At 62.5% G+C, this 108,726-nt stretch carries 84 protein-coding genes and 1 pseudogene (1 of these 85 cut by a window edge); 54 read left to right on the top strand and 31 right to left on the bottom strand.

Annotated features, from left to right (window positions below):
• On the top strand, positions 1–765 hold the end of the coding sequence (locus tag EDF57_RS12210) for a TonB-dependent receptor (RefSeq protein ID WP_134094465.1). The gene continues 1,758 nt to the left of window position 1, outside the view; 765 of the gene's 2,523 nt are visible here — the last part of the coding sequence; its start codon lies off the left edge, out of view; its stop codon occupies positions 763–765.
• Between the two features lie 406 nt (positions 766–1,171).
• On the opposite strand, the gene EDF57_RS25475 is transcribed toward EDF57_RS12210, so the two are convergent.
• On the bottom strand, positions 1,172–1,396 hold the full coding sequence (locus EDF57_RS25475) for a hypothetical protein (protein ID WP_166675235.1): 225 nt from the start codon (positions 1,394–1,396) through the stop codon (positions 1,172–1,174).
• 589 nt (positions 1,397–1,985) lie between these two features.
• On the opposite strand from EDF57_RS25475, the gene EDF57_RS12220 reads away from it, so the two are divergent.
• From EDF57_RS12220 to EDF57_RS12240, 4 genes are all read left to right on the top strand, one after another.
• A complete protein-coding gene (locus EDF57_RS12220; RefSeq protein WP_132266543.1) occupies positions 1,986–2,261 on the top strand; it encodes an HU family DNA-binding protein in 276 nt (91 codons plus the stop codon).
• Positions 2,262–2,344: 83 nt separating this feature from the next.
• The gene (gene aac(6'), locus EDF57_RS12225; RefSeq protein ID WP_243841034.1) at positions 2,345–2,818 is read left to right on the top strand and encodes an aminoglycoside 6'-N-acetyltransferase; all 474 of its coding nucleotides are present in this window, start codon (positions 2,345–2,347) and stop codon (positions 2,816–2,818) included.
• A gap of 754 nt (positions 2,819–3,572) precedes the next feature.
• Positions 3,573–3,818 carry a hypothetical protein gene (locus EDF57_RS12235; RefSeq protein WP_132266540.1) on the top strand — a complete coding sequence of 82 codons (246 nt, stop codon included), beginning with the start codon at positions 3,573–3,575 and terminating at the stop codon, positions 3,816–3,818.
• Positions 3,819–3,903: 85 nt separating this feature from the next.
• A complete protein-coding gene (locus EDF57_RS12240; RefSeq protein WP_347876952.1) occupies positions 3,904–5,226 on the top strand; it encodes a PHB depolymerase family esterase in 1,323 nt (440 codons plus the stop codon).
• Positions 5,227–5,250: 24 nt separating this feature from the next.
• On the opposite strand, the gene EDF57_RS12245 is transcribed toward EDF57_RS12240, so the two are convergent.
• Positions 5,251–6,135, bottom strand: coding sequence for a LysR family transcriptional regulator (locus EDF57_RS12245; RefSeq protein WP_134094466.1), 885 nt, complete (start codon positions 6,133–6,135; stop codon positions 5,251–5,253).
• Between the two features lie 87 nt (positions 6,136–6,222).
• Between EDF57_RS12245 and EDF57_RS12250 the strand changes: the two genes are divergently transcribed.
• Entirely contained in the window at positions 6,223–8,562 is a 2,340-nt protein-coding gene (locus tag EDF57_RS12250; protein WP_243841035.1) for an arylsulfatase, read from the top strand.
• A 43-nt stretch (positions 8,563–8,605) separates the two neighbouring features.
• Here EDF57_RS12250 and EDF57_RS12255 read toward each other — a convergent pair whose 3' ends face one another.
• A complete protein-coding gene (locus tag EDF57_RS12255; protein ID WP_347876953.1) occupies positions 8,606–9,502 on the bottom strand; it encodes a LysR family transcriptional regulator in 897 nt (298 codons plus the stop codon).
• 102 nt (positions 9,503–9,604) lie between these two features.
• Here EDF57_RS12255 and EDF57_RS12260 point away from each other — a divergent pair, with 102 nt between their 5' ends.
• A complete protein-coding gene (locus EDF57_RS12260; RefSeq protein ID WP_134094468.1) occupies positions 9,605–10,465 on the top strand; it encodes an aldo/keto reductase family oxidoreductase in 861 nt (286 codons plus the stop codon).
• Positions 10,466–10,542: 77 nt separating this feature from the next.
• On the opposite strand, the gene EDF57_RS12265 is transcribed toward EDF57_RS12260, so the two are convergent.
• Positions 10,543–12,114 (bottom strand): phospholipase D-like domain-containing protein, encoded by a 1,572-nt coding sequence (locus tag EDF57_RS12265; protein WP_134094571.1) that lies wholly within the window; start codon positions 12,112–12,114, stop codon positions 10,543–10,545.
• Between the two features lie 379 nt (positions 12,115–12,493).
• On the opposite strand from EDF57_RS12265, the gene EDF57_RS12270 reads away from it, so the two are divergent.
• The 3 genes from EDF57_RS12270 to EDF57_RS12280 all read left to right on the top strand — a co-directional run bounded on the left by EDF57_RS12270 (position 12,494) and on the right by EDF57_RS12280 (position 16,770).
• Complete coding sequence (locus tag EDF57_RS12270) at positions 12,494–13,519, top strand: hypothetical protein (RefSeq protein WP_208324856.1); 1,026 nt, start codon at positions 12,494–12,496, stop codon at positions 13,517–13,519.
• Positions 13,520–13,741: 222 nt separating this feature from the next.
• Positions 13,742–14,665 (top strand): LysR family transcriptional regulator, encoded by a 924-nt coding sequence (locus EDF57_RS12275; RefSeq protein WP_132266522.1) that lies wholly within the window; start codon positions 13,742–13,744, stop codon positions 14,663–14,665.
• Between the two features lie 92 nt (positions 14,666–14,757).
• Positions 14,758–16,770, top strand: a complete 2,013-nt coding sequence (locus tag EDF57_RS12280; protein WP_243841036.1) for a TonB-dependent receptor — start codon at positions 14,758–14,760, stop codon at positions 16,768–16,770.
• Positions 16,771–17,199: 429 nt separating this feature from the next.
• Here the strand turns inward: EDF57_RS12280 and EDF57_RS12285 are convergent, their stop codons facing one another.
• Positions 17,200–17,781: a hypothetical protein gene (locus EDF57_RS12285; protein ID WP_134094470.1), complete on the bottom strand. Its 582-nt coding sequence runs from the start codon at positions 17,779–17,781 to the stop codon at positions 17,200–17,202.
• Between the two features lie 739 nt (positions 17,782–18,520).
• Here EDF57_RS12285 and EDF57_RS12290 point away from each other — a divergent pair.
• Entirely contained in the window at positions 18,521–19,636 is a 1,116-nt protein-coding gene (locus EDF57_RS12290; protein WP_208324857.1) for an MFS transporter, read from the top strand.
• A 288-nt stretch (positions 19,637–19,924) separates the two neighbouring features.
• Here the strand turns inward: EDF57_RS12290 and EDF57_RS12295 are convergent, their stop codons facing one another.
• Positions 19,925–21,097, bottom strand: a complete 1,173-nt coding sequence (locus EDF57_RS12295) for a hypothetical protein (RefSeq protein WP_134094472.1) — start codon at positions 21,095–21,097, stop codon at positions 19,925–19,927.
• A gap of 360 nt (positions 21,098–21,457) precedes the next feature.
• Here EDF57_RS12295 and EDF57_RS12300 point away from each other — a divergent pair, with 360 nt between their 5' ends.
• Both EDF57_RS12300 and EDF57_RS12305 read left to right on the top strand, forming a co-directional pair.
• Positions 21,458–22,027 carry a VOC family protein gene (locus tag EDF57_RS12300; RefSeq protein WP_134094473.1) on the top strand — a complete coding sequence of 190 codons (570 nt, stop codon included), beginning with the start codon at positions 21,458–21,460 and terminating at the stop codon, positions 22,025–22,027.
• 206 nt (positions 22,028–22,233) lie between these two features.
• Positions 22,234–23,184, top strand: a complete 951-nt coding sequence (locus tag EDF57_RS12305) for a YiiG family protein (RefSeq protein ID WP_134094474.1) — start codon at positions 22,234–22,236, stop codon at positions 23,182–23,184.
• A 381-nt stretch (positions 23,185–23,565) separates the two neighbouring features.
• Here EDF57_RS12305 and EDF57_RS12310 read toward each other — a convergent pair whose 3' ends face one another.
• Positions 23,566–25,536, bottom strand: coding sequence for a TonB-dependent siderophore receptor (locus EDF57_RS12310; RefSeq protein WP_243841037.1), 1,971 nt, complete (start codon positions 25,534–25,536; stop codon positions 23,566–23,568).
• Between the two features lie 686 nt (positions 25,537–26,222).
• Between EDF57_RS12310 and EDF57_RS12315 the strand changes: the two genes are divergently transcribed.
• Together EDF57_RS12315 and EDF57_RS12320 are read left to right on the top strand one after the other, a co-directional pair.
• Positions 26,223–28,376, top strand: a complete 2,154-nt coding sequence (locus EDF57_RS12315; RefSeq protein WP_166675261.1) for a TonB-dependent siderophore receptor — start codon at positions 26,223–26,225, stop codon at positions 28,374–28,376.
• Positions 28,377–28,399: 23 nt separating this feature from the next.
• Positions 28,400–29,389, top strand: a pseudogene (locus EDF57_RS12320) (PepSY-associated TM helix domain-containing protein).
• Positions 29,390–29,717: 328 nt separating this feature from the next.
• Here the strand turns inward: EDF57_RS12320 and EDF57_RS12325 are convergent.
• Positions 29,718–31,817, bottom strand: coding sequence for a TonB-dependent receptor (locus EDF57_RS12325; protein ID WP_134094573.1), 2,100 nt, complete (start codon positions 31,815–31,817; stop codon positions 29,718–29,720).
• A 711-nt stretch (positions 31,818–32,528) separates the two neighbouring features.
• On the opposite strand from EDF57_RS12325, the gene EDF57_RS12330 reads away from it, so the two are divergent.
• Both EDF57_RS12330 and EDF57_RS12335 read left to right on the top strand, forming a co-directional pair.
• Complete coding sequence (locus tag EDF57_RS12330; protein ID WP_132266499.1) at positions 32,529–33,761, top strand: NAD(P)/FAD-dependent oxidoreductase; 1,233 nt, start codon at positions 32,529–32,531, stop codon at positions 33,759–33,761.
• Positions 33,758–34,162 (top strand): thiol-disulfide oxidoreductase DCC family protein, encoded by a 405-nt coding sequence (locus EDF57_RS12335; protein WP_134094477.1) that lies wholly within the window; start codon positions 33,758–33,760, stop codon positions 34,160–34,162. The genes EDF57_RS12330 and EDF57_RS12335 overlap by 4 nt, the downstream gene beginning before the upstream one ends.
• Positions 34,163–34,513: 351 nt before the next feature.
• On the opposite strand, the gene EDF57_RS12340 is transcribed toward EDF57_RS12335, so the two are convergent.
• Positions 34,514–35,554: a cupin domain-containing protein gene (locus EDF57_RS12340; RefSeq protein ID WP_134094478.1), complete on the bottom strand. Its 1,041-nt coding sequence runs from the start codon at positions 35,552–35,554 to the stop codon at positions 34,514–34,516.
• Positions 35,555–35,724: 170 nt separating this feature from the next.
• On the opposite strand from EDF57_RS12340, the gene EDF57_RS12345 reads away from it, so the two are divergent.
• Positions 35,725–36,252 carry a DNA starvation/stationary phase protection protein gene (locus EDF57_RS12345; RefSeq protein ID WP_134094479.1) on the top strand — a complete coding sequence of 176 codons (528 nt, stop codon included), beginning with the start codon at positions 35,725–35,727 and terminating at the stop codon, positions 36,250–36,252.
• A 105-nt stretch (positions 36,253–36,357) separates the two neighbouring features.
• Here the strand turns inward: EDF57_RS12345 and EDF57_RS12350 are convergent, their stop codons facing one another.
• From EDF57_RS12350 to EDF57_RS12365, 4 genes are all read right to left on the bottom strand, one after another.
• Positions 36,358–36,720: a response regulator gene (locus tag EDF57_RS12350; RefSeq protein ID WP_208324858.1), complete on the bottom strand. Its 363-nt coding sequence runs from the start codon at positions 36,718–36,720 to the stop codon at positions 36,358–36,360.
• Between the two features lie 61 nt (positions 36,721–36,781).
• Positions 36,782–37,408 (bottom strand): response regulator transcription factor, encoded by a 627-nt coding sequence (locus EDF57_RS12355; protein WP_134094481.1) that lies wholly within the window; start codon positions 37,406–37,408, stop codon positions 36,782–36,784.
• On the bottom strand, positions 37,405–38,970 hold the full coding sequence (locus EDF57_RS12360; RefSeq protein ID WP_166675262.1) for an ATP-binding protein: 1,566 nt from the start codon (positions 38,968–38,970) through the stop codon (positions 37,405–37,407). The genes EDF57_RS12355 and EDF57_RS12360 overlap by 4 nt, the downstream gene beginning before the upstream one ends.
• A gap of 71 nt (positions 38,971–39,041) precedes the next feature.
• Entirely contained in the window at positions 39,042–39,701 is a 660-nt protein-coding gene (locus tag EDF57_RS12365; RefSeq protein ID WP_166675263.1) for a sensor histidine kinase, read from the bottom strand.
• Between the two features lie 184 nt (positions 39,702–39,885).
• Here EDF57_RS12365 and EDF57_RS12370 point away from each other — a divergent pair, with 184 nt between their 5' ends.
• Both EDF57_RS12370 and EDF57_RS12375 read left to right on the top strand, forming a co-directional pair.
• Positions 39,886–40,722 carry an alpha/beta hydrolase gene (locus EDF57_RS12370; RefSeq protein ID WP_134094484.1) on the top strand — a complete coding sequence of 279 codons (837 nt, stop codon included), beginning with the start codon at positions 39,886–39,888 and terminating at the stop codon, positions 40,720–40,722.
• Positions 40,723–40,785: 63 nt separating this feature from the next.
• The gene (locus tag EDF57_RS12375; protein WP_134094485.1) at positions 40,786–42,423 is read left to right on the top strand and encodes an NAD(P)/FAD-dependent oxidoreductase; all 1,638 of its coding nucleotides are present in this window, start codon (positions 40,786–40,788) and stop codon (positions 42,421–42,423) included.
• A 365-nt stretch (positions 42,424–42,788) separates the two neighbouring features.
• Here the strand turns inward: EDF57_RS12375 and EDF57_RS12380 are convergent, their stop codons facing one another.
• Both EDF57_RS12380 and EDF57_RS12385 read right to left on the bottom strand, forming a co-directional pair.
• Positions 42,789–43,019, bottom strand: a complete 231-nt coding sequence (locus EDF57_RS12380; protein WP_134094486.1) for a hypothetical protein — start codon at positions 43,017–43,019, stop codon at positions 42,789–42,791.
• 62 nt (positions 43,020–43,081) lie between these two features.
• Positions 43,082–43,369 carry a hypothetical protein gene (locus EDF57_RS12385; protein WP_208324867.1) on the bottom strand — a complete coding sequence of 96 codons (288 nt, stop codon included), beginning with the start codon at positions 43,367–43,369 and terminating at the stop codon, positions 43,082–43,084.
• Here EDF57_RS12385 and EDF57_RS12390 point away from each other — a divergent pair.
• Positions 43,299–44,288, top strand: a complete 990-nt coding sequence (locus EDF57_RS12390) for a cation diffusion facilitator family transporter (RefSeq protein ID WP_134094574.1) — start codon at positions 43,299–43,301, stop codon at positions 44,286–44,288. The two genes, EDF57_RS12385 and EDF57_RS12390, sit on opposite strands and share 71 nt — an antisense overlap.
• Positions 44,289–44,751: 463 nt before the next feature.
• On the opposite strand, the gene EDF57_RS12395 is transcribed toward EDF57_RS12390, so the two are convergent.
• Positions 44,752–45,432, bottom strand: coding sequence for a GntR family transcriptional regulator (locus EDF57_RS12395; protein ID WP_208324860.1), 681 nt, complete (start codon positions 45,430–45,432; stop codon positions 44,752–44,754).
• A gap of 147 nt (positions 45,433–45,579) precedes the next feature.
• On the opposite strand from EDF57_RS12395, the gene EDF57_RS12400 reads away from it, so the two are divergent.
• From EDF57_RS12400 to EDF57_RS12440, 9 genes are all read left to right on the top strand, one after another.
• On the top strand, positions 45,580–46,536 hold the full coding sequence (locus tag EDF57_RS12400; protein WP_134094489.1) for a DMT family transporter: 957 nt from the start codon (positions 45,580–45,582) through the stop codon (positions 46,534–46,536).
• Between the two features lie 77 nt (positions 46,537–46,613).
• Positions 46,614–47,435: an EamA family transporter gene (locus EDF57_RS12405; RefSeq protein ID WP_243841038.1), complete on the top strand. Its 822-nt coding sequence runs from the start codon at positions 46,614–46,616 to the stop codon at positions 47,433–47,435.
• Between the two features lie 493 nt (positions 47,436–47,928).
• Positions 47,929–49,239, top strand: a complete 1,311-nt coding sequence (locus tag EDF57_RS12410) for an FAD-binding oxidoreductase (protein WP_208324861.1) — start codon at positions 47,929–47,931, stop codon at positions 49,237–49,239.
• 59 nt (positions 49,240–49,298) lie between these two features.
• Positions 49,299–50,639, top strand: coding sequence for an MFS transporter (locus tag EDF57_RS12415; protein ID WP_132266449.1), 1,341 nt, complete (start codon positions 49,299–49,301; stop codon positions 50,637–50,639).
• A 58-nt stretch (positions 50,640–50,697) separates the two neighbouring features.
• Positions 50,698–51,609, top strand: a complete 912-nt coding sequence (locus EDF57_RS12420) for a dihydrodipicolinate synthase family protein (protein WP_134094492.1) — start codon at positions 50,698–50,700, stop codon at positions 51,607–51,609.
• On the top strand, positions 51,602–53,095 hold the full coding sequence (locus tag EDF57_RS12425) for an aldehyde dehydrogenase (protein ID WP_134094493.1): 1,494 nt from the start codon (positions 51,602–51,604) through the stop codon (positions 53,093–53,095). The genes EDF57_RS12420 and EDF57_RS12425 overlap by 8 nt, the downstream gene beginning before the upstream one ends.
• A gap of 216 nt (positions 53,096–53,311) precedes the next feature.
• Positions 53,312–54,601: a hypothetical protein gene (locus tag EDF57_RS12430; RefSeq protein WP_243841039.1), complete on the top strand. Its 1,290-nt coding sequence runs from the start codon at positions 53,312–53,314 to the stop codon at positions 54,599–54,601.
• Positions 54,602–54,619: 18 nt separating this feature from the next.
• Complete coding sequence (locus EDF57_RS12435) at positions 54,620–55,102, top strand: prolyl-tRNA synthetase associated domain-containing protein (RefSeq protein ID WP_134094494.1); 483 nt, start codon at positions 54,620–54,622, stop codon at positions 55,100–55,102.
• A gap of 59 nt (positions 55,103–55,161) precedes the next feature.
• Positions 55,162–56,499: an MFS transporter gene (locus EDF57_RS12440; protein ID WP_134094576.1), complete on the top strand. Its 1,338-nt coding sequence runs from the start codon at positions 55,162–55,164 to the stop codon at positions 56,497–56,499.
• Positions 56,500–56,893: 394 nt separating this feature from the next.
• On the opposite strand, the gene phoA is transcribed toward EDF57_RS12440, so the two are convergent.
• The 4 genes from phoA to EDF57_RS12460 all read right to left on the bottom strand — a co-directional run bounded on the left by phoA (position 56,894) and on the right by EDF57_RS12460 (position 62,969).
• Positions 56,894–58,300 (bottom strand): alkaline phosphatase, encoded by a 1,407-nt coding sequence (gene phoA / locus EDF57_RS12445; RefSeq protein WP_134094495.1) that lies wholly within the window; start codon positions 58,298–58,300, stop codon positions 56,894–56,896.
• Positions 58,301–58,383: 83 nt separating this feature from the next.
• Complete coding sequence (locus EDF57_RS12450; RefSeq protein WP_134094496.1) at positions 58,384–61,419, bottom strand: TonB-dependent receptor; 3,036 nt, start codon at positions 61,417–61,419, stop codon at positions 58,384–58,386.
• Positions 61,420–61,546: 127 nt separating this feature from the next.
• Positions 61,547–62,476, bottom strand: a complete 930-nt coding sequence (locus EDF57_RS12455; protein WP_134094497.1) for a FecR domain-containing protein — start codon at positions 62,474–62,476, stop codon at positions 61,547–61,549.
• A complete protein-coding gene (locus EDF57_RS12460; RefSeq protein WP_134094498.1) occupies positions 62,466–62,969 on the bottom strand; it encodes an RNA polymerase sigma factor in 504 nt (167 codons plus the stop codon). Before EDF57_RS12460 ends, EDF57_RS12455 begins: the two co-directional genes overlap by 11 nt.
• Positions 62,970–63,577: 608 nt before the next feature.
• Between EDF57_RS12460 and EDF57_RS12465 the strand changes: the two genes are divergently transcribed.
• From EDF57_RS12465 to EDF57_RS25785, 6 genes are all read left to right on the top strand, one after another.
• Positions 63,578–64,261, top strand: coding sequence for a BTAD domain-containing putative transcriptional regulator (locus EDF57_RS12465; RefSeq protein WP_132266427.1), 684 nt, complete (start codon positions 63,578–63,580; stop codon positions 64,259–64,261).
• A 229-nt stretch (positions 64,262–64,490) separates the two neighbouring features.
• The gene (locus EDF57_RS12470; protein WP_134094499.1) at positions 64,491–66,824 is read left to right on the top strand and encodes a hypothetical protein; all 2,334 of its coding nucleotides are present in this window, start codon (positions 64,491–64,493) and stop codon (positions 66,822–66,824) included.
• The gene (locus EDF57_RS12475) at positions 66,821–68,104 is read left to right on the top strand and encodes a hypothetical protein (protein ID WP_134094500.1); all 1,284 of its coding nucleotides are present in this window, start codon (positions 66,821–66,823) and stop codon (positions 68,102–68,104) included. The genes EDF57_RS12470 and EDF57_RS12475 overlap by 4 nt, the downstream gene beginning before the upstream one ends.
• Before the next feature lie 3 nt (positions 68,105–68,107).
• Positions 68,108–68,509 (top strand): hypothetical protein, encoded by a 402-nt coding sequence (locus EDF57_RS12480; RefSeq protein ID WP_134094501.1) that lies wholly within the window; start codon positions 68,108–68,110, stop codon positions 68,507–68,509.
• Positions 68,506–69,645, top strand: a complete 1,140-nt coding sequence (locus EDF57_RS12485) for a hypothetical protein (protein ID WP_132266415.1) — start codon at positions 68,506–68,508, stop codon at positions 69,643–69,645. Before EDF57_RS12480 ends, EDF57_RS12485 begins: the two co-directional genes overlap by 4 nt.
• 28 nt (positions 69,646–69,673) lie before the next feature.
• Positions 69,674–72,748: a peptidoglycan-binding protein gene (locus EDF57_RS25785; protein ID WP_134094502.1), complete on the top strand. Its 3,075-nt coding sequence runs from the start codon at positions 69,674–69,676 to the stop codon at positions 72,746–72,748.
• Here EDF57_RS25785 and EDF57_RS12495 read toward each other — a convergent pair.
• The 7 genes from EDF57_RS12495 to EDF57_RS25495 all read right to left on the bottom strand — a co-directional run bounded on the left by EDF57_RS12495 (position 72,706) and on the right by EDF57_RS25495 (position 80,532).
• Positions 72,706–73,593 carry a FecR domain-containing protein gene (locus EDF57_RS12495; protein WP_134094503.1) on the bottom strand — a complete coding sequence of 296 codons (888 nt, stop codon included), beginning with the start codon at positions 73,591–73,593 and terminating at the stop codon, positions 72,706–72,708. The two genes, EDF57_RS25785 and EDF57_RS12495, sit on opposite strands and share 43 nt — an antisense overlap.
• A gap of 8 nt (positions 73,594–73,601) precedes the next feature.
• The gene (locus EDF57_RS12500; protein WP_166675264.1) at positions 73,602–74,186 is read right to left on the bottom strand and encodes an RNA polymerase sigma factor; all 585 of its coding nucleotides are present in this window, start codon (positions 74,184–74,186) and stop codon (positions 73,602–73,604) included.
• A gap of 78 nt (positions 74,187–74,264) precedes the next feature.
• On the bottom strand, positions 74,265–74,681 hold the full coding sequence (locus tag EDF57_RS12505) for a DoxX family protein (RefSeq protein ID WP_134094505.1): 417 nt from the start codon (positions 74,679–74,681) through the stop codon (positions 74,265–74,267).
• Positions 74,682–74,738: 57 nt separating this feature from the next.
• Complete coding sequence (locus EDF57_RS12510; RefSeq protein ID WP_134094506.1) at positions 74,739–76,175, bottom strand: efflux transporter outer membrane subunit; 1,437 nt, start codon at positions 76,173–76,175, stop codon at positions 74,739–74,741.
• Complete coding sequence (locus EDF57_RS12515; RefSeq protein WP_134094507.1) at positions 76,168–79,251, bottom strand: efflux RND transporter permease subunit; 3,084 nt, start codon at positions 79,249–79,251, stop codon at positions 76,168–76,170. The genes EDF57_RS12510 and EDF57_RS12515 overlap by 8 nt, the downstream gene beginning before the upstream one ends.
• A gap of 1 nt (position 79,252) precedes the next feature.
• Positions 79,253–80,377: an efflux RND transporter periplasmic adaptor subunit gene (locus tag EDF57_RS12520; RefSeq protein ID WP_134094508.1), complete on the bottom strand. Its 1,125-nt coding sequence runs from the start codon at positions 80,375–80,377 to the stop codon at positions 79,253–79,255.
• Positions 80,377–80,532 carry a hypothetical protein gene (locus EDF57_RS25495; RefSeq protein WP_166675265.1) on the bottom strand — a complete coding sequence of 52 codons (156 nt, stop codon included), beginning with the start codon at positions 80,530–80,532 and terminating at the stop codon, positions 80,377–80,379. Before EDF57_RS25495 ends, EDF57_RS12520 begins: the two co-directional genes overlap by 1 nt.
• 191 nt (positions 80,533–80,723) lie before the next feature.
• Here EDF57_RS25495 and soxR point away from each other — a divergent pair, with 191 nt between their 5' ends.
• From soxR to EDF57_RS12540, 4 genes are all read left to right on the top strand, one after another.
• Positions 80,724–81,176, top strand: coding sequence for a redox-sensitive transcriptional activator SoxR (gene soxR, locus EDF57_RS12525; protein ID WP_134094509.1), 453 nt, complete (start codon positions 80,724–80,726; stop codon positions 81,174–81,176).
• A gap of 137 nt (positions 81,177–81,313) precedes the next feature.
• Positions 81,314–82,492: an FAD-dependent monooxygenase gene (locus tag EDF57_RS12530; protein ID WP_134094510.1), complete on the top strand. Its 1,179-nt coding sequence runs from the start codon at positions 81,314–81,316 to the stop codon at positions 82,490–82,492.
• Between the two features lie 30 nt (positions 82,493–82,522).
• Positions 82,523–82,924, top strand: a complete 402-nt coding sequence (locus EDF57_RS12535; RefSeq protein WP_134094511.1) for a hypothetical protein — start codon at positions 82,523–82,525, stop codon at positions 82,922–82,924.
• Positions 82,921–83,727 carry a helix-turn-helix transcriptional regulator gene (locus tag EDF57_RS12540; protein WP_134094512.1) on the top strand — a complete coding sequence of 269 codons (807 nt, stop codon included), beginning with the start codon at positions 82,921–82,923 and terminating at the stop codon, positions 83,725–83,727. The genes EDF57_RS12535 and EDF57_RS12540 overlap by 4 nt, the downstream gene beginning before the upstream one ends.
• Before the next feature lie 117 nt (positions 83,728–83,844).
• Here EDF57_RS12540 and EDF57_RS12545 read toward each other — a convergent pair whose 3' ends face one another.
• Together EDF57_RS12545 and dctA are read right to left on the bottom strand one after the other, a co-directional pair.
• Positions 83,845–85,260, bottom strand: a complete 1,416-nt coding sequence (locus EDF57_RS12545) for a carbohydrate porin (protein ID WP_134094513.1) — start codon at positions 85,258–85,260, stop codon at positions 83,845–83,847.
• A 74-nt stretch (positions 85,261–85,334) separates the two neighbouring features.
• Positions 85,335–86,648: a C4-dicarboxylate transporter DctA gene (gene dctA, locus EDF57_RS12550; RefSeq protein WP_243841040.1), complete on the bottom strand. Its 1,314-nt coding sequence runs from the start codon at positions 86,646–86,648 to the stop codon at positions 85,335–85,337.
• Between the two features lie 296 nt (positions 86,649–86,944).
• Here dctA and EDF57_RS12555 point away from each other — a divergent pair, with 296 nt between their 5' ends.
• The 6 genes from EDF57_RS12555 (at position 86,945) to EDF57_RS12585 (ending at position 94,909) form a co-directional block, all read left to right on the top strand.
• A complete protein-coding gene (locus tag EDF57_RS12555) occupies positions 86,945–88,192 on the top strand; it encodes a LysR family transcriptional regulator (protein WP_134094514.1) in 1,248 nt (415 codons plus the stop codon).
• Between the two features lie 464 nt (positions 88,193–88,656).
• Positions 88,657–91,032, top strand: coding sequence for a TonB-dependent receptor (locus tag EDF57_RS12560; protein ID WP_134094515.1), 2,376 nt, complete (start codon positions 88,657–88,659; stop codon positions 91,030–91,032).
• Positions 91,033–91,050: 18 nt separating this feature from the next.
• The gene (locus EDF57_RS12565; RefSeq protein WP_134094516.1) at positions 91,051–91,977 is read left to right on the top strand and encodes an alpha/beta fold hydrolase; all 927 of its coding nucleotides are present in this window, start codon (positions 91,051–91,053) and stop codon (positions 91,975–91,977) included.
• The gene (locus tag EDF57_RS12570) at positions 91,977–93,179 is read left to right on the top strand and encodes a mandelate racemase/muconate lactonizing enzyme family protein (protein WP_134094517.1); all 1,203 of its coding nucleotides are present in this window, start codon (positions 91,977–91,979) and stop codon (positions 93,177–93,179) included. The genes EDF57_RS12565 and EDF57_RS12570 overlap by 1 nt, the downstream gene beginning before the upstream one ends.
• A gap of 40 nt (positions 93,180–93,219) precedes the next feature.
• Positions 93,220–94,509: a hypothetical protein gene (locus tag EDF57_RS12575; protein ID WP_134094518.1), complete on the top strand. Its 1,290-nt coding sequence runs from the start codon at positions 93,220–93,222 to the stop codon at positions 94,507–94,509.
• Between the two features lie 175 nt (positions 94,510–94,684).
• Entirely contained in the window at positions 94,685–94,909 is a 225-nt protein-coding gene (locus tag EDF57_RS12585; RefSeq protein WP_134094519.1) for a hypothetical protein, read from the top strand.
• Between the two features lie 388 nt (positions 94,910–95,297).
• Here the strand turns inward: EDF57_RS12585 and EDF57_RS12590 are convergent, their stop codons facing one another.
• The gene (locus EDF57_RS12590; RefSeq protein WP_134094520.1) at positions 95,298–95,891 is read right to left on the bottom strand and encodes a TetR/AcrR family transcriptional regulator; all 594 of its coding nucleotides are present in this window, start codon (positions 95,889–95,891) and stop codon (positions 95,298–95,300) included.
• A gap of 113 nt (positions 95,892–96,004) precedes the next feature.
• Between EDF57_RS12590 and EDF57_RS12595 the strand changes: the two genes are divergently transcribed.
• From EDF57_RS12595 to asd, 7 genes are all read left to right on the top strand, one after another.
• A complete protein-coding gene (locus EDF57_RS12595) occupies positions 96,005–96,832 on the top strand; it encodes a siderophore-interacting protein (RefSeq protein WP_134094521.1) in 828 nt (275 codons plus the stop codon).
• A 74-nt stretch (positions 96,833–96,906) separates the two neighbouring features.
• A complete protein-coding gene (locus tag EDF57_RS12600; RefSeq protein ID WP_134094522.1) occupies positions 96,907–97,893 on the top strand; it encodes an AraC family transcriptional regulator in 987 nt (328 codons plus the stop codon).
• Positions 97,894–98,078: 185 nt separating this feature from the next.
• A complete protein-coding gene (locus EDF57_RS12605; protein WP_134094523.1) occupies positions 98,079–100,289 on the top strand; it encodes a TonB-dependent siderophore receptor in 2,211 nt (736 codons plus the stop codon).
• On the top strand, positions 100,289–100,558 hold the full coding sequence (locus EDF57_RS12610) for a hypothetical protein (protein WP_134094524.1): 270 nt from the start codon (positions 100,289–100,291) through the stop codon (positions 100,556–100,558). The genes EDF57_RS12605 and EDF57_RS12610 overlap by 1 nt, the downstream gene beginning before the upstream one ends.
• The gene (locus tag EDF57_RS12615; protein ID WP_134094525.1) at positions 100,555–100,848 is read left to right on the top strand and encodes a hypothetical protein; all 294 of its coding nucleotides are present in this window, start codon (positions 100,555–100,557) and stop codon (positions 100,846–100,848) included. The genes EDF57_RS12610 and EDF57_RS12615 overlap by 4 nt, the downstream gene beginning before the upstream one ends.
• Entirely contained in the window at positions 100,845–102,422 is a 1,578-nt protein-coding gene (locus tag EDF57_RS12620) for a PepSY-associated TM helix domain-containing protein (RefSeq protein ID WP_134094526.1), read from the top strand. Before EDF57_RS12615 ends, EDF57_RS12620 begins: the two co-directional genes overlap by 4 nt.
• 508 nt (positions 102,423–102,930) lie before the next feature.
• A complete protein-coding gene (gene asd, locus EDF57_RS12625) occupies positions 102,931–103,782 on the top strand; it encodes an archaetidylserine decarboxylase (protein WP_134094577.1) in 852 nt (283 codons plus the stop codon).
• A 56-nt stretch (positions 103,783–103,838) separates the two neighbouring features.
• Here the strand turns inward: asd and EDF57_RS12630 are convergent, their stop codons facing one another.
• Positions 103,839–104,678, bottom strand: a complete 840-nt coding sequence (locus EDF57_RS12630; protein ID WP_134094527.1) for a helix-turn-helix transcriptional regulator — start codon at positions 104,676–104,678, stop codon at positions 103,839–103,841.
• Positions 104,679–104,919: 241 nt separating this feature from the next.
• On the opposite strand from EDF57_RS12630, the gene EDF57_RS12635 reads away from it, so the two are divergent.
• Positions 104,920–107,118 (top strand): TonB-dependent siderophore receptor, encoded by a 2,199-nt coding sequence (locus EDF57_RS12635; protein WP_208324862.1) that lies wholly within the window; start codon positions 104,920–104,922, stop codon positions 107,116–107,118.
• Positions 107,119–108,726: the final 1,608 nt, after the last annotated feature.

The raw sequence follows: 108,726 nt of genomic DNA on the forward strand, positions 1-108,726 counted from the left end.
ATTGCGCTGGGGGCAAAGCCGCTCAAGCCGGAGAAGTCTCTCAATTTCACGGCGGGCGTGACTTATGAGACCGGCCCGTTCCGCCTGACGATCGATGCCTATCAGATCCGTATCGACGACCGTATCGTGAAAACCGAATTCCTGGGTACGGCATCCAACGGCGGGGCGGCGATCAAGGACATCCTCGTCGAAAACGGCATCGATGACGTGGATAGCGCCCAGTTCTTCACCAACGCGATCGATACCCGCACGCGCGGGGTCGATGTCGTGGGCGAATATACGCTCGATACCGCCTCGCTCGGCACATTTCGCCTGAACGCCGCCTACAGCTACAACAAGACGAAAATCCTCCATGTCATCGACAATCCCGAGGAACTCAGTGACCTGAACGTCACCCTGTTCGGCCGGCAGGCCCAGCGCGATCTCGTTGCGGCCCTGCCCCGCAGCAAGGTGGTGTTGTCCAACACCTGGTCCCTGGCCAAGTTCCGGGCGCTGGCCCGCGTGACGCGCTATGGCAAGTATACCGAGTCCAGCAATGTGGCGGCTTCTGACCGCACTTATGGTGCCAAATGGGTGGCCGACGCTGAAGTGGGCTATCAACTCACCGACAATCTCGACATCGCTGTCGGTGCCAACAACCTCTTCGACGCATATCCCGACAGGAACGGCACCGTCGCTGCAGACGGATCGGGGCTGTACGGGAACTTTGCGCCCTTCGGCCTCAGCGGCGGCTTCTATTATGCCAGACTTGGCGCGAAGTTCTGATGCGGCGCTTTCGACGGGCCGTCTCGCCCGCGGCTTGGCAGTCGAGTTGGGCAGTCGAGTTGGGTAGTCGAGTTGCGTAGTTAGGACGGAGTTTTCACATCACCTGCGGGTTCGCCGGGGCTGAATATTTTGCACTGGAATAATTTTCTCCCGGCGAATCCCTACCCCTTACTATTCCTCACTTGAATACCTATCTTGCGCTGATCGCGGATGGGTTCTCTGTAGGCACCCGCGACTGAGAGACCGATTGCGCTCCCGCTTACTACCTGGAGCCATTCTTGGACCTCAATCAGCTGTATTTCGCACATCAACTTGCATCGATGCGGGCAGACTCGGCGGTCGATTTGGCTGTTCGCTCAAGGCATCTTCAGATTGCCCAGGGCTGGGGGCAGCAAATCGAAAATTATCAAGTCAGGCTCGGCGCGGCCGCATCTTGCAGTTGGACTGCATTGCGCGCGGCGGCGCTGACCAACCCGCGTGTCGGACACTCGTCAATCTCAAAGGATCGATAGATGGCAAAGGGCCAAAAAAAGAGCAGCAGGGAAATCCGCAAGCCCAAGAAGCCGGTTCCTCCCAAGCCGAATGCATCAAACGCCTCGGCGAAAAATCCAGTCTCGGTTTTGATTGACAAGAGGGACTAGCGGCTGACGCGTAGCAAGTGGCGATTTGGGAGTTACCGCGATGAGCCGTGCGATGAATCTGTCTCTCGGGCACGTTGAAGTTTTAGCCATGTGCGAAAAATTCGCAGTTTTAATCAGTGTGATCGAGCCGCTTCCGTCAGGAGGAACGCATCTGGTATGTGTTCGAGAGGAGGGCGCGGAGCTTATGCGTCTAAAGTTCAAGAACAGTCTCGTGGCCGGACACGTTAAGCGATTTCCGTTCTATCGGGGCTGAGGATCGTGGCGATTTGATTGCGTGTTTGCAGTCCAATCCCCGGGCAAAGGCTGGTCGTTCATCACAGATTTGTGAACTGGACGGCTTTGAGGTTGGTGAAAAGCTGACGGCTCAATGCACTGCAGTCCGGTATGGCGAACGGTATGGGCAACCCATTTTATCGTTTTCGCTATCCACAGGCTGTGGACAAACTGTGCTTGAGTGCGGGTAGGGGGCACTGATCGGCTTTGCAGGCGCCCTGCAATGATCCATGCTTGGTTTTGCCGCTGTGACCCGCATTTCGAGGAGCGCGGCAGACCCGAAGATTTCGACAGGACGAACCAATCATGAATAACAGCGATCTCGCCGACACCATTGCCGCCGCCCACGACCTCACCAAGGCCGATGCCCGCAAGATCGTCGACGCCGTGTTCGAAGCGATCGGCGATGCGGCCGCCAAGGGCGACGAAGTCTCGCTGAATGGCTTTGGCAAGTTCAAGGTCAAGGACAGCCCCGAGCGCGAAGGCCGCAATCCTGCGACCGGCGAAGCGATGACGATCAAGGCCTCGAAGAAGCTGTCCTTCACGGTGGCCAAGGCGGTCAAGGACAAGCTGAACGGCTGATCCGGCTCATGAGAGCGGCGCCGACGGCTGGGTCGGCGCCGCTCTTGCTTTGCCAGCTGCCCAATCCGACCGTGAGACGGCGCATGATGATCGTACGGATCGAGATTGGCGATGAAAGCGATCTCGACGAGTGGGCTCCGCTCCGGGCCGAACTCTGGCCAGACGGGACTGCGACCGAGCACCGCGGAGAACTTGCAGATATGTTGGCAGGCCCGCAATTGTTTGCAGGGTTTCTCGCGCGGAGTGCGCGCGGCGAACTGATAGGGTTTGCCGAAGCCGCTTTGCGCATCGATTACGTCAATGGCTGCGAGACCTCGCCGGTCGCGTTTCTCGAAGGACTGTACGTCGCCGAGGACAGCCGCCGTCTCGGCATCGCTCGCGGGTTGGTTAGCGCTGTCGAGCAGTGGGCCCGGCAGCGAGGCTGCGCCGAGCTTGCCTCCGACGCCCTGCTTGAGAACAGCGCGTCCCACGCGGTGCATGCTGCGCTGGATTTCGAGGAGACCGAGCGGGTCGTGTATTTCCGCAAGGTTCTGGACGATCCGCATTCGCTCAGCTGACCGAGCTTGGGCTGCCGCTTCAGCAAAATGGCTTATGCAAACATGCCCGCGTCTGAGCCTCGGCTGATGCAGGCGATCGCGGCGGGCGTATCCTAAGCGGGAGGCGTCGCTGCCAGCGGGCTCTCTTTCATGGGGCGCGCAGCATGCCATCCGCCTGGGACAGATCGTTCGAGCGGTACCCCGCAGGAGTCGCATAGAGCAAGATAGCCGTCACCTTTGCCGCGAGAGACCGAGACAAGTGATGGCTTATGCCGTCCAATGAAGCAAAAGATGGCCATGAAGCCCTGATACGCGAGATTGTGGGCGGCGTCAGCTAATGGAGCACTCGCTTTCCACAGGATCGATGGCCGGCCCCGCTCCCGACGGGCCTCAACCCGGCTGTCAGGCGTCATCGAGATACGGCAGCGGTCAGGGGCAAGGCTTGCGTGGGGCTTGCTGGAGGGAGGTGTGAGTGGCCAACTTCCTGGCCAGGGCAGGCGACGCGCTGCGCCGAAATGGCAGTCCGCAGACGCGGCAATCACTCCAAGGTCGGCTCGATGGGCCATCTTGCCGCCGGGTTCATCGTCGCTGCGCTCAAGGCGGATTCCGGTTGACGACAAGGCTGTTGATAACCTGAGCGCATTTGCGGAATTGCGTGCCGTGCCGGACTGGAATCCGGGACTCTGGCCCGCTACGGCGCGCAGCCCGACCCTTTTCGGTTTCGACCAGAACCGCCGGGTTCGCTTCTCGTTGCGATCAAACCAGGGAGTTTTTCATGACCGGAGCCGAACTGGCTGCAGCTCGCAAGAACCGAGGTCTTTCGGAAATCGAACTTGGCAAGGCTATCGGCTATCGGGATCCTGCGCGCGCCGTTCGCCGGCTGGAAGCCTCCGAAAAAATCAATTCGCGGGCACTCACCATGATCAAGGTCGTGTTCGGTGCGGTCGATCAGGACAATGTTCGCGAGCGCGGAACCCGTCGGCGGATGCCGCATCCCGACCAGCTGGCATTCGCTTTCTAGATTGGAAGGGATGATCGCCGTCAGCTTGTTGCGGCGTTGAGAGGCTTGGCCGGCCGTTGAGAGGTGCCGGTGGCTTGAGCTTGTTATGAGTGACGCCTGCGAAAGGCTGCTCACAGCGGCCCGGCAAAAATTGAAAACCGATTCACCTTGCAACAATCCCGTTCGTCACCATTTGATGTTGCAGTGCAGCAAAATGGTGGAGCGCTCCTATCCTGTGCTTGCCCCATTTCAGCAAGGATATGCCATGCCAACGATATCGGAGACCATCGCTCACTTGGCCGCCTTGCGGAAAGGGGCGGCACCCGGCGCATTTCAGGGCCATAGCCGCCTGCGGGAGCTGAGCCAGTTCGGGGATAACCCTGGAGCGCTTCGCGCGCACCTCTATCTTCCTCCCTCCTTGTCCAAGCATCCGGCGCTGGTGGTGGTGCTCCACGGCTGCACCCAGAACGCGGCAGGCTACGATATGGGTGCCGGATGGTCCGAGATGGCCGACAGGCATGGGTTTGCTCTGCTTTTTCCCGAGCAGCAGGCCTCGAACAATCCGAACTTGTGCTTCAACTGGTTTTCGAAAGAAGACAGCCGTCGCGGTGCGGGCGAGGCGCAGTCCATCAGAAACATGATCGCGGCCGTCGTGGCCCGGCATAATATCGACGCCGCCCGCATATACGTGACCGGCCTCTCTGCCGGCGGCGCCATGACGGCGGTCATGCTGGCGACTTATCCCGAAGTGTTTGCGGGAGGCGCTGTTGTTGCCGGTCTGCCTTACGGGAGCGCCTATGGTGTGCCGCAGGCTCTCGAACGCATGCGCGGCCAGAATATGCCCGAGCGGAGCGAGCTGGAGATGCTGGTCCGCCAGGCAACCTCTCATGCCGGGCCGTGGCCGACGCTCTCGGTCTGGCATGGCAGCGGGGATGCAACGGTAGCCGACCTCAACGCCACTGCCTTGCTGAGGCAATGGGGCGCCTTGCACGATATCGGCGAGACGCCGGATCTCAGCGAATCCACGGGCAGCCATACCCGCCGTGTCTGGCTGGACCATCACGGACGCCCGGTCATGGAGGATCATCGCATAGCCGGTATGGGGCACGGTACCCCGTTGAAGACGTCCGGCAAGGATGCGTGCGGACGGGCGGGCGCCTTCATGCTGGAAGTGGGAGTTTCCTCAAGCCACCAGATCTGCAGTTTTTGGGGACTCCTCGATGAACACCAAGAGGCGAGGGCCCCCGAGCATTCCCCGGATAGGGCGCGAATTCCGGAACCCGCCGAAATGAACGGACTGATGGTTTATGAAGGCCGGCGCCTGCAGCCGATCCCGCCCTCGGAACCCGGGCAGAGCGGGCGGACCCGAGAGGCAGGCGTGCGCAAAGTGATCGAGGATGCGCTTCGTGCCGCGGGTCTCATGCCCTAGCACCAGGACAGGCGAGCAGCGACATCATACCTCCGCCTGCGGCAGGAGAGTGCGGATTTTTTCCGCTACGGCCGTGACTGTCGGGGAACGGGTGCGGCTGCGTTTCGTAATCAGGCAGACCTCGCTATGGGAGGGCGGGAATCCGCTGACTTCCAACTGGACCATGCGCCCTTCGCGCAGATCATCGGCCAGGAACGCAGGCGAGGAAATCCAGACGCAATCGCTGCGCAGCACCGTTTCGCGCAGGACGTGGAAATTGTCGCAGATGAAACTTCCGGCCGGGTCGCCCTGGCCATCTGGCAGTTCGACGGCACTGGCGGCCGGATAATCCTCCAGATCGGCGTTGGTGACCAGGCCTTGCCGAGACAGGGGATGGCCGCCGCGCACCATGAAGGCAACGCCGATCCGGCCCAGCCGCTCGATCCCTGTGCTCGGGATGCGGCCAAGATTCCAGTTGCTGCCGAGGATCATCTCGATCCGGTCGTTGACCAGTTCGGTGACGAGTTGATCGGGCGCGCGCACCAGGGTGCGAATGCGGATTCCAGGCCAGGCATGCAGGAGCGAGCCGGCCACGTGCGGCAGGAACAGTCCGGCCATCAGCGGCCCAAGCCCGATGGCGACTTGTCCCGGCTTGCCTTCGGGATAGCGCCGAAGGCTGCGTTCCAGGTCTCCCGCGGCATGAAGCAGCTTTTGCGCGTGTTCGATCACATGCAGCCCGGCAGCCGTGGGATGGACCCCGCCGCGCCCCCGATCGAACAACATGACACCGTGCCTTTTCTCGAAGGCGGCGATGCTGCGGCTCAGCGCGGGCTGAGTGATGCCCACTTCCTCCGCCGCGCGCGAGAAGCTCTGGTTACGGGCGACGGCAACGATATGGCGCAGGCGCGGCAGGTCCATCGGTATTCCCATGATGCATGCAATGTTGCCTTGATATGCATTGGACAGCCTGATCGCGCGAGCCCTAACTTGCCTGCGAACGAAGCGGGGAGAAACGCGATGGGCAAGATCGGATGGCGGACAGGCGCGGCGGCATTGGCGATGGCAGGGGCGGCGTCAGCACACCCTGCGGCGGCGGATAGCCAGCCCGCGCGCACGATCCTGCCCGTGCCGGCCGCGCCGTTCACGGGAACGGTGGCCGAGAATGTCCTGGACGCCAAAGGCTTTGCCCAAGCCGCGATCCAGGCGCCCGCCGGAGCGCCCAATGTGTTCCTGATGATGAGCGACGACGTCGGTTTCGCGATGTCCAGCGCTTTCGGCGGCCCCGTTCCGACACCCCATTTCGAACGGCTGGCGGCCCGGGGCCAGCGCTACAATCGCTTCCACACCACCGGCATCTGCTCGCCCAGCCGCGCGGCGCTGCTGACCGGCCGTAACCATCACAACGCCGGGGTCGGCTGGTTGAGTGATGTGCCTTCGCCATTTCCGGGCTACGGCGGGAAAATCCTGCCGGAAACCGCCACGATCGCCCAGGTCCTGCGGCTGAATGGCTACAGCACGGCGATGTTCGGCAAGCATCACAACCTGCCGTCCAACGAACGCAGTGAGGCGGGGCCGTTCGACAGCTGGCCGACCGGTCTGGGCTTCGATTACTTCTACGGGTTCGTCAGCGGCGATAGCGACCAATATTCGCCAATCCTCTATCGCGGCATCCAGCGCGCCGAGCAGGACGATGGAGAGGGGAGCCTGCTCGACAGCCGCCTGGCCGAGGATGCGATCCGCTGGATCCACAACCAGAAGGCGGCAGCGCCGGAAAAGCCGTTTCTCGTCTACATGGCACCCGGCTCCACCCATGCGCCGCATCAGGCTCCAGCGGACTATATCGCGCGTTTCAAGGGCAAGTTCGATGCCGGATGGGATCTTCAGCGCGAACAGACCTGGCGGCGGCAACTTGCCATGGGCATCATACCCAAAGGTACGCCGCTGACCCCGCGCCCTGCGGAAATTCCGGCCTGGAAAAGCCTGACTTCGGGCCAGAAGGCTTTTGCTGCACGTACGATGGAAGTCGCCGCGGCGCAGCTTGTCTATCAGGACGAGCAGATCGGCCGCGTGATCGACGAACTGCAGCGGATGGGCCAGTTGGACAATACCCTGGTAGCGCTGGTGATCGGCGACAATGGCGCCAGCGCGGAGGCGGGGCCGAAAGGCACGATCAACGAACTGCGCTCGATGGGCTCGCATGATGAAAGCGAGGCTTGGATGCAGGCGAATATCGATCGGCTCGGCGGTTCGATGACCTATGAAAGCTACCCTGCCGGATGGGCCTGGGCGATGAACACGCCGCTGCGCTGGACCAAGCAATACGCCTCGTTCCTGGGTGGCATCCGAAATGGCATGATCCTTTCCTGGAAGGGACACATGGCGCATCCCGGTGCGGTCTGCGGCCAGTTCTCGCATCTGGTGGACATTGCGCCGACAGTACTGGAGGCGGCGCGCTTGCCAGCGCCGCAAAGCGTCTATGGCGTCCGCCAGAAGCCGATGGACGGCGAAAGCCTGCTGGCCAGCCTCGCCTCCTGCGATGCGGCGAAACCGCGCACCCAATACTTCGAGATCGGCGGGAAGGCCGGCCTCTATCACGATGGCTGGTTCCTCTCGGGCGATGATGGGCGTCTGGCGTGGCAGAACCTTCCTGCCGCCGGTGAACGGCCCCCGGTGCAATGGTCCCTCTACAATCTCGATCGGGATTTTTCGCAGTCGAACGATCTTGCCGCGAGGGAGCCCGCACGGCTTCAGACCATGCTCGATCTGTGGAAGCGGGAGGCGGCGCGCAACAACGTGCTTCCGCTCGATCACCGCTTCGGCATGGCGCGCGGGGCGGCGATGATGCGCGGCAGCGGTCGCAAGCATTTCGACTTCTGGGGCAAGGATGTGAGCCTGCCCGCCAATACGGAGCCGGTGCCGTTCGCGCGCAGCTTCACGCTCGCTGCCGATCTGCGACTGGATAGCGACACCGCTTCGGGAGCGGTCATGGCGTTCGGCAGCCGCTTCGGAGGCTGGAGCCTCTACCTGAACAAGGGCCGTCCCGCGTTCATTGCGGCGCGTTCCACCGATCCCGATGAGATCACCCGTGTCGCCGCTGATCGGGCGCTGCCTGAAGGTACGGTCAAGCTGACCATGCGCTTCGCCGTCGACAGGCCGGGAGGCCCGGCCACCGTCACGCTCAGTGCGAATGGCGCAGCCCTCGTGTCGGGGCGTTTGCCGACGTCCATGCTGATGGCGGCTGGAAACGGCGAAACCCTGGACGTGGGACGCGATCTGGGCGTGCCGGTAACGGCCTATCGCAGTCCGCAAGGCCGCATCGAGGGCGACATCGCTCATCTCAGCCTGGATTTCGATTGACTGCGTGCCGGGCGCCCGGATTGCTGGGCGCCGCCAGAAAGGCTCAACCCGAGATGGACCTCGTAAAGTCGATGAACGCCCGCAAGGGCGGCGGGATTTGGCGGCGACCGGAATAATAGAGCATCGGTCCGGAAAAAGGAGGTGTCCAGTCCTCGAGCACGGATTCGAGTGCGCCGCTGCGCAAGTGGGGGGCCAGCCAATCCTCGAACAGGCACACGATACCGAGCCCCGAGACGGCCGCCTCCACCAACAGGTCGCATGCCGATCCCGGTTGGATCAGCAGCGATCCCGGGGGATCGAAACGAAGCACTTCGCCGTCCTTCTCGAACTCCCAGGTCGCTATCGCGCCGCTGGCAAAGCGCAGGCGCATGCAATTGTGATGAACGAGGTCGCGCGGATGGGCAGGGCGCCCTCGCGCTGCGAAATAGGACGGCGCGGCGGCGGTGAGAAGGCGCTGTTCACGCGGCCCGATAGGGACCGCGATCATGTCCTGCTCCAGGCGCTCCTCATAGCGGATACCGGCGTCCGCTCCGGAGGCGAGGATGTCCACGAAACTGTCCTCCACGGTGACTTCCACCCGGATATGCGGATGAGCGCCAAGGAAGCCCGGGAGAATGCCTGGCAGCACCGTGCGTGCCACATTGGCGGGCACGTTCAGTTTCAGCGCGCCTGCCGGCTCATCGGTGAGAGCCTGAACGCTGTCCAATGCGGCGCCGATCTCGGCGAGAGACGGTCCGATCCTTTCGTAGAGCCGGGCGCCGGCTTCGGTCAGGGATATGCTGCGGGTGCTGCGATGAAGCAACCGGGTGTTCAACCGGGTTTCGAGGCGCCTCAGGGCTTCGCTGAGCCCGGATGCCGACACGCCGGAGATGCGGGCTGCCTCCCGAAAGCCCTTGGCGCTGGCCACGGCGACAAAGGCGGAAAGATCGTCAAGTTCCATCGGCATTGTGCGATTTTCCGTACAAGCTGTTCTCAATAGACCGTCTTATCGATCAGCAAGTTGAAGTCCATATTCGGGCAGCAATATGCCAGGAGACATGCAATGATCGACCTTGCCAAGGCGGGAACCTTCCAACTGGGCGACCGCCCCGTGAACCGCATGGGCTACGGCGCCATGCAACTGGCGGGACCGGGCGTCTTCGGTCCCCCGCGGGACCGCGCCGGCGCCGTGGCGGTGCTGCGCGCGGCTGTGGAGACGGGCGTCAACCATATCGACACCAGTGATTTCTACGGCCCGCATGTGACGAACGAGATCATTCGCGAAGCCCTGCATCCCTACGGTGAGGATCTGGTCATCGTGACAAAGGTCGGCGCGGTGCGGGGAGCCGACGCATCCTGGCTGCCGGCCCAGAGCGCCGACGAACTGACCCGCGCCGTCCACGACAACTTGCGCAACCTTGGTCTGGAGCGGATCGAAGTGGTCAACCTGCGGCTGATGGGGGATGTCCATGCGCCGAGCGAAGGCTCTCTGGAGGAACAGTTCTCGGCCCTCGCGCGGCTGCGTGAGCAGGGTCTGATCCGGCACCTCGGCCTCAGCAACGTCACTAAGGCGCAAGTGGCCGAGGCCCAGGCCATCGCGCCGGTCGCGTGCGTGCAGAACCAGTACAATCTTGTCCATCGGGGCGACGATCTGCTCGTGGACGCTCTGGCGGCGCAGGGTATCGCTTATGTGCCGTTCTTCCCGCTGGGCGGGTTCAGCCCCATCCAGTCGGACGCCTTGGCCGGGCTTGCCGCCGAGATCGGGGCAACGCCCATGCAGACGGCCTTGGCCTGGTTGCTTGCGCGCTGGCCGAACCTTCTGCTGATCCCCGGGACGTCGAGCCTGGAACATCTGGCGGAAAATCTGGCTGCCGCGGCGCTGGAACTGCCCGCTGATGTCAAGGTACGGCTCGACGCCATTTGATGGCCCAGGTGCCGGCGATGGCGGATGGGTGCCCTCTTGCCGGCGGACGCGAACGAGGCGTGATTTGGCGGCCGGCGCTATTTATCCGAGCGCTTTGAAATGGCCGTAGCGAGCAGGCCTATCCCTGCTGCTGCCCCCGCGGCAAGGATACCGGCGCCGACCAGCGACAGACCGCCATCCTGGCGCTTGAAATGAGGGCGGTGCTTCAGACGCGCGAGCAGCGGCGTGCGTTTGGAGATCGCCTCGAACATCTCGCCCGGCCCTTCGGGATCGAGGACTTTGTGATCGGCGAGCCATTCGCGAACGGAATCGAGGTCCGGCACTTCGTAGGGCCGCAGCGAGCGGCCGTCGCCGCGCAGTTTTTCGATTGTGGAAATGACCGAGCCGGTCTGTTCCAGCAGGTCTTCGATCGTCTGACAGTCCGTATCGAGATGCTCGGCCAGAAGGGCGTTGCGGATGCCGGCAATCGTCTCGCGCTGGCCGGCATTGGCTTCCCGGCCGGCGTCGATGACGACGTCGCATTCGGTGTCCAGGCGGAGCGAACGATTGTTGAAATTCGAAGACCCTACGCGCAGCACTTCATCGTCGACGACCGTCACTTTGGCATGCACATAGATGGGGTGGCCCTTCGCGGTATAGGGGTGATAGAGCCGCAGGCGACCATGGACGTCCCGCTGCTGCAGCGCCTCCACCAACCTGGCGCGTGCGGAATCCATCGCGATCGGCTCAAGCCAGCCTTGCGCGGATGTGGGATGGACGATCACGAATTCGGGGCCGTCAGCCTCTGCCAGCCGCTGCGCGATGGCTTCTGCGACCTTTCTTGAGGCGAAATACTGGCTTTCGGCATAGAACCAGCGCTTCGCCCGCATGATGAGGTCGACATAGAGTGCCTCGATCTCGTGGCGAGGATCCTGTTCGGCCATTTCCGGAACGGTGAGCGCGATGCCGACTTCCACATCGGTGAAGTCGCTTTCGACGTCCTCTGGCCAGCAATCCGCATCGCACGAAGCCGGAGCGAGCGCGCTTCCGCCCGAAACTTCCCAGCGTTTCCGGCACATGTCGCCCAGCGTGCGTGCGACCGGCCCCTGGAGCATCGTGGTGGCATCGTGCCAGGGACCGTAAGGCGTGCCATCGGGCTCCAGACGGCGGGGTTCGTCATCATCGTGTTGGCGCGTGTCCCAGCGATCGACAGTCATGTCGATCCCGCCGCAGAAGGCGACGTCGTCATCGATGACGACGACTTTCTGGTGATGCGATCCGGTAGGGGGATGATGACCATCGAGACGCATGTGAATTTGCGGATCTTTGATCCACTGCGCTATTCTCAGTAACGTCTGACCGTGAAACAGCGTCTTGATGGCACCCGTATCCCAGCGCAGGATGTGGACCTGCAGGCCCGGAGTCCGCCGGACGAGCCAACTGAGAAACGCACCGACCTGGTCCGGCCCGCCGTCGTCCTTATCGCCGCCGAACCGGATGCGGGCATCGAAGTCCCATCCGACCAGCAGGATCTGCTTTTTCGCCCGCAGCATCGCGGCGCGTGCTGCTTTGAAATAATCATCTGCGTCTACGATGACGGCGGCACGGGTCGCGTGCTCGATCCGCCAGCAATTGCGTCCGGGTTCGAGCAGGGTATCAGGTGTGTCCATGACTGCGCCATCGCAGGCCTGGCGTGATCTGCCAAGGGCGAGGTGTCTCGCGGCCGGCTCCGGCGAGACTTGTGCGGCCTGAAAAGCGCGATCCTCAAAGCATGGGCGGGAAGGATGAAGGCGCGAGGAACAAGCGGGGGTGGCAGGTCGTGCCCGCGCAACGAACGCAAAAGCCGCCACAAAGGGTGTGAAGACAACGGGCTTGAGGGTTTCGCCGGTCCTCAACGGCCAGTCCCTCATCCAGCATTCATGTCCTGTCGACCTACAAGGCGGGATACCGGCATGCCTGGTTACAAAGCGAGCCAACCGACTGGAATGCTGAACAACTTCCCCAACCTCACCGTTGGCACACATATCCCGGCACTGTCCTCACGCCTCAATGGAGCAGCGTATGAATCCGTCCCCTGGAACGCCGCGCAAGGCCGCGACGCTTTGGTTCGCAATCGCCTCTTGCCTCGTGCTTGCAGTGCCTTCTCTGGCAGCCGGAGAGGCGGACGGGGATGCCGGGCTTGTACGGCACGATGTACCCGTTTCCGCCGCCGATCCTGCGGCGACGCAGGTGCCGAACCCGGTGACAAAACTGCAGGACAGACATCTCGTGCTGCTTCCGTCCGCCGGTACGGCGCGCAAAGCAAAGCTGTTTCTGTTCGTCGACGGCACGCGCACCGCCACCTCGATGACTCAGGATATCGTGCGGACGGCGGCAAGACGCGGCTACCATGCAATTTCCATCGCCTATCCCAATGCGGAAGCGGTCGCAGCGCTTTGCAAAGGGTCCGCCGACGACGACTGCACCGGAAAGGTGCGCGAGGAAATTCTGACCGGCGAGGATCTGACGCCGTTGCTTACCGTCAGCCGTCCCGATGCTATCGAGCCCAGGCTGTACAGGCTGCTCAAGTATCTTGCCGCCACTTATCCTGATGAAGGATGGAGCGCTTTCCTGAGTCATGACGCGATCGAATGGTCGCGCGTCAGTGCCGTTGGTCATTCCCAAGGCGCTGGACACGTCGCCCTGCTTGCGAAGCGGCATGCATTGCTGCGTGCTGTCATGATTTCCGGCGTGGCGGACGTCACAAGGGCGGGCCTCACCTCGCCATGGCTGTCGAGACCGAATGCCACTCCGGTCGAGCGGCAATACGGCTTCTCTCATGTTTCCGACCCGGTGGTGCCCCTCTCGGTCGCGAAGGCGAGCTGGGAAGCCATCGGTCTGGCGCGGTTCGGGCCTGCTCAGGGGACCGATCTGACCCGCGCGCCTTACGGAGGGTCACACCAGCTGACCACTGCACGGCCTCTTGTGGCGCTGGTGAATGCGCACCTCGCCATGGCGTTTGACAAGTTCCTGCCGCGCCGGGCCGACGGCACGCCGTTTTACAAGCCCGTCTGGGAATTCATGGCGCTACCGTAACTTGTCCGGTCGAGTGGCACGGCCCGGCCGTTGACGCCGAAGCATGGTTTCGCGCATCGGCTAACGCCCCGTCTTCGCACTTTCCGGGTTTTGTTTCTCCAGGTTTTCGCGCCAGCGACTGCGATATTATAAAGGCTTTCTCCACCTTACCTACGCAGGAACAGCCTTGTCTCATTGGGCGGGATGATTGCGAATGAGACAAAGTTGCAATAGGCGCCTCCTATGCTCCTGCCGATTTCGCCCAACCTGCTCCTGACGCTCACCCTGCTGCTCAAGACCAAGAGCGTCAGCGGCACGGCGTTGGCGCTGGGCGTGAGCCAGCCGAGCGTCAGCCGGTCGCTCTCGCAGCTTCGCACTGCGCTCAAGGATCCGCTGCTCGTGCGGTCCGGCACCGGCATGTCGCGCACCCGCCGCGGCGAGGAACTGGTTGGCCGCCTGGCCGACTGGATGGCGACCACATCCGCGCTGCTGGTGGAAGAGCGCTTCGATCCCGCGCGAGTGGAGCGTCGCTTCCGCGTGGCCACCACCGATTTCGGCGTCATGTCCGTTCTCTTGCCCGCCATGGCCGCCTTGCGCGCCGAGGCGCCTGCCATCGGCATCGACATCGTGCCGCTGAGCCACGCCACGCACCGCGCATTGGCCGAGGGCGATATCGATCTGGCCATTTCCGGGCTCGATCACGATCCTTCGCAGCTTCACCGCGCCCTGCTGTTCGAGGACGAGTTCGTCTGCGTTACGCTTGCGGATCATCCGCTGGCCGGCAGCGATGAGCCGGTGCCGCTCGACGCGTTCCTGGCGCATTCGCATCTGAGCCTGACGGTCAGCGAGGCCGAATTGGACCGGGTGACGATGTCACTCGGACCCAACGCCGCCTCGCGCAAGATCGCCGCCAGCCTGCCCTATTTCAGTCTCGCGCCGGACATGCTGGCGGCAGGGGACTTGGTCATGGTGCTGCCCTCGCGGGCTGCGGACCGCTTCGAGGCGGGGCAGGGCCTGGCCACGCGCCCGGCGCCGGCCGAGTTGGGCGTGCTGCAGTACTGGCTGCTCTGGCATGAGCGCAGTCACCGCGATCCCGCTTCCCGCTGGTTGCGGGAGCGGCTCGGACGCCTTTCGGCTTCCGGTTCGCGGCCATGCATTTCTGAATAGTCGATATCCGATCTTGACTGTTGGCCCGAGCGAAACACCGGGTCAAGAGCGCTACTGCAAAGCATTCGCATTAGTGTTCCAAGGGGGTAATCGTGATCCACAAGTTCCGGCTGCGCACGAGCGCGGCCGCCGTTAGTCTTGCCGCGGCTCTGCCGGGCGTGACGACGGCCTTCGCCATTCCGTCCGCTCTGGCCGACGAGCTTGGCGAGGATTCTGGAGGCGCCACCAGCGCTTCGACCATCGTCGTCACCGCCACCAGCCGCGAGCAGGAAGTGAAGGACGCGCCGGCCTCGATCAGCGTCATCACCCGCGAGGACCTGGAGCGCCTGCCTTACCGCGAGGTGACCGACGCCCTGATGGAAATTCCCGGCGTGACCGTCACCCCCGGCGAGGGCAACAGCCGCGACATTTCGATCCGCGGCATGTCCCCGCAGTACACGCTGATCCTGGTGGACGGAAAGCGCCTGAGCAGCCGCGAGACGCGCACCAATGGCGGCAACACGTCCGAAGGCGGACTGCTGCCACCGCTGGAATCGATCGAGCGCATCGAAGTGGTGCGCGGGCCGATGTCCTCGCTTTATGGCTCGGACGCGATGGGCGGCGTCGTCAACGTCATTACCCGCCGCATCGCGCCCTCATGGCGTGGCAGCGTGCGGGTGAACGGCACCATGCAGCTGGGCAGCGACTACGGCAATTTCTACGACGGCAACTTCTATCTCTCCGGCCCGCTGGCCAAGGGGGTTGGCCTGCAGGTCCAGGGCGCGATCAACCGCCGCAGCGAGGACCGCGTGGTCGGCGGCACGCCTGAGCGAAAGGACGAGAGTCTGGGAGGAAAGGTAGGCTTCTCGGCCGGGCCGGACCACGACTTCCTTGTTGAGGGCGGCTTCTACCGCCAGGAAGTGACCGCTACGGCCGGCAAGACCGTGGAAGTGACCGCTACGGTGCCCGAAGGTACGCGCGATGTTCAGACCCAGGAACGCTACGTCGCCGCGCTCAGCCATTCCGGCCGCTGGGGCTTCGCCAATTCGGAAAGCTACGTCCAGTACGAGGATGCCAAGAACCTCGAAACCACCAAACGCATCAAGAACACCGTCGCGCAGTCGATCTGGTCGGTGCAACTTCCTTCCAACATGCTCAGTCTGGGCGGTTTCTTCCGTAACGAGGATCTGACGGACACGGTGGGCAACCTGCTGCCCGGTTCCAGTCGCGCCGGTGCCAGCCGCACCAACTGGGCGCTGTTTGCCGAAAACGAGCTGTCAATCCTGGATACCCTGCGCCTGACCGGAGGGCTTCGTCTCGACAATGACGAGCAATATGGTGCGCACTGGACGCCGCGCGTCTACCTCGTGTGGAACACCACCGCGCAATTCACTCTCAAGGGTGGCTATTCGCAGGGCTTCCGCGCACCGAACCTACGCCAGACCCTGCCTGACTGGGGCCAGTCCAGCCGCGGCGGCACCATTTACGGCAACCCCGATCTCGAGGCAGAGACCTCACGCACGATCGAGGCCGTGGCCATGTATGAGGGCAAGGGCTTCCAGGCGAGCCTGACCGCTTACGACACCCGCTTCAATGACAAGATCACCCGGCTTACATGCGAACAGGCCGGGGCCTGGTGCGTGAACGAGCCGCTCAGTTCGATCGGCCGGCCGCCGACGACTTACGTCAATGTCGACAAGGCCAAGGTCCGCGGGATCGAGGCGACCATCGATCTCAACCTCACCCGAACCCTGCGGTTCAACGCTACGGGGACGCTGACCGATTCCGAGCAGCTCACCGGTGCCAGCGCGGGCATGGCGCTCAACGACACCCCAAAACAGCAGGCCAGCGCTTCGCTGAACTGGCGCCCGGACGAGCGTCTCAGCTTGTATGCCCGCGCAGTGTTCCGCGGCGAGGAGGCGGTTACCGAAGCCCAGATCAGCGGCAACAATCTCGTCGTGGAATCCTATACCACTGTGGACATGGGCGGTTCCTACAAGGTCTCGCCCGGCTTCACCTTCCACGCCGGCGTGCAGAACCTGTTCGACAAGCGCCTGAACTACGACGAGGCCGGCTACATGATCGATCCCGCCCGCGTCTGGATGGGCGCGACCGCCCGCTTTTGACTCGGCTCAAAGGCGCTTCGGTCCCGCTCCGAAGCGCCTTTCCTCGGCAAGCTGAAGTATTTATCGAAACTTCGACACGTTAGGACTTGGCCAGATCCCGGTTCCAGCTGCAATCGTTTACTTCAATCCCTTGTCAACAGTTGCGGAACTGGACCAAATAGCTCGGGCAGGGGCGTTGAGATCTGGGGTCGTTGCAGCTGGTAGGCGCTCCCAGCGCCGAATAAAGGTGCAATGGCGATACCAGTAGCGTTTCAGGTGGCGGTGGCAGTCGGCACAATGATAACTTTCGGCCCCATAGCATCTCAACCTCGGGTCTCACGCCGCCTCGCCAGTAATGAAGCTGGATATCGGAGTGTCCAAGGAAGAGGACCACTGAGCTGGTTCTCGCGCCAGAGCGATCCGGCTTCGCTAGCTGAACGTTTGAAGAGGTCAGGACGGCATCGCGCGCCGCCGCGATCGGGCATGCCCCGTGACATGGCAGACATGGTCGACGAGGCCGCCGACCAGCGTGCGCACTTTGTCAGGTGCGAAGCCGCCATCGTCAGGATGCTTGCCGCCCATAAGGTGCCGCCGGTTCCATTTCCAATAGGGCGCCAGCACCTGGATGAGCCGCGCCGTCTCGGCGCAATCGTAGCCGAACGCGGTGACATTGGCGTAGGCCAGCGATCGATCGACATTGAGGCTGATGTGCCGCGCACACCAGCCGTCCGGAAAGCCGACATCGAGCAGGTGCGAGGATAGCGCGAGCTGGACGACGATGCCGGTCGAGTAAAGGAAATCGGGCCAGTCGCCGGGCGCATCAGGCGCGAGGCTGCTCATGAATTCCTCGGCGCGGTGGTAGCGCGCGAGGCTGAGCTTGCGGCCCTCCTGCGTACGGACCAGGCGCACCGGCTCGGCGCCATAGATTTTCCACAGCACAGCGAGCGCGGAATTGTCGTGTGGCAGGGAGTCCAACGCCGCCGACACGGCGGCCATTTCATCGGGTGAAGTCGCAGGAACAAGATTGTTCATTTAGCACCTCCGGGTCCGCATCAGGGCGGGTTGGCGGAAGGCCGAGGACCATGCGGAGCAGTCCCGAACTCCCGCACGCTAACGCGCGGGAGCCGCCGGAGCTGGTAACATGTCAGTAACATGCGCCGCCGCCTTTCACCCGAAGGTTTGGACATGCGCGACGGCACCCCGGAAAACCGTGTTTTCCGAGCTTGGATTACTGACGGGATTACCAGTCCCGGCGCTGCCCTTTGCGCAGCGCCTTGGCAGGATAACAGACGGGAATCCTTAGGCCGGGGGCCTGAGTTAATCTCGGGGAGTGGGACGGTTTAGGCGCCTATCGGTGACGTGGTGGGCTCAGGAATTAATCGTGGCCAATGGAAGCGGAGCCCAGCCGTTATAGCCGCAGTTCCGCTGCTGCCCGCAGCGCTGCCTGGCAGCATTTCCGCTTGCGAATGGCGGGATGCCTGGCCCACCGATCTGACGTTCGCCGCTAGGCTCTGGCATGCGCGCTGCGGACGTTTGCATCATGGCCTCGATCTCGATGATGGAAAATGTCACTTGTCCCGAAGGTGCGCGGGGTGGCCATCCGATCTCCAGCCGCCTAACGATCGCCGGACCTTTGAAGTGATGGATGGTGACGCAAGTGAGTGGCGTGGTTCGACGTGGTCGGAAGCAAGTCGGATGGGATAGGGGCTCGGTTCCTCCCAACCGCGAGAAAGCCGAACGCCTCCCGCTGGCGGGTCTGCTCGCATTGGGGATGGCCGCGTTCGTCACCCTACTCACGGAGATCATGCCGGCCGGTCTGCTCTCCGCCATCTCGACCGGCATGTCGATCTCGGAAAGCGTGGCGGGCCAGTTCATCACGGCGTTTGCGGTCGGCGCGCTCATTTCGGCGATCCCGGTCACCGCGATGACCCGCAGCCTGCGACGCAAGCCCCTTTTGCTTTTCCTTCTTGGTGGGTTCGCTGCGGTCAATCTGATCACGGCGCTGTCTGGCAACATCTATCTCACCCTTGCAGCGCGCTTCGTGGCTGGCCTCTTCGGCGGCGCAGTCTGGTCAATGCTGGCTGGCTATGCTGTGCGCATGGCCCCACCGGGCATGGGCGGCAGGGCCATCGCGATTTCTGGCGCGGGCGCAACGGCCGCGCTCGTGGTCGGCGTGCCTCTGGGCTCGGCCTTGGGACACGTGCTCGGCTGGCAGGGCGCGTTCGGGATGGTTTCGGGGCTGGCGTTTGTGCTTATGATCTGGGTCCAGCGGATCATCCCGGACTTCCCTGGCGAGCAGGGCGGCGAGCGGGAAAAGCTGCTTACGGTCCTGCTGCGTCCCGGCGTCGCCGCGACAACGGCGGTGATCCTCACCTACATTATAGGCCACAACATCATCTACATCTTCGTAGAGCCCTTCCTGCGCGCGATCGGCCAGGCCAGAAGCCTCGACCTGATCCTGCTCCTCTTCGGCATCGGGTCGATCGGCGGCCTCGCCCTGGTCGGCGCGCTTGTGGATCGACACCTGACTGTGATGGGGCCGGTGCAGCTCGGCTTCTTCATGGCAGCGCTCGCGATGTGGATGTTCGGCGCTACGGCGACGCTCCCGATCTATCTGTCCGCCGTCATATGGGGCATCTCCTTTGGTGGCTTCGGCGCGGTCACCCAGACGGCGATAGCGCGGCTGGCACCTGATTCCATGGACGTCGCCCAGTCGATGTGCACGACAGCCTGGAACAGCGCCGTGGCGCTGGGCGGGGTCGCAGGGGGCTTCCTGCTGGATCGCTCCGGGGCAGGATCGTTCCCTATCGTGAGCGCGGGTATCCTAGGCGTGTCGCTGATCATCCTCGTGGTGGGCGTGAACCGCCCGCTGATGCGGAGGCGCTGACTACGGATGTCGACCGCGGTGGGATCGATTGCTGTCGCTCCATGATTGGCCGTCCACGCATGGGATTCTGCATAGGCGATGGAAGGGCATTAGTTGGGGGCAGTCTGGAAGGGCAGCTTCGCAGATCCGAGAACGGGATAGCGGACATTCCAACGCTTCGGCGTCGCCTTCCGGTGCGGGCCGTTCCAGGACGCTCAGCCGCCGATTTCCGCTCCCCACGAGCGGACTGGCGGCATCCACCTAAATTGCAGGCACTCCAAGCTTCAGTGCTAGGCCGAAACTCAACCTTCAGTCTCTGGAGAGATAGCGCTTCAGGCGATCTGGACGCTGGGGGATCGGGATATTTGGATCAAAGACGAACACTTTTGCACCGGTCTTGGCGAAAATAGTCTGCAATAGGGGAAGCGCGCTCGTGGGTGCGGCGACGTGGACCTTTGAGCCTTTAAGTTGACCCGGTTCGGCATCGGCTAAAATGGCTTTCAAGCGTGCCACGAAAAAATAAAATGGCGCAATGCTGGCAAAGCTCATCGTGCCATGCTCATAGTCAAGCGGCAGTAGTGCGTCGCGTAGCCAGCCTTCCGATGCAGCATAGTCAGGGGCATTTGGGTCGCGAAGAACCGTCGTGGATGTAGTCTCGTCCTTCCAGTCTGATGACGAACGATTGAATGCCTCGTTCAGATAGCCGTGCCAGTTTCGTTCGGTGTTCTCGCTGGGGCCGAGTAACGGCGCGATGAACGCCTGTTTGGCCTGCTCTTCATAATCCCGCTTCTGGCGGGCCACAAATTGTGCTGTCGCCTCCGCCCTCTGCCAATCAGGCGATGAGCCGGAAATTACCGAGCCATCGGACAGCCGCAGCACAGCATCTAGGTAAGTTTCCTCTTTGCTCTCTTCCTGCTCGTCTGGAACGACGATCGGGATGACCAGCAACCCTTCCGGCGTAAGATGTGGCTCACCGCGCCACTGGATCGAGCTGACCGAATGCTGCAACGCAGCAATGTGGTCCGTCGATACAATGTCGCTCAAGGCCAGTGCGCGGATCAGTTGCCCATGGCCATCGTAAATTACCACGACGTTTTGGCCATATCCCATGGAATGCCAGTTATCGAAGGTCACCAGATATTTTCCGCCATCGGCGATCAGCGCGTCGACCGGAGCCACTTGGTTGGACAAGTTGCCGGACCATATACGAATCCATTGACCAGCATTTTCAAGATGCTCGATCGTCGCTGTCGCCTTGGAGTCCTTATGCCCCTTCGGTGCCCCCGCTGGCTCGCGCCCTTTCACCTTGTCGGAAAAATAAGCCAACGGGCTGGTGATCGGGCGCGGATCAATTCGGACACGATAGGTTTGGTCTGGCGACACGTAAATCTTCGGCTCAGCGGGGAGCCAACTATCAGCGTTGCTCGGTGCCGCCCAACAGACAAGGAGAGCGAGCAGAAGGTGGGAGTGAATTCGCGTCATTACGAAACCCTAGGCTGAAATTAGCATGCTACAATGCCCCATCGCCCTATTGGCCTCGCGAGAGGGCGACGACCTTGCAATCCCTGAGCCTTTGTCGCCGTTCAAAGAGTGATCGCCAGTCCCCAAGTGCAGACCGGCAATAATCCGGTAGCTGTCTACGACATAGTGGACATTCCATTCACTTGTTCTCGTAATTCCCGCTAGCGCGGGAGCGAAGCTTCAAAAACGGCGGATCGCCCTTCCAAAAGCGTTTCTCCGGCCAGTGGGCAAGCAAAGATTTAGCGGGCGATAGCATTTCGCCTGTTCGGTCTATGTTCCACCGTGTATTCTCTCCATACAAGATGTCCGCGGAGGACGAACATGGCAGTTCCAATCAAGTTTTCGCACGTGCTTTTCCAGACGCGCCGATATGAGGAAATGCTGGCTTGGTACCAGAACGTTTTCGAGGCGGTGGTCGTTCATGGCGACGCAGTTCTGTCTTTCCTGCGATATGATGAGGAATACCATCGGTTCGCTTTCGCCAATCTGGAAGTTTTGCAGCCGGAACCGATCCAGGGCGCAGGAAAAGCCGAAAGCGGCGTCAATCATCTGTCGTATACCTACGCAAGCGCAGGTGACCTGCTGGACCTCTATGCTCGGCTGCGCGACCTCGGCATCACCCCCTATTGGCCGGTCCATCACGGCGTGACCTTGTCTTTCTACTACATGGACCCGGACGGTAATCGCATCGAACTGCAAGTCGATTGCTTCGACAGTGAAGGCTCGATCGCATTCATGAAGAGCGATGTCTTTGCTCGAAACCCCATCGGCGTCGGCGTGGACCCCGAAGCGTTGCTCCAGCGATATCGCCACGGGGCTTCCCACGAGGAACTGATTGCTCGGCCTGAGGGGGCGATTTCGAACATACCCGAAGCCCACGGCGTCACATAAGGCTCGCACATCGTTCAGCGCAGTGTCTGCGATGAAGATGAGCTTGAAAGCGAAGCCAACGTTCTCGACATCCACTCAACTCATTGAATTTGAATGCTATCGCCGTTCAGGGCATGGGAGGCATGAAGCGTCCTCGATCCCGCTGTGGCGGGCGCCTCGCCAACTCTTGGTATCAATTCACCTGAGGTAATTTAGTGATTACGAAAATGCTGATCCGCTCGCTGGCTCTCTCGGCTTGTGTGCTCGCGCTTTCCGCCTGCGGTAGCCAGGATAATGACAAATCGCATCAGGCGCATACGCCCGCCGATCAGGGCGAACTGCAGAAATATAATGCCTATGTCGAAGCCGCCAATATGGGGCAGGTTTCATTCGCGAAAACATTGGAAACGTACCGAAAATCGATCGAGCCTGCTTTCGATGGCAGGAAGGATATGACCAACCTGTTTTTCCCTTGTGAGCCTGGAATCGGAAGGATCAAGGAGCAGTTGGACAAGGCGATCGCTATGAAGCCTGATATGGCGGAACTCGATGGCGCTGGCCGCGCCTACAGCGACGCACTTGGCAAGGTCGATCCGCTTTATCGCGATATGGCGAACTATATCGAGGCGAAGACCTACACCAGCGATAAGGGTGCGCACGGCCGCGAAATCCAGCCTTCACTCATCGCCGCCCTCGAGAACCTAGCTACTGCTCAGTCTGCCTACATGAAGGGTATCGATGCCAAGGACCGGGCCAGGATCAAGGCGGAGTTCGAGGCCACCAAGAAAGACACCCTCGATTATTACCGCATGGGTATGGTCTACCATATCAAGGAAAGCATTGACCATGCATCGGGCGTTCTCGACGGCAAGGGCCTCGGCGATCAGAAGGACGCTTTCAAGGCATCGCTCGATCAGTTCAATATCATGGGTATAAAGTTCGAAAACAAGATCCGCGAGACGAACAAGGATGGGTGCCCTGGCTTCATGCTGCATGTAAACGCCTATCTCGCCGCCGGACGAAACATCATTCAGCGGACCGAGGACGGCACATATGCCAAGGAGAGCAAGAATAACTCATCATTCATGTTGATGAAGCCGCAACAGACTCAGGATGGAGAGACTCTGCTGCAGAACTACAACGACGTGATTAGCAACATCAACATCAAGCAGTGCTGATGGTCGATCGTTAAACTGAGGCGGACGCTGCGCCGCCTCACCTGAGATGACGGGTGACGGCGGCAGGATACTCGGGCTGAAAACGCCCCGGAGCGGCGGCTCCTCGCTCCCCTGAAAGGGGAGAAGCCTATAACGACTTCCCACCCATTTCGTCGCGGACGAGTCTGGTGGGCAGAGGATACCGGATCGGCAGGTTTCGGAAACGTTAAATCGCCCCCTGAGCGACCGACCAGGGTTGAAATTTCTCGGCAGGACAGGGCGGCATGGGCAGTCGCGTCCGCAAATAGCATATCCTGTTTTCAGTGCGATCGCGGCTGCTTCGCCTAAGCCAACTTTGCCGGTGGAGGCGCCCGCCGTCGGGCCCTTCGCGATTCGCTTCATTCAGTAATCGAAGCGTATCGTTCCAATCACGCTACGTGGGGGAGAATAGAAGGCCTGACCCCACGCCAGCGAGTTCAGGTATTTGGCGTTGGTCAGATTGCGCACGTTCACGCTGGCTTGGAGATGGTCGACCACCTTGATGCCTGCCAAAACATCCACGACGGCGTAGCCTTTCTGGGAGATGGGCAGGCCGGCGCTATCATCGGTCCCGCTTATCGCGCTCTGGTAGCGGAATTGCGCGCCCAGCTTGAGATCGCGCCATTCCGGAACCTCATACGTTGCCGCCAGCTTCACGCTGTCGCGCGGGACCTGGTTCTGTGTCCGCAGGCCTTGGTTGTCTTCGATCTTGAGGTGGGTAAAGCTTCCGCTCAATTGCCAATGATCGGTGACGCGCCCTGAAACCTCCACTTCGAACCCCTTGGAGGTGGTGTCCAAGGCTTCGTAATAGTCGAGGCCCAGCGGACCATCGGTTCCGTCGAACGTGCCAACGTAGCAGGCAAGCCCGCGCTGCTTTGCCTTGAAGATGGCGGCCGTCGCGGAGAGGCGGTTGTCCAGCCAGCTGCCCTTGATCCCGGCTTCCAGCGAAGTGCCCTTTGCGGGGGCGAGGCGGCGGTTGTCGATGTCCACCTGGCTCTGCGGCGCGTAGATATCGGTATAGCTCGCGTAGAGTGTCAGGTTGCGGGTCAGGTCGAACAGCAGGCCGGCATAGGGACTGACCTTGTGATCGTCTCGCGCAAGATCGGACCCGTAGGAATCGCCGCTCGTCTTCAGCCACACGGCCGACGCGCCGGCGACGCCTTTCAATCGGTCCGTAAAATTGAGGTGGATCGCACCATAGACCCGCGTCAGCCGATTGCGTTCTTGCCCCTGGATCGTGATCTCGGGATAGTCCGGTTCCGGGGGCACGAAGGAACTGAGCTGGCGGATGTCGCCATAGTCGATTTCGGTATCGGAGTAGGCCTCATATTCGCTGCTGCGGAGCCAACCGTTCGATACGCCAAAGGCCAGCTGATGGCTGCGGCCGAACAGATTTACGCTGCCCGATGCATAGCCGTCAATCAGGTATTGCTTGTTGTGGCTGGGGTAGATGCCGCTGCTGCCAGCAATGCCAAGGCCGGTTTCCGGATCGGGCGTACCCGAAGCGTAAAGCCGCTTCGCGTCGGAATCGACGTGGTTGTACGTGAAAACACCGCGTAGCGACCAGTCGCCGCCGACCCGGTAGGTCAGTTCGCCGAACGCGCTTTCGTTGAGGACATTGGCGTAAGTCCAGGGCGCCGAAGTGGAAGCGGAACGGGGATAGGATATGCGGGTGCCGTCGCTGTAAACCAGCGGCAGGGCGCCCCACAGGATCCCGTCCGCCTTGTTCTTCTGCCTTGTGTACCCAACCGTAGCGGTAAGCGAGGGCGTGATGTCCAGCGCGACGGAACCGCCCAGCACCGTGCGGTTGACCTGGTTGTAGTCCAGATAGGAATTGCGTTCCTCGTGCGCGCCGATGACGCGCGCCCGCAATGTGCCGCTGGCGTTGATCGGGCCGGATACATCGCCTTCCAGTCGCCACATGTCGAACGAGCCCGCGTAGGCCGAAGCGTTCGCCTGAAACGTCGTGGTCGGGCGCTTGCGCAAGTAATTCACCGTCGCGGACGGATTGCCCACGCCGGTCATGATCGCGTTCGCGCCGCGCACGATCTCGACGCGTTCGTACAAGATCGTATCGAGATCGCCATCCACCGCGCCGAGCAGAGGTAGCCCGATACCGTCGACCTGGAAATTGGTAATGTCGAAGCCGCGCGAACTGTATTCGGTGCGGTCGGTTTCATTGCGCTGGACGGTGACGCCCACGGTCTGTTCGAGAAGATCGTTGACGTTCGTCAGCGCGAAATCGTCTATCCGCTGGCGATCGACTACGGTGACCGATTGAGGAGTTTCCCGGATCGACAGATCGAGGCCGGTTGCCGAGGAGCTTTCGTTCAAGTCAACCTGCTTGGACCTTGCTCCGGTGACGACGATGTCCGTCCGGGACAGCGGTTGATCGGCGGGTGCAGGAGCATCCGAGGCGTAGGCTGGACATGCGGCCAAGGCCGGAACCGCAGCTGTGAAAAGCAATCGACCTAGCACTCTGAATTCCTCCCCGGATTGGAAGTGCTGATAGGGATGACGCTAATGCGAATCAATCACAATAGCATGCGGTGCTGCAGCATCGCTCGCACGCACCACCGTGGTACTGCCTTCGCCCTGAATTCGAGGCATTTGCTTAGGTCACGAGATTCGCTGAGAGTGTTGCATCGGAAACACATCGATCTTCGGTCTCCAACAAAGACTGGGACGGCATGACCGGTTATTGCCAAGCAATTTCGCCATTTATGACGACCCATGGCGCTGAAAGGCTCTGCCAAAGGGGGCCGTAGTTCCACCGACCTCCCCTTGCGGCGTGATCATCTGACATGAACTGCGATGATAATGCTATTGCGAATCTATAGCGCTCTCATTAAGCGGCGCCCGCAACAATCGCGAAGGTTCTCCGGGTATCTCCGTAATTCCATGATCGCGATATCACTGCAGGGGTAATAATGAGGGACAGCAACGCACACTGCGCAACCGCGCCTGCGCGCATCACAGCCTTGATTGCGGCATTGGCCGCCAGCTGCGCGATGCCGCAGATGGTGTGGGCTCAGCCGAATTCGGTCGAGGACGAGCCAACCGACAATATCACGGTCACCGGTGAGCGCGCGTCGAACGACCCGACGCTCACGGAGGGCCGCGACAGCTACGCCCCGGCGGCAGCCAATGTCGGCAAGGCTGCACAGGCTCTGCGCGAAATCCCTCAGTCAGTCACGGTGATGACCCGGGCGCGTATCGAGGATCAAAACCTGCTGACCGTCGAGGACGTCATGCAGCAAATGACCGGCGTGACCGTGGACAGGGCCTGGCTTTCCTCGACTTACACCTCGCGCGGACTGACCATCACCAATTACCGGCTGGACGGCGGCGCCAGCAGCCAGACGTCCACCACCACCGGTGATCTCGATACCGCGATCTTCGACTCGATCGCGCTAGTCCGGGGCGCTGACGGCCTGTTCGGTGCCGGCGAAGCGGGCGGTGTCATCAACTTCACGCGCAAGCGCGCGCTGGCAGACCCGCAGGCGCGGGCCGCGATGACGTTCGGAAGCTGGGACCACGCTCGTATCGATGCGGACGTGACCGGTGCTCTCACCAGGGACGGAAATCTGCGCGCACGAGCGATCGGCGTCTACGACATGAGTAATTCCTTCCAGGACTACAAATCGGACGATCGCTGGCTGGCGCACGGCTCGATCGAGTACAATCCCGCGCCCGATACGCTTCTGCTTGCCGGCTACACCCATCAGTCCGACCGGCACGAAGCCTTCAATGTCAGCCTGCCGCGCTATCGCAGCGGCGAGGATATCGGTTTCCCGCGCAGCACCAATACAGGCGCTCCGTGGAACTGGATCGAGCGGGATATCGACATCGCCTATGGCCGGGTCGAGCAGGCCATCGGCAACAAGTGGACGGTGCGGCTCAATGCCAACTACAGCCGTTCCAATGACAAGACCAATGCCGCCGAAATGGAAAACGCCGTCGATCCCATCGATCATTCCGGGATCGACTGGTGGTATTATCAATCGGCAGCCAAGGTTCGCGAACTGACGCTGGACTTCAACACGACCGGCAGCTTCCAGGCGTTCGGGCAGAAGCAAGAAGTGGTCCTTGGCATGGACTACACCCGCAACAAGACTGACAATCGCAGTCTCTGGACTTACTACGAACCGGGAGACGTCTTCGATCCCGTCTATCCGCCGCAGATCGCCTATCCGCCGGCATGGGATCAGGGCGGTTATCAGGGGCGCACCGACATAGAACGCCTCGGCTTCTATGGATCGCTTCGCATCCGGCCCGTCGCGGCGCTTTCGCTCATCGGCGGCGGGCGCCTGGTGGTGAAGGACCGCAGCGAGGGCAGCAATCTCGCGACGGGCGCAGTCACATCGTTGATCGACCAGAAGACCAAGTTCGTGCCTTACATGGCGACGGTGCTGGATCTGGCCAAGGCGGTCAGCCTCTATGCAAGCTATTCCGAGATCTACCAGTCGCAGGCCAACTACATGTCCGGGCCGCGTCCGGGCACACCGCTTGCCCCGGTGACCGGCACCAATTACGAAGCCGGGCTCAAGGGCGAACTGATGGGCGGCAAGCTGACCGGATCGCTTGCGGTCTATCGCGTGCGCAAGCAGGGCGCGTTCGCTGTCGATCCTAGCAATCCGCCTGCCGGCTCCACCGACAACTGCTGCTATGTCCGCGACGGTTCACTCAGGAGCCAGGGCTTCGAGGCCGAGATCAACGGCGAGATCCTGCCCGGCTGGCAGCTCTCGCTCGGCTATACCTACAATGACAACGAGAACCGGCGCGACAACGATGCCACGTTCGCGGAGATCACGCCCAAGCACCTGTTCAAGCTCTTCACCGATTACAGGTTCCGCGAAGGCTCGCTCAAGGGCCTCAGCATCGGCGGCGGCGTGACGGCGCAGAGCAGCAATTTCCGTTCGGGTTACGTGCAGGAGCTGAACCCGGTGTCGGGTCTCTATGACGGGCCTTACTACCTGTATCAGTTCCGCATGCCGGGCTACGCCGTCTGGTCGCTGCGGGCGGAATATGAGGTGAGCGAGCAGTTCTCGGTGAGCGCCAATCTCAACAACGTGTTCGACAAGACCTATTATGTCACCATCGGCAGCCCGGGCTACGGCAACTTCTACGGCGATCCGCGCAATTTCCTCGTCTCGCTGCGCGGAAAGTTCTGATGGCGCAGTCGTTCCGGCAATCGATGGCCTGGCTGCACACCTGGGCGGGGTTGATCCCCGCCTGGATTGTCTTCGTCATCTTCCTGTTCGGAACGAGCGCCTATTTCGAGCGCGAGATCAGTGCATGGATGCGTCCCGAAGTGCATTCAGCGCCGGTGTCGGCTAAAGCGCTCGATGCAGCGGGGCGCGTGCTTGCCGCGCGCGGCGTGGGCGCCGAAAGCTGGACCGTCACGATCCCCGGCAAGCGTGGCGGCGATGCCCTGTTGGCTTCGTGGCTGATGCCGGGCCAGTCATGGCGCGATCGGCATGAAGTTCGGTTCGATCCAGCGACGGGCCGCGAACTGCAGGTGCGCGATACGGAAGGCGGGTATTTTCTCTATCGCTTCCATTTCGACCTTCATGCGATGCCTGTCAGCTGGGCACGGATGATCGTGAGCATGGCCGCGCTCGCGATGCTGGTGGCGATCATCTCCGGCATCGTGACGCACAAGAAGATTTTCGCTGACTTCTTCATCCTGCGGTTCAACAAGGGACCGTGAAGCTGGCTCGATGCCCATAACGTCAGCGCTGTGCTGGCGCTGCCGTTTCACCTGATGATCACGTGCACCGGTCTGGTGACCTTGGTCTTCACGTTCATGCCCTGGGCAGTCAGCGCAAATTTCAAGAGTCTCGACGCCTATTTCGAGGCGGCGTATCCGGCACGGGCAGAGATCATTGATATCGGACACGCGCTGCGGCCAGATTCCTATCTGGATGCTCAGGATGTGGCCCCTGGCCGTGTGATCGCCTTCAATACGTTCGCTGGAATTCTCCAGACCGTATCGCTCGGCGGACATTCGGCGATCATGCCCGCAGACATCAGCAGAGGCGCGGGCGTCAGCGACCTGCGCTTCATACCTCTCGACCCTGCGCCCCCGGAGAGAGTGGTGTGCCTGCTGTCGCCTGCTTCGGGCCTTCGCTCCCCAGCGTCTCTAGAGATGGCTCAGCGAATTCGGACGCGATTTGCAAATTAAAACGGAGGACGGATTGCTGCTCGATCTGCAAGAACGAACGCAGTTGAGCTGTCTGGGGCGCGGCTATCGGCCCTTAATGGTAGTCCAGCTTTGGAGCCGAATAGTCTTTCGCTGATCTGCGGTTGGACGACCGGAAAGTCTCACGCCAAGTCAGTCAGGTTGATCCGGCCCGGATGAACGGAGGTAGCTATCAAGGAGCCAAGATGTGGAGCCCTCCGGCCGCTTTGTCGGCGGGAATCCCTTCGAGGGGCAGGTCACGGTCTGCCAAGCATTGCCTGCCGATCATTTGCGGCTCTAGTCGCAAACGACCGGCAGGCTCCTGGAGAGCTTAGAAATCGACGTTGGCCGAGATCCAGAGCCGGCGGCCTTCCTGGTTGATCGAATAGGCCGGCGTGTGTGCGGTGACTGCGCCGCTCGCATAGGGGACATAGACGGCGTAGTCGGTGTCCAGGATGTTGTAGACCGTTGCGGCGAGGCGGAAGGCGGGGGTGAACTGGTAAGACCCGCCGAGGTGGAACACTTCGTAGCTGCGGAAATCGCCCACAGCCTCTTGCTGGGCATTGTTGCCGCGCCAGCGGCTTGAACGGACTTCGGCGCGGACCCAGAGGTTCGCGGCGTCGGTCACGCTCCAGCGCAGGTTTCCGTTGAACATGTGCTTGGGCACCCCCACCAGCGGCAGGCCCTCGTCCTCGCCGCTGAGCTGCTCGGAGTCGGTATAGGTATAGTTGGCCGAAAGCGAGACGGTGGGCGTGAAAGAGAAACGGGTCGCCACCTCGACGCCGCGTGTGCGCGCCTTGTCGATGTTGATCGACTGGCCGAACAGGTCGACCGCCGGGAAATTGCCGACGTCGAGGCAGCCGGGACGGTTGGGATTGCCCGCGAACGAGCAGTTGGGGATGCCCGGCCCGGTGGCGATCTTGTCGTCGAAGTCGTTGTTGAACAGGGTCACGTTGCCGCTGAAGAACCCGTGGCTGTCATAGTAGATGCCCGCCTCGTAACTGGTGCTGGTCTCGGGCGTCAGGCCCGGGGTGCCGATCAGAGGCACGCGGCCCTGGCTGCCGAAGCCGATGATGCCGCTGGCAATCTGCTCTACGCTCGGGGTCTTGAAGCCCCGGCTGACGCCGCCCTTGAGGGTGAAGTCGTCGTTGACGTTCCACACCGCATAGGCGCGGGGCGACCACTTTGAGCCGAAGGTCGAGTGATCGTCGTAGCGTGCGCCGCCGGTCAGGTTGACCCCGTCGACCACGGTGAGCGTGGCTTCTGCGAAACCGGCCCACTGTTCAAACTTGAAGGGGGCGGGGGCTACGCCGTCCACCATGCGCGCCCACCAGTACTGCCCGCCGACGGTGAAGGCCACCGGCCCGGCCTTGCCGGCAAAGCGCGAGTCCAGGATGTCGTTGCGCGCCTCCAGATTGCGCGCGCTGCCGGGCGTGGCGCCCGGAGTGCCGTTGGGGACGAGGCGGCCGATCGTCTCGGTCTCGTTAAGCGTAAACGTGGTGTCGAGCTGGCCGAAGTCGCCCGCGCGCCAGGTATGCGCCGCGACGTAGTTGGTGCGGTTGAACTTCTGGGTGGGCGAATAGCCGCCTGATCCCAGCGTGCCGAGTTGGCCTTCGGTATTGTCGTAGGTCTGCTCGTTGCGGTCGAATTCCAGCCACAAGTCGTGATCGGCGTGGGGCGTGAAGCTCAGGCGACCGCCGTAAGTGTAGATGTCGGAGCGGACCGGATTGCGGCCCAGTGTCAGCGCCGGGTCGCCTGGGATCTCGATGTTCGAGCCCTCGCGGTGGAACACGCTGCCGCGCAGGGTAAGGCCGACCAGGTCCTTGACCACGGGGCCCTGCGCGAAGCCGGTGACAGACTGGATATTGCCGAAGCGCTCATCGCCCTGGATCGTGCTCTCGGCCGAGGCGCTGCCGACCCAGCGGTTGCCGACCTTGCGGGTGATGATGTTGACGACGCCGCCCATCGCATCCGAACCGTAAAGCGTGGACATGGGCCCGCGGACCACCTCGATCTGCTGGATCGCGGCGAAGGGCGGCATGAAGCTGGTCGATGTCTCGCCGAAGCCGTTGGGAGTGACGCCGCCCGGCGCATTCTGGCGGCGACCATCGATCAGTACCAGAGTATATTCACTGGGCATGCCGCGGATCGAGATGTTGAGCCCGCCGGTCTTGCCCGCCTCGCCGCCGACGTCAACACCCTGAACGTCCTGCAATGCCTCTGCCAGGCTGACGAAGCGCTTGTCCTGAAGATCGGCGCGGTCGATCACGGTGATGCTGGCGGGGGCTTGGGTGATGTCCTGCGCATAGCCGGCAGCAGTGACGACGATCGGCGCCCCTGCCTCCTCTGCCCCGGCCTCTTCTGCGGCTTCCTTGGCAAGTGCTGCCTGCGCGGCGAACACGGACAATGCGACAAGACTGGCCCCGCCCATGCGGCGGGCGTGACGATGTATGATTTCGAACAAGCTTAATTCCCCCGGTTTGCCCAAAAATGCGATTGACTCGCATTTGCACGAGGCAAGTGAGAGCGGGCAATTCGCCTGTCAATCGCTTGGCGAAGAGGAAACGCCTGAGAAATATGATCTTACTTTAGAGAAGGTAATGATCTCGAGCCGAAACAGCGTGGCAACATAGGTCGCGCTGTGGCGAAGGAAATCGTATGTTAAAGCGCTGAAGGAAGAATCGGCGCTGTTTATTTGCTTTATCCTAAGCCCGACCAAGGGGTTTCGCCGATAGCAACACTTACAACCCATTCGGATTATCGGCGGCAGCATCCGCTATAACTGGACCCGTCTGCAGGTGGAACGCAGATCCGCGCCTAAACGTCACGTTAGGGTCAGTCATGGAAGCGGACAGCAAGGCAATCGATCGTGAGCTATCCTGTTTCGCGAGTACGAAGTTGCCGCTTCGGATCGACTCACGTCCGGTTCTTCAGGTTCATCAGCGACTGGGTGAACCGACCGCAGCTGTCAGGGCCGAGATTATGTGCTCTACGGCAGCTTTGTAGGTGGTCGCTTTCGGAGCGCTCAAATCGTCTCGCTCGGACATTTCGCAGCCTCGGCTCACCGAACATCGCCGGCTTCTGCGCGGCCATTTAAGCCCGCCCTCTTGGACCGACCTCCATCATGGGCTAGGCAGCAGGGATGCGGGGGCTGAACATCGCGATTGCCGGCTGTGGGCCGTGCGGGCTGGCTGCAGCGCTGCTGCTTCACGAGGCGGGGCATCATGTCACCCTGTTCGAGCGGTTCGAGAAGCCCCAGCCTATCGGTTCCGGACTGATGATCCAGCCCACGGGGATGGCGGTTCTCGCCAAGCTCGGCCTGCTGGACGCGGTCCTGGCACGCGGCGCGCGCATCGATAAGTTGTTCGGCATGGCGGGCAAGCGGGTCGTGCTCGACGTGGAATATGCCTCGCTGGGCCGTCCGGACACCTTCGGCATTGGGATACACCGCGCCAGCTTGTTTGCGGTTCTGCACGAAGCCGTGCTGCGGTCAGGCATTCCATTGCATTGCGGGCGCACACTGGTGGGAACGACGCTGCTGGGAACGAAACGTGCGTTGCGGTTTGCCGATGGACAGAAAGGCGATCGCTACGATCTCGTCGTGGACGCGCTCGGCACGCGGACACCACTCGCTCCGCCGACGGGCCGGGAACTGGCATATGGAGCGTTATGGGCCAGCCTCGACTGGCCCGGGGGTGCCGGCTTCGATCCCCACGCCCTTGCGCAGCGCTACGACCGGGCAAGTATCATGGCCGGCGTTCTGCCCATCGGGACCCCGCCCGGCGCGGCCGTGTCCAAGGCAGCTTTCTTCTGGTCGCTCCGGGCAGATCGGCTGGACGACTGGCGCGAGGCTGGATTGACCGCCTGGAAGGCGCGGGTCGGCGCACTCTGGCCTGATTGCGGGACGCTGCTCGACCAGATCACCGATCCAAACCAGTTGACCTTCGCTCGTTATGCGCATCGTACCCTGGCTTCGCCGGCCGAACCGGCGCTCGTCCATATCGGCGATGCGTGGCATTCCGCCAGTCCGCAACTGGGGCAAGGCGCCAACATGGCGCTACTCGATGCCTGGGCGCTGGCCCGCGGTCTGGACCATGCGGGCAGCGTCGACGAGGGTGTTCGGCAGGGCATCCGGCTACGCCGTCGCCACGTTCTCACTTATCAATGGCTCACTGCGCTGTTCACCCCGGTCTATCAGTCCGACAGCCGCCTGCTGCCGCTGATCCGCGACCGGATTGTCGGCCCTCTATCCAAGCTATGGCCGGCCACCGCCATACAGGCATCGATGGTGAGCGGACTTGTCGGCAATCCGCTGCGACCGTTGGGGCTGGAGGACGACCGTCAGATGGCTCGGCGCGGCGCGGAAGCGGCATGAACGCCGCTTCCGGACCCATCATCGTTTTCGACGCGATGTGCGTGCTCTGCTCCGCCAATGCCGCCTTCGTGCTCCGGCATGACAGGGCCGGGCGTTTCCGGCTGGCGTCGATGCAGGGTGAGGCCGGGGCCGCGCTCTATCGCCGGTTCGGGATCGACCCGGCGAATCCGGAAACACTGATCGTCGTCGAGGGCGACAACGTCTTGCGGGACAGCGATGCGATGCTGGCCATATGGGCGGGCCTCGATCGTCCTTGGAACGCCCTGGCGGCGCTGCGGATCGTACCGCGCAAGTTGCGTGACCCCATCTATCGCTGGGTGGCGCGGCATCGCTACCGTTTGTTCGGAAAGAGGTCCGCGTGCTGGATACCGACGGCCGAGCACGCGGCTCGCATCCTGTGATCCGCATCCTGCTCCTCGGCGGCGATGGCGAACTCCTCGCGGTCGGTGCCATAGTGGCGGGCGGCTAAGATCGTCGCTCATCGAGCGTTCGCCAATTGACAACTGACAATGACGTTTCAGTTATGGGCAATCGACGCATGAGTTAATTTGAGTCTTGAGGCCTGTCGCCCGATACCTGTTCCAATGATCGGCACAAAAGCTGTCTCAAGTATCTGCAGATTGCTCCGGCGAGCGGTGCCCCAAACATAAGCGGGGCAGCCTGCGGCAGCGGTGGCATCCAGATTGGAACGATCGTTTTGGGCACGATATCGGCTGCCGTTGCATTCTCGTTCGGCATGGAAAGTGAATTACTCACGACGGCCGATCCAGAGGATTCACGCGTTCCACGATGAGCGGATCATCAACCGTCGAAGGCAGGGAAGGAAGGGAGCCGGTTGTTAATCCGAACGTCGCGGCGAGAACTTCACGCGAGATCGAAGACGTCGATGTGCGGTAGCCGATGTCCGCGGGCATCGGCTGGTCGAAGAAGACCAGAAAATGAATTTCCTCATCACCAATGACCTCGATCTGATGAGGATAGGAACGTGGGATGAAATAAGCATCGCCCGCCTGCAGTTCGTAAGTGTCCACGCTGCCGTCCGGGTCCAGGATAGACATCCGCGCGCGGCCCTTGTGGACGTAGCCCATCTCCGCCGTGTTGGGGTGCCAGTGCGGCTCGCGCATGCCGTTTTCTGGGATCAGGATCGAATACATCGCCAGGTTCTTCAAAGCCGGCCAGAACTGTGAGCGCGCAACGCGCGCTGTGCCGTAGGGATGGTCGATCGGCGGGGTCTCGCTGGCGATGCCGAACTTGTGAGGATCCGGAAACGCCGCGTTTGCGGGCACTCTGGCGGGGCCGGTCCGGTGCACCAGCAGCGCGGACGAGGTATCGCGCTTTAGCGCGGCGAAGTCGGAAGAGGGCAGGGTGAACGTGTTGCCGAGGACTGCGTCGGTCATTGCCCCGAAGGCGCCATGCAGCGAGAATTCCTCGGGTCGTTCGTGGCTGAAGACGATGATGAGTTCGGCATCGACGTCGCCGACGTTCTCGATCGTGTGGAGCGAGCCGACGGTAATGTGAAACATCTCTCCCGCAGAGATCGTAAAGGCGCCGAAAACGTCGCCGGTATCGAGCACCGAGACCAGCAGGTCGCCCGACAGGCAGCACGCCAATTCATCGGCATTGGCGTGCCAGTGCGGCTCGCGGATCGCGCCCGGCGCCAGGACCAGGCGGCGCATCGACATGCCCTTCAGGATGGGAAAATTGCCGGCGTCGGCCCCTCGTACCGATCCGAGGCTGCCTTCGTAGCTTGGCGGCGTGGTGATCAGCGAGCGGACATGGCGGGATGCGGTCATGGAACGGGTCCTTTAGGAGAAGTCGAACACGTTCGAAACCTATGGACTGGCGTGCGCCGCGCCTATCCATACCAAGATATGCAAACCTTGGTGTGGATAGGCGGCGATGACGAGATGCGTAACTCTAGGGTATCGGACGGCGCTGTGCCGCCCCGACCTGGAGAAGCACGATGACCACCGACACCACCACCGTCTCGATCGCCGACCGGTTTCTCGGCACGCCGACCGATCTTGGGGCCGACGCGACGCGTGACATTTCGGCCGGGCTGGCCGGCCTGCTCGCCGACGTGTTTGCACTGTACCTCAAGACCAAGAACTTTCACTGGCACATGAGCGGCCCGAACTTTCGGGACTATCATCTGCTGCTGGACGACCAGGGCGACCAGATTTTCGCAATGACGGATCCAATGGCCGAGCGCGCCCGCAAGATCGGCGGCACCACCATCCGCTCGATCTCGGACATCGCCGGTCGCCAGCGCATCCTCGACAACAATGCGGCTTATGTGGAGCCCAAGGACATGCTCGCCGAACTGCACGGCGACAACAAGCAACTGGTGGCCGAGATGCGCCGGGTTCATGAACTGTGCGACGAGTATTCCGACGTCGCCACGGCAAGCCTGCTGGAAGTGTGGATCGACGAAACCGAACGCCGTAGCTGGTTCCTGTACGAAAGCTGCCGTGGCCCCGCTATCCGCTGACGGACAGGGCGGCGCTCCATCCCCGGGTCGCCGCCGTGCAATGAAGCCCGTACCAAACGACAAGACAAGGAAGGCGCTACCTCGCGGTGGCGCCTTCCTTTTTGTTCAGCGGATTGCCGCCTCGATGGCGTCCAGCAGGGAATCCGGATCGACCGGCTTGGTCAGGAATGCCCGCGCGCCGGCGCCCATCGCCTGTTCCCGGGCGGCATCGGTGGGAAAAGCAGTCATGACGATCAGCGGCACGGCCCAGCCACGCCGCAGCATCTCCGCCTGCAGTTCGAGACCTGTCATTTCCGGCATGTGCAGGTCGGTCACGATGCACGCCAGAGCCTCATCTCCCGCTGCCAGCAATTCGCCGGCGCTGGCGAAGCTGAACGGGGTCATGCCGGTCGATCTTACAAGGCTGTCTATACTCCCTCGAACGCCGGGGTCGTCGTCCACGATGGCGATGATGGGGGAAGCGGGCACGCACAATTCTCCTGGTTCACATCCTCCAGATGGGCCTGCACCGTGTGCCGCGCCATCATACTCAGATGTTAAAGCGGTGAATCGTGTCATCGCGAATGCCCAGTGTCTCGGCCATTCTCACCAGGTCCGCCAGCGACTGCGCCGCCATCTTGCGCATGACGTTGCCGCGATGGATCTTCACCGTGATCTCCGAAAGCTCCATCCGCGCCGCGACCTGCTTGTTCATCAGACCGGTCACGACAAGACTCATGACTTCGCGCTCCCTTGGCGTGAGCCGGTCATAGCAAAGCTGGAGTGCGTCCGAACCGGCGGCCTGCTCGCGGCGCTCTTCGTCGCGTTCAAGCGCGCTGCCGACGGCGGCAAGCATCTGTTCCTCACTGAATGGCTTGGGCAGGAAATCCACCGCACCGGCTTTCATCGCGCGTACGGTCATGGGGATATCGCCGTGCCCGGTAATGAGAACCACCGGAAGCGTTATTCCTTCCGCGACAAGGCGCTCCTGAAAGTCCAGACCGCTCTGCCCGCGAAGCCGCACGTCCAGGACGAGGCAGGACGCAGTGGTCGGTTTTTCTGCGGCCAGAAATTCCTCGGGGCTTTGGAATAGCGCCACATCCAGCCCGGTCGAGCGGAACAGGCTGCCCAGCGATCCCAGGACTTCGGGGTCGTCATCGATCACAAAGACGGTCATGCTGCCTCCCTCTCGGCCGCAATGACCGGAAGCGTGAACCGGAAAGTGGCGCCGAGTGCCGCATTGTTCGATGCGACGAGAGTGCCACCGTGCCGCTCGACGATCGATCGGCAGATCGACAGGCCCATTCCCAGGCCCGTACTCTTGGTCGTGAAAAATGGCGCGAACAGGCTTTCGGGATCGGCGGAAATGCCCGTCCCGCAGTCACGCACTTCGACGTTGACGGTTGCGCCGGCATGTACCGCCTTGACGCAGAGTTGTCTTTGATCGGCCGGGGTCTCGGCCATCGCCTGCTCGGCATTGAGCATCAGGTTCATGAGCACCTGCTGGATCTGCACCCAATCGCCTCGCACCAGCGGGAGGCTATCGCCGATGTCGAGCGTAATCGCGACGTCGTTCGTCTGGAGGTCCCGGCGGAGCAGCGCGACGGTCTCTTCGATCAGGGGGGGCAAGGCCAGCACGTCCTGGCGCGGCTCGACATTGCGGGCCAGGTCGCGGATGCGGGCGATCACGTCTGCTGCACGGGTGCCGTTCGATGCGATGTGGTCCAGGCAGTCGCCAACCTCTTTCGCATCGGGAGCTTCGCGCGCCAGCCAGCGGCGACCGGATTTCGCATAAGTGATGATCGCGGAGAGCGGCTGATTGACCTCGTGGGCGATCGATGCGGCCAGTTGGCCCAGCGTCGTTACGCGCGAGACATGGGTAAGTTCGGCCTGGGACTGGGCAAGGCGCGCCTGCGTTCGGTTTCGCTCGGTAACGTCGATGGCCATGATCAGTACCCGGCTCCAGCCATCGGCGCCGGGGGGAACGGTCACGCGCAGGACCACATCGATCGTTTCCCCCGAAGCGGCGAGAAACTGGGTTTCCTCCTCGATCGCCGGATCGCCGCGCACGAGTGCAGCGAGAATGCGGCCGAGCGTCGCCTCGGCGGCGGGCGTGTGGTGGGGAATGAGCGTGCCGCCGATCAAAGCGCGGGCATCGGGCAGGCCGAACAGGCGTCCCGCAGCGTCATTGGCGGCGCGGATGGTTGCGGTACGGGCGATGTGATCGATCTGCTCCGGCGTTGCGGAGCCGCCATTCGCCAGCAGCGCATGGGCCGTGGACCAGTCGCCCTCCCAGATCGGAAGACCCGCCGCATTGAAGATCGTGCGGTAACGCTCCTCCGACTTCCGCTGCTGTTCGGCTACGGCGAGGTTGCGGATGCTGAGCAGTGTGGCGATCAGGATCGCGATCAGGCTGACAGCAAGCCGCATGGCCGGCGAACCCAGCGGCTCTCCCCCATGGCTGATGAAGTAACCCGCCACTGCCATCGCGAGCACGGCCGCACAGGTCGCCAGCATCACCCGGCGGTCATGGCTGCGCGAGGACATGACAATGGCAACCGTGTACAAGACGGCAACAGCACCCTGAAGCGGGCTCAGAACATCGAGGGCAAAGACGGCGAGCGCCAGCGCCAGCGCCGCCGCGCCGTGGAGTCTTCCCGTCAACCTTCTACCGCCCACATCGTCGCGCATGATCGCCTCGCGTAGCCCCACGGCCCAGGCGACCGGGAGCGTGGCCAAGCTGGACGAGAACGGCAATGATCGCAACGGGTAAGCTGGCATGCTTCGGGGGAGGCGGGCGCCCGTCCGTATCAGGCACACAACGTGAAGCGCGTGCCGGGCCGCGCATCCGACCAGCCGTACCGGGCGCCCAGACGATGCGCCATCGCGGCAATGAACTGACTGCCCAGTCCGCTTCCTTCCGGCGCCGCGCGCGCTGCGCGGCCTCGGCCCCGATCGACCACTTCCAGCACGAAGCCGCCCATCGGCCTCGCGCAGAGGGAGATGTCAACCGCGCCGGGAGAGCCCACCGGATAGGCGTACTTGCAAGCATTGCCGACCAGTTCAGAGACGATCACGCCGATCGAGCTGGCCGTCTCGGCCGCGACGGTCACGGGCTCCGCCGCGACGCGGATTGGGCGGCCGGCACCAGCATCGCCGCAACCCGCCTCGAGACCTGCGCCAAGCTGCTCCAGATATTCGCCCAGATCGACCTGCCCGGCCGACCGTTCCCGGCAGAGCTGACGGTGAACCCCGGCGATCGCCGCTATCCGCAGGGTCATCGTAGCCAGCACCGCAAGGGCGGCCGGGTCCGCGATCCGGCGCGCCTCAAGCGTCATCATGGCCGCCACAAGCTGCAGGCTGTTGGCTACGCGGTGATTGACCTCGTCCATCGCGCTGGGCTCGGGAACGGGCGGAAGCACGGCTACGGCTGCGGCGTCTGGGAAAGCGGCGTGATGCGCGGTGGTCATCGTCTCTTCCTCGATTGGGTGACCCGCTGATCCCCGATCGCAGTCCGCCGGGCCATCATACTCAGGTATGAGGGCGATCAGGGAGCACCCAAACCTGCGTATGATATGAGGGCGTTCATGCCGCGCCGATATCGGAACGGTCGGACCGGCCCCCGCCAGTGTCCGCCTGCCAATGGAGGACAACATGGCTACCATCACGACGAACGACGGCGTTGAAATCTTCTACAAGGACTGGGGACCCAAGGACGCGCAGCCAATCGTGTTCCATCATGGCTGGCCGCTGAGCTCGGACGACTGGGATGCCCAGATGCTCTTCTTCCTGCAGCAGGGGTACCGCGTCGTCGCGCATGACCGGAGGGGCCATGGCCGCTCGGCGCAGGTCGGGACTGGTCACGACATGGATCACTATGCATCGGACGCTTCCGCCGTGGCCGAGCATCTCGACTTGCGCGGCGCGGTCCACATCGGACATTCGACCGGAGGCGGCGAGGTTGCGCGCTACGTCGCGCGCTTCGGCCAGCCCCAGGGCCGGGTCGCCAAGGCCGTGCTGGTCAGCGCGGTTCCGCCGCTGATGCTGAAGACCCCTGAAAATCCCGGGGGTACCGATATCGCCGTGTTTGACGGTTTCCGCAGTGCCCTCGCCGCGAACCGCGCGGACTTTTTCCTCGATGTCGCATCGGGTCCGTTCTACGGCTTCAACCGTCCCGGCGCCGAGGTTTCGGACGCGGTCATCCGCAACTGGTGGCGCCAGGGCATGAGCGGCAGCGCGCTGGCGCACTATGAGGGCATCAAGGCGTTCTCGGAGACCGATCAGACCGAAGATCTGAAGGCCATGACCGTGCCCACGCTTGTTCTCCAGGGCGATGACGATCAGGTCGTGCCCTATACGGATGCAGCCCTGCAGCAGATCAAATTGCTGCGGAACGGCACGATGAAGATCTATGCGGGCTATCCGCACGGAATGCTGACGACGCACGCCGACGTCATCAATCCCGACCTGCTGGCATTCGTCCGGAGTTGATCGTCGCACCGGCGGCGCAATACTGCGCCGTCGGGTTCAGGCCATTGCAAAGCGAGACGCGACATGAACACGCTGGGTACCCGCGAACATCAGATGTTTCCCGTATTGGACGATGCGCAGATCGCGATTGCGCGCCGGTTTTGCAGCGGACCGGAACGCCGCTTCGAGCCGTACGAGGAAATCTATGCGATCGGCGCCGATGACGCACCGGCCTGGCTCGTGCTCCAGGGCACGATCGAGGTCGTGCGACGTGATGGTCTCAGTCACGAGGCGCCGATCACCACGCACGGTGTGGGGCAGTTCTCGGGAGAGGTGAACCAGCTTGCCGGGCGTCCATCGATCGCCGCCGGATGCGCGGGGCCGGACGGCTGCACGGCACTGCCGTTCGATGCCGCGCATCTCCGCGCACTCATGGTCGGCTCTGCCGATGTGGGCGAGACGGTGATGCGTGCGCTCATCCTACGGCGGGTTGCGCTCATTGCCGAAGGGGGCGCCGGAACGATCCTGATCGGTGTGCCCGACAGCGCAGAGATCGTGCGGCTTCAGGGCTTCCTGACGCGTAGCGGCTATCCCAACCTTGTCCTGAATGCCGCATCCGATGAGGAGGGCAAGGCACTGGTGGAGCGGATCGGCGTGCTGCCCGAAGAACTGCCGCTGGTCGTCTGCCCCAATGGAAACATGCTGCGCCGGCCCAGCGATGTGGAGGTTGCTGCGTGCCTGGGCATGACCCCCGATCTGGACCCTTCGACGGTCTACGATGTTGCGATTGTAGGCGCCGGTCCTGCGGGGCTTGCTGCAGCCGTCTACGCAGCCTCGGAAGGGCTGTCGACCATTGTGCTGGACGAGCGCGCGATGGGTGGGCAGGCCGGATCGTCAGCGCGGATCGAGAACTATCTTGGCTTCCCCACCGGGATTTCCGGGCAGGCGCTCGCCGGTCGCGCGTTCAACCAGGCGCTGAAGTTCGGTGCAGAGATTGCCGTGCCGGTTGGCGTGCAGAAGCTGGACTGCTCTTCCGCTGTGCCGGCGCTGGAGCTTGCCGGCGATCGGCGCCTCCAGGCACGCACTGTCGTGATCGCGTCGGGCGCACGCTACCGCCGGCCGGACATTCCCGATCTTGCCGGGTTCGAGGGGCGCGGCGTGTCGTATTGGGCATCGCCGGTCGAAGCCCGGCTCTGTGCTGGAGAGGAAGTGGCGCTCGTCGGAGGCGGGAATTCGGCCGGACAGGCTATCGTCTTCCTGGCGCCGCAAGTGAAGCGGTTGCATTTGTTCGTCAGGCGGGACCTATCGGAGACTATGTCGCGCTACCTGATCGAACGGATCGCGGCCTTGCCCAATGTCGAGATCCATGTGGGCAGCGAAGTGGTCGCGCTTTCGGGCGATGGGGAAGGGCTTGCCTCTGCGACCTTCAGGCAGTTTGCGACCGGTACTCTCCATCGCCGCGACATCCGGCACCTGTTTCTGTTCATCGGCGCCGACCCGAATTCGGGATGGCTTGGCGACTGCGTCGTAACCGATGCAAAAGGATTCGTGGAGACCGGCAGCAGCGCCTTGCCGCTGGAAACCAGCCTTTCTGGCGTATTCGCGATTGGCGACGTTCGGAAGGGCTCGACGAAACGGGTCGCCGCGGCCGTCGGCGAAGGGGCCGCCGTCATCGCCCAGATCCATCTAAAAATCGCTGAAATGAAGGGAGAACGGCCATGACGTCGTGCAAGCGCAGCAGCACCATAAAGCGCGTAACGCCCAGCGCGGGGCTGCGATACAATGGACCACCCGATCATCGAAGGGTATGACCTGCCGGACGGGTGAGTCTGGTGCCGCATCGACGAAATGATCGATTTGCCTGGCCGAATTCCGCAACTCGGCCCAGTACTTCGCTATTACCAGCCCTAGCGATTTGCAGCCTCTGCAGCCCCGAGCTCAGCCGGAGCAAGGGCCGAAGGCGTCGTATTCTGGTTGAAGAGGTCGTTCACAATTCTGAATTTGGGCGGCGGGAACGGACAGCAACTATCGCGGCACCGAAATGCGCTGTTCTACGACCGCTCCGCCGGCGCTTTTTCGCTCTGGGTTCAGCCGGCTACCACGATCGAGTATTCAAGTCGCACGTCGTCGAGCAATCGCTCGATCGCAGCGCGCTGCGTATCGGTTCCGCCAAGCCTGACATCCCAATTGCAATGGGGGTGCGTTTTCGTGTCGCGCACGATGACCTTGCCAAGCGCCCGCCGCCATGATTGCGAAGAGCCGCCTTTTTCCCGGATAAGGCGGGCAATAAGCAGCTGTTCGAGATCGGATGCCGTCATAGCCACTGCTTAGCCGTTGTTGGCGGCCAATCAAGCGGTGCTTCTTGCACTAGCTTGATGGATCAGCGGTTGGTTTCGAGGATCAGTGAGACGGCTGCGGCTTGCAACCACACCCTGTCGTTTTTGACGCGGCCGAAAGCGGGCGATTTTTCCAAAAGCTGCCCAACGATCCTGAATTCAGGTCTTGTCGCCGATTTACGAACATCCCCGATAGGGCCTTCAAACGGGCAGCAGTCGTAGTGCTGGCGAGATGGGTCCATGTGGGCCATAGCGGCGATCATGTCAGCACACGCTTCCAAACGCACCCTATATGCAGCCCTTGCAGCTAACGCCGGGATCGCAATCGCCAAGTTCTGCGGCGCCGTCTACACCGGATCATCCGCCATGGCTTCGGAGGGCATCCACAGCCTCGTCGATACGGGTAATCAGGTATTGCTGCTCTACGGCATCAAGGATGCGAGCCGCCCGGCAGATGCGTCGCACCCCTTCGGATATGGCCTGCGGCTCTATTTCTGGGGATTTGTGGTGGCCATGGCCGTGTTTGCCCTGGGTTCAGGGGTTGCCATTTACGAGGGCGCCGAGAAGGTCGTTCATCCGACCTCGATCCAGAGCGCATGGGTCAACATCGTTATTCTGCTGGTCGCCATTGCCCTCGAGGGCTCTTCGCTCGGGGTCGCGCTTGGCGAAGTGCGGACCGAAGCGAAGCGTCGCGGGCTGGGCATGTGGGAAACGATCCGGACGCACCGAGACCCCACGATCTTCGCTGTCGTCTACGAAGAGACTGCTGCCCTTGCCGGTCTTGGCGCAGCGCTTGTCGGCATCGGCCTGGCGGTTTTGCTCGACATGCCGGTCATCGACGGTTGGACGTCGATTGCAATCGGCGTGATCCTGGCGATCACGGCCTTGAGCCTGGCCCGGCGCTGCTATGTGCTGATGACCGGCCAATCGGCAGACCCGGCAATCGAAGAGCGCCTTCGGGAAATCCTCGCAAGAGTGAAGCCGATTGAGCAGGTGAACGAGGTCCGCACGATGCATTTCGGGCCTTCTGAAGTCCTGGTACTGGCCTCGGCAGACTTCGTGGACGATACGCTCGCCGGCACCGTCGAGCGTATCGTTTCCGACGTGGAAGATGGCATTCGAGAGGAGTTCCCCGAAGTCCGTCGTGTCTACATCGAGGCGCAGTCCACCATGCGTCACCGCGAAGCGCTGGAGGACATCGGCGAAGATGTCGACGCCCTCGAGCGGGAGGGTGATGAAGAAGAGGACTGAACTTTTCGGACGCCCGGTTCCGTCACTTCGTCATTCGCCGTCCATCTTCTGATCCTTCCCGAGAATGGATTTGACGTAGATTCGTTTGGTCATGACGAACACGACGATCGTCAGCGGAGCAGCCATCGGCACACCAGGTCCACCGGCGGAAGGTACACCGCGCCGGGGGGCTCTGGCGGGTCGTATCGAACTCGCTGGTAAGCTGCGCTCCGGACAGGATGAGGGCTCCGATGACCGCGATGCCCAACGCCGCCGAGCGGCCAACGGGCAGAATAGACAGCCAGCACGGCGGCTGCGAACACGAGCATCAGGCCGTTGTTGAGCTGGGTTAGCAACAGGCTCCCGGCATGAGATAGCGTTCCACGACCTCTGGCAGTTTCACCACTTCAGCCATGAAATGCTCGACCGTGCAGCGCCCCGGTCGCGCAGGCATGAATGCGCGGATTACGCTTCCATGCTCGGTTCAGACCGTAACTTCCAGACCTTCCGGCGCTGCGAAATCGGCCATGCGGCGACGGGATATTTCCCAATGGGCGCGGATCAGTTCGCCCGCGCGGGTGGGATCGCGGCGCTCGATCGCATCGATGATTTCATCATGCTGCTCGACCGCTTCCGCCAGGTTCTCCTGCGTTTCGGGTGAGGTCGGGTGATAGAAGGTCATGCCCAGGCGGGCATGATCGATAAGCAGGCGGCGCAGGCTTGGCATCAGATAGGGATTGTGCGCCATCCTGCCGATCTCAAGATGGAACTGATCGTTATTGTAGACCCGCGCCGCAATATCGTCCGCCTCGATCGCCGCGCGGAAATCCTGCTGCACTTTCTTGAGCTTCGCGATCTCCGCAGGCGTTGCGCTGGTGGCGGCAAGCTGGGTGGTCGCGATGTAGATCAGCGGGGCCGCCTGAAAGAACGTCCGCAGCGACTGGAGGTCCATCGAGGTGACGCGCGCCGGCCGGTTCGGTTCGAGTTCGAGATACCCTTCGGCGGCGAGCTGGCGCATCAATTCGCGCACGGGCGGGCGCGACAGCCCGAACTCTTCGGCGATCTGTTGCTCGTCAACGACGGCACCAGGCGCCAGTTCCATGCTCACGATCCTGCGACGCAGCGTTTCGCCCAGGGTGACTTTGCGATCTACGGTTCCACTCACAACCCCGTTCCTAACGGTTTTCGCGCGGCACATCAACTTGGGTGCGGCAATTCATAGGCAGATTGCATTCGTATTGTAGACAAGTGATAGACATTTCTGATTTCAAGCGTTAGGGCGCGGCGAAACTCCAGCCCTGCGGGATTCGCGATGTCCGGTAAGAACACAATGACGGGCGTGCTTTGCGGCGTGATCGCCGGCGCCCTGTGGGGCCTGGTGTTCGTCACGCCGAGGATCGCTTCGGCATTCGGACCCCTGCAACTCGCGGCGGGGCGTTACCTTGCCTATGGGATCTTCGCGCTGCCATTGGTCTGGCCGCACTGGAAACGCTATCTTTCCGTGCTCGGCAAACGCGAGTGGATCGCTCTGGGATACCTGAGCGTTCTGGGCAACATCCTCTATTACGTCCTGCTTTCCGCTGCCGTGCAGATGGGCGGCGTGGCGATGACTTCGCTGGTGATCGGCTTTCTCCCGGTCGCGGTGACGATCATCGGCAGCCGCGACAAGCACGCGGTGCCGCTGGGGCGCCTGTTGCCCTCGTTGTTCCTGAGCGCGGCCGGGATCCTGTGCATCGGTTGGGAATCGCTGGGCAAGGCGGGCGAGGGCGCCTTTGCTTCGCAGGCCCTGGGCCTCCTTTGTGCCTTCGGCGCGCTGGCATCCTGGACGACCTTTGCGGTGTCCAACAGCCGATGGCTGGGCCGCCTCGAACATGTGTCCGGCCATGACTGGAGCCTGCTGCTCGGCATCGTGACGGGCGCGCAGGCGCTCTTGCTGATCCCGCCGGCGCTGCTGTTCGAGACCACCAGCCAGAATGTATCGCAATGGCTGCTGTTCGGCGGCGTTTCCACTGCGGTGGCGCTGCTGTCCTCGATCATCGGCAATGGCCTGTGGAACCGGATGTCGCGGCTGCTGCCGCTCACGATGGTCGGCCAGATGATCCTGTTCGAAACGCTGTTCGCGCTTCTCTACGGGTTCCTGTGGGACCAGCGCTTGCCATCGGTACTGGAAGGCGCGGCGATCCTTTTCGTCCTGGCATCGGTGCTGACCTGCCTTGCCGCGCATCGCCCGAGAGAGGCCGATCGCGCGCTGGCAGCCGCGCACGACTGATCGTTCCCATGGCGACCCTTGCGCAGACACGGCCGCCGTTCGCAGCGGTGCATGCAGGCCCTCTCTTGGGGCCGGGCATGGTCATCGCCTCGATGATTGCGCAGAACTTCGGGGCGACGCTGGCAAAGCAGATGTTCGCCGCCGTCGGCGCGTTTGGGACGACGGGACTTCGCGTATTCCTGGCGGCGGCGATCCTGATGGCTCTCAGGACACCGTGGCGGCGGCCGCTGTCAGGCAGGATCCTTACTTGGGTCCTGCTCTATGGCTGCATGCTCGGGCTGATGAACCTGCTGATCTACCAGGCCTTCGCGCGCCTGCCGATCGGCATTGCGATCGGTATCGAAGTGCTTGGCCCGCTGTCGATCGTCCTCGCCGGTTCGCGCCGCCTGCTCGATCTCGTGTGGTTCGCGGCGGCGGTGGCTGGCCTGATGCTCTTGCTGCCGCTTCGGGTGGGGACAGGCCTCGATCCTGTCGGTCTCGCGTTCGCGGCCGGAGCGGCGACCTGCTGGGCGCTCTATATCGTATTCGGGAAGCGCGTCGCCACTCAGCTCGGCGCCGATGCCGTTGCCTGGGGGATGGTCGTTGCAGCGTGCATCAACGCGCCGCTGGCGGTGACCTTTGCCGGGCGCGCGCTTCTGGACACCTGGGTGCTGCTGACGGGCCTTGGGCTCGCCCTTCTTACCAGCGTCTTGCCGTGCACGCTCGAAATGGAAGCGATGCGGCGTTTGCCGTCGCACGTCTTCGGCATCCTTCTCAGCGCCGCGCCCGCCATAGCCGCGCTCGCGGGCTTCCTCGTTCTCGGGGAAAAGCTGACCGGGGTGCAATGGCTCGCGATCGTATCGATTGTGGCCGCCTCATGCGGCAGCGCGATCTGCGCCGCGAGATTGCGACCAGCCTGACCGTCTGACTTCGCGGCCCTCAGACACTCCGATTCTGCATGGGGTCGGAGTGTTTCCGCGCGCCTTCTCGTCTTGCCCTCCGATGAGAAAGGGAGGGGGTAGATGCGAAGATCGATCGCCAAAAGTATCTGAAAACGGGAGAAAATCTGTGCATTCGCGCCTGTCGAAATTCTTTGTAGACGCTCGACAGATTAAATGCCTATCATGAGTATACAGAAAATAGACATAACGCGAGTCGGAGAGGACCGTGGTCGTGGAAACGCTTCAAGACACTTTGGAACAGCCGGCGCCTGGCTCCGCGGGGCAGCCGGATATGCCGGGCGCTGGGCGCGCTGCTGGCCGCTATTCGCTTGGCGAAAGCCATCGCTGGACGAACGAGCCTTCGGGTCGCGCCGAGGCTGCAAACGCAGATCGGGAAATGGTTCGGTCGCAGGCGACATCGCATGAGGTTTCGACTGCGGCCCATGCGCGGAAGGCACCTTCGGCAAGAAGCGTGACGTCGCTGCCGGCCGATGATGCCACTTGCGGCTGGTATCACCTCAGCCGCCGTCGCACACCGCGTCCCGTCGCATTCGGAGAAGTGCGGGCGCCCTGGGTCGTTGTCGGTGCCGGCTATGTCGGTCTAGCAGCGGCCCGGCAACTGGCGATGAACTTCCCGAACGACGAGATCGTTCTCGTCGAAGCGCAGGAGGTGGGCTTCGGAACGGCCGGACGCAATGCCGGCTTCGCCATCGATCTGCCGCACGACATCGGTGCGGCGGACTACATCGGCGATCTTGGCACGGCCAATCTGGTGCTCAAGCTCAACAAGCTTGGCCAGACCTATCTCAAGGACATCGTCGATCTCTACGGCATCGACTGCCAGATGCGCGCTTCGGGCAAGTATCAGGCGGCGGTGGAGGAGCGGGGCATCGCGGTTCTCGATGCCTATCGCGGGGGTCTGGACCGCCTTGGCCAGCCTTACGAAGTGATCGAGGGCAAGGACCTCCCGGACCACATCGGCACCGGCTTCTACAAGAAGGCTCTGTTCACGCCTGGAACGATGCTGGTCCAGCCCTCCGCACTGGTGAAGGGACTGGCAGACACGCTTCCCGCCAACGTGACGCTTTATGAGCATACGCCGATCACCGGCGTCAGCTACGGCCCGCAGATCGTGCTCACCCATGCGACCGGCCGCATCGTCGCGGACAAGCTGATCCTTGCCAACAACGGCTTCGGCATGGCGTTCGGGTTCCTCAAGGACCGCATGCTTCCGGTGTTCACTTACGCCAGCCTCACCCGTCCGCTGAGCGAGGAAGAACAGGCACGCCTCGGCGGTAGGGACTTCTGGGGCCTGATCCCGGCCGATCCCGCGGGCACCACGCTGCGCCGAACCCATGACAACCGCATGCTTGTGCGCAACAGCTTCAGCTACCATCCGGGCGGCATCAGCAACCCGCGTGAACGTGCGATCGCCGCCAGGCGTCACCGCCGCTCGTTCGAACGGCGCTTCCCGATGCTGGCGGGCGTTCCCTTCGAATATACCTGGGGCGGGGCGATCGTCATGTCGCGCAATCACGAATCCCAGTTCGGCGAGCTAGCGCCCAACGTCTACGGCGCGCTCTGCTGCAATGGCCTTGGCATTACCCGTGGCACCGCGACCGGCGTGCTGCTGGCCGACTGGCTGGCGGGACGGCGCGGCGAAGTCATCGACTTCCTGCTGGCCTCGCCCGGCCCCAACCGCAATCCGCCGCATCCGTTTCTGGACATCGGCGTCAACGTGAACCTGGCCTGGGCCCAGCACAAGGCCGGCCTCGAAAGCTGATCCCCATCAAAGAGCAAAAGCCGTTTTGGGGGCGATAATCAGAACACCCGGAGAGAAGCATGAAAAGGATCACACAAACACTAGAGGACGTTCCTCTGAACAAGTTCCACCAGATGCTGACGGTTCGCGCGAGCGGCGGCTCCTTCGTCGATGGCTACGTGTTGAGCGTGGTCGGCGTCGCGATGGTCCAGGCCTCGGCCGCGCTGCGGATGACACCGTTCTGGGAGGGCCTGGTCGCGGCATCGGCGCTCATCGGCATTTTTGCCGGCGGAATGGTCGGCGGCGCGCTGACCGACAGGTTCGGTCGCAAGCGGATATTCTTCGTCGGGCCGATCCTGTTCGTTCTCTTCTCGCTCGCCCAGCTCTGGGTGGATACTCCCTTCGCCTTGTTCGCCTGCCGGTTCTTCCTGGGCGTTGCCGTGGGCATCGAATATCCGGTGGCGACCGCGCTGCTGGTCGAATTCCTGCCCAAAGCCAGTCGGGGGCCGCGCCTCGCAACGCTGACGATCATGTGGTTCGCGGGGGCCGCGACCGCCTATATCCTGGGCAATGCGATCCTGACATTCGGCGGCGACCAGGGCTGGCGACTGGCCTTTGCGAGCACGGCCCTGTTCGGTCTTGCACTGTTCCTCGTTCGCCTTGGCACGCCGGAATCGCCGCGCTGGCTGCTCAGCAAGAACCGACGCGCCGAAGCGGATCAGGTCATCCGTGAGGTATACGGCCGTAACTATTCCACCGCCAACCTGACCGAGGACCCGGCGCGCGAGAAGGTCTCGCTCTGGGGCCTGCTCAAGGCCGGCTACGGGAAGCGCCTCGCCTTCGTCAGCCTGTTCTGGACCTGCTCGGTGATCCCGGTCTTCGCGGTCTATGCCTTCGCTCCCAAGGTGCTGATGGCGCTGAACCTCCACGACAAGTGGGCTGCTTTCGGCTCGATCGCCATCACCCTGCTGTTCGTCGTAGGCTGCATCGGCGCCACCATGCTCATCAACGCGATCGGTCGGCGCCCGATGGTGATCCACAGCTTCCTGTGGTCCGGCCTCGCACTGCTCCTTTTGGGCCTGTTCGCCAACGGCGCGCCTGCCTTGATCCTCATCCTGTTCGGCGGCTACGCGCTGCTGATCGGCGGCGCGCAAGTGCTCCAGCTGGTCTATCCCAACGAGCTGTTCCCGACCGAAATCCGCGCCAAGGCGGTCGGCTTCGGCACCTCGTTCTCGCGGATCGGTGCGGCCATCGGCACCTATCTCGTGCCCGTGTCGCTCGACCGGCTCGGCATTGCCGACACCATGTACATTGCCGCCGCCGTGACCTTTGTCGGCCTTGCCGTCTCCTGGTTCCTCGCGCCGGAAACCCGCTCCCTGAACCTTGCGGATGCAGCGGCGCTGCGCCCCGGGTTCGCCTGATCACTCTCGAACTCCCGATCCTCCCCATCACGAAAGGACCCTTGCCATGAACTTCGCCATGAACTTTGACGGTATCTTCACCCCCGCCATCACACCGCTCGCAGCGGACGGCTCGATCGACTACGCCGCCTTCGACGCGGTGCTCGAACACCTGATCGCCAGCGGCGTCCACGGTATCGTCATCGGCGGCTCGACCGGCGAATACTATGCGCAGACCCCTCAGGAACGCCGCGATCTGGCCGAGCGTGCCCATGCCGTGATCGGCGGCCGCCTGCCGCTCGTCGTCGGCACCGGCGCCACCCGTACCGAAGACGCGGTGGACTTCGCCGTCCATGCCAAGTCCATCGGCGCGGACGCCATCCTCGTCACGACGCCGCCTTACGCCCTGCCGACCGAACAGGAAATCGCCCACCACGTCCTGACGATCGACAAGGCGGCCGACCTGCCGATCATGCTCTACAACTACCCCGCGCGCATGGGCGTGAGCATGGGCGATGAATTCTTCGGCGCCATCAAGGGTACGAAGAACATCATGGCGATCAAGGAAAGCTCGGGCGACACGCTGCGCCTGCACCGCATCGCCAGCGAACATCCCGAAATCCAGCTGTCCTGCGGCTGGGACGATCAGGCGCTGGAATTCTTTGCCTGGGGCGCGCGCAGCTGGGTCTGTGCCGGTTCGAACTTCGTGCCGCGCGAACACGTCGCGCTCTACGAAGCCTGCGTGCTGGAGAAGGACTTCGCCAAGGGCCGCGCCATCATGGCCGCCATGCTGCCGCTGATGGACTTCCTTGAAAACGGCAAGTTCGTGCAGTCGATCAAGGCCGGCAGTGAGATCATCGGCCTCAAGACCGGCGGCGTGCGCGCGCCGCTCCTGCCGCTCGACGAGAACGAGAAGGACGCCCTGACCGCAGTCGTCGCCGAGCTGAAGAGCAAGGTCGCCGCCGTCGCCGGAAGCACTGTCGATGCCTGATCTTCTCTCCAAGGCCGAATACGCCGCCCTTGCGGAAGGGCTCACCTTGCCGACGCAGGCTTTCATAGATGGTTCGTTCCGTCCGGCACGCGCCGGACGGACGTTCGAGACGACCAACCCGGCAACGGGCGCATCCCTGACGCACATCGCCGCCTGCGACGATAGCGACGTGGAGGCGGCGGTCGCCGCCGCCCGCACCGCTTTCGAAGACGGCCGCTGGCGCCAGCTCTCGCCCGGCGAGCGCAAGCACACACTGCTGCGCTTCGCTGATCTGCTAGAGCAGAACGCCCGCGAACTGGCAGTGATGGAAAGCATCGACAGCGGCAAGCCGATCCGCGAATGCGAAACGGTCGATATTCCGGAAAGCATCCACACCATCCGCTGGCATGCCGAACTGATCGACAAGGTCTACGACAGCACCGCCCCTGTCGGCTCCGACACGCTGACGCTGGTGGTGCGCGAGCCGATCGGCGTCGTCGGGCTGGTACTGCCCTGGAACTTCCCACTGCTGATGCTGGCGTGGAAGATCGGCCCCTCGCTGGCGGCAGGCTGCTCGATCGTGGTCAAGCCCGCGGCCGAAACCACGCTTACCGCATTGCGCGTGGCCGAACTGGCACATGAGGCGGGCATTCCGGCAGGCGTGTTCAACGTCCTTCCCGGCAGCGGGCGCGATGTGGGTGAGCCGATCGGGCGCCACATGGACGTGGACATGGTGAGCTTCACCGGCTCCACCGCCACCGGCCGCCGCTTCCTGGCCTATGCAGGGGAATCCAACCTCAAGCGGATCGTGCTGGAGTGTGGCGGCAAGAACCCCGCCGTGGTCATGCCGGACGCCGAAGACCTCGACGCGGTGGCGCAGCACGTGGTCAATGGCGCCTTCTGGAACATGGGCGAGAATTGCTCCGCCTCGTCGCGCCTGATCGTTCACGCCGATGTGAAGGACGCCCTGCTGGAGCGCATCGCGCACCACTTGCGCGACTGGAAACTGGGCGATCCGCTCGACCCCGAAAACCGGTTGGGTTCGATGGTCAGCCGCGCGCATTTCGACAAGGTTCGCTCCTACCTTGAACACGCTGCGTCCGAACAGATGAACGTCGTCAGCGGCGGCGGCACGAAGGATGACATCTTCGTCGAAGCCACCATCGTCGATGACGTCACGCCGGATAATCTCCTCTTCCGGGAGGAAATCTTCGGCCCCGTGCTGGCAGTGACGACCTTCCAGACGATCGAGGAGGCCATCGCGCTTGCCAACGACTCGATCTACGGCCTGGCCGCCTCCGCCTACACCGGCAGCCTCAAGAACGCCGTGCGCCTCGCGCGTGAGATCCGCGCCGGCGTGGTGACGGTCAACTGCTTCGGAGAGGGCGACGCGACCACGCCGTTCGGCGGCTACAAACAATCCGGCTTTGGCGGCCGTGACAAATCGCAATGGGCGCACGACCAGTACACCGAGATCAAGACCATCTGGATCGACGTGTCGAACTGACGGCGCTCGCTTCACCGTCCGCCATAAGGCCACTCCTCGGCGGGATTGGCGGACGGTGAGGGTCCCACCACCGCATGAGCGGAAAATGGCCGAAAGCCCGGTTTAACGGGCGCGGCACCGGAGGATGTCATGAAACCAGTTGCCCCCGCGCCGCGGGGATCGGGAGAGTATTGCCCATCGAGGGGCCGATGCAGGTGGTCGCTGTTCGGATCGGCCATGAAGGCCGCGTCAGTCGTTCTGGTCTTCGCGCTGGCCACACCTGCGCAGGCCGATGAAGCCGAAACGGGGGCAGCCAACCTCGATCCGGCAGCCGGCGATCCCGGCGGCATGGGCCAGCCGACCCCGCCGCCGTTCGAAACCGCGCCGGCCGCCCCGTCCTCAGGTCTCAAGCTCGGCGGAGCCATTCGCGGGCGTTACGACTTGCGCTTCAACAACGTCGGCAGCGACGGCCAACGGCGGACCTCCAGCAATCTCTCGTTCGACACGCTGATCCTGAAGGCGGACTACGATTCCCCGACCTTCTTCGGCGCCGCGCAGTACCGTTTCTATGGCGGCAGCTTCCTCTACGGAAAGGCCTCGGGCTACCATAACTATCCGGGCGAAATCAGCTTTCCGGTCTACGCCTACGCCGGGGCGAAGCTGTCCAACCAGGACAAAATCGCGGTCGGCATCCAGCCGGTTCCCTTCGACGATCAGTTCTGGGGATCTGCCTTCCTCAACTCCATGGGCTTCGTCATCGGCCTTGAGGAAGTCTACAACGCCGGCATCACTTACACGCACGAGGAGCCCGCCTTCAAGGTCGAGGCGGGGTTCTTCCCGACCACCGCGCCCAATGCCTTCGGCATCAGCGAGGATGCGGCGCGCTATTCGGTCAACATCGTCAAAGGCGATCCCGCCAATCCGCTCGCCAGCCGCAATGCGGAGCGCAATATGATGGTCGGCCATGCGCAGTACCGGCTGTCGTCCTCCGCGACCGGCGAAGTCTCGGTCTCCGGCTCGGCGTGGCTCTCCACCGTCCACAACTTCGACACTGATCGGGATGGGTGGAGGCGCGCTTTCGCCGTGAGCGTCAAGGCCATCGAGGGGCCATGGCATGCCAAGCTCCTGGCCGCGCGGCAGGACATGTCGCTGCGCAATCCGGGCAGCGAGCAGACCGTTACCGTGGGCAACTTCGACGCGCCCTTCAACATCGCCGCCGATGGCACTCTGCTGTTCGGTGAAGTGGGGCGGAAGGTAGAAACGGGCAGCTTTCCGTTCTCGCTGCAGGTCTTCGCCAACTACGCTTACTTCGCGAAGGCGCGCACCGAATTCAAGGACAGCCAGCGGCTCGATCTGGGTGCCTACTGGGCTGACAAGGCGACGGGGCGGATCCGGATCTGGTCGGAATTGCTCGTTGGCCGGAACGACCCTTTCATCGGCGCCGGGCAGTACGCGACCGGCGCGGCGCAGGGCGGAGACGACCATCTCAAGGTCTCGTTTCTCGCCGTTTTCGGCTACTATTTCTAACGGATGAGGACATTCGCCATGAGCGAAGACGATATCTATGCAGAATTCGCGCAGCAGGGCGTCGCGCTCGAACGGCTGGAGCACCCGGCCGTGCATACGGTCGAGGAAAGCGCGGCGATCCATCAGGCGTTGCCGGCGGCCCATACCAAGAACCTGTTTCTCAAGGACAAGCAGGGCAAATTCTGGCTGGTGACGCTGCCGAGCGATCGGCGGGCGGATCTCAAGGCTTTTGCCCTGTTGCTGGGCGCGGGCAAGTTCTCATTCGCCAAGCCGGAGGACATGGAGCGCCTGTTGCATGTCACGCCGGGTTCGGTGACGCCGTTGGCCGCCGCGAACGCCGCTGGCGAAGTCACTGTCGTTTTCGATGCAGCATTTGCGGAGGATCAGCGGATCGCGGTCCATCCGCTGCGCAACACGGCAACGATCGCCCTGTCGTTCGGCGCGCTGGAAGCATGGCTTCGCGCGAAAGGCGTCGAAACCAAAGTGATCGCCCTGCCATGAGCCGCCTGCCGATCCGGTCCAAAGCTGAAACCAGCGATACTCCCCAGTCAGGAGAGCCCATGCATTCCCCCCAAACTCCGATCCTTATCGACGACGTTGCGATCAACCGCTTCCATCAAAAGCTGACGCTCAGCGCCTGTATCGGCTGGACCATGGTGGGCTATATCGTCAGCGTCATCGGCGTTGCGACGATCCCGATTTCGACCGCCCTCGGCCTCAGCGGCAACGAGCAGGGCATGGTTGCGGCGATGGAACTGCTCGGCGTGTTCTTCGGCGGCTTTGTCGGCGGATGGCTGACGGGACGGTTCGGGCGCCGAAAGCCCTATTTCATGGGGCCGTCGATCATCCTGCTCGTCTCGCTCTCCATGTACTGGGTGGATAGCAGTCACGCGATGGCTCTCTTGAGAGTGATGTCCGGATTGGCTGTGGGTATCGAATATACCTCTGCCGGCTCCCTGTTGACGGAATTTCTGCCGCAGAAAAGCCGGGGCTCAAGGCTGTCGCTGCTGACGGTCATGTGGTTCGTGGGCGCCGCTCTGGCCTACATCTCCGGTAACGTCGTACTGGAAACCTGGGGGCAGGGGGCTTGGCGCCATATCATGGCCAGCCCCGCGATACTGGCGGCGACCATGCTGCTCCTGCGACTGGGCGCGCCGGAATCGCCGCGCTGGCTCCTCAGCAAGGGGCGTCGGGACGATGCGGAACGCGTCATCAGGAAGATCCATGGGCCGGCCTTCTCGCTGCGCAATATCGGCGAGGAAGCTTCGATGCGGAAGATGACCTTCCTGAATGCGATCCGCGCGGGATATGGGAAGCGGATCTTGTTCGTGATCGTCTTCTGGGCCTGCGCCGTCGTGCCGATGTTCGCGCTCTATGCCTTCGTCCCCAGGCTGTTTGCGGCCCTGCACCTGACGGGCGCAATGGCGTCCTACGGGTCGATGGCCATCACCTTGCTGCTTGCGCTCGGCTGCATGATCGCGACCTGGCTGATCAATTTCATCGGCCGGCGGACGCTGATCATCAACAGCTTCCTGTGGTCCGGCCTGGGCCTGCTGGGGCTCGGCCTGTTCCCCAACGCGCCCGGATGGCTTGTGCTTGCACTGTTCGGCCTCTACGCCCTGTTCATCGGCGGCGCGCAAGTTCTGGAAATCGTTTACCCGAACGAACTGTTTCCCACCGAGATTCGCACGGCCGCCGTCGGCGTAGGCGCATCGTTGGCGGCACTCAGCTCGTCGGCGGGAACATGGTTGGTGCCGGTGTCGCTGGAAATGATCGGAATCGGCAACACTATGCTCGTCGCGGCCGCCATCACCTTCCTCGGGCTGATCGTTTCGCTGTTGTTGGCACCGGAAACGGCATCGCTCAGCCTGGAAGAAGCTGCGTCGTTGAAAGGGTAATGGCGGGAGGCGTTCCACAAGTTGGCCTATCGTGAGGCAAGCAGACCCTCACAAAGCGCTCTTGTGCCCTCCATGAATGCATCCACCGATCAGGATCGCCAAATTGCACGATGTGAATGGTAGTCATACACCGGCCGCATTCGACCAATCTGGAATTTCTTTCCTATCGGCGAAGCCTCTTGGCGGGGCGGGATTGGCAGCTCGCGACCGGCTCAAGATATTCGGCGTTGGTGATCTGAACGTCAGCCCTTTCTGGAACCAGCCATTTGTAACGCTGACAGGTGCACGGCAATCAGCGTGTTTGCACGCTCCAAGACCAGATCGCAGGAAGAGGGCTTCCGAACTATCTGGTCTTGGATGACCTTGAATACCTGCTCAGCGCATACAAGCGCGCTCAGTCGAGTCCGAGCGCGTTCCTGATGATGTAGTGCAGGTCGGTCTGGTCGAGCAGGCCGCTCACGTTCACCGCTCGCGGGCCATAAGCAGCGATCCGTAGCTGTGTGCCGGTATGGCCCTGTGACCCTTCTTCAGCCGTGCCGTAGTTTACAGTCATCACGCCGCCCTCGCGCGTATTGAGCGCTGCGGTTAGCCCCGGCGCCTTGGTGCCGTTGCCCACGATCTGGCTGGTGTGGGCGTGGTCGGCCGTGACGATCACCAGAGTGTGTCCATCGGTGCGGGCGAAAGCGAGCGCGGCCTGCACGGCCTCGTCAAGGTCGACCGTCTCGCCGATCTGGCCGCAGGGGTTGGCGGCGTGGTCCTGCTTGTCGATCGATGCGCCCTCGACTTGAAGGAAGAAGCCCTTAGGATTGCTCTTGAGCAGGGAGATCGCCTTGCGCGTCATGTTTGCGAGCGTCGGCAATGTTTCCGTGCGCTCGGCATTGGGCTGGCAGGTGATCGCGGGTTTGTCGATATTGCCGTGGAAGCTGGCTTTCGGACCAGTCCAGCGCACGGGCATGTTACCCTCCGCGAAAATACCGATTAGCGGTTGCCTGTCGTCCGCGCGGGTCACGGCATTGAGGTCGGCAGCGTTGCGCACGATGCGATAGCCGCGCTCCTGGGCCTGCTGCGCCAGCGTCTTGCCCTTCCATTTGCCCACGGCCGCCTTCTCGGCAAAGCTGGCGGCGCCGCCACCCAGGACGAGATCCGCACGCGTATTCAGCATCTGCTCGGTGATCGATCCCGCCCCGCCATTCTCCAGCGCATTCTGCGGGCAGGCCTTCAGTGTGGATGTCGGCGCGTAGCATTTACGCTGCGTGACGTGCGCGATCTGGGCGGCAGGTGTCGCGTCCTGAATTTCGGCGGTCGATACGTCCCCGGTGGCATAGCCCGATGCCTTGGCCATTTCGAGCAGCGTCTTGTGCGGCTTGCCGTCAATGTCCACCCCGATCGCGCCGTTATAGCTCTTGACACCCGAGGCCCATGCCGTTGCCGAGGCGGCGCTGTCCGTCACATAGTCCGGTTTGCCGGTTTCTCGATCGAGCGAGTAATGGGTGTATTGGCCGGTGAAGGGCAGAGCGTCGATGCCCTTGAAATAGCCGCCGGCGCCCTCGGCATAGTTGCGCGCGAGCGTGATCTCGGAATCGCCCATGCCATCGCCGATGAGGAGAATGACGTTGCGCACATCGCCCTCCGCCGCAAGCCTCGCGTACGTCGCGCGCATGTCTCCGGGGAGGCGCCGGGCGCCGCCCGGCGCGCGCACATCGCCGCGCGCGGCACGCGACAGATCGGGTGCTGCCTCCTGCGCGAGCGCAGGCTGGCACGAAAGGGCGAAAGTAGCGGCAATGGCGAGGCGCGAGATCATCGGGTTAGGCACTCCAAAGCGTGAGGCGGATGAAAGCGGGCCGGCGCAAATCGATCACGCGCCGGCCCGGTAAGGTCATGGGATCAGAGCTGCGCGCGTACACCCAGGCTGATGCGGCTTCCCGAAAACTCGTAGGTAGTCGGGAAGGCAGGGTCCATCGTATAGCCGGTCGTCTTGGCATTACCGACGTTGATGCCCTGCAGTTCCACCCGGAAGTTGGGGGCCAGCTGGTAACTTGCGGAGAAGTCGAACTGGCCATAAGCGTTGCGATAGACCGGATACATGTTGCGCTCGATACGCTCCACATATTTGCCCTTGCGATTGTAGGAAACGCGCAGCGAGATCGGCCCCTTGTCGTAGAATACGGTCGCGTTGTAGGTGTTGTTCGAAAGACCGATCGGCGAGGTAGGAATGCCCAGATCGGACTCGCCGGTCAGGGAGCTGTCGAGGAAAGTCACGTTGGCATTGACGCCGAAACCGTCCGCCCAGTCGGCGATCATGACAAACGGGATCACTGCGTTCAGCTCGATGCCGCTGACGTCATAGGAGCCTTCGGCATTTACCGGCTGATAGACGTCGAAGTCGTAGACGCCGTTCACCGTGCCGTTGGCGTTCAGCACGGTCACACCGGGCACCACGCCGGTCAGCTCGTTCTGGACGACGCCCTTGATCTTCTTCCAGAAGTAGGACGCGGCAAGGATACCCCCACGGTCGAAATACTTCTCGGCGCCCACTTCCCACTGGTCGGCCAAAGTCGGCTTGAGGCCCGGATTGCCGTCCGTGTAGCGATAGCTGCTATAGCTCGCGGTCCGCTTGTAGGCGAGGTCGGTGAGGGCAGGACGGATCAGCGTTTGCGACGCGGCTGCGCGCAGGATGAGGCTGTCCGTCAGTTCGGCGTGTGCGTTGAACGAAGGCAGGAACTTCGAGTAGCTCCCCTTGCTGGAGACCGGCTCGGGGGTCAGTCCGGTGCTGCCGTTTGCGTTCTGGACTTGGTGGAAACCCTCTGAATGGATCGCGGTGTGCAGGTAGCGACCGCCGAGATTGACGAAGATGGGGACCGGCGCGTCGAATTCGAGATCGAGCATCGCATATCCCGCCAGCACTTCTTCCTTCACCTTGTAGTAGTTCGCGTCGCTGAAGGGCGTTACGAAATCGTCGGGGCGGAAGAATTGGCGGGCATATTCGTTCGAGACCTGCGCCCAGTCGATGTCCCGCGCCTGATAGGACTTGCCGCCGACGATGTCCGTCACGCTGGTGAGCGGACTGTCAGAAAGCCTGCGCAGGTTCACATAGGCAGTGCTGCCGCGCGTGGGGCCCTGGATCTTCTCTTCGCCATATTCGCGCTCGTTGGTCTTGTTCGTGTACCGGCCGCCGAAGCTGAAGCGCTTGAAGATGGAGGGGCCGAACTCGTAGCTCAGATCGAGCTGCGCTGCATATTTGTCGTCCTTGATCCGCTCGCGTGTCGTCTCATAGGCTTCGAACAGATAGGAGTCCGGCGCATCGTACATGTCGATCGTGCCCGCCGCGGCGCTGGGGATCGTCTCGCCGCCGGTCTCGGTGTAGCGCGTGCGCGAGGGAGCATAGGCGACATGCTTGAGGTTGGCAAAGTCGAGCGTCTTGGTCGCGCCGGAATAGCCGGCCAGCGCATTGACCGACAGCTGGCCGAGCTTCCAGTTCATCTCGCCGCCGAACTGGCGATAGTCGGTCTTGTTGATATATTCCTTGCTCAGGAATTCATGCTGGGTGTTGGTGTGGGAGACGTCCTTCAGCACCACGATGCCCGCGTCGGACAGCGTCGTGGCATCGAATTCGTGGATGGTATCGAGCGTGGAGTTGCTGGACGCAGAATAGCCTGCGGCGTCATATTCGTCTTCGTGCGTCTTGTAGGAACCCACGAACGCATCGAACACGAGGTTGAAATTCTTGCTGGGCTGGTACTGCACCGAACCGGAAAGGCCAAGGCGATCCTGATCGTTCCGATAGACCCTGTCGCCAACCTTATCGAGGAACACGATGCGGTTCTTGTCGGCATTCGAGAAGGTAATGTCCGCGTCGCGCTGGAGCACGGAGATCGCCTGGTTGCGATAGGTCGTTCCCGTACGATCGGTCCAGCGTGCTATCGGGCGGAAGTTGATGCCCGAGTTTGAATCCGTGCGATTGGTGCGTTGCTGCTTGGCAACCGAGACGAGCACGCCGAAATCGCCGAAGGTATCGCTGGCGAGGAAGGAGGCGCTCGGGTCGATCTTCTCGGAGATGGAATTGTAGGCGCCTTCCGCGCTGCCAACGAGGCGCCGACCGGGCGTGTCGAACGGGCGGGCGGTGCGAATGTAGACCGAACCGGCGATGCCACCTTCTTCGTCCGCCGCGGTGGGCGACTTCTGGACAGTGACCGATTGCATGAGTTCGGACGCGAACATGTCGAACTCGACGGCGCGCCCGCCGGATCCCGTAGCGGTGGCGAGCTTGTTGATCGAGACGAACGTGAATTCGGTTGGCAGACCGCGCACGTTGACGCGCGTGCCGAGGCCCTTGTTGCGCTCGATGGTCACGCCGGGAATGCGCTGCAGCGCTTCGGAAAGGTTCTGCTCGGGAAAATCGGCGATGTCGGTAGCGACGATCGAATCCGAGAAGCCCACTGTGGCGCGCTTCATGTCGATCGCTTCGTCGAGACTTCGGCGGTAGCCGGAGACGACGATATCCTCGGCAACGGCGCTGTTGTCGGCGGCCAGAGCCTGCGTGGTCTGCGCGGCTACGGATACCTTGCGCGCCGGAACCGCAGAAACGGCACGCGCGGGAGCGGGAACAGAGCCACGGACGACGAGATAAGTGCCTTCCCGCTTCTCGTAAGTCAGGCCCGACCCTCGCAGCAGTTCGTTCAGCGCCGCATCGGCCGACGTAGCGCCTTTGATCGCGGGCGCCTTCCTGCCCTGCACCAGCGTGTGATTGACGAGGATCTGGACGCCTGCCTGGCGCGACAGCGTGTTGATGGAATCCTCGAGGCTGGCCGACGGCAGGGAAATCCTGCTCTGTGCGATGGCGGGCGAGGCTGCGCATACAGCGCCGATGGTCAGTGCGAAGGCAGTAACGCTCGTACGGAGCGCGGTCTTGAAAGCTGTCACTTTGGTGTTCCCCCTGCGTTTCGATAAACGAGTTCAGACCAAAGACGGGGTTTCACCAAGAATTTCACAATTTTTGTTTTTACGTTTTGAAGGCATTTTTATTTCAATTTCATGAAATGAGAATAGGTCAGTATATGATGATCCTGTCGTCTGTCTTTCGGATATTGAATCCTTGGACAACGGACAGATTTTCAAGCTGACCCATCGGATCAGTTAGCCGGATCCGGCCGCTCACGGACTGCGCGCCCAATTGTTCGCGCGCGAATTCAATCGGTACTGGTGACAGGCTTCGCAAGTCGTCGACGACATCCTTCAGCGGCTTCGCTTTGTACTCGACCCATTCACCGCGCCACGGCGCCACATCACCGGGCTGTACATCGGCGCTGCGATTCACGCCGTTCCGATCAAGGACGGCAGCCTGATTGGCAGCAAGCCTCGTCGGCTTCTGGAACCAGCCCCGCTTTGCGAAGTCCACGATACCAGCGGCGACCGTCACCCTGACATGTGCCGCCTTGCTGACCACTTCAAAACTGGTGCCGATATCGACGATCTCGGCGTCACCGGTCTCGATCCGGAACGGTCGGTCTTCGTCATGGTGGACATTGGCGAACAGCGCGCCCTGACCGAGCTCGATCACACGGTCATGGCGGGTATAGCGGACAGTCACATTCGTGCCTCCGCCCAGCGTCAAACGGGTGCCATCTTCCAGGACGACCTCACGCACCGTGCCGTCGGCCGCTGCAAACTGATGGGCATCTGCCATCCGCATCTCGATCAGCGGCATGGCCTTGTAGCCGCCAACTGCGACGAGAAAGATCGCTGCCGCACTGGCAACAGCCTTGCGGCGCGCCTTCCTGCGCAGCTCGTAATCGTGCAGGGCAGCACCCATATCGGGACCCATGATACGACGCCACATCCCGTCGAACGCGGTCTGATGGCGGGGGTCCTGGTCAATCCAGGTGTCAAATGCGTCCTCTTCGAACGGATCATTGTCCATCCGGCGTTCCACCCACTGAGCGGCTGCCCACTTGATCGGATCGACGTGATTAGCAGGCACGCTGTTCGATCTTTTCGATGGCGGCGTCGAGATCCAGCACGGCGCGGGCGACGTGGTTGCTAACGGCGCTGGGCGACAGGTCGAGCGCCTCGGCAACTTCACCTGCTGATTCTCCGTTGATCCGGCGGCGGATGAAGACGTCCCGGCGCAGCTTCGGCATCGCCTTGAGGATCTCGAAAACCAGGTCGACGAGTTGCTTGCGCTCCAGTTGCACGTCGGCGGTCGGTATCGGGCAAGCGATCGTCACTGACAGTTCGACATGAGGGGCGGTCTTCGTCCGGCGAAAATGATCGCAAACCAGGTTCAGCGAGATCCGGCGAAGGAAAGCTGGGGGATCGTTCACCACGCCGCCGGGCTTCGACTCGAAGCTGAGCAAGCGCAGGTACGCCTCCTGGACAATATCCTCGCTCAGCATGGAGTCACGAACCTGCCGTCCCACGTATTGCAGGAGATTTGCTCGTTGCGCGCGCAAGAGAGACGTGGTGGCACCCATGTCGCGGCGCCTTAAGGACCCTTTGTGACAGTAATGCTGCCTGATCGGTCAGCAGATCACAAACCATCAAGAACGCTGGTTTGATGGGACCCGCGGATGAAGCCGCACTGATCAGATGTTGCCGGACCTAATGGAGAACAATGCTTAGTCCATCCAAAAAAACGCTGAATGAGCCGGCCTGATAGTTTGGGAGAGGATGCCTGAAAGGTTGAGCTATGCCGCAGCTGCGGAAGGCATTGTGCAAGTGCGCGGGCCGTCGGGGCTGGCGTTCGAACTGGTGGGGATTAACCTGGCTGCCGAACGAAGGCGCCGGATCGTAGATACTTGCAATGGTTGTCCGCGTAAGTGTTCTTCGTTGATGAAATCTGATCCTCCGTATTGGATGAGGCGTTTGTTAAATGCTCCCAGATAGGATTTGGGGATTATTTTGCCGCGATGATATGATTAAATCGTTATGATGAATCTGACGATTGTCGGTGGGCCAGAGAACGCACTTTTTTATAATATATATAGTTTTGAAAAAGACTTATTTTACAATCCGATCGGACCGGAATTACGGCCGAAACCTCGCAACCCACTTAAGGGGGTTGCCTAAGCGGAGTCGGGGGGTGGAAGAGGTAGAGGGTTTTGGGGGAGTCAGAATCAATGTCATCGGCGGTTTCAGCACACTGCCGGCTGAGCGGCTGTCATCTTCCAGCAAACGTATACTCGCTTATCTTGCCATCAAATGCCGCACGGTGTCGCGCGCCCATATGGCCGCGGAAATGTGGCCGGAGCTTCCCGATGAGGCAGGCCGCGCGAATTTGCGTCGGGCCTTGTGGCATGTCCCGCGAAGCTGGATTCAAGCCTGCAACGACGACGTCGCACTCGATGCGGCAACAGATCTCAGTGCGGCGAATTTGGCAGTAAACCGCGCGCTCAGCGGCGGCGCGCTATCGATCGAGGAGATTAGGCTCCTTTCCGAGGACATCTTGCCGGGTTGGCATGAGGACTGGACGATCGGAGTTCAGGATTCCTTTCGCCTGCTGCGGGTCCAAGCGCTCGAGGCTGCTTGCCGAACGATGGTGGCGAGCGGAATGTCCACGATTGCCTCACAGGCAGGAGCCGCTGCACTCGCTGCCGAACCACTCTGCGAATCTGCCGCAGAGGCGCTCATCGATGCATTCCTGGCGCAGCATAATCGTTTTCTGGCCGTGCGATGTTTCCGTGAGCTTGAAAAGCGTTTGGGAAGCGAACTGGGGGTCGCGCCAGATCCCAAGTTGCGGGCTCGTCTCGCCGACTTGGCACTCTAGTCATCTCCATCTTCGGTCTTTTGCGGAGCTGACCATCGCAAGGCTTGCCGGCGACTGGACGCTGGACGGACGTAATCGGGACGCATTTGAAGAACCATCGCGATGGGGACGGGGACGTCTCTTCGACATTTGCGGTTCGGCGCGTGGACACAAGGTGGAGCGCGGAGAGACGATCTGGGACGGTCGATGCTGTTTAATCGCATAGCCCTTCAGCCGATGGAGCTGCGCGATGTCAGATGCCCATGATGTAGTCGGAACTCGCTGGACGTCCGGTGAGACCCTGGAAAGCCCGTTCGCCGAGGTGTTTTCCGAACCGGAAGCGCCCAGCACGCCGACTGCCGGCTGGAATACGGAAAGCTCTCCGTTCGCCGAATCCTGGGAAGATCACTTCGCTGGAGACGACACCGCCCAGCGCGTTGCCGAAGCCCTGGCCGAACTTCGGGATGAAAATTTCGACGAATCCCTTGCTGCGCTGGCCGACGATCTGGAGCGCGACATATCCGAGCGCTTCGCCGGCGAGGACGGTGCCTACGGACCCGAGCGACAACGATACGGTGAGGCCCGGTTGTCTGAAGTGCGATACGAGGCGGAACGCTATCTCGATTCCCTGAGCGAAGGGCTCGCCGGGATGGATCTTGGCGCGCTTGGTGAAGACACTCTTGCGGAATTGCTTGATCGCTTCGACCCGCAGTCGACCGAACTCGGTCCTGTCGGGGAGGAGTTCATCGGCTCCCTTATCCGCAAGGCCAAAAATGTCGTCGGCAAAGTCGTCAGCGTCGCCAAGAAAGTCGGCTCACTTGCAAGTCCTCTGCTCGCACCGGTGCTCAACAAGCTCAAGCGCCTGATCAATCCCCTCTTGAAGCGTGTGCTGTCCTTCGCCGTCGGTAGGCTGCCTGCGCCTTTAAGACCCGCCGCGCGCCAGCTTGCCAGCAAGATCAAGCTCGAGGCGAGTGAGGAAGAGGACGAGAGCGACGGGGTTTCGCCAACCAATCTTGCAGATCCCCAAACTCTGGCTGCGGAGTTCGACGTTGCGCTGGCCGAAGCGATCGTCTCGCCAGGCGCCGAAAGTTTCGAAAACGAAGAGAGCGAGGATCATGAAGGCGAGTATGAGGAAGGCCGTCTCATCGAACTGGCCCGTGCAAGAGGTGCACTGATCGACCGATTGGCGGAGGCGCGCGATGGCGAGGACCTGACGCCGGCAGTTGAACAGTTCGTGCCGGCGCTCCTTGGCGCGGTTCGCCTCGGGATCAATCTGGTCGGCAGGCCCAAGGTGGTTGGTTTTCTGGCTGGCTATCTCGGTAAGGTTATCCGCCGCTGGGTTTCGCCGGAAATGGCAAAGGCGCTTTCTAATGCCATTGTTGACACGGGTCTCAAGCTGATGACGCTCGAGGCTGAGGATGGCACCGCTGGCGAAAGCGAAAGCCGTGCGGCCCCTGTCGCGCTCGCTGCGGTGATCGAGGATACCGTTCGCCGTCTCGCCGAGCACGAGGAGTTTGTTTTCGAGAGCGAAGAACTGTTGCAGCTTGCGACGGCGGAGGCGTTCGGTGAGGCGATCGCGACGCATTTCCCTCAAGACCTGGTGCGGGTCGACTTACAGCGCGCGCCGTCGCTCGGTGGAACATTCGTGGCGCGCCGCCCCCGGCATACGCGTACCTACCGCAAATACAGCCGCGTGCCCGACGTCGATCTGACGGCACAGATCGCCGACTCCATCCCTACCTTTGGCGGCAGCACCCTGGGAGAAGTCTTGCGTGCTTCGGGTACCGCTTTTCCCATGAAGGCGCGGATGCATATCTACCAGGCCGCGCCGGGCACGAGCCTTGCTGCAATAGGACGTTTCGATCGGGCAGCCCGCGGTGGCAAGGCTAGCTTTCATCCGCTGACTGCGGCGGCCGCCGGGATGCTGCTGCGCGAGCCGCGTCTCGGCGGCGCTGTTCCTTCGCGCTTCATGCGCTCGCCGGGTCGGATAGCGGCCGGTCAGCGCGTCTATGTGCTGCAGCCCGTAGGCGCTCCCCTGACAACTCGGGCGAGACCAACAAAAGCCCATATTCGATCCGACTACTTGAAGGGTCTCATTACGATCAGCCTGTTCTTTTCGGAAGCCGAGGCGCAGCAGATCGTCCAATCGATCCGCAAAGGCGAAGGGGCGGCGCCGCTGCTGCGCGCGCTCGTGGCGGCAAGCAGTCAGATCGGGCTGCGACTTCCCGCCAAAGCTGTTCGCCGCGAAGACAATGAGGATCAGGAAGATCACGAGGACTTCGCCCCCCACCTTGGGAAATTGATGCCCACCGCAATCCGCCACAAGATCAGGCGCCGACTGGCGGCCTGGATTCTGCCGGCACTGGGACAATGGGCCAGGACGGGCGGCGAGAGCTTTGCACGCGCGGCAGGTCATCCCGATGAGGGTGTTACCGTTCGCGTGCATGTGCAGGCCCCGTTTCTCAAGGAAATCGGGAAGCTCGCTCAGAGCGGTGGGCTTGGCGCCGTTGCCAAGCTGCTCAAAGGCGTCCGCACCAAACCGGCGATCGACATCAGCGTCAACCCTGGGACCAAAAGGTCATGAACGCTGCAATTCCAATCGACCATCACATCCTCGTCGAGGACCTGGAGCGCCAACTGGCGCACTGGCTTGCGGCTGCGCGGACGTTTCGTGACGCCGAGGAATTTGCCTCTCTCGATGCCTGGCGATCGGTCGAACGCAGCGTGGGCATTCCGCTGCGCCAACAACTGCACGAAATTGTCCAGGACCTTATCCGCCACGGCGAGGCCTGCTTCAAGATGATCGGGGCGGCGCGGAGCGATCCCGCGCGGGTGCCGGAAGTACAATCGAAATTGCAGGATTTCCGGCACCGATACGTGCAGGTCGACACGACACTCGATTTCTTCGGCGACGCAGTCAATACGCGTACCAGCCCAAAACTGCGCTCCGCGCTTTCGGAACTGGATCGGCTGGCGGCGGAGAGCATGTCGGCAGTGCTGACTGCCGCAGGCAAGTCGGTTCCGCCCGTTCTGGTCTACCAGGACAAAGGCACCGGAGCGTCGATCCTACGAGCCGGAATCCGTCTTTGGGTGCCTGGTGCAGTCATGCCGGTCGCTGCGATAAAGATTGTCCGGCACAACCTCTATCGTCCTACGTCCCTGTTCCATGAAAGCGGCCACCAGGTTGCGCATTTGACGGGCTGGGTGCCGAAGATGCGCGCCGCGATTGCAGAGGCACTTGCCGGGGATGCAGAGCTGCAGCACATGTGGGTGCCGTGGAGCTCCGAGATCGCTGCGGATGTCTTTGCTTTTCTTCACACGGGCTATGCGTCGGTAGCGGCTCTCTACGACGTCGTCGGCGACGCGCGCACGATCCTTCGCTGGCCGGTGGGCGATCCGCACCCGATCGGCTGGCTGCGCACCGCGCTCGGCTGTGCGATGTCCGCCGAAGCATTCGGCCAGACCGGGCCATGGTCGACGCTGATGCGGGCCATGCGCGTTCATCACCCGCTCTCGCGTGCCGACGAATCGTTGCGGCCGCTGCTGGCGCGTTCGCTCGGTGCCATCGGCAAGATTGCCCGTGCATGCCTGGCAGCCCCGATCCCGGTTTTGTCCGGACGGCCGATGACGAGCGTGCTCGATCCGGCGCGCGTCAGTCCCGATGCGCTTGCCGAACTCGAGCGTACGGCCGGTCCCGCGCTGTGGAGCTCACCTCACTGGCGGCGTTCGGATGGCATCCGCATCCTCGCACTCGCCGGGCTGCGCGAAGCAGAAAAACCATCGAGTGCCGAACACTGGATCAGCCGGGCCCGCGCTTGGCTGACTGCCGAACCTGCTACCGGAATTGCAAACGCAAGGAGTTGAGACATGCAAGCACCCCGAAAGTCCAGGACCGGCGGGCGCGGCAGCGATCCGGGCGAGGCGGAACAAGGCGCGCCGAGCGAGGAAGCGTTGGTCGACGCGCTGATTATAGACACCATGAACCGGCGCGATGCCCACTTGCAAAGAGAGATCGAAAGCCTGCGCGGACTCGTCGAGCAAGTGGCGGGCACCGCCGTTCTTCAGCGCGTGATCGAAAACGGCATCGGCGACGTCTTCGACCGCCTTGGAGACCTTACCGGCCGGCCCAAACCGGCCAGTGATGCAAGCAACATGCTGCTTGCGAAGATAGAGCGCGAACTCAGCCGTCCGCCCAACACCGACCTGTTCCGCGCGACCCACCCAACCTTTCCGCCCAGTTCCCTAGAGCAGAGGAGGAGCCGCTCATGATCCCGCAGCTGGTGGAGCGTATCCACACCGACCCATCCTTCTCGGCGCTGCCGCTCGATTCCGTGCGCACCGCAGTTCTGACGGCCGATCCACTCGATCTGGTGCTTCATTTCGAGCAGGTCTGGACAGCATGGGATACGTCCGTCCTGTTCCCGACATTCCCACCGTCGGCTCGGCGCAATCTGGCGGCACAGGGCCAGTTTGGCATTTTCGCTCCGCCTGCCGGCGATCAGGCCTGGGACCACCTGGGCTACAGTTTCGCGCTCGAGAATAGTCGCGCAGTGCAAATTCTGAAACGGGTCGTGCGAGAGTACCGCTCGGGCGAGGCACTGGGTATCCCGAGCCGGGAAACGCTTCGCTGGCTCGATGTCACCGAGGCGCTGCTGTTCGGGGCGGAAAATCCCTTTGCCGCCTGGCTTTCGACCGCGCCGGCATCGAGCGATGGCGAAAGCGCGCGCCGAAGGGCCTACTGGCGGTTGTTCGGTCTCGATCTGGCATTTGGCGCCGACGACAATCGCCCGCCGGTCTTCGATCGCGCCACTGCCGCGAACACGGGCTTTGTGGGGCTGTTCGAGGAGCTTCTGTTCGAACTGTGGCAGGCGATCACCAATCTCAAGAACTTCTCGGGCGTCAATGCGTCGGACGATGATCGCATATTCCGGCTGACCGAAGCGCTGATGTACATGCTTCGCGCCCGCCGCAAAGGGGAGGGCGAAGGCAGCTTGCTGGCGCGGGAGGAACTCGCAGCCGCCACGGTGCTCGGATGGGTGGATCTCACCTTCAGCTTCGATTCGCCCGTGATACTCGATACGGCGGCGCAATCGACCAGCGCGGCAGGACGGTTGACCAATCTGGGCGCCAAAGTCGGACTTGCCGCGCACAGCAAGTCGACAGCGCTGTTCGAGATGGCCGAAAGCATGTCGAAGGTCATGCGCGTTATCGAATCCGGCGTGATCGTGGACCCCACGTTGTCCTACATTCTCTATCGCGATCAGCCGGTGGGACCAACGACAGTCTACGGGACCCAGGCGCGCCGCGTGATCACGGAGTGGAGTGCGGCCACGGGCAAGGATCTGAAGGCGCGCGCGCGGGCTGTTACGACGGCCCCGGTGCGGAAATTGGTTGGCGCCTCCTGAATTCGGCGCCCCACAGTGGAGGTGGGCGATGAGCAAGGTCATGCACGATTACGATCCGATCGGCCTCGAGCTGCCATTCGCGCCGGTCCCTGCGGGCAACCGGCAAGCTGGCGAGAACATCTTCTCCGGGCAGGAGGCGGGGCCTTACAATTTCGATGAAGCACTTTTGGAGAATGAAACCGGCACGCCCCATTCGTTCAACAATTGCTCCGCGCAAGAAAGGACTCTGCTGACCGATGCAGCCGAGCGCTCGTTGACTTCCCTGCGCCACGCCGCCTCGTTCGTTGGCAGTGCCTATGGCAGGCCCGACCGCATGTCGCCGGCAACGCGGCAACTCCTCCTCGATCATTTCCATACGGTCCGTCGAGATGACCTGCGCAAGATACTGACGAACCTTATGCGTATCGCCAAGGCATTCGTCGGGGGCATACGCTTCAACGCGGCCCGCGCATGCAAGGCGGATGCCAATGGCATGGTATGCGGCTTCGCGTACGACACGCAGCTGTTCGGGGGGCGAGGCTACGTCAACGTGTGCTTCGACGCACGAACGAACCATTGCAACTTCCCCATGCGATCAAGCGATGCGCAGGAGCAGATTGTCATTCACGAGGTGGCGCATCGGTACGTCGGAATAGGCGATCAGGCCTATCATCACGAGGCCGCTTATGCTCGCCTCTTGCCGGCCAAAGCGCTCGACAATGCCGATAGCTATGCCTTCTTCGCGACCGAGGCGCGGGCGACATTGTCGGAGGCTCCGGAAATTTTCGAAAGCGCCTGGCACCCGGCGGGTGGCACGTCGACCGAATGGACCGAGGCAGCGCTCGGGGAGCAAGAGCCATTCATCGCTCCAAAGAATGAGAACGAAACCGAGGAACTCGATTGGCTGGACTTCAAGGGCGTCAGGGACGAACAATTCGCCGATGAGTTCGGCAGCCTGGCTGCCGATGAGAGCGAATGGGAAGAGGAGCGCGCTGGCCCCTGCCACTGCGGCTCACGACATGCGACCGAATTGATGGGTGAGGAATCTAGCGACCCCGAGTTGTTCGAGACATTGGAGCTGACTGACCACGAAGGCAGCGGCGTGACCGATCGATTGCGTGACGCTGCCGCATTCCTTCTCGGTCCCGTATTGCGCCATGGCGATCAGGGGGAGGGCGTCAACGCGCTTCAGCGCGCACTTCGCTCGTTAGGCCATCCTATTGACGTTGACGGTCGCTTCGGCCAGCAAACCGAAGCTGCCGTGCGGCGATTTCAAACGACCGCCAGGCTTACCCCCGACGGGATGGTCGGACCTCAGACCAAAGCGGCGATCGCCGCGGCGCTTGGCGGCAGCATCCCAAACGGTCCAGTGCCGGTACCACCTGGCCCGTCGCCAGTGCCACCGACCCCCCAGGATTCGTCGACGATCGATGACTTTTCGCGCGCGCTCGCGACGGAATGGAGCCGGAGTAGCGGGGGCCGTGTCGATGCGGAGACCAAACGACTTGCGTTGATTGCAGACCATGCTGCCACTCTTGAAGGCGCGCGAGCACGGTACGGGGGCAAGGTAACCGAATCTGCGGTCACTCAGGCGTGGAAGATCAGCAGGGATCAACAGATGCGCTTCGAGACACGGGGCTCGAGCGGGATTGCTGCGCTCGGACCCTTCGCGCCTCCGGCGGCCATGGTGGCCCTTGCGGCCGATCCCGCGATTGGCGGCAGCAATCTAGCGCCCGTTGCGCCTGCTACTTCGCGCTTCGTTGCCGAGTTGAAGAGGCGAATACCGCGCGTATCGGTTTCGACCTATCGCCGCCACGGCAGCCAGGGCTTCGTTGACCGGGGCTATTCGGTGGACTTGTTCATTCCCGGTCGCGACGGCCGGGGCTTCTACCGGGCGGACGACGCTCTAGCCCTGCTGCGCGCTGTAGACGTCGCCGCCAAGGCAGCGGGTGCGAACTGGCGGGCGATCTACAATGACTTTGGCGTCGCTGATACGATCAACCGGGAGTTTGGTCGGCGGCATGTCATTTTTGTCGGTAGCCCTTCAAGGAGCAAAGGGCGGGGCACCAACCTTAACTGGCATGGGCCGAATCCGCTGATCCTTCATGTCCACATCGACCTTGCGGTTGCGGCCGGGATCGATTCAGAGTGGGAAAACGATACCGAATTCGAGAGCGCCGGCGAAGGACTGATCGAACCGAGCTGGCACGCGCACGAAAGCATGAGTGGCGCTTTCGAGAGCGCCTTGCTCCCGGCCTTCCGGACGATGATCGACAACGAGTCCGCCGGCAATTCGGCCGTAGGCGATCGCCTAAAGGGAACGGCCGAGTTCCTTCTTGGCGCGCCATTGCGCCCAGGCAGTGCCGGACCGGCAGTGGCGGCACTTCAACGCGCGCTGGTGAAGCTTGGCCACGACTTGGCCATAGACGGTGCCTTTGGGCCAAATACAGATCGAGCGGTGCGCAGTTTCCAGGAGCGCGCGAGGTTGACGGTGGATGGCATCGTCGGACCTGCGACCAAGGCGGCACTGGCAAAAGCCTTGGGAGAAAGCCCGCAACCACTTCCGCTTCCTCCGTCGTCCACACCGGGGCCGGTGCCGTCAAATGTGGGGACTTACAAGCTCTCGCCCCAGCAGTTCGTCACCATGTTTGCGCCCGCCGCCTGTGCCTCGGAGGCAATTCACCGCGTGCCTTCGCTCGTGACGCTGGGCCAGGCAGCGCTGGAATCAGGATGGGCCGAACGGGCGCCCCGGTATAATTTCTTCGGTATCAAGGCTCATGCGTCGGATCCCGAAGAGACCCGTCAATTGCTCCGGACCGTGGAATATCTTCCCCATCGCAACGCGGTGTTTCCGGAAGTGATTTCCATCACCGAGCTTCCGAACGGCCAGTTCAAATACATCGTGCGCGATTGGTTCCGGGCATATTCCAGCGCCGAAGCCTCGTTCGATGACCACGGCCGCCTCCTCTCAACGGCAAAGCGCTACGCCGGCGCTTTCGAACATCTCAACGATCCGTTCGCATTTGTTGCAGAGGTGGCCCGGGCTGGCTACGCGACCGGCCCGAGTTACACTTCGACGGTTCATGCCGTCATGCGAATGATAGAGAAAATCGGAATTTCCTGATTTTTCAATATGCCAACAATGCCTCCGGCCTGATCAAGCGCTCTCCGGAGTTGTGGCAGTTCGCGCTCTAATGGCAGCAACGCTTTGAATGGGTTTATCCAGTCCAAACCCATTGTCGCGACGCAGGCTGCCGTGGTCTCGGGCGTTTCAGTGTTATGGACGCGCACACTGTGCTCGGTAACGGCAACACTCGTTTCTTCGCTCGCCATGCGGACGATGAAGCGGGTGCCGAGCGCCGTAACCGTCCCGTCTCCCAGGGCGACGACGAAAGGTTCGCCGGCGGCCGGGGCGACAGTGAAAGCAGCTTCTCCCCGCAGCAGACGGACCTGCCGCCCAGCGTCATAGTCGATGGGGATGGCGCTGTCGGTATTGAGAAATGCCTGGGACCCGTCCGGCAGGGTGACATTGCGCTGCTCACCCACGCCGGTGACGGCATCTGCGCGCAAGCACGTAAAGACCGTGCCGGATTGGGCGAACACGGCCATCAAGAGGCACGCCGCCAACGCTGTTCGTCCCAGAGACTTTCGCCCCCGTCGATGGTGCGTGGCGGCAGGCTTTTGCTTCACAGCGCGGATACCGCCTGTTGTACTCGGGCGTATCTTCGGCAGCGGCGCCGGACCATCCGTCGCAGGCGCCGGCAGCATGGTCGAAGCATCGGTTGCCGTCCAGATGCGTTCCATCTCGGCGTAGGCCTGCGCGTGCCGGGAATCCTGGTTCAGCCAGACGGAAAGGTCTTCCTCATCCTTTCCGGTCATCGCCCCGGCCGCGCGCTCTCCAAACAGGCGTGCAGCATCTGCCCGGATGGCGGGAGTGATGATCGATTCCGCCGGAGGCGTGGGATCCATCGGCGATGTCACTTTTCTGCCCCCCGGTCTGCATTGTGCCCATTGTCTGACGGATTGTCCTTGCGATCCGAAACCGGGGGTATCCAGTTTTCGTCTTCCATCCGCGCATGGCAATGCACCATCGCCTGCGCGACGTAACGCCCGACCATCTGCCGACTGATGCCGAGTTTCTCAGCCACGTCTCCCGTCGGGATACCTTCGACCCTGTGCATCCGAACGATCTCCTGGGAGCGAGGCGATAGCTCGGACAAGGCGGCGGTAAGGCGGGCGAGGGCTTCTCGATCCAGCAGGACGGTCTCGGCCGAAGGCGCAGGGAGGGGCGCTTGCGCCAGAATGTCTTCTTCCGAGGAAAAGCGGCTCGCCCGGCTTTTGGCCGACCGGAAGGCGGCTGCCGCTACATTGTGCGCCACGCGGTAGAGAAACGCGCGCTTGTTGGCGATCGGGGGGTGATCGTCGTCCGCCCGGATCTTCAGATAAAGCGCTTGGGCAACATCTTTCGCTTCGCCACTGCCGATCAGGGATCGCAGATATCTCAGCAGTGCCGAGCGCTCTGCGACCAGCAGGCGAAACAGGGAAACGGAATTGGAGCGCACTCGCGAAGCCAAATGCTAATGACAATCATGCGCAATAATAGATGTTGCTACCCGCGACCGCGAAGCGCGCTCTTCGTTTCACCGAACCCTTCGAAATGATCCCTCCCTGCCGCCCCATGCCGCGGTCATGAGTCCGCCAATGAGGGAGACGTGTTCAAGCACGATGTAGAACTCCTGCGTCTGCAGCGGGTCGTCGATCGTCCAGAACGGGTGCGCGATCGGGATTGTCAGAGCCAGGAAAACGCCCAGCATGCCGGCGCCAAGCCAGGTCCAGCGGTCGCTCAGGACAAGCAGGGACCCGCCCAGCTGCACGGCGGTCACGGCGAAGGCGAATGCTTCAGCGGGCAGGAGGCCCACGGCACGCATTTCCGCCACTTTCGCCGGGAAATCGAACAGGCCGGCAAGGCCGGCACTCCAGAACACGAAAGTCAGGACAAGCCGTGCGAAAAGGCCGAACCAGCGTTTCTGCACCAGCGCAGTGATTGCATGAGGCATACGAATTTCTTTCAGTAGGTGGGCAGCGTGCCCCGGCAGTGATGCGTGTGGGCGCGCTTACGACGCGGGTTGTGCGGGTTCGGAGCCTTGCCGCCATCCGCCGCCCAAAACCTTGAACAGATCCACACGGTCGGAAGACACTTGGGTAAGGGCTGCCACATGGGCGGATCGGACGTCGAGAAGGGCGGTCTGCGTCACGAGCATGTCGAGCAGCGATATCGAACCTGCGCGGTAGCGTTGATCGGCAAGGATCCAGGCCCTTTCGGCGCTGGTTTCCGCGTCGGCCAGCGCTTCCAGACGGCGCTGTCCCTGGGCAACACGCGTTAGGGCCTGCTCCACTTCCTTGAGTGCGGTGAGCACGCGGCCGTCGAACGTGGCGAGAGCGACATCGCCCTGCGCTTTCGCTTGCCGCACGCGCGTGCGGGCGACCGCGATGTTCGGGAAGCTCCAGGTGACGAGTGGGCCGAGCGAGAACGACAGGGAATCGCTGCCCTTCACCGTCTCGCTACGCAGGAAGCCACCAAAGCCGCCGAGACTGATTTTCGGATAGAGGTCCGCCGTTGCCACGCCGATGCGGGCGGTGTCGGCGGCGAGCCGGCGTTCCGCCTCCCGCAAGTCGGGACGCCGTCGCAGAAGTGCGGCGCCGTCTCCGATCGGTAGCGCCTGGACCGGGGATGGCGGGCGGGAGCAGGCTTGCGCTGACTGCGGGATGGAATCGGGTGTGGACCCCAGCAATGCCGCCAGTTCGAACAGGGCCACTTGGCGCGCGGCTTCGCGTTCCGGGATAGCCGCACGTGCGGTGGCCGCCGCGCTGGCGGCGCGTTCGACATCGAAACGCGCCGCCGATCCGGCCTTCTCCTGCGCGGTGACGAGAGCGAGGTTGCGGGCCGCGACGGAGGCGGAATCGCCCGCTACGTCCACCGCATAAGCATTGGCGCAGGCATTGAGGTAGGCGCGGGTCGTTTCCGCGGCCACCAGCACGCGAACGCCGTCGCGTGCCGCCTCTACTGCTTCCGCATCGGCCCGCGCGGCTTCGATGGAGCGGCTGACGCGGCCGAACAAGTCGGCCTCCCAGCTTATCGATGCCGAGGCATTGCCTGACCATTGGGCGTCGGCGAACTGGGCGGAGCCACCCTGGCTGCCGCCGACCTGAACGGAGTTCCCATAACCGCCGCCCGCCGAGAGCGAAGTGGAGGGCAGGCGCCCGACGCGCGCTTCGGAGAGTACCGCGCGCGCTTTCGCCAGGTTGGCAGAGGCCACGCGAAGGTCGGTGTTCGCGGAGAAAGCGCGGGTGACGAGGTCGTCCAGTGCGGGGTCGTTGTAGAGATGCCACCAATCGTCCGGTAGCGGCGATGCCGGGTCTATGCCCTCGGCACGGGTGACGAATGCCTGTTCCGCCGAGGCGGAGGAAGCGGGCCGATGATAGTCTGGCCCCGCGGCGCAGGCGGCGGTGAAGAGGGCGCCAAGGGCGCTGGCGATCTGTCGCTTACGCATGGGCCGGTTCTCCGTCTGAAGGCGCGTGGTGCGATGTGGCCTGCGCCTTGGCGCGGTGGTCGCCGGCGAGAAGGGTGTAGATTGTCGGCAGCACGAAGAGGGTGAACAGGGTGCCGATCAGCATGCCCATGACCACCACGATGCCGATGGCGAAGCGACTGGCGGCGCCGGCGCCTCCCGCGAAGAGGAGGGGAATGAGCCCGGCGACCATCGCCGCGGTGGTCATCAGGATCGGCCTCATTCTCACGGCGGCGGCGTGGGCGATCGCCTCGGCCCGGTTCCAGCCGTGGGTGTGCTGCATTTCGTTGGCGAAGGAAACCATCAGGATACCGTGCTTGGAAATCAGCCCGATCAGAGTGACGAGGCCGATCTGCGTGTAGATGTTGAGCGTCGTGAACCCGAGATAGAGCGGCACCAGCGCGCCGGAGACCGCGAGCGGTACGGTGACGAGGATCACCAGCGGATCGCAGAAGCTTTCGAACTGGGCGGCCAGCACCAGGAAGATCACGACGAGGGCGAAGGCGAAGGAGACCGTGAGCTGGTTGCCCTCATGCACGTATTGGCGGCTGTTCGAGAGCCAATCGACCGTGGTGCCCGGGGGCAACGGCTGTGCCTTCAGGAAGTCCACCGCCTGCCCCATCGTCACCCCCGGCATGAGCACGGCGGAGATGGTTGCGGAGTTCATCTGGTTGAACTGGGGCAGCTTGTTGGGCTGCGGATTGATGGTGATGCTGGCGACGGTGGAAAGCGGCACGAGGCGGCCCGATCCGGTCTTCACGTAAAAGGCGCCGAGGTTGTCGGGCGTCAGGCGCCGATCCTGCGGGACCTGGGTGATCACGTCGTAGGACCGGTCGTGCCAGTTGAAGCGGTTCACATAGTTCTCGCCCACCATGAGCGCGAGGGTGTCTGCGATCTCGGCCATGCTCACGCCCAGTTCGCCTGCTTTGGCGCGGTCGATGGACACGTGGGCCTCCTGGCTGTCGAAGGCGAGATCGGCATCGACGAAGGCGAAGAGCTTGCTGCCCCAGGCGGCGCCCTTGATGGCCTCCAGCGTGCGGTAGATTTCGGGAAAGTCGTCTGCCGAGCGAATGACCATCTGCACCGGCAATCCGCCGCTGCCTGCCGGGAGCGGACTGTCCTGGAAGGCGGTGGCATAGACCCCGGTCACGGCGGAAGTCGATCCGGCGATCTCTGCCTGGATCTGGTCCGCATTGCGGGTACGGTCTGCCCATTCCTTCATGATGATGCCGCCGAAGCCGATATTGGCGCCGCCGGTGCCACCGACGTCGAACCAGCTGTCGGCATATTCGGGCACTTTGTGGAACAGCGCTTCGACTTCCGCACTGTACCGCGCGGTGTAATCGACATTGGCGTATTGCGGCGCCTTGGTCTGGACGAAGACGTAGCCCATGTCCTCCTGCGGCGCGAGTTCGCGCTTGGCACCCAGGAAGAAGACCACGCTGGCGCCCAGGATCAGCACCCCGGCCATCAGTACCGCGCCCCTCGTGGTCAAGGTGCGGCCGAGCAGCCCTACATAACGCCCGGTCAACCCGTGCATCACGCGTTCCAGGGCCTTTTCCAGACGGCCTTCGCCCATCCGGGCATGGAGCAGCCGGCTGCTCATCATCGGCGAGAGCGTCAAGGCGATCACGCCTGACACGATCACCGAACCCGCCAGGGTAAAGGCGAATTCGCGAAACAGGGCCCCGGTCAGGCCCCCCATCAGGCCGATCGGGGCGTAGACGGCTGCCAGAGTGATGGTCATGGCGATGACCGGGCCGACGATCTCCCGCGCGCCCAGCAGGGCCGCCTCGATGGGGCTGGCCCCTTCCTCGATATGGCGATGGATGTTTTCGACCACGACGATGGCGTCGTCCACGACCAGGCCGATGGCGAGGACCATGGCCAGCAGCGTCAGCAGATTGAGCGAGAACCCGAAGGCCAGCATCAGTCCCGCAGTGCCCAGCAGAGACAGCGGAATGGTGACGACGGGAATGATCACCGCGCGGAAAGTACCCAGGAACAGGAAGATGACGACGATGACGATGGCCACGGCTTCGATGAGGGTGTGCGCAACTTCGTCGATCGAGGCTTCCACGAAGTGGGCGGTGTCGAACTGGTTGCGCACTTCCAGCCCCGGCGGGGCGACGCGCTGCATTTGCGGGAGTAAGGCCTTGACCCCTGCAACGATATCCAGCGGGTTGCCATCCGGCGTCGGGGCGATCGCGACGGTGACGGACTTGTGCCCGGCGGAAAGCGCCCGCGCATCATAGTTCTGGGCGCCCAGCTCCACGGTGGCGACGTCGCCCAGGCGCACGAGGCCCCCGGCATCGCCGCCCTTGATGACCATCTGGCGGAAGGATTCCACATCGCGCAGGTCGGTTCCCGCGGTGATGTTGATGGCGGTGCTGGCGCCCTTGAGCTGGCCGGGAGCGGCCTGCACATTGTTGGCGCGCAAGGCGGCCGCGATGTCGCTTGCGGTAAGGCCGCGCCCGCTGAGCTTGGCAGGATCGACCCAGATGCGCATTGCCGGCGGGGCGCCGCCGCTGATCTCTGCCGAAGCGACCCCCGGCACGGAGGTGATCAGCGGCCGCGCCACGCGGTTCACGAAGTCCGCGATTTGCGAGGCAGAGAGCCGGTCGCTGGTGAACGCGATATATTGGATGGCAGAGGCGCCATCGGTGATCTTGGCGATCGCGGGATCGGTCACGCCCTCGGGCAGCCGGTATTTCACCTGCTGCACTTTGGCCAGAACCTCGGTCATCGCGCGATCGGCATCGGCGTTGAGCACCAGCTTGGCGGCAATGTGACTCTGGCCCTGCGTCGACGTGGAGGTAAGGTATTCGATGCCGCTGGCGGTGGCGATGGACTGGGCGATCGGCGTCGTCACGAAGCCCTGCATGACGTCCTGCGTGGCGCCGGGCAGGGAAGTGTCGATGGTGATCGTCGCGCTTTCCATGCGCGGGTATTGGCGGATCTGGAGGGCGAAGACCGAGCTAAGGCCGACAAGCAGGATCAGCAGGCTGACGACGATCGCCAGGATCCGACGGCGTATGAAGATGTCGGTGAAGCCCATGTCAGCGCCCCTCCTGCGGAACGAGCGTCGAGATTGTGACCTGCGCGCCGGGCTGCACGCGAAGCTGGCCATCAGCGACGATCACGTCGCCGGGGCGAATGCCGTCCGTCACCACCACGGCATCGCCGACGCGTGTGCCGGTGCGGACCGGCACGACCTCGGCCGTGCCGCGCTTGCGGGCATCCTTGCCGCGCACCACGATCACGCTGTCGCCTTGCGCGGAAGTCTGGATCGCGGTCGCCGGCAGCACCAGTGCGTTGGCACGGGGTGGCAGCGCCAGCGCGGCGTTCACGTACATTCCGGGACGTAGGGCGCGGTCCGGATTGGCGAGCAGGGCCTGCACCGTGACATTGCGGGTGTCCTTGCCGATCTGCGGTTCCACCGCGTTGACCCGGGCGGTGAAAGTGCGACCGGGAAAGGCATCGCTGGAGACGGCTACGCTGGAACCCGGCGCAAGGCGCGCCAATTGCTGTTGAGGCACCGCGAATTCGACATAGAGCTGGTCAAGCGCCGTCAAGGTGACGACCGGATCGCCGGGATTGAGATACTGCCCCAGGTTAACGCGGCGAAGGCCCAATTGGCCTGCGAACGGCGCGCGGACTTGCTTCTGCACCAGCCGCGCATCGATCTGCCGGACGGCGGCCAGCCCCTGATCGAGTTCGGCGCGGCGCTGTTCGAGCAACTCGCGCGGTTCCGCGCCGGTGGGCGCTAGCTGTTTGGACCGCGTCAACTGAAGCTGGGAGAACCGCGCCTTGGCCGTCGCGGCCTGGCGGTCGGCCTGTTCGGGACCGTCGAACAATTGCACGATCAGGTCTCCTGCGGAAACCTGGCGCCCTGCCTCGAACCGGATCGCGGAGACGCGGCCGGCCACTTCGGGCGAGAGCGTCACTTCGCGCACGGCCGTCAGGGTGCCGACTGCATCGATCGCCTGCGGCACATCGCGCGGCGTGGCGACGACGGCGGCGACCGGCACGGCTTGCTGCGGCCATTCCTGGCCTCCGCCGTTTCGCTCGGCGCGCCAGAGGAACAGAGCGCCGAGCAGAGCCCCCAGTGCCACTGTGGTAATGGCGATCGTGCGCAGCTGGGCCGGGCGCGACCTGGCTTTGGTTTCTCCCTCCATCACCATTACCGCGCGATGCCGGTGCCAGACGAGGAACGGACCCAATGCGAAGGCGAACTGCTGAAGTGCGGATCGAGCCGATCATCCGGCGACGGGGTTGCTGCATGCTTTCTCGGCGTCGGCCGGATTGCAGGATTCAAAGGCTCGTAGAACAGGATCATGTCGGCTCCTCGGATGGATTTTCCATCATTGGGAGCTTGCGGGGAAGCAAGCCGACAGGTCTCTTACGACCTCAACCATAGTTCAGGTCAAGATCGAATTTTCCGATCGGTAAGATAAGGGATTGCGATTTTTCTTGGGTTGCTTCGCTGGGCGGGCGGGTTAGAAATCCTGAACGTTTGTTGAGGTAAAGATGGTTCTTGAAGGCAGTCAGGCGCTTACCGTGGGCGAAGTGGCGCAGCGCAGCGGCGTCCCGGTTTCCACGATCCATTTCTACGAGAGAAAGGGCCTTATCGAGGGGTGGCGTACCGAGGGAAATCAGCGGCGTTACGAACGGCGCATCCTGCGGCGCGTGGCGATCATCCGCATTGCCCAGCGTGCGGGGCTGCCGCTCTCGCTGATCAAGGAACACCTCGACCGCTTCGCCAAGACACCCATTACTTCGGCGCAATGGGGCACGCTGACCGCGGATTGGCGGGCCATGCTGGATGAGCGGATCACCGGCCTTATCCAACTGCGCAATCAACTTGACAGTTGTATCGGCTGCGGTTGCCTCTCACTGGTGGACTGCCCGCTTCGAAATCCTGGCGACAGTCTCGGCTTCCAAGGCCCGGGGGCGAGGTTGCTGAGCGGGGCGGATCGATGATCGGCCTAAAACCGATCGGTTAAGCGGGGGCTGGCCGATTTTGGCCGAAAATCATTACATTTTGGCTTTATAGCGTTACCGCTCATTTTTGCGAATGGTTATCGAAACCGCATCGCAGATTTCGGGGAGCACCGGCTATGGAGACGCAGAAGGTTATCATTATCGGTGGCGGCATCGGCGGACTTTGCCTTGCGCAAGCCCTGAAGCGGATTGGCGTGCCCTTTGTGCTATTCGAACAGGATGCAACCCTTGGCGCGCGCGATCGGGGGCATCGTCTGAGGATCGACGCGACGGGACAGGATGCGCTGGCGCGCTGCGTGCCGGTCGATTTGCTATATCTCGTGCACAGAACCGCCAGCCTTGCCGAACCCGGCCCCTGGTTTGTCGATTCTCGATTGCGGCCAGTTCAATGGCCGATTTCCGGCGGTTGGACTACGCGTGGGAATGCGGTTGCGGACATTTGCGTGCATGGGCCGACCATGCGTGAAATCCTCGCGTCCGGGCTGGAGGAGCACATCCGCTTCGACCACGCGCTGATCGAATATGAGGAGAGTGCCGAAGGCGTAACCGCGCGGTTCGCAAATGGGCATGGAGAGCGCGGTACGCTGCTGGTCGGCGCGGATGGCATCGGATCGGCCGTGCGCCGCCAGTTGCTTCCCGGCGTCGTCCCAGAGGATACCGGTCTGGCCTGCATCTACGGGCGGACTGCGGCCACGATTGCCAATTGTCGCGCGATCGGTCCGGAAATCTGCGCCGGCAGTTCCGCCGTCGTCGCCGATGGTTTCCTGGCCATCATCGATCTGATGTTCTTCCGCGATCCGATGCCCGGGCTGGCGGCCCAGATCGTGCCGGCCTGCCTGATCACGGACGTGCCGGAATACTTCCATTGGGCCCTTACAGGAACGCGTGCGCGTCTGGGCGTGGAGACCCTGCCGGGAACGCCGCGCGAGTTAGACGGGATCGTTCGCCAACTGGTTCGGGATTGGGATCCGGCCCTGCAGGCCGTGTTCCTGCGGGGCGATCCAGCCGAATGGGCCGTCCATCCCGTCTGCAGTCTGTGGCCCGATCGAGCATGGCAATCGCAGCGGGTGACGCTGCTGGGCGATGCGATCCATGCCATGAGCCCGGCGAACGGCTCGGGGATGGTCACGGCGCTGTGCGATGCTGCGGATCTGTCCGGGTGTCTGGCAAGAGCGGGCAGGGGCGAAGGCCGCGCCGCGATGCTGGAGGCCTATGCCGTCTCGATGCGGGAGCGGGCAATCGACGCTGTACGCGCTGTTTCTGCGGACGGCAGCCGTCTTGCCGCGGCAGCTTGAATCCACCGCCAGCTTCGAAGGAGCATCACCATGGTCATCCACGATCTCTGCCGTTGGCCGCTTGTAATTTCAACGATGAGCGGCACCGTCACCAATCAGGAATACCTCGATTTTCTGGCCGCCTGGGGCACATGGCTGGATCGCGGAGAGCGCTTTGCCTCCTTGCGCCGTTTTACCGATGCCGCCTCACTGGTTCATCCGCAGGGGAGCGCGAAGGAGGCGAAGAAATGGTTGCAGGACAATGGCGCCCGCATCCGATCGCACGTGGTGGGCCTCGTCACCGTGGTCCCTGCCGAATGCCTGGAGGCCGCCAGCCGCATGGATGCGGAAAAGTTGTTTGGAGTGCCGGCGCTGACGTGCAGTGATCTCGATCAGGGGCTGGACTGGATTGCTACCCGTTTCGAACAGATCGGGTTATCTCCGGTCCCATGACCGACATCGTCAAGCAATTGCCGGAACTGGCCGATCGGATCGAAGGGCCGCCGGTCATTGCCTTCTGGGGCAGTGAACGACCCGGAGACGGCAGCGCGATCCAGTTGCGTGAATTCGGTTGGCATGGACATGCACGCGGCCAGCTTTTCAGCGTGGAGTCCGGGCTGGTCCGCATCAGAACGCATGACGGATCGTGGCTGCTTCCGCCCCGCCGCATCGGTTGGGTTCCTGCTGGCGAACTGCATGAGGTCAGTATCAGTGGTTCGCTCAGCGGCTGGGGGGCGATGATCTCTCCCGCCGCAAGCAGTGGATTGCCTGAGCGTGTCTGCGTCATGGCAGCCAACGATCTTCTGCGCAGCCTGGTTCACAAGGCGATGAGGTTTGCCGAGGTAGAGGTACTCTCGCCCGAGCAGGAGCGCCTGACCGCAGTGCTGTTGGACGAAATTCGCGCAGCGCCGCTGGAGCCGCTGCATTTGCCTATGCCCAGCGATGCGCGCCTGTTGCGGCTGACGATGCACCTTCTGGCTCAGCCTGGAGAAGAAAGGCCCTTCGCGCAGCTCGTATCCGAACTGGGAATGTCCGAACGCACGGCGCGTCGGTGCTTTCAGGCCGAGACCGGGATGACTTTCCAGCAATGGCGGCAGCAGGCGCGCTTGTCCCTGGCATTCGAATTGCTGGCACAAGGGCAGCAGGTAGGCGCCGTATCCGACGCCCTTGGCTATGCCACGCCGAGCAATTTCATCGCCATGTTCCGCCGGGCCTTCGGCTGCTCTCCGACACGCTATTTTGGCATGATCGGCTGACCAAGTGATCGATGCCAAATATGGTATGGACCTTCGTGCGACATGGGACCGAAGTCGCTGCCGATCTGGTGGAGTTGTCGATCATCGATAAGTGGACGATTATTCCGAACTTGCGTGTCATTTCCCGAAAAACTGTGCCAATTTCAGATCGACCCGCACGCCAAATACTACAGCATCCGGGATGTCGGTCTTGCGACTGGTTGCGTAGATCGGGTCCGGGTTGATGGCATATTGCACGTTCGGCATGATCCTCAAGCCGGGCAGGGCCGCAATGGCGTAATTCAGCTCGGCGATGATCTCGTTGGCGCTGGGCGATCCACGTCCGCCGGACTTCGCGCGCAAATCGCGCAAGTAGGCGATCTGCTGGTCGCTGAAGTGCGTGTTGGAGACGATAAAGCCGATCGTATCGCTGTCGCGGCCCTTGAACGTGCCGGTCTTGACCAGGCCGGCCGAAGCGAACCAGTCGAGCTGCTGGACATTGCCCGTGTTCACGAAGAGGCGGCCGAACACGGCGAGGTTGCGTTTGCTCTTGCCCGGAGCGCGAGCGACCGTCTGGTCGACCATGGCATAGAGACCAAGGCGGTTGCCGCTCAACCTGGTGCGCGCGAGGCCTGTTAGCGCGGCCGAGTTGCCGTTGGCGTCGTAGTAAGGGCTCTGTCCGCCGTCCGTGTTGAGGTAAAAGCCGAGCTTGTAGCGTCCCGGAAGCCGCGTCTTGGCAGGATCGCTCTCATAGCCGATTTCGCCGGCCACCAGCGCGCCCGTGCCTTGGCCCAGCGAGAGATCGAGGCCGCCCTTGCCCTTGGCATTCAGCGCGTTGTTGTAGTCGAAGACACCGAGTTGAACGTAAGGTCCGTTGCGGAAGGAATATTTTGCCTTTGCCGCCCAGGATGAGTTGGGAAAAGCCGTGATCCCGATGTCGCTGATGCCGCCGTAGGCCGTCAGGCAGGAGGTATTGCTCATGAAAACGCAGTTGAGCGGGGAGTTGTTGAAGTAGCTGTTCACGGCAGCGCGACCCGCCATCACGTTCAAGCGGCCGAAGTCGTGCTCGATGTTGAACTGGGTCAGCCGCGGGCCGGAGACGGGGCGCCAGGTCTGCTGGAAACTGATCGAGTTTCCGATATATTCGCGGCCGAGGCTGTCGCCGCTGAACCAGGCGCCTTGGATGTGCAGTCTGGTGTCGGACCAGCCCAGCACCTTCTCGAGATCTACATTGGCTGCACCGCTTACCCAGTGGGATTCTGCAAAGCCCTTATCGTTGCCGCCGATCGGATTGCCGGCGATGTTTCCCACGAAGTCCAGCGACAGGTCTACGCCGTCCTTCTTGAGATTACGCAGCGTCTTGCCGATGGGGTTGTCGTGCTGGAAACGCGCGAAACCGGTGAGAGCTTTTGCCGGATTGGAAGTGTCAGGCTGGGCCGGTGCCGACGGCGCTACTTCTTCCGCCGGGGCAGTGGGAGCCTCGTCCTGCGCATGAGCCGCGGCGGGGAGAATTTGCGCTGCCATGAGCATGGCGAGAACGCGGGTAACGGACATAAGGCTCTCCTCTCCGGCCGCGTCGCTGCGCGGCCGGTTATTCGTCTTTGGTGTTCTTCGGGTGGGAAGGGCGGTTAGGCGGCGATGCCCAACCGGCGCCGGGCGGCGTTGGTCCCGACGGCGGTGGCCAAAGTGTGCTCGTCGAGCTTGCCTTCCCACTTCGCAATGAAGATCGTGGCGATCGTATTGCCCACCAGGTTCACGAAGGTCAGGCCCTCCGCAAGGATGCGGTGGATGCCGAGAATCAGCGCGATCGAGGCGACCGGGATCGTCCCTGTGGTGTTCAACGTGGCGGCCAGTACGACGAATGCTGCCCCCGCGACACCCGCAGCACCCTTCGAGGTCAGCAGCAGGACCGCGATCAGCCCAAGCTCATGCCAGAAGGTAAGATGCGTGTTGGTAGCCTGAGCGAGGAACACGGCGACGGTGGTGAGATAGAGGCAGGTTCCGTCGAGATTGAAGGAATAGCCGGCCGGCACCACGAAGCCGACCACGCTTTCCTCGCAGCCAAGCGCCCTCAGCTTTTCGATCAGGCGCGGCAGAACCGTTTCGGTGGACGTGGTGGCCGCGACGATCACGATTTCGTCCCAGATGTAGCCGAGCAGGCGCATAAGGCTGACGCCGCACCACCAGGCGATAGTGCCCATCACGATACCGGTGAAAGCGGCGCAGACCACGAAGAACTCCAGGATCAGTTCTCCGAGCGACAGCAGCGATGCCGTACCGAACTGTCCGACCGTAAAGGCGATCGCTCCGAAGGCACCGAGGGGCGCGAAGTACATGACATAGCCAATGATGCGGAACAGGCCTTGCGAGGCACTGTCGATCACCGTCATCATCGGCTTCGAGCGTTCGCCTCCGGCTGCCATGGCAAGGCCGAACAGCACTGCAATCAGCAGGACCTGCAGGACGTGGCCTTCCGTAAGGGCACCTGCGAAGGAGTCCGGGATGATCGCCATCAGGTAACCGGAAATCGACTGATCATGCGCGCTGGCGACATAACCCTGGATCGAGGCGGTGTCGATCGAAGCGGCATCCACGTTCATGCCAGCGCCCGGCTGCCAAAGGTCGACTCCGATGAGGCCGATGATCAGCGCGAGGATCGTCACGACCTCGAAGTAGATGATCGATTTCAGAGCGACGCGGCCGACGCTCTTCATGTCGTTCATGCTGCCGATGCCGTGCACCACGGTCACGAAGACGATCGGCCCGATCATCATCTTGATCAGTTTGATGAACGCATCGCCGAGTGGCTTCATGGCGACGGCCACGTCCGGCACGAAGTGACCCAGCAGGATCCCGATAACGGTGCCGGCGAGAACCTGGAACCACAGTTGACCGAATATGCCGAAACGCCCGGCAGGCTTCTTCTCTTCCAAAGTTTTCATCATCCAGCTTTTATCTTTGTCGTTTGGCGACCCACTGGCTTGAGGCTTGGCCATTCGCGAAGAATCGCGTTCGCAGGAAACGTCTGAACACCCGTTTGGAGTGGCTAGAGCGAGAATCGAATGATCGTTGGGATCAATCCCAGCGGAGATCTTTCGCCCTTTATCCACTTCTAACCATAAGGTTAGGCATTCATTCGTTCACGTCCTCAACCCTTGTGTTGCGCCATGTACACGGGATATTGCGCTTCCCCGCAACGTTGATTTTCGAACGTAGTATAAGAAAAGCTGAGGTTCTGATGATTGACCCGATGCGCCTGAACCTTCGCCATTTGGAAACGGTGGCTGCCGCCGCCCGGCTCGGCACGATCAGCGCCGCGTCCAAGGCACTTCACGTTTCGCAGCCTGCGGCCACGCAAGCGATCGTGAGTATCGAGAAGCAGCTTGGCCATCGTTTGCTCGATCGTCAGCCATCCGGCATCGAGCCAACGGAGGCGGGACAGCTGTTGATCGTGCGCATCGAGCGTGCGCTGTCCCTGCTTGAACGCGGAGGCCTCCGCTTGCGGCGCAGCGCCCGGCTGGCGGCCATCCCCAACATCGAGAGGCGCATCACGCTCGGCCAGTTGCAGACGCTGATGGCTGTTGACGAGGCGGGGAGCTTTGCCTTGGCCGCAAGCCGTTCCCGGCATTCGCAGGCTGCGCTGCATCGATCGGCGCGTGAGCTGGAAGATGTCGTTGGCGTATCGCTTCTGACGCGGCAAGGGCGAACGGTGGTTCCAACACCTGCCGCGCGGCGGTTCCTTCGGTTCGTCAGGCTGGTCCGTGCTGAACTCGAGGCCGGAATCGATGAATTGAATGGGCTCAGTTCGCGGGGAGGCGGCCGCATTCGGATCGGGACGATGCCCGTCTCCCGCGCCGTCCTTCTTCCGCAGGCCTTGGCACGTTTCACGGTCGCGAACGTCGATGCGCAAGTGCGCGTTGTCGAAGGGTCTTACCCTGACCTGCTCAACAACCTTCGCCACGGGGAACTCGACGTGTTGCTCGGCGCGCTGCGCGATCCACTCCCCATCGCCGACGTCGTTCAAGAGGGTATGTACCTTGATGGCCCCATCATCGTGGGACGAACCAACCATCCGCTCGCACACGAGGAGTTCTCTTTCGCGCGTCTCCAGGACTTTCCATGGATTGTTACAGAGACAGGAACTCCGGGACGCCTGCGCTGGGAACGGATGTTCGCGAGCCACGGGATCGAGCCACCCAAGCTGAGAGTCGAAAGCGGATCGCTGGCGGTTATCCGCGGCCTGCTGCTTGAGGGCGACTGGCTCACGCTCCTTTCGCCCGATCAGATGCTCATAGAAGCCAGGGCAGGTCTGCTGACACGAATCGCAGACGCAGGGACAGCGCTTCGTCGCGAGATCGGCATAACAACCCGCTCCGATTGGCGCCCGACGCGCTTGCAGGCCGCCTTCATTGAGACGTTCCGCCAGGTATGTGGCGACTGGAGCGAGGGCAGGGCCACGAGCCGCCATCCGTTCCATTACGCCTGAGGGCGCTCGGCATGCCATCACTGCTGGTTCTGCGCGGGCGCAGTGCCGAGCCGTATGTGCGACGCGGCGTGGCGCTCGTGGCATAGGCGGCGGTCGGGTGGTGGGCGCGCAGTCGCATGCGAGGGGATTGGCATCGTCATCAGGTTCATCCGCAACTTGGTGAACCGATGGCGGCGATCTACGACCTCGATGAAGTGGCCTGCAACCGCCGTGTCGGCCAAGGCCCATACCCTGGCTTTAGGCCTGAAAACCAACACTTGGGTTGCGCGTATATTGTCAACTATTAGGTGGACATTGTGGGGCGGCTGATTATCGCTGCTCTGCAATGACCGAGGCGACGACGCCAGGTTGTATCGCAAACATGCGCTTCCAGTTTTGGCCTGACAGCCGCCCGGGCAGACCGCCCGGCGGACTTGACGCGCGCATGTTTCGTCCACCGACCTCAAAGTGTTCAAGGGGATGTAATGTCGCTCGCCCGAATTCTGCCGTCGTTCCTTCTGGGAGCATCCACGATTGCGCTGCTTGGTGCCGACCCTGCGTCGGCTGAAGAAGCGCCATCGTCGCCTGCCGCAGAGGCTGCCCCGCACGATGATGGCGAAATCCTGGTTACGGCGCGCCGCCGGCAGGAACGTGCGCAGGATGTGCCGATCTCCCTCAGCACCGTCGACGACCGGGCGCTTGTGGCGACCGGTTTTAGCAACCTCACCCAGATTTCGACACTCACGCCCAGCCTTGCCATTCGCGGGACCAATGCAAGAAACACCTACATCAATATTCGAGGGCTCGGTTCGAATTCCACCCAGAACGATGGTCTTGAGATCGGCGTCGGCGTTTATGTCGACGATGTCTATTACGGGCGCGTCGGGTCTTCCCAATTCGACCTCATCGACCTCGATCATGTGGAAGTACTGCGAGGGCCTCAGGGCACTCTGTTCGGCAAGAACACAACGGCGGGCGCGATCAGCATCGCAACGCGCGAGCCAAGCTTCGAACCTGAATTTCGCGGTGAGGTGTCGCTCGGAGAGAACGGCTATCGGCAATTCAGGGCCAGCGGCAGCACCGCGCTTGTGGCCGACAGGCTGGCGCTGCGGTTGACGGCATCGCGCACCCTCGAGAACGGATATTTCGACAACGCCTACAATGGCGGCCGCGTAGGCGACAGCCGGAACACCGCGCTTCGCGGGCAATTGCTGTTCCTGCCTTCGGAGCGGGTGAAGATCAGGCTGATCGGGGACTATTCCAAGCAGGCGGCCTCGGGTTTCGGCAGTTCCTGGATCGGGTACTTCACCAAGTACGACAACGGCGCGACCATCAGCAACAACATCATCGATCGCCTGAGCCGGCTCGGTTACGCCCAGCCAGGCGCGTTTGGCGACCCTTACGCGCGCGTCACTGCCCTCAATGCGCCGACGACGTCGCATATGAACAGCGGCGGTGCATCGGGCAAAGTCGATGTCGATCTGGACTGGGCGACGCTGACTTCGATTACCGCCTACCGCCAGTGGAACTGGTATCCGCAGAATGACACGGACGGCACCGCACTCGATATCAATCCGATCGGCGGGACCGGCAATCGGCAGCGCCAGTTCAGCCAGGAAGTCCGTCTGGCATCGCAAGGAGAGCGTAAGCTCGACTATGTCGTCGGGCTTTACTACTTCCATCAGATCATTCACGCGCTGAGCCAGTATGCGCTGGGATCGGACTATGCGGCCTGGAACAATCCCACCGCGAGGCGGGATCTCGCTAATTATGCCTATACAGGGTTCGAGGCGGACTCGGCGGCGCAACCGAAGACCGACAGCTATGCCGCCTTCGGGCAAACGACATGGCATGCCTCCGACGCGCTGAGCGTGACGGCGGGCCTGCGCTTCACACACGAGGACAGGCAGGCCAGTTATGACCAGTATGCCGTCGCCGGCAACGACTTGTCCGTGCTGAGCGCGGCGGATCAGGCGACGGCGCAAGCTCTTCGAGACGCCCTCTATCCGGCCACCAGTTATTTCCGGAAGGTCAGCGACAACGCGCTTACCGGCCAGATCAATATCGCCTACAAGATTGCGCCCGACATTCTTGCGTTCGCCAGCTATGCACGCGGCGTGAAGTCCGGCGGGGTCAATGTTGGCCAGCTTCCTGCCGGAGTCTCCGGCATTGTCGATCCGGAAAAGGTAAATGCCTACGAAGTGGGCCTCAAGTCCCAGTTCTGGGATCGCAGGATCACGGCAAATCTTGCAGGCTTCTGGACCGAAGTGCAGGACTATCAGGCCGCCATTGCCGAGCAGATCGGCACGACGACCTCCTACCGGCGTTACATCTCCAACATTCCCGGCGTTCGTTCGCGCGGGGTGGAGGCGGATCTTTCGTTCGCGCCTACCCGACAGCTCAGACTGACGGCTTCCGGCGCCTATACCGATGCAACCTACAAGGAGTACCCCAACGCGCAGGCGGCTGCGGAAAACCGGAATCTCAGCCAGACCCAGGACCTGAGCGGTGTGCAACTGCCGAACATATCGAAGTTCACTTACGCGCTCTCGGCCGACTGGACGCATCCGGTGCGGATCGTCAGCGACGATGAACTCTACTTGCGGGCGGACTTCAATCACCGGTCTTCCTACAAGACCGATGAAACCAATTCGCGCTATTCGAAGATTCCGGGCTACGGGGTGCTTAATGCCCGCCTGGGCGTGCGCCTGGAAGACGGCCGCTGGGACCTTTCCATCTGGGCCCGCAATCTGCTCGACAAGAACTACCTCACTACTCTGACGACCGCAGCAACAGGGCTGATTACCGCCCAGATCGGCAATCCACGTCAGGTCGGCGGAACCTTGCGCGTCAACTTCTAAGAAAGAGGGAGAACGGTCTTGTCGTTCATCAATCGCTTGTTACCGCTCGTGCTGCCCTTCGCGATGCTGCCGGTATCGGTCCGGGCCGCGCCAAACGCGGCACCCGGTCAATGCGAACAGGCTGCCGGCGGCTTTGATGTCGATGCCGGAGAGGGCGTGCACATCCATATCCGCACAATCGGCAAGGGAACACCGATACTGTTCATTCCCTCCCTGGCGCGCGGCGTTGCCGATTTCGACGAGGTGGCCTCGTTGCTGGCCCGGGAGGGGTATATGTCGATTCTTCCCGATCCGCGTGGAACCGGCCGTACCCAGGGGCCTGCACCGGCTAGCCTGTTCGATCTGGCACATGACGCTGAAGTGGCAGCGGCCAGGCTTTGCAATGGACCGGTTCATGTCGTCGGCCATGCATTCGGCAACCGGGTCGCCCGCGCACTGGCGACTTCCAGTCCGGGGACCGTCCGTGATGTCGTGCTGCTGGCTGGCGGCGGCAAGGCGAAGTCTCTTCCGCAAGTGGGCGATTCCATAACCGTTTCTGCGTCCGAAAGCGGCTTTTCGGACGCGGTGCGGCTGAAGGCTCTCCAGACGGCGTTTTTCGCGCAGGGCCATGATCCGCGAGTTTGGCTGACCGGATGGTACGGGCAGGCGCTGGCCTTTCAGGGGGCGGCCATGAAGGGATCGTCGGTCGATCAATGGTGGAGCGGTGGCAGCGCCCCGATTCTGCTTGTGCAGGCTGACGAGGATCCCGTTGCGCCGAGTGGCAATGCCGACCAGTTGAAGGCCGATATCGGCGACCGCTTGCGCACGGTTGCACTTCGCCGGGCAAGTCACGCGATTCTTCCCGAACAGCCGCGGGCGGTTGCCTGGCTATTGGCCCGCTACTTTGCGGGCGAACGGGACGAGGCGGTTCTGCAAGGGGGCACGGACGCCCGGGTGGAACGCTGATGGAGCGCAGGAACCTATTGCAGGGCCTTGTCGTGGCACCTTTTGCGGCATTGGCTCCGACAACGGCGTTGGCCCTGCCGCGCCCAACGGCGGAGACCACAATCGCTGACCTCGACGTGTTCGAGGTTCATGTGAACAGGCGTGGAAACTGGGTGCTGGCAAGGCTAAAGACCGCCAACGGTCTGACCGGGATCGGCGATGCGTCGCACGGCGGCGATGATCGGCAGACGGTGGCCTATCTCAAGCAGCTGACCGATTTGCTACGTGGCCGACAGGTCTTCGATGTGGAATGGTTTCGGCAGGCCGCGAACCAGATCGTGGCGGGATCGGCGGGCAAGGCGCGGTCAGCGGCGAGCGCGTTGGAACAGTGCATGTGGGATCTCATCGGCAAGACGACGGGACAGCCGGTCCACCAACTCTTCGGAGGCAGGCTGCATGACCGCATTCCGCTTTATGCCAATATCAACCGCTCAGCCGATCCCCGCACGCCGGAAGGCTTTGCCGCCATGGCGCAGCGGGCGGTCGATGCGGGTTTCGATGCCGTCAAACTCGCGCCTTTTGATGAGATGCCGAAAATACCGTCGGATGACGCAGATGTAGCGGCCGGCACTGATCACGGCATCGCCTGTGCCGAAGCGGTACGGCAGGTAATCGGGCCGAACCGCCGCCTGTTGATAGACGTCCATAGCCGCTTCACGCTCGCACAGGGGCTCAAGCTTTTACAGCGTTTCGAACCGCTCAATCTCTACTGGCTGGAGGAAGTTACGGCAGAAGGCGGTTTTGACGATCTCGCCGCCATCAACAAAGCGGCCCCGATGACGACTGCCGGCGGCGAGGCGCTTCATGGCATCGCCGCCTTCTATCGCTACATCCAGTCGGGTGCCGTCGATATCGTCATGCCCGACGTAAAGCTTTGCGGCGGCATGCTGGAGTTGAAGAAGATTGCCGTCATCGCCGAAGCGGCAGGCGTTCCCGTCTCACCGCATGGACCGGCAAGCCCGGTCGGTACGGTAGCGGCCGCACAAGTGATGGCAACGGTTCCCAACTTCAACATCCTGGAGTTCGCTTATGGCGAAGTCCCATGGCGCGCCGATCTGCTGGATACGCCCGAAGACGTTACCGGAGGAAACTTGGCACTTTCAAAGAAGCCGGGTCTCGGCGTCGAATTGAACATGAAAACGGTTGCGCGATATGCCGCATGACGGCGTTGACCGCCAATCGTTCTGTAAAAAGAGGTTTGCAATGAACCGCCGCGAGATTCTGGCATCGATTGCCGCAACGCCTTTTCTGTTTGATGCCGCCTCCGCTCTGGCGAGGGACGGATCGCTCGTGAGCCCGGATATGATCGAGGAAGACCTGCGCCGCTATATCGCGTTTGGTTCGAAGGCGTCGGGCGGTGCCGGCGATAATGCCTCTGGCGAATGGATTGCCGGGGAACTCGCCAGAGCGGGTTACAAAGTCGAGCGCTCGACATTCGAGGCTCCCTTCTTTGAACCCGATGTGGTCGAACTGCGTGCTGGGGGATCGTCGGCACGCCTGATTGCACAAGCCATCGTGAAGCAGACGCCGGGTGAAGGCGTCGAAGGGCGCCTGTTCCGCTTTGACCCGCTCAAGCCCGAACAGATCCCGAGCGGCGCGCTCGTGCTTGTCGACCTGCCACGGCAAGGCTGGTCGACAGCCACTGCGCCGATCATCCGCAAGGCCGTGAAGGCGTGCGAGGATGCGGGTGCAAATGGAGCGATCCTGGTCACCAACGGTCCGACCGGCGAGGCCATCGCACTCAATGCACCGGGCGACGAGCCGCTGTTTTCGCTTCCCACGGCATGCTTGGCTCCCCGCGATGCCGGGCCTTTCTTCGAAGCTGCCGGAAAGAAGGAGACTGCACGGCTCTTCATCCTTGGGCGGGCAGGGAGGCGGGGTGCATTCAATATCGCAGGGCGATGGTCGGCACCCGGCGGGGCGAAGACGGTCATTGTTACCACGCCGCGATCGGGATGGATGACCTGCGCGGCTGAACGGGGGCCGGGCATTGCGATCTGGCTCGATCTCATGCGGTGGCTGCCGACCAGCGGTTTGGCGCTCAACGTGATCTTCAGCAGCAATAGCGGGCACGAGTACGAGAATTTGGGAGCGTCGCACCAGATTGGACAATTGCTCCCCCAGCCTCGGGATACGGCGCTGTTTCTGCTCTTCGGCGCCAGCGTCGTTACCAAGGCAACCCAGGAATACGAAGGGCGACTGAGCGTCCTTCCTGATGGAACCGCGCCACGCAGTTGCATCGTCACCGCCGGAACAGACAATCTCGCGCGTTCCGTTCTTGCGGGGTGGGAAGGATGGGCCGATCCCGCTTTTGTGACCGATGGCGGAGCAGGTGAAGCAGGGACTGCTATCCGGGCCGGCTATCCTAATGTCATCGGATTCATCGGTTCCAATCCCTATCATCATGTGGCTGGCGATACAGGCGGGAATGTCGACAGCGCTCAAATCAGGGCCGTGGCCCTGGCGAGTAGAGAACTGCTAAGGCGAATTTGACAAAGTATATACCTTCGACCTCCTAACGGACGACTGCCGTTCACTGGAACGATGAATGGTGAGCGCTACTTCAAGAGCCGAAGCGCGCGCAGCCGCTGCCCAAGCCACCTGAAGACGTCAAAGGCGACGCGATCGAACTCGTCGTGCCTGTCGAATTCTTCATGCAGTGAGGCCGATGGCTTACAGCAATCGTCTGCTTCGCCGCCGGCCGCGCATCGAGCGCCGCGTGCTGGCGCTCTTACGCGGCGAGACTGATCCGTTGCTGGATGGTCACGACGTCAACGCGTTTGTCCGCCTGCGTCATCTGGCCCGGCGCAAAGGACTGGTCATTCATGAAGCGGAAGTGCCCTATCTCGGAGACGACGAACTGACTCTGCTGTCATGGCTCGCCGCGTCGTAGCGCATTGCTGCAACACATCTGCGACCAGCGGATCGCTGTCTCGCTGCCATCATTACGCGTTGTGGCGTTGCTCTGCAGCAGGCCGGGCTAATGCTGTATCCGCTCACACTCTACCAGTACCGATTGCAGAGCGGCACGTAAGGTGGCTTGGCTCTCTCAATGCCATCTGGTCGGGCCGACCATGTCCGGAGAAAGTTTCGATCGGTAGGGTCTTCCCATGCCCTTGCTCAGCGCTACGACCGGGCGAGCATCGCCTGACGGCTAGCTGTCACAGGGCATGAGGTGCTGGTCACGGGAAAGTCCTTCGACAAGGCGTCAGCCTTTTGCGGGAATACGCCCGGGCAGCACTCTAAACGGATCGTGAGGGTCCACGTCGCAGCCAGCCTGCTCAGGCGGACGGTCGTGCGCTAAGTAAGCCGAGAATGAGGGCATGCATGCCATAGGCGAATTCTGCTTCGATATCCGCGGGGTACTTCCCATCGATAGGCCGTTCCGCATCTTCCGTGCGCGAATAGACGGTGTCCGCCAGTGCAATGCAGTGGAAAGCCACGGTCGAGAGCAACCGTCCTGCTTTTTCGGGCGTAATCCCAAAAGCGTTCGCTATGGCGGCATGATGTGCGCGAATGCGCTCGATCATCGCCGGCATCTGGGCCTTGCGGCGTATCATGTAGAGCGCCAGCCCAGGATGACGGCCGACAAGGTCGCGTAGCGACGCACTGAACGCGACGAGATAATTCTCCAGCGTCTCCCCCTGCGGCGCCGGCATGTCCCAGCGCAGGAAGATCGCATCGGCAACCAGGAGCTTCAGCGCCTCCAGATTCGGCACATGTTTGTAGAGGGCCATGTGGCTCACCCCGATCCGCGCGGCGAGGCCCACGAAAGTCAGGTCGGGCAGCCCCATGGCAATGCCCGCATCGACGATCCGCTCGCGCGTGATGGTGGCCGGGCGGCCTCGCCGGGGCTGTTCGGGCGCGGTGGTCATGCCGCTCCTATCGCGCAAAGCGGCTGGGTTGGCGAGAGGGCGATTGCCTCAGGATCGAAATTTAGTTTATAGGCATGAAACTAAATCGAGCGAACGCAGCAGGAGATTGGACGATGGCCGATGAAATTCGCGGTGCGGAGACGAAATTGCGCGGCGAAGACCATGATCGCGGGCTCCACGAAGTCCGCGCCGTGGTGGAAGCGATAGAGCGGCCGAGTTTTTCTATCGTCCGCATCCGCACGCGGCTTGCGTCCTCTGCCGAAGATCCGAACTGGGCCCAGCCCAATGTTGCGTTTCGCATCCATCTGGGCGGCGATTATGGGGATGTTTCGCGGATCTACACCGTGCGCGACTACGATGGCGCGGGCGGTTTCACGTTCGATGTCGTGCTGCATGAAGGCGTCAGCCCGATGATGCGCTGGACGGCTGCGTTGCGCCTTGGGGATTCGTTCGAACTGACGGGGCCGCGGCCGCACATCGGCATTCCCGACGCGGCAGGGCGCAAGGTTGCGCTGTTCGTGGACGAGACGGGGATACCCGCGCTCTTTTCGCTGCTCCGCCAATGGCCGGCGGGCGTTCCCGGCAAGGGCTGGATCGCCACGAAGGATGCGCAGGTCTTTGCCGAATTGCCGCATGTGGATGGGCTGGAACTGGTCCGGGCCGAGGGTGATGAGCCCGACATGCTGCTGGTTTATGCCCAGCGGATCGGCGATGCCACGGGTTGGGCCGTGTGGGGCGCCGGTGAGCGGGGCGAGATGCGGGCGATCCGCCAGCATTTTGCCGCCTTGGGGCTGGCCAAGCAGGATATCGCCATCGCCGGTTACTGGCGGCGGGGCGTCAGCAACACCGAAATCGATACGCGCCGCAAGGAGGATTACGAACGCGTTCTGGCGCGTGGCGGTACCTTAGCGGATTATGACGACCTTGCCGTCGAAGTCTGAATTTTTCGCGAGTTCATTGCGAATGCGACGTAATAGCATATTGAGCCAGACCGAAGAATGATGGAGCGAATTTGATGAACGCACATTTCGTCGAGGGTGACTTCGATGCGGACGCGCTTGTGCGTGAGGCGGTGCATCAGGCTCTTGCAGCTGCCGAGGCCCCGCAGCGGCTCCGCCAGCAAATGGCCGGTTCGTTCGAGGGATGGTTCTGGGTGGAGGATGTCGGCCCGGGTCTGTTCGCATCGGCCTGCGAACTTGCGTCGCCATCGGGCGCGGCGATTTCGCAGCCGGTGGAACGCTCGGTGATGATGACCTTCCTGCTGGATGGCGAGAACGGCCAGTTCGCGCCGGAAGGGGCTGGACCGGTATCGAGCCGGGCAGACCGCGTGCATGTGGTCGGGCTGGGAGAGCGGCGCCTCTGCACCCGGGTGCTGGAGGCAGGGCAGGGGTGTCGCCGCGTGGAGATCGGCGCCCGCACGCAGTTCCTCGAAGCCAATGCGGATGCCTTGTCCGACGCCGATCTGAAGGCTCTGGATTACCTGATGGCGCCGGGCTTTCGCAGCTATCACCTGCCGCGTAGCGAGGCGATGACGCAGATGGCCGCGATGCTGACGGAGGAGCGCTATCACGGATCGCTCGGCCGCCTGTTCCGCGAATCCGTGACCGTGCAACTGATGCTGCAAGCCCTGCGGCAATTCCGCGAGGGCGGCGAATATCGCGCGGCGCTGGGCGCGCGTTGCTACGATGCGGTGATGGAGGCGCGGCACATTCTGGACGGCACGCTGCTGGCACCGCCCGGCACGATCGAGCTTGCGCGGCAGGTTGGGCTGAACCGCAATGTGCTGCAAGCCGGGTTCAAGGCCCGGTTCGGTACCACCCTGTTCGGCTATGTGCGCGACAAACGCATGGCGATGGCGCGCATCATGATCGAGGAACAGGGTTTCGGCGCGGCGGAGGCAGGCTACAAGGTGGGCTTCGCCAGCCCTTCCGCTTTCTCCGCCGCCTATCGCCGCAAGTTCGGCCGCGCCCCGATGAGTCTCCAGCGCGCCGCTGTGGCCTGACGCGACAGCATTCGTGCCTTACGCGACAGTCATCGCGATTGGCCCGCGCGGAGTCCCTGCCTATTGAGAACGGGTCGCATTTGGGGCGACGCGATCTTCTTCCCGGTTGAGGGCGGCAGCGGACGGCATTTCTTGCCCGAGCTTGGCCGAAATCCTCCTTCGGGCACGATACGAACAGGGATTTCATGAACAGAATCTGCTTGCTCTCCGCGGCTTTGCTCGCGGGGACGTCCGGTATTGCCCACGCACAGGTCGCCGGCGAGGCCGAGACCTCGGACCGCGTCATCGTGGTGACGGCCACGGGGCAATCGTCGGCCACATCGACCACGAAGACCAACACGCCGATCATCGAATCGCCGCAGAGCATTTCCATCGTCAGCCGCGAGGAAATGGACTTGCGCGCCTCTCCGACGATCTCGGACGCATTGGCCTATACGGCGGGTGTGCAGGCGGCGCCCTCGGGGCTCGACAGCCGCGTGGACGAAGTGACGGTGCGTGGTTTCGCGGCGGGCGGGTTCTCGTCAAACAACAACTTCGTGGACGGCATTCGCCTGCCTACCGGCGGACAGTGGACGCGCACCTCGTTCGATTCCTTCGCGATCCAGCAGGTGGAAGTGCTGAAGGGGCCATCGGGCACGCTCTATGGACAGAGCGCGCCGGGCGGCATGGTCAATATCGTCACCAAGCGGCCGACCGACCAGTTCCACGCCGAATTCATGCTTCAGGCGGTGGGCATGACCGACCTTGGCAAATGGAACTATCAGGCCGCCGCCGATGTGAGCGGGCCGGTGACGTCCACGCTCTCGGCCCGGCTCGTCGCGCTGGCGCGCTATGGCGATACGCAGGTCGACGATGTGACGGTCGGCCGCAAGTACATCTCGCCCAGCGTGACCTGGCGCCCGGACGACCGCACGAGCTGGACGCTGCTGGGCCAGTATCAGCGTGACGAAGGCGGCGCGACGTTCCAGTACCTTCCCGCCTCCGGCGCCTTGCGCAAGAGCAACGGCCAGTACGTCAAGCTGGGCGACAATCTGGGCGAGCCGGACTGGAACACCTACGACCGCAACCAGTACCTTGCCGCCTCGTTCTTCGAGCACAAGTTCAGCGATGCGTTGACGGTGCGCAACAACACCCGCTACACCCACCTTGACAGCCTTTACAAAGTGGTGGTGCTGACGGGCGACACGATCACCAGCTGCACCGCTGCGATCCCCGGCTGCATAGCCGGCCAGACCATTTCCCGCCGCGCCGTGCAGGGCAACGGCAAGAGCGACGGCATCTCCACGGATACGCAAGTCGAAGGGCGCTTCAATACGGGCGCGCTGGAACATGTGGTGCTGGGCGGCTTCGATTACTTCCACACCAAGTGGGAGCACTATCGCTACTTCACCGCCACCACGCCGTTGCTCGATATCTTCGACCCGCAGCCGAACGGCGCATCGACGATTGCTGCCAATCTGGCGCCGCAGAGCTTCGTGGAAACGGTCAGCCAGCAGGCGGGCCTCTATCTTCAGGATCAGGTCAAGCTCGGTCGCCTTCGGGTCACGCTCAGCGGCCGTCAGGACTGGTACAAGGATGACCAGTACAACCCGCGCACACAGACCGGTTTCGTGTCGAAGAGCGATGCCTTCACCTGGCGCGCGGGCGGGGTCTACCTGTTCGACAACGGGTTGGTGCCTTACTTCAGCTATGCGGAGAGCTTCCAACCGCAAGTCAGCGATCCGGCGACGAACCTGACGGGCGCGGTGTTCAAGCCCACCACCGGGCAGCAGTTCGAAGGCGGCCTGCGCTATCAGTACGGCAACAGCATCTACCTGACGCTGGGCGCCTACCAGATCACCCAGCAGAACCTGACCACTTCGGCCAGCAGCGAGGAACTGGCGGCCTATCCCGATCATACTTGCGACGATGCAAGCTGCCTCATCCAGACCGGCGAAGTGCGCATTCGCGGCATCGAGTTCGAGGCCAAGGCCACATTGCCCACAGGCACGGCAATCGTCGGCAGCGTGACGCGCAGCGACAGCAAGATCACCGATACCAATACGGCCAGCCAGCTTGGCAAGAAACTGGCGGCAGTGCCGGACTGGATGGCCTCGCTTTTCATCAGCCAGAAGCTGGAGAATGGGCTCAATTTCGGTGGCGGCGCGCGTTACACCGGCAAGAGCTTCGGTGACAACACCAACGCCGCCAACCTGGCGATCCCGGACTACACGCTGTTCGACCTGTTTGTGCGCTATGACCTTGGCAAGCTGGCGCCGGCGCTGGAAGGCGCGTCGATCTCGCTGAATGGCCGCAACATCGCCAACAAGCGCTACGTCGCTACCTGCATCGCCGTTTCGGCCTGTTACTACGGTGAGGGGCGCACGCTGACCGCCAGGTTGCAGTTCCGGTGGTGATGGCAGTTGTCGCGGGTGGGCTGATCGTGCTGTCCGCCGTGGCGCTCTACCTTGCCGCTCCGCATCAGGCTTGGGGGGCATTGCCCCTCTCGCCGCGGGCGATGGGCTGGAGCGGCACGGCCATGCTGGCGCTCGGTCTTGCCCTGCTGCTGAGCTGGGCCGGTATCGCCACCGCCTTTTTCATCGCCTTTACCCTGCTGATGACGACATGGTCGATCGTGCCCATCGCCGTGGCCTGGTGGCGGCGTAGTGGGGAGGATCGCGCATGAGCAAGCCGCTTTCCAGCCGCGACTGGTTCGGCAAGATCAGTGCGGCCTTCATCCTGGGCTTCACGCTGGCGCTCGCGCTGTCGGGTCTGTTCCGTTGGGCGACCGGCTATGGCGATGCCTATTTCTCCAGCAAGGGCCAGCTTGGCATGTGGATCATGGCGCTGACCTGGCCATTGATCCTGAGCTTCGCCTTTCTTTTCCGCTCCGCCTCGCGCGCCTGGCTCTGGCTGGCTTTGGCCAACCTGATGGCCTGGGCACCGCTGGTGGCCCTGGGAGAACTGCAATCATGAAACTGCCGACCGACGTCGTGCGGATGTACAAGGAAGTTCACGGCTGGGTGGGCATTATCGCCGGCCTTGCCCTGTTCGTCGCCTTCTATGCCGGTGCGCTCACCATGTTCGAGGAGCCGCTGCAACGCTGGGCCTCGCAGCCATCGACACTGGCGCCAGCGCCGTCGCTGGAGCGTACGCCCGAACTGCTCGCCAAAGTCAGGGCGCAGTATCCGGAGGCAGCGCGCGGGCATGAGGTCAACCTGGTGATCGATGCCGCGCATCCGGGCCGGGTCAGCTGGCGCGCACCCGGCGGCCGGCGCGGTGAGCATGGCGGCGGCGCCACCTACTTCGCCTCTCTGGCGCCGGACGGTTCGCTTCAGGTGGAGAAGCAGCAGCGCTCGCAAGTGGCGAACTTCATCGACGTGCTGCACCAGCAGGTGGGACTGCCGTTTTCGCATGCGATCGCCATGCCGATCATGGGGGGCATCTCGCTGCTCTACGTGATCGCGATGGTGTCGGGGCTGGCGGTGCTGCTGCCCAGTCTGGTCAAGGACCTGTTCGCGCTGCGCATCGGCAAGAATGCGAAGCGGATGTGGCTGGACGTGCATAACGTGCTCGGCTTCTTCAGCCTGCCGTTCCACATCATCATCGCGCTGACCGCCGTGGTTTTCGCGTTCCATGACGAGTTCTACGGCGCCCAGCGACTGGCCTTTTCGGACGCCGCCAGCCGGTCCCGGCCGATGATGCGCGCGGAAGCGGCGATTGCCGAGGCGCCCACGCTCACCCCGGTTCAGATCGTTCAGCGATTGAAAGAACAGGCGCCGGGTTTCAAGCCGCATCAGATCGTCTACGGTCAGGGCGGCGGCATCCTTCCTGCGCTGCGCGTGCAGGGCAACGATCCCCGCTATGGCCAGCGCGGCCCGACTTACGGCATCGCCGGGCTCAATCCCAGGACTGGCGAGATCGTCGATCGCAGCTTCATGCCGGGCATGCAGGATGGCTGGTCGGCCACGACGACGGGCTTCTTCACGCTCCATTTCGGCAGTTTCGGCGGCTACCCGATCCGTTGGGCCTACTTCCTGCTGGGGCTGACGGGGGCGTTCCTGTTCTACACCGGCAACCTGTTATGGGTGGAATCGCGTCGCAAGCGGGAGCGGAAGGCTGGCGCGGTGGAGCAGACCCGCGCTACACGCATCCTCAGCGCATTGACCGTGGGTGTTCCGCTGGGCTGCGTCGCCGGCATATCCGTCACGCTGGCGGCCGCAAAAGTGCTGGGCCAATCGGCCAGCTACGGCATGCACAGCGCGATCTATTACGCGGTCTTCGTGGTCTTCACCCTTTGGGCACTTATGCGAGGCGCCGCGAAGGCTGGCGCCGAACTGGCCATCGTCGGCGCGCTATCCATGCTGACCATCCCTGCGGCGAGCCTGCTGGGCGGTCACGGCCTCTACGATAGCGGTGCGTTGCTCATGGTGGACTTCATCGCCGGGATTCTCGCGCTGGGCCTGCTGGTCATCGCGCATTCCGCGCAGCGGCGTGCCGGGTCGGGCGCGGCGGACAGCGTCTGGTCGGCCCGGGCACAGTCGGTCTGATGGCAGGGTCATCGGCTCTTTTGCTCAATCGCCGTCCCCGCGTGGAGCGTCAGGTTTTGGCGCTGCTTCGCGGCGGCCGCGGGGCTGTATCGCAGGATCGCAGTGTGGTTCACCACTTTCGGAAACTACGAATCCTCGCAGCACGTGAAGGTTATGCTGTGCTGGCGCCTGAAGTCCAGTTTCTGGGTGCCGGCGAGCGTGTTCTGCTGGCATGGATAGCCATGAGCCAACGGACATTCGCGCCGGGGTGCCGATCGCCAAGCCCGCCCGAGCTCTCCGCGGTGATTTCTCAATGCGGTGCTGCACTTGTCCGGCTGAACCTACGTCTCTATCCGCTCACTTTCTATTCGCATGCCATCAGGGCATAGCGACGTTTCGATAGTCCTGATCGGACTTTTCCATGAGGGGCAGAGGCCAAATTGCCGTCGCCAAGTGACGCCGTTCCGCTTAGGTCGTAGTGGGTATCGCCGGTCCACCGCAACGTGCCGGAATAATTTCGAGGCTGACCTTGTCCGAACGTCTGAACATACTGCTGCAATATCTTCTGCCCAAGCTGGCCTTGACCAGGCTCGCCGGCTGCATCGCCGGCGCAAACGCAGGTCCCGTGACGACCCGCTTGATCCGGTGGTTTGTCAAAAGATACCGTGTGGACATGACCGAAGCCGCAAACGCGGACATCGCCAGCTACAGAAGTTTCAATGACTTTTTCACGCGGGCGCTCCGGCCCGGCGCCCGTCCATCGGCCCTGGCGGATTTCATCTGCCCGGTGGACGGCGCGATCAGCCAGTTCGGGGCCATCGACGACCATCACATCCTGCAGGCCAAAGGACATAGCTTTACCATTACGGAGTTGGTCGGCGGAGATGGCGAGCTGGCGGCCAAGTTCCGTCACGGCGCCTTCGCCAACCTATATCTGTCGCCAAGGGACTACCATCGTCTGCACATGCCCTGTGACGGGATATTGACGCGCATGATCTATGTGCCGGGGACGCTGTTCTCGGTCAATCCTGTCACGGCGAGGGGTATTCCCAACCTGTTTGCGCGCAATGAGCGGGTGGTATGCGTCTTTGAATCGCCGGAACACGGATCGTTCGTAATGGTGCTGGTGGGGGCGACCATTGTTGGCAGTATCGCAACGACATGGCACGGCGTGGTCAATCCGAAACGCACCAAAAAGCCATCCGAATGGACCTATCCTGACCAGCGCATCTGCCTGAAACAAGGTGACGAGATGGGCCGTTTCCTGCTCGGCTCCACCATCGTCATGCTCTTCGGTCAAGGTAGCCTTGTCTTCAACGAAGCGTGGAGCCCGGCACGGCCCGTGCGGCTCGGCGAGGTGATGGGTAACCGCGAGGCTTGAGGCATCGATCAGTGGCCTCAAGCCGAAATCGTGGCTTTCCTTCGGCTTGCAGCCAGCTATCGGCGGCGCAAGTCGGGCGGACCCGAATTCCTGGCGGGGCCGGTAACATCAGAGGAAAGACGTGATCCGGCAAACGTGCGGCTATAGGCCCGCCCGAGGCTGGCAACGCTGCTGTACCCGAGCTGGAACGCGGCCTGTTGCAAGGTAAGTCCTTGTGCCAGCATTCCGTCGACATGATGCATACGTAACTGTAAATGCCACTTGCCGGGCGACAATCCGGTTTCCTCGCGAAAGGCACGAGTAAAGCTTCTGCGGCTCATTCCCGCGTCTGCCGCCCAGGCATCGAGATCCAACTGACAAGCGGGATCCATGTAGAGGCAGTCGCTGACGGTCCGCAGGCGAGGGGATTTTGGCATGACCGGCGCGGTAGCGCCAATGTCTTCCGCCTGCCCGATTTCATCGAGAATGAGTTGCATCACAAGGGCGTGTCGTTCGCTCCGGGCCGAAGGCTTTTCGTCCAACAGGCATTCCACCAGTGCGTGAAGCAAAGGCGAAACGGTGATGACGCGCACCGTTTCCGGTTGCGACGCGGCGAACGGGTCCACGTAGAACGCGTTATAGGCCGCCGGGCCGCGACAAGTCACTTCGTGAACCACATCGGCGGGAATCCACACGCCTCTACCGGGTGGCAGGAAAATGCTTCGACCCGGCGTCTGAACGACCGAAAACCCCTCTATCCGATAGGAAAACTGACCGCGATCGTGCGTGTGTGGGGGATCATAGTAACCGTCAGACTGGCGCCCCCGAAACGCGACGATCGCGCTGCCGTATTGCAGGCTGGCGCTATCAATCTCCACTGCGGGCAGTTGATCGGTTCTGGATGTCGCTCGGTTCATGGCAGTCAGCAGGCTTCAGTAAGGCGGCAATAGCCAATCGGGCCAAAGAAATGCCGATCGGGCCAAACCGCCATTCGCATTATTGCGAATGGCTCGCAAGATAAATAAAGGCGCGTCACCCCGCCGGTGCGAAGTGGCGCGCGGGCGACAGCACGATTTTCAAACAGGAGGAACGATGTTCACAACGATGAGGCGCGTCATCGCGCCGGGGGCGGCGTGGATTGCTCTTGCAGCAGCCGGCATGACTGCACCCAGCGCCTACGCGCAGGCGGGCAAGGATTCCGGCGACCAGACCAATCGATCCGCGGACAGCCGTATCGACGAGATCCTGGTCACCGGACAGAGCGATGGCTACCAGACGGGGGAGACCAACACGGCCACGAAGCTGCCGCTGTCGCTCCGCGAAACGCCGCAATCGGTCACGGTGATCACGCGGCAGCGCATCGAGGACTTCAACCTCATCACGGTGCAGGACGTGCTGGAACAGACGCCCGGCGTTACCGTCCAGTCCTATGACAGCAACCGCACACGCTTCCAGGCGCGCGGCTTCACCATCACGAATTTCCAGCTCGACGGCGTTCCGTCGAACTTCAACGTCGGCGCCAGCGGCAACAGCGTCATGCCCGATACTTCGATCTTCGAGCGCATCGAGGTCGTGCGCGGTGCCGCCGGGCTCGTTACCGGAACGGGCGATCCCTCCGCCACGATCAACCTCGTGCGCAAGCGGCCGACCAATGACCTCAAGGCGAATGTCAGCCTCAACTACGGTTCATGGGATTATGTGCGCGCCGAGGCCGACGTGGGTGGTCCGGTGATCGCCAGTGGCAGGATCCGCGCTCGCGCGGTTGCCGCCTATACGAGCCGCGACAGCTACGTCGATTTCCAGCACGATACGTCACCCAGCCTCTACGGTGTCGTCGAGGCCGACATAACCGAAACGACCCGTCTGCGCGCCGGCGTCGATTATCTCAAGACCGACAGCGAGGGTGGTTCATGGAGCGGCGTGCCGCTATTCTACAGCGATGGCACACGCACCGACCTGCCGCGTTCCTACAGCGCCGCCGCGCGCTGGAACCGCTGGGAGCGTGAGAACACCAACGCCTTTGGCGTGCTCGAACAGGAGATTGGCCGCTGGGTCGCCCGCGCCGCGTACAATCACCGCTGGACCGATACCGAAAGCCTGCTGTTCGCCGGTTCCAACAGCACGTTTTTCCCGGATCGCGAAACCGGCCTCGGCCTCAATGTCGTCAACACCTACGGCATTTCGCATACGCGCGAGGATTCCTTCGACGGCTATGCCACCGGCCCACTGCACCTGCTCGGGCGCGACCATGAACTGGTGTTCGGCGTCAATCATTACGATCGCGAACTGGAAACGGTCGCGACCACGCTGACGCCCGCCTACGGGCTTTCGACCTTCAAGTTCGGCACCACCACTTACACGGCGTTTCCCAGCATCTTTGCATGGGACGGCGACGTTCCGCGCCCTGTCACTGCGGATCGCGGTTTCGCATCGAGCACCGACCGGACGCGGCAGACCAGCATCTACGGCGCCGTGCGCCTCAACCCCTTCGATGGGCTGAAGGTCATTCTCGGTGGCCGCTATACCGATGTGGACACCACTACGCGCACCTATAACACGACAACCGATCCAGGCGCGCTGACCCGCACGGCAAAAAGCGGAGACAACAAATTCTCGCCCTATGCAGGGGTGGTCTGGGACCTGACCTCGGAGATCTCCGCCTTCGCAAGCTACGCGCAAGTCTTCACGGTCCAGACCCAGCGCGATGTCAACAACGACCAACTCGCGCCGCTGACCGGCACCAACTACGAATTCGGCTTCAAGGGCGAATTCTTCGACAAGAAGCTTTATGCCGCGCTCAGCGGATTTCACATGGAGCAGGACAATGTCGCCGAAATCCTGACCGGCGCTGCGCCGCTACCTGATGGCGGTACGCCGTACAGGGCTGTCAGCGGGGTCAAGACCTGGGGTGCGGAACTGGAGATTGCCGGTACGATCGTGCGCAATTGGCGGGTCGCTGGCGGCTATACTTACGTGCACAGCGAAAACGCGGACGGCAGCCGCTTCTCTCCCGACACGCCGCAACATCTGGTAAAGCTGAACACCACCTACAAGATCGGTGCACTAACCCTGGGTGGTGGTGGGGCCTGGCAGAGCCGGATCTACCGCGCAATGCCGATCCCGACCGGTGCATTCCAGGCAAACGGACTCCCGGTGACCGCTACGGGCAATGTGTCGCAGAGCAGCTATTTCTTGCTCGACCTGCTACTGCGCTATGATCTCTCACCCAATGTCAGCGTGGGCGTGAACGCGACCAACGTGCTCGACAAGTCCTACTACCGCAATGTGGGCTTCTTCAACTCGGGTTGGTATGGCCAGCCGCGCCGGATCCTTGCGAACTTGCGCTGGCATTTTTAGGCCTCCACCTGCTCATCAGCCATTGTTGATGAGCAGGTGCCGCCTCCAAGAGGAAGCCACAGTTTGCCGGGAATTTGCCCAATGGCCATTTCGAAGTCGCATTCGGACGATAGGCTTACTCGCAAAAGTCGACGAGCCAGGGGCAGCTATCATCGGACCGCGACGCGGTGGTCCATGTCCGCGGAAGCCCTTGGCGGGGCAGGGCGGTATTGGCAGTTTGCGACCAGGCCCGGTCGTTCTTCGCTCGCCGGACGAGCGGCGGGATTCACCGCTAGCGGTCATTCGGCTGCCGATGATCCTCAGCGTCACTCAATGTCCGGTCCCAGGCGAGTGATCTTCGCTCCGGAAAGGCTGACATGGGTGGCAAGCAGACATTTAGGTTTCAGCATCTGGATCCGACAAATTAATCTTAAGTTATGTGTTGGATCACATGGTTGGGCGATGCCACGAGGCGGCGCGGTAGCGATGAAAGCAAACTAAGATGTCGTGCGAAATGGCGGTCAACCGAAATAGGCGCGTGTGCGAAGCCTATGGGTCATACACATTGAAGACTTTGAGCATTACTTTCGGACTCATTGCTTTAGGGTGGGCAAATAGCCCTGCCCGTGCGCAGTTTCATGGGATGGGATGGAGCCATTCGCCGCTTCAAGCCGTGCAAGCCGCAAGAGGTGATCGAAACGCCTTGCTGGAGCTCGGCAAAAGGTATGAGACTGGCGAAGGTCTCGCAAAGGACGTAAAAGAGGCAAAGCGTCTATATAGAGCGGCGGCAAGCCGTAACAGCATCAAGAGACCGGTCTATTTTCCGGGAGTCCCAGGTTACGCTTCTGCGAGGGTCAGCGTGGACCGTGGCCGCACGCAGCCGCGCCTGATCGAAGCAGAAACCCGCCTTGCCGCACCGGAAAATGAAGTAAGAATGCCTGACGTAGTGCGCCCAAAATCATTTCGCGATTGTCCGGAATGCGTATCAATCAGCTTGGTTAGGTCCGGCGATCCAAGCATGAAGTCGTTTTATATGGCAACATATGAGACAAGCTGGCGAGAGTACTTGGTCGCCGTCAAGGAAGCAGGTTGTGCTCTCCCTACGAATTTCCAGCGTTCGCCAATCGCTAGCGTCGATTTACTGGGCGACAATTACGCTGTCTCGGGGATAACTTACAACGATGCGCTGTGCTTTGTTGGATGGCTTTCGGGAAAAAGCTTGCGCCCTTATCGGTTACCGACACCAGATGAATGGCGCCTAGCTGCAAAGACAGCCACTATCTCTTCGCCGTATGAAGATCCTACTCGAACCGACTTGGGTGATGATCCAAGGCGGGGAGTAAGGAGTATGGGCGCGCGCATCGTCGAACACGGCCAGCCTTCGTTTGACGGCATATTTGGGTTGCGAGACGGCGTTGGAGAAATGACCAGTTTGGAAACCCAAGGACCGCCTAGCCTTTGCCGTGCATATAAAAAGGACCGATGCAGTCAGATCTATTTCATTGGCCACTCTAGGTGCTGTTGACAAAGTTGCCATCCATGGTGACGTTACGTGAGTGAAATTTCGCAATGTCATTGAACCCTTTACGGAAGGACGGACCTTTAGGTGCCCCTGCTGCCGTTTCGCTA

Source organism: Novosphingobium sp. PhB55 (assembly GCF_004368805.1).
GTDB lineage: Bacteria > Pseudomonadota > Alphaproteobacteria > Sphingomonadales > Sphingomonadaceae > Novosphingobium.

What these genes read in the sequence shown, in the direction of transcription:
- EDF57_RS12295 (WP_134094472.1), bottom strand. Translation starts at nt 21,097, where the DNA reads ATGACGCGAATTCACTCCCACCTTCTGCTCGCTCTCCTTGTCTGTTGG.
- EDF57_RS12265 (WP_134094571.1), bottom strand. Translation starts at nt 12,114, where the DNA reads ATGGACACACCTGATACCCTGCTCGAACCCGGACGCAATTGCTGGCGG.
- EDF57_RS12305 (WP_134094474.1), top strand. Translation starts at nt 22,234, where the DNA reads ATGCTGATCCGCTCGCTGGCTCTCTCGGCTTGTGTGCTCGCGCTTTCC.
- EDF57_RS12475 (WP_134094500.1), top strand. Translation starts at nt 66,821, where the DNA reads ATGAACGCTGCAATTCCAATCGACCATCACATCCTCGTCGAGGACCTG.
- EDF57_RS12595 (WP_134094521.1), top strand. Translation starts at nt 96,005, where the DNA reads ATGGCCGATGAAATTCGCGGTGCGGAGACGAAATTGCGCGGCGAAGAC.
- EDF57_RS12610 (WP_134094524.1), top strand. Translation starts at nt 100,289, where the DNA reads ATGGCAGTTGTCGCGGGTGGGCTGATCGTGCTGTCCGCCGTGGCGCTC.
- EDF57_RS12275 (WP_132266522.1), top strand. Translation starts at nt 13,742, where the DNA reads ATGCTCCTGCCGATTTCGCCCAACCTGCTCCTGACGCTCACCCTGCTG.
- EDF57_RS12255 (WP_347876953.1), bottom strand. Translation starts at nt 9,502, where the DNA reads ATGGAACTTGACGATCTTTCCGCCTTTGTCGCCGTGGCCAGCGCCAAG.
- soxR (WP_134094509.1), top strand. Translation starts at nt 80,724, where the DNA reads ATGGTTCTTGAAGGCAGTCAGGCGCTTACCGTGGGCGAAGTGGCGCAG.
- EDF57_RS12630 (WP_134094527.1), bottom strand. Translation starts at nt 104,678, where the DNA reads ATGAACCGAGCGACATCCAGAACCGATCAACTGCCCGCAGTGGAGATT.
- EDF57_RS25785 (WP_134094502.1), top strand. Translation starts at nt 69,674, where the DNA reads ATGAGCAAGGTCATGCACGATTACGATCCGATCGGCCTCGAGCTGCCA.
- EDF57_RS12530 (WP_134094510.1), top strand. Translation starts at nt 81,314, where the DNA reads ATGGAGACGCAGAAGGTTATCATTATCGGTGGCGGCATCGGCGGACTT.
- EDF57_RS12375 (WP_134094485.1), top strand. Translation starts at nt 40,786, where the DNA reads ATGAACACGCTGGGTACCCGCGAACATCAGATGTTTCCCGTATTGGAC.
- EDF57_RS12515 (WP_134094507.1), bottom strand. Translation starts at nt 79,251, where the DNA reads ATGGGCTTCACCGACATCTTCATACGCCGTCGGATCCTGGCGATCGTC.
- EDF57_RS12240 (WP_347876952.1), top strand. Translation starts at nt 3,904, where the DNA reads ATGAGTGACGCCTGCGAAAGGCTGCTCACAGCGGCCCGGCAAAAATTG.
- EDF57_RS12545 (WP_134094513.1), bottom strand. Translation starts at nt 85,260, where the DNA reads ATGTCCGTTACCCGCGTTCTCGCCATGCTCATGGCAGCGCAAATTCTC.
- EDF57_RS12535 (WP_134094511.1), top strand. Translation starts at nt 82,523, where the DNA reads ATGGTCATCCACGATCTCTGCCGTTGGCCGCTTGTAATTTCAACGATG.
- EDF57_RS12540 (WP_134094512.1), top strand. Translation starts at nt 82,921, where the DNA reads ATGACCGACATCGTCAAGCAATTGCCGGAACTGGCCGATCGGATCGAA.
- EDF57_RS12495 (WP_134094503.1), bottom strand. Translation starts at nt 73,593, where the DNA reads ATGGATCCCACGCCTCCGGCGGAATCGATCATCACTCCCGCCATCCGG.
- EDF57_RS12355 (WP_134094481.1), bottom strand. Translation starts at nt 37,408, where the DNA reads ATGACCGTCTTTGTGATCGATGACGACCCCGAAGTCCTGGGATCGCTG.
- EDF57_RS25495 (WP_166675265.1), bottom strand. Translation starts at nt 80,532, where the DNA reads ATGATCCTGTTCTACGAGCCTTTGAATCCTGCAATCCGGCCGACGCCG.
- EDF57_RS12570 (WP_134094517.1), top strand. Translation starts at nt 91,977, where the DNA reads ATGGAGCGCAGGAACCTATTGCAGGGCCTTGTCGTGGCACCTTTTGCG.
- EDF57_RS12330 (WP_132266499.1), top strand. Translation starts at nt 32,529, where the DNA reads ATGCGGGGGCTGAACATCGCGATTGCCGGCTGTGGGCCGTGCGGGCTG.
- EDF57_RS12615 (WP_134094525.1), top strand. Translation starts at nt 100,555, where the DNA reads ATGAGCAAGCCGCTTTCCAGCCGCGACTGGTTCGGCAAGATCAGTGCG.
- EDF57_RS12335 (WP_134094477.1), top strand. Translation starts at nt 33,758, where the DNA reads ATGAACGCCGCTTCCGGACCCATCATCGTTTTCGACGCGATGTGCGTG.
- EDF57_RS12560 (WP_134094515.1), top strand. Translation starts at nt 88,657, where the DNA reads ATGTCGCTCGCCCGAATTCTGCCGTCGTTCCTTCTGGGAGCATCCACG.
- EDF57_RS12590 (WP_134094520.1), bottom strand. Translation starts at nt 95,891, where the DNA reads ATGACCACCGCGCCCGAACAGCCCCGGCGAGGCCGCCCGGCCACCATC.
- EDF57_RS12420 (WP_134094492.1), top strand. Translation starts at nt 50,698, where the DNA reads ATGAACTTTGACGGTATCTTCACCCCCGCCATCACACCGCTCGCAGCG.
- EDF57_RS12585 (WP_134094519.1), top strand. Translation starts at nt 94,685, where the DNA reads ATGGCTTACAGCAATCGTCTGCTTCGCCGCCGGCCGCGCATCGAGCGC.
- EDF57_RS12260 (WP_134094468.1), top strand. Translation starts at nt 9,605, where the DNA reads ATGATCGACCTTGCCAAGGCGGGAACCTTCCAACTGGGCGACCGCCCC.
- EDF57_RS12520 (WP_134094508.1), bottom strand. Translation starts at nt 80,377, where the DNA reads ATGGTGATGGAGGGAGAAACCAAAGCCAGGTCGCGCCCGGCCCAGCTG.
- EDF57_RS12510 (WP_134094506.1), bottom strand. Translation starts at nt 76,175, where the DNA reads ATGCGTAAGCGACAGATCGCCAGCGCCCTTGGCGCCCTCTTCACCGCC.
- EDF57_RS12405 (WP_243841038.1), top strand. Translation starts at nt 46,614, where the DNA reads ATGGTCATCGCCTCGATGATTGCGCAGAACTTCGGGGCGACGCTGGCA.
- EDF57_RS12440 (WP_134094576.1), top strand. Translation starts at nt 55,162, where the DNA reads ATGCATTCCCCCCAAACTCCGATCCTTATCGACGACGTTGCGATCAAC.
- EDF57_RS12425 (WP_134094493.1), top strand. Translation starts at nt 51,602, where the DNA reads ATGCCTGATCTTCTCTCCAAGGCCGAATACGCCGCCCTTGCGGAAGGG.
- EDF57_RS12220 (WP_132266543.1), top strand. Translation starts at nt 1,986, where the DNA reads ATGAATAACAGCGATCTCGCCGACACCATTGCCGCCGCCCACGACCTC.
- EDF57_RS12340 (WP_134094478.1), bottom strand. Translation starts at nt 35,554, where the DNA reads ATGACCGCATCCCGCCATGTCCGCTCGCTGATCACCACGCCGCCAAGC.
- EDF57_RS12470 (WP_134094499.1), top strand. Translation starts at nt 64,491, where the DNA reads ATGTCAGATGCCCATGATGTAGTCGGAACTCGCTGGACGTCCGGTGAG.
- EDF57_RS12235 (WP_132266540.1), top strand. Translation starts at nt 3,573, where the DNA reads ATGACCGGAGCCGAACTGGCTGCAGCTCGCAAGAACCGAGGTCTTTCG.
- EDF57_RS12415 (WP_132266449.1), top strand. Translation starts at nt 49,299, where the DNA reads ATGAAAAGGATCACACAAACACTAGAGGACGTTCCTCTGAACAAGTTC.
- EDF57_RS12270 (WP_208324856.1), top strand. Translation starts at nt 12,494, where the DNA reads ATGGAGCAGCGTATGAATCCGTCCCCTGGAACGCCGCGCAAGGCCGCG.
- EDF57_RS12300 (WP_134094473.1), top strand. Translation starts at nt 21,458, where the DNA reads ATGGCAGTTCCAATCAAGTTTTCGCACGTGCTTTTCCAGACGCGCCGA.
- EDF57_RS12600 (WP_134094522.1), top strand. Translation starts at nt 96,907, where the DNA reads ATGAACGCACATTTCGTCGAGGGTGACTTCGATGCGGACGCGCTTGTG.
- EDF57_RS12505 (WP_134094505.1), bottom strand. Translation starts at nt 74,681, where the DNA reads ATGCCTCATGCAATCACTGCGCTGGTGCAGAAACGCTGGTTCGGCCTT.
- EDF57_RS12435 (WP_134094494.1), top strand. Translation starts at nt 54,620, where the DNA reads ATGAGCGAAGACGATATCTATGCAGAATTCGCGCAGCAGGGCGTCGCG.
- EDF57_RS12480 (WP_134094501.1), top strand. Translation starts at nt 68,108, where the DNA reads ATGCAAGCACCCCGAAAGTCCAGGACCGGCGGGCGCGGCAGCGATCCG.
- dctA (WP_243841040.1), bottom strand. Translation starts at nt 86,648, where the DNA reads ATGAAAACTTTGGAAGAGAAGAAGCCTGCCGGGCGTTTCGGCATATTC.
- EDF57_RS12370 (WP_134094484.1), top strand. Translation starts at nt 39,886, where the DNA reads ATGGCTACCATCACGACGAACGACGGCGTTGAAATCTTCTACAAGGAC.
- EDF57_RS12400 (WP_134094489.1), top strand. Translation starts at nt 45,580, where the DNA reads ATGTCCGGTAAGAACACAATGACGGGCGTGCTTTGCGGCGTGATCGCC.
- EDF57_RS12245 (WP_134094466.1), bottom strand. Translation starts at nt 6,135, where the DNA reads ATGGGAATACCGATGGACCTGCCGCGCCTGCGCCATATCGTTGCCGTC.
- EDF57_RS12325 (WP_134094573.1), bottom strand. Translation starts at nt 31,817, where the DNA reads ATGGGCGGGGCCAGTCTTGTCGCATTGTCCGTGTTCGCCGCGCAGGCA.
- EDF57_RS12380 (WP_134094486.1), bottom strand. Translation starts at nt 43,019, where the DNA reads ATGACGGCATCCGATCTCGAACAGCTGCTTATTGCCCGCCTTATCCGG.
- EDF57_RS12390 (WP_134094574.1), top strand. Translation starts at nt 43,299, where the DNA reads ATGTCAGCACACGCTTCCAAACGCACCCTATATGCAGCCCTTGCAGCT.
- phoA (WP_134094495.1), bottom strand. Translation starts at nt 58,300, where the DNA reads ATGATCTCGCGCCTCGCCATTGCCGCTACTTTCGCCCTTTCGTGCCAG.
- EDF57_RS12430 (WP_243841039.1), top strand. Translation starts at nt 53,312, where the DNA reads ATGAAGGCCGCGTCAGTCGTTCTGGTCTTCGCGCTGGCCACACCTGCG.
- EDF57_RS12485 (WP_132266415.1), top strand. Translation starts at nt 68,506, where the DNA reads ATGATCCCGCAGCTGGTGGAGCGTATCCACACCGACCCATCCTTCTCG.
- EDF57_RS12315 (WP_166675261.1), top strand. Translation starts at nt 26,223, where the DNA reads ATGGTGTGGGCTCAGCCGAATTCGGTCGAGGACGAGCCAACCGACAAT.
- EDF57_RS12365 (WP_166675263.1), bottom strand. Translation starts at nt 39,701, where the DNA reads ATGACCACCGCGCATCACGCCGCTTTCCCAGACGCCGCAGCCGTAGCC.
- EDF57_RS12290 (WP_208324857.1), top strand. Translation starts at nt 18,521, where the DNA reads ATGGCCGCGTTCGTCACCCTACTCACGGAGATCATGCCGGCCGGTCTG.
- EDF57_RS12285 (WP_134094470.1), bottom strand. Translation starts at nt 17,781, where the DNA reads ATGAACAATCTTGTTCCTGCGACTTCACCCGATGAAATGGCCGCCGTG.
- EDF57_RS12250 (WP_243841035.1), top strand. Translation starts at nt 6,223, where the DNA reads ATGGGCAAGATCGGATGGCGGACAGGCGCGGCGGCATTGGCGATGGCA.
- EDF57_RS12460 (WP_134094498.1), bottom strand. Translation starts at nt 62,969, where the DNA reads ATGGGTGCCACCACGTCTCTCTTGCGCGCGCAACGAGCAAATCTCCTG.
- EDF57_RS12555 (WP_134094514.1), top strand. Translation starts at nt 86,945, where the DNA reads ATGATTGACCCGATGCGCCTGAACCTTCGCCATTTGGAAACGGTGGCT.
- EDF57_RS12345 (WP_134094479.1), top strand. Translation starts at nt 35,725, where the DNA reads ATGACCACCGACACCACCACCGTCTCGATCGCCGACCGGTTTCTCGGC.
- EDF57_RS12620 (WP_134094526.1), top strand. Translation starts at nt 100,845, where the DNA reads ATGAAACTGCCGACCGACGTCGTGCGGATGTACAAGGAAGTTCACGGC.
- EDF57_RS12635 (WP_208324862.1), top strand. Translation starts at nt 104,920, where the DNA reads ATGACTGCACCCAGCGCCTACGCGCAGGCGGGCAAGGATTCCGGCGAC.
- EDF57_RS12575 (WP_134094518.1), top strand. Translation starts at nt 93,220, where the DNA reads ATGAACCGCCGCGAGATTCTGGCATCGATTGCCGCAACGCCTTTTCTG.
- EDF57_RS12605 (WP_134094523.1), top strand. Translation starts at nt 98,079, where the DNA reads ATGAACAGAATCTGCTTGCTCTCCGCGGCTTTGCTCGCGGGGACGTCC.